Annotated in this window: 110 protein-coding genes and 5 tRNA genes (1 of these 115 cut by a window edge); 66 read left to right on the top strand and 49 right to left on the bottom strand. The window is 65.6% G+C overall.

From position 1 onward, the window contains the following. On the top strand, positions 1-1,303 hold the 3' portion of the coding sequence (locus AC5Y4H_RS17195) for a rolling circle replication-associated protein (RefSeq protein ID WP_224097131.1). It extends 71 nt beyond the left edge of the window; 1,303 of the gene's 1,374 nt are visible here — the last part of the coding sequence; its start codon lies off the left edge, out of view; the stop codon is at positions 1,301-1,303. A 59-nt stretch (positions 1,304-1,362) separates the two neighbouring features. Continuing rightward, positions 1,363-1,674 (top strand): hypothetical protein, encoded by a 312-nt coding sequence (locus AC5Y4H_RS17190; RefSeq protein WP_131806047.1) that lies wholly within the window; start codon positions 1,363-1,365, stop codon positions 1,672-1,674. Between the two features lie 57 nt (positions 1,675-1,731). Here AC5Y4H_RS17190 and AC5Y4H_RS17185 read toward each other — a convergent pair whose 3' ends face one another. Next, positions 1,732-2,313, bottom strand: coding sequence for a TetR/AcrR family transcriptional regulator (locus AC5Y4H_RS17185; protein ID WP_014710943.1), 582 nt, complete (start codon positions 2,311-2,313; stop codon positions 1,732-1,734). 83 nt (positions 2,314-2,396) lie between these two features. Here AC5Y4H_RS17185 and AC5Y4H_RS17180 point away from each other — a divergent pair, with 83 nt between their 5' ends. Continuing rightward, positions 2,397-3,590 carry a cytochrome P450 gene (locus AC5Y4H_RS17180; RefSeq protein ID WP_014710942.1) on the top strand — a complete coding sequence of 398 codons (1,194 nt, stop codon included), beginning with the start codon at positions 2,397-2,399 and terminating at the stop codon, positions 3,588-3,590. 58 nt (positions 3,591-3,648) lie between these two features. On the opposite strand, the gene AC5Y4H_RS17175 is transcribed toward AC5Y4H_RS17180, so the two are convergent. After that, the gene (locus AC5Y4H_RS17175; protein ID WP_014710941.1) at positions 3,649-4,284 is read right to left on the bottom strand and encodes a TetR/AcrR family transcriptional regulator; all 636 of its coding nucleotides are present in this window, start codon (positions 4,282-4,284) and stop codon (positions 3,649-3,651) included. A gap of 796 nt (positions 4,285-5,080) precedes the next feature. Here AC5Y4H_RS17175 and AC5Y4H_RS17170 point away from each other — a divergent pair. Next, positions 5,081-8,167 carry an MMPL/RND family transporter gene (locus tag AC5Y4H_RS17170; protein ID WP_024636820.1) on the top strand — a complete coding sequence of 1,029 codons (3,087 nt, stop codon included), beginning with the start codon at positions 5,081-5,083 and terminating at the stop codon, positions 8,165-8,167. Next, positions 8,164-9,060: an alpha/beta fold hydrolase gene (locus AC5Y4H_RS17165; RefSeq protein ID WP_014710939.1), complete on the top strand. Its 897-nt coding sequence runs from the start codon at positions 8,164-8,166 to the stop codon at positions 9,058-9,060. The genes AC5Y4H_RS17170 and AC5Y4H_RS17165 overlap by 4 nt, the downstream gene beginning before the upstream one ends. A 28-nt stretch (positions 9,061-9,088) precedes the next feature. On the opposite strand, the gene AC5Y4H_RS17160 is transcribed toward AC5Y4H_RS17165, so the two are convergent. Beyond that, the gene (locus tag AC5Y4H_RS17160) at positions 9,089-9,535 is read right to left on the bottom strand and encodes a DUF6188 family protein (protein ID WP_014710938.1); all 447 of its coding nucleotides are present in this window, start codon (positions 9,533-9,535) and stop codon (positions 9,089-9,091) included. 264 nt (positions 9,536-9,799) lie between these two features. Between AC5Y4H_RS17160 and AC5Y4H_RS17155 the strand changes: the two genes are divergently transcribed. Continuing rightward, positions 9,800-11,368, top strand: coding sequence for a hypothetical protein (locus AC5Y4H_RS17155; protein WP_224097130.1), 1,569 nt, complete (start codon positions 9,800-9,802; stop codon positions 11,366-11,368). Positions 11,369-11,375: 7 nt separating this feature from the next. On the opposite strand, the gene AC5Y4H_RS17150 is transcribed toward AC5Y4H_RS17155, so the two are convergent. Beyond that, on the bottom strand, positions 11,376-11,807 hold the full coding sequence (locus tag AC5Y4H_RS17150; RefSeq protein ID WP_008263949.1) for an NUDIX hydrolase: 432 nt from the start codon (positions 11,805-11,807) through the stop codon (positions 11,376-11,378). A gap of 79 nt (positions 11,808-11,886) precedes the next feature. On the opposite strand from AC5Y4H_RS17150, the gene AC5Y4H_RS17145 reads away from it, so the two are divergent. The 5 genes from AC5Y4H_RS17145 to AC5Y4H_RS17125 all read left to right on the top strand — a co-directional run bounded on the left by AC5Y4H_RS17145 (position 11,887) and on the right by AC5Y4H_RS17125 (position 15,948). Continuing rightward, positions 11,887-12,681 (top strand): GntR family transcriptional regulator, encoded by a 795-nt coding sequence (locus AC5Y4H_RS17145; RefSeq protein WP_020821582.1) that lies wholly within the window; start codon positions 11,887-11,889, stop codon positions 12,679-12,681. A gap of 99 nt (positions 12,682-12,780) precedes the next feature. Beyond that, on the top strand, positions 12,781-13,203 hold the full coding sequence (locus AC5Y4H_RS17140) for a hypothetical protein (RefSeq protein WP_008263947.1): 423 nt from the start codon (positions 12,781-12,783) through the stop codon (positions 13,201-13,203). Beyond that, a complete protein-coding gene (locus tag AC5Y4H_RS17135) occupies positions 13,200-14,546 on the top strand; it encodes a hypothetical protein (RefSeq protein ID WP_020821580.1) in 1,347 nt (448 codons plus the stop codon). Before AC5Y4H_RS17140 ends, AC5Y4H_RS17135 begins: the two co-directional genes overlap by 4 nt. 10 nt (positions 14,547-14,556) lie before the next feature. Next, the gene (locus AC5Y4H_RS17130) at positions 14,557-14,790 is read left to right on the top strand and encodes a helix-turn-helix transcriptional regulator (protein WP_008263943.1); all 234 of its coding nucleotides are present in this window, start codon (positions 14,557-14,559) and stop codon (positions 14,788-14,790) included. Beyond that, a complete protein-coding gene (locus tag AC5Y4H_RS17125; protein ID WP_008263933.1) occupies positions 14,791-15,948 on the top strand; it encodes a tyrosine-type recombinase/integrase in 1,158 nt (385 codons plus the stop codon). It abuts the gene before it with no gap. 32 nt (positions 15,949-15,980) lie between these two features. Here the strand turns inward: AC5Y4H_RS17125 and AC5Y4H_RS17120 are convergent. The 3 genes from AC5Y4H_RS17120 to AC5Y4H_RS17110 form a co-directional block, all read right to left on the bottom strand. Beyond that, positions 15,981-16,057, bottom strand: a tRNA-Phe gene (locus tag AC5Y4H_RS17120). A 27-nt stretch (positions 16,058-16,084) separates the two neighbouring features. After that, a tRNA-Asp gene (locus tag AC5Y4H_RS17115) sits at positions 16,085-16,161 on the bottom strand. Between the two features lie 29 nt (positions 16,162-16,190). Beyond that, a tRNA-Glu gene (locus AC5Y4H_RS17110) sits at positions 16,191-16,263 on the bottom strand. A gap of 124 nt (positions 16,264-16,387) precedes the next feature. Here AC5Y4H_RS17110 and AC5Y4H_RS17105 point away from each other — a divergent pair. Beyond that, a tRNA-Lys gene (locus AC5Y4H_RS17105) sits at positions 16,388-16,463 on the top strand. Between the two features lie 40 nt (positions 16,464-16,503). On the opposite strand, the gene AC5Y4H_RS17100 is transcribed toward AC5Y4H_RS17105, so the two are convergent. Continuing rightward, complete coding sequence (locus tag AC5Y4H_RS17100; protein WP_499983409.1) at positions 16,504-17,403, bottom strand: class I SAM-dependent methyltransferase; 900 nt, start codon at positions 17,401-17,403, stop codon at positions 16,504-16,506. Positions 17,404-17,524: 121 nt separating this feature from the next. On the opposite strand from AC5Y4H_RS17100, the gene AC5Y4H_RS17095 reads away from it, so the two are divergent. The 3 genes from AC5Y4H_RS17095 to AC5Y4H_RS17085 are packed head-to-tail and all read left to right on the top strand — an operon-like array spanning position 17,525 to position 18,716. Beyond that, positions 17,525-18,022, top strand: a complete 498-nt coding sequence (locus tag AC5Y4H_RS17095; RefSeq protein WP_499983408.1) for a nucleoside deaminase — start codon at positions 17,525-17,527, stop codon at positions 18,020-18,022. Positions 18,023-18,066: 44 nt separating this feature from the next. Then, entirely contained in the window at positions 18,067-18,480 is a 414-nt protein-coding gene (locus AC5Y4H_RS17090; protein ID WP_499983406.1) for an ArsR/SmtB family transcription factor, read from the top strand. Positions 18,481-18,512: 32 nt separating this feature from the next. Beyond that, positions 18,513-18,716 carry a zinc transporter Slc39a7 gene (locus tag AC5Y4H_RS17085; protein WP_499983404.1) on the top strand — a complete coding sequence of 68 codons (204 nt, stop codon included), beginning with the start codon at positions 18,513-18,515 and terminating at the stop codon, positions 18,714-18,716. 21 nt (positions 18,717-18,737) lie between these two features. On the opposite strand, the gene AC5Y4H_RS17080 is transcribed toward AC5Y4H_RS17085, so the two are convergent. After that, on the bottom strand, positions 18,738-19,811 hold the full coding sequence (locus AC5Y4H_RS17080; RefSeq protein ID WP_499983401.1) for an oxygenase MpaB family protein: 1,074 nt from the start codon (positions 19,809-19,811) through the stop codon (positions 18,738-18,740). 68 nt (positions 19,812-19,879) lie between these two features. On the opposite strand from AC5Y4H_RS17080, the gene AC5Y4H_RS17075 reads away from it, so the two are divergent. From AC5Y4H_RS17075 to phoU, 5 genes are all read left to right on the top strand, one after another. Further along, entirely contained in the window at positions 19,880-20,494 is a 615-nt protein-coding gene (locus AC5Y4H_RS17075) for a TetR/AcrR family transcriptional regulator (protein WP_499983399.1), read from the top strand. Positions 20,495-20,660: 166 nt separating this feature from the next. Further along, positions 20,661-21,683, top strand: coding sequence for an acyl-ACP desaturase (locus tag AC5Y4H_RS17070; RefSeq protein ID WP_499983397.1), 1,023 nt, complete (start codon positions 20,661-20,663; stop codon positions 21,681-21,683). Between the two features lie 7 nt (positions 21,684-21,690). Then, positions 21,691-22,824 (top strand): tRNA dihydrouridine synthase DusB, encoded by a 1,134-nt coding sequence (gene dusB / locus AC5Y4H_RS17065; protein WP_499983395.1) that lies wholly within the window; start codon positions 21,691-21,693, stop codon positions 22,822-22,824. Between the two features lie 211 nt (positions 22,825-23,035). After that, positions 23,036-25,096: an LCP family protein gene (locus AC5Y4H_RS17060; RefSeq protein WP_499983393.1), complete on the top strand. Its 2,061-nt coding sequence runs from the start codon at positions 23,036-23,038 to the stop codon at positions 25,094-25,096. Positions 25,097-25,154: 58 nt separating this feature from the next. Beyond that, complete coding sequence (phoU, locus tag AC5Y4H_RS17055; protein ID WP_499983390.1) at positions 25,155-25,823, top strand: phosphate signaling complex protein PhoU; 669 nt, start codon at positions 25,155-25,157, stop codon at positions 25,821-25,823. A 74-nt stretch (positions 25,824-25,897) separates the two neighbouring features. Here the strand turns inward: phoU and pstB are convergent, their stop codons facing one another. From pstB to AC5Y4H_RS17025, 6 genes are all read right to left on the bottom strand, one after another. Beyond that, positions 25,898-26,674 (bottom strand): phosphate ABC transporter ATP-binding protein PstB, encoded by a 777-nt coding sequence (gene pstB, locus AC5Y4H_RS17050; RefSeq protein ID WP_499983387.1) that lies wholly within the window; start codon positions 26,672-26,674, stop codon positions 25,898-25,900. Positions 26,675-26,687: 13 nt separating this feature from the next. Then, on the bottom strand, positions 26,688-27,602 hold the full coding sequence (gene pstA, locus AC5Y4H_RS17045) for a phosphate ABC transporter permease PstA (RefSeq protein WP_499983386.1): 915 nt from the start codon (positions 27,600-27,602) through the stop codon (positions 26,688-26,690). Beyond that, positions 27,599-28,633 (bottom strand): phosphate ABC transporter permease subunit PstC, encoded by a 1,035-nt coding sequence (gene pstC / locus AC5Y4H_RS17040; protein WP_499983384.1) that lies wholly within the window; start codon positions 28,631-28,633, stop codon positions 27,599-27,601. Before pstC ends, pstA begins: the two co-directional genes overlap by 4 nt. A 50-nt stretch (positions 28,634-28,683) precedes the next feature. After that, on the bottom strand, positions 28,684-29,805 hold the full coding sequence (gene pstS / locus AC5Y4H_RS17035) for a phosphate ABC transporter substrate-binding protein PstS (RefSeq protein WP_499983383.1): 1,122 nt from the start codon (positions 29,803-29,805) through the stop codon (positions 28,684-28,686). Positions 29,806-29,957: 152 nt separating this feature from the next. Continuing rightward, positions 29,958-30,893 (bottom strand): mycothiol synthase, encoded by a 936-nt coding sequence (gene mshD, locus AC5Y4H_RS17030; protein ID WP_499983382.1) that lies wholly within the window; start codon positions 30,891-30,893, stop codon positions 29,958-29,960. Next, a complete protein-coding gene (locus tag AC5Y4H_RS17025) occupies positions 30,890-31,657 on the bottom strand; it encodes a winged helix-turn-helix transcriptional regulator (protein WP_499983381.1) in 768 nt (255 codons plus the stop codon). Before AC5Y4H_RS17025 ends, mshD begins: the two co-directional genes overlap by 4 nt. A gap of 177 nt (positions 31,658-31,834) precedes the next feature. Between AC5Y4H_RS17025 and lmeA the strand changes: the two genes are divergently transcribed. From lmeA to AC5Y4H_RS16995, 6 genes are all read left to right on the top strand, one after another. Continuing rightward, a complete protein-coding gene (gene lmeA / locus AC5Y4H_RS17020) occupies positions 31,835-32,647 on the top strand; it encodes a mannan chain length control protein LmeA (RefSeq protein WP_499983466.1) in 813 nt (270 codons plus the stop codon). After that, positions 32,644-33,063, top strand: a complete 420-nt coding sequence (locus AC5Y4H_RS17015; protein WP_499983380.1) for a thioredoxin family protein — start codon at positions 32,644-32,646, stop codon at positions 33,061-33,063. Before lmeA ends, AC5Y4H_RS17015 begins: the two co-directional genes overlap by 4 nt. Before the next feature lie 222 nt (positions 33,064-33,285). Next, positions 33,286-33,756 (top strand): DUF4395 domain-containing protein, encoded by a 471-nt coding sequence (locus tag AC5Y4H_RS17010; RefSeq protein ID WP_499983378.1) that lies wholly within the window; start codon positions 33,286-33,288, stop codon positions 33,754-33,756. A gap of 36 nt (positions 33,757-33,792) precedes the next feature. Then, complete coding sequence (locus tag AC5Y4H_RS17005; protein ID WP_499983377.1) at positions 33,793-34,626, top strand: sulfurtransferase; 834 nt, start codon at positions 33,793-33,795, stop codon at positions 34,624-34,626. Position 34,627: 1 nt separating this feature from the next. Then, positions 34,628-34,930, top strand: coding sequence for a DUF1416 domain-containing protein (locus tag AC5Y4H_RS17000; RefSeq protein ID WP_007777644.1), 303 nt, complete (start codon positions 34,628-34,630; stop codon positions 34,928-34,930). A 146-nt stretch (positions 34,931-35,076) separates the two neighbouring features. Continuing rightward, positions 35,077-35,730: a heme-binding beta-barrel domain-containing protein gene (locus AC5Y4H_RS16995; protein WP_499983376.1), complete on the top strand. Its 654-nt coding sequence runs from the start codon at positions 35,077-35,079 to the stop codon at positions 35,728-35,730. A 251-nt stretch (positions 35,731-35,981) separates the two neighbouring features. Here the strand turns inward: AC5Y4H_RS16995 and AC5Y4H_RS16990 are convergent, their stop codons facing one another. Further along, the gene (locus AC5Y4H_RS16990; RefSeq protein ID WP_499983463.1) at positions 35,982-36,851 is read right to left on the bottom strand and encodes an aminodeoxychorismate lyase; all 870 of its coding nucleotides are present in this window, start codon (positions 36,849-36,851) and stop codon (positions 35,982-35,984) included. A 95-nt stretch (positions 36,852-36,946) separates the two neighbouring features. Here AC5Y4H_RS16990 and ygfZ point away from each other — a divergent pair, with 95 nt between their 5' ends. After that, positions 36,947-38,041: a CAF17-like 4Fe-4S cluster assembly/insertion protein YgfZ gene (gene ygfZ / locus AC5Y4H_RS16985; RefSeq protein ID WP_499983375.1), complete on the top strand. Its 1,095-nt coding sequence runs from the start codon at positions 36,947-36,949 to the stop codon at positions 38,039-38,041. A 147-nt stretch (positions 38,042-38,188) separates the two neighbouring features. Beyond that, a complete protein-coding gene (locus tag AC5Y4H_RS16980; RefSeq protein ID WP_499983372.1) occupies positions 38,189-38,374 on the top strand; it encodes a DUF3073 domain-containing protein in 186 nt (61 codons plus the stop codon). Positions 38,375-38,441: 67 nt separating this feature from the next. Here AC5Y4H_RS16980 and purM read toward each other — a convergent pair whose 3' ends face one another. The 6 genes from purM to AC5Y4H_RS16950 all read right to left on the bottom strand — a co-directional run bounded on the left by purM (position 38,442) and on the right by AC5Y4H_RS16950 (position 45,530). Continuing rightward, positions 38,442-39,536, bottom strand: a complete 1,095-nt coding sequence (gene purM / locus AC5Y4H_RS16975; protein WP_499983369.1) for a phosphoribosylformylglycinamidine cyclo-ligase — start codon at positions 39,534-39,536, stop codon at positions 38,442-38,444. 70 nt (positions 39,537-39,606) lie between these two features. Beyond that, the gene (purF, locus tag AC5Y4H_RS16970; RefSeq protein ID WP_499983367.1) at positions 39,607-41,133 is read right to left on the bottom strand and encodes an amidophosphoribosyltransferase; all 1,527 of its coding nucleotides are present in this window, start codon (positions 41,131-41,133) and stop codon (positions 39,607-39,609) included. Positions 41,134-41,270: 137 nt separating this feature from the next. Further along, positions 41,271-41,660, bottom strand: a complete 390-nt coding sequence (locus AC5Y4H_RS16965) for a sterol carrier family protein (protein WP_499983364.1) — start codon at positions 41,658-41,660, stop codon at positions 41,271-41,273. 79 nt (positions 41,661-41,739) lie between these two features. Next, positions 41,740-42,369, bottom strand: coding sequence for an Rv0804 family intramembrane glutamic endopeptidase (locus tag AC5Y4H_RS16960; protein ID WP_499983362.1), 630 nt, complete (start codon positions 42,367-42,369; stop codon positions 41,740-41,742). A 19-nt stretch (positions 42,370-42,388) separates the two neighbouring features. Continuing rightward, the gene (purL, locus tag AC5Y4H_RS16955; protein WP_499983361.1) at positions 42,389-44,686 is read right to left on the bottom strand and encodes a phosphoribosylformylglycinamidine synthase subunit PurL; all 2,298 of its coding nucleotides are present in this window, start codon (positions 44,684-44,686) and stop codon (positions 42,389-42,391) included. Between the two features lie 55 nt (positions 44,687-44,741). Beyond that, entirely contained in the window at positions 44,742-45,530 is a 789-nt protein-coding gene (locus tag AC5Y4H_RS16950) for a helix-turn-helix domain-containing protein (protein ID WP_499983359.1), read from the bottom strand. A 124-nt stretch (positions 45,531-45,654) separates the two neighbouring features. On the opposite strand from AC5Y4H_RS16950, the gene AC5Y4H_RS16945 reads away from it, so the two are divergent. Further along, a complete protein-coding gene (locus tag AC5Y4H_RS16945) occupies positions 45,655-46,050 on the top strand; it encodes a nuclear transport factor 2 family protein (RefSeq protein ID WP_499983357.1) in 396 nt (131 codons plus the stop codon). Positions 46,051-46,057: 7 nt separating this feature from the next. Here the strand turns inward: AC5Y4H_RS16945 and AC5Y4H_RS16940 are convergent, their stop codons facing one another. Together AC5Y4H_RS16940 and AC5Y4H_RS16935 are read right to left on the bottom strand one after the other, a co-directional pair. Further along, complete coding sequence (locus AC5Y4H_RS16940; protein ID WP_499983354.1) at positions 46,058-46,405, bottom strand: VOC family protein; 348 nt, start codon at positions 46,403-46,405, stop codon at positions 46,058-46,060. A 14-nt stretch (positions 46,406-46,419) separates the two neighbouring features. Further along, positions 46,420-47,727 carry a M18 family aminopeptidase gene (locus AC5Y4H_RS16935; protein ID WP_499983461.1) on the bottom strand — a complete coding sequence of 436 codons (1,308 nt, stop codon included), beginning with the start codon at positions 47,725-47,727 and terminating at the stop codon, positions 46,420-46,422. Between the two features lie 100 nt (positions 47,728-47,827). Between AC5Y4H_RS16935 and AC5Y4H_RS16930 the strand changes: the two genes are divergently transcribed. From AC5Y4H_RS16930 to AC5Y4H_RS16920, 3 genes are all read left to right on the top strand, one after another. Continuing rightward, complete coding sequence (locus AC5Y4H_RS16930) at positions 47,828-48,838, top strand: Dyp-type peroxidase (protein ID WP_499983352.1); 1,011 nt, start codon at positions 47,828-47,830, stop codon at positions 48,836-48,838. Further along, entirely contained in the window at positions 48,835-49,632 is a 798-nt protein-coding gene (locus tag AC5Y4H_RS16925; protein WP_499983350.1) for a family 1 encapsulin nanocompartment shell protein, read from the top strand. Before AC5Y4H_RS16930 ends, AC5Y4H_RS16925 begins: the two co-directional genes overlap by 4 nt. A 69-nt stretch (positions 49,633-49,701) precedes the next feature. Then, positions 49,702-50,442 (top strand): SDR family NAD(P)-dependent oxidoreductase, encoded by a 741-nt coding sequence (locus tag AC5Y4H_RS16920; RefSeq protein ID WP_499983348.1) that lies wholly within the window; start codon positions 49,702-49,704, stop codon positions 50,440-50,442. 3 nt (positions 50,443-50,445) lie between these two features. Here AC5Y4H_RS16920 and AC5Y4H_RS16915 read toward each other — a convergent pair whose 3' ends face one another. Beyond that, on the bottom strand, positions 50,446-52,149 hold the full coding sequence (locus AC5Y4H_RS16915) for an MOSC domain-containing protein (RefSeq protein ID WP_499983346.1): 1,704 nt from the start codon (positions 52,147-52,149) through the stop codon (positions 50,446-50,448). A 231-nt stretch (positions 52,150-52,380) separates the two neighbouring features. Here AC5Y4H_RS16915 and AC5Y4H_RS16910 point away from each other — a divergent pair, with 231 nt between their 5' ends. The 9 genes from AC5Y4H_RS16910 to AC5Y4H_RS16870 all read left to right on the top strand — a co-directional run bounded on the left by AC5Y4H_RS16910 (position 52,381) and on the right by AC5Y4H_RS16870 (position 60,031). Beyond that, positions 52,381-53,250 carry an alpha/beta fold hydrolase gene (locus tag AC5Y4H_RS16910; RefSeq protein ID WP_499983345.1) on the top strand — a complete coding sequence of 290 codons (870 nt, stop codon included), beginning with the start codon at positions 52,381-52,383 and terminating at the stop codon, positions 53,248-53,250. Between the two features lie 59 nt (positions 53,251-53,309). Continuing rightward, positions 53,310-54,005 carry a TetR/AcrR family transcriptional regulator gene (locus AC5Y4H_RS16905; RefSeq protein WP_499983342.1) on the top strand — a complete coding sequence of 232 codons (696 nt, stop codon included), beginning with the start codon at positions 53,310-53,312 and terminating at the stop codon, positions 54,003-54,005. A gap of 19 nt (positions 54,006-54,024) precedes the next feature. After that, on the top strand, positions 54,025-54,696 hold the full coding sequence (locus AC5Y4H_RS16900; RefSeq protein WP_499983339.1) for a TetR/AcrR family transcriptional regulator: 672 nt from the start codon (positions 54,025-54,027) through the stop codon (positions 54,694-54,696). A 119-nt stretch (positions 54,697-54,815) separates the two neighbouring features. Continuing rightward, complete coding sequence (locus AC5Y4H_RS16895; RefSeq protein WP_499983337.1) at positions 54,816-55,862, top strand: zinc-binding alcohol dehydrogenase family protein; 1,047 nt, start codon at positions 54,816-54,818, stop codon at positions 55,860-55,862. Between the two features lie 46 nt (positions 55,863-55,908). Continuing rightward, positions 55,909-56,769: a DUF427 domain-containing protein gene (locus AC5Y4H_RS16890; RefSeq protein WP_499983459.1), complete on the top strand. Its 861-nt coding sequence runs from the start codon at positions 55,909-55,911 to the stop codon at positions 56,767-56,769. Between the two features lie 2 nt (positions 56,770-56,771). Further along, positions 56,772-57,365, top strand: a complete 594-nt coding sequence (locus tag AC5Y4H_RS16885) for a TMEM175 family protein (protein ID WP_499983335.1) — start codon at positions 56,772-56,774, stop codon at positions 57,363-57,365. 2 nt (positions 57,366-57,367) lie between these two features. After that, the gene (locus AC5Y4H_RS16880; protein WP_499983332.1) at positions 57,368-58,051 is read left to right on the top strand and encodes a haloacid dehalogenase type II; all 684 of its coding nucleotides are present in this window, start codon (positions 57,368-57,370) and stop codon (positions 58,049-58,051) included. 54 nt (positions 58,052-58,105) lie between these two features. Then, the gene (locus AC5Y4H_RS16875) at positions 58,106-59,563 is read left to right on the top strand and encodes a dihydrolipoyl dehydrogenase family protein (protein ID WP_499983330.1); all 1,458 of its coding nucleotides are present in this window, start codon (positions 58,106-58,108) and stop codon (positions 59,561-59,563) included. Between the two features lie 3 nt (positions 59,564-59,566). Further along, the gene (locus AC5Y4H_RS16870; protein WP_499983328.1) at positions 59,567-60,031 is read left to right on the top strand and encodes a cupin domain-containing protein; all 465 of its coding nucleotides are present in this window, start codon (positions 59,567-59,569) and stop codon (positions 60,029-60,031) included. Here AC5Y4H_RS16870 and AC5Y4H_RS16865 read toward each other — a convergent pair. Next, positions 60,025-60,423, bottom strand: coding sequence for a VOC family protein (locus tag AC5Y4H_RS16865; RefSeq protein ID WP_499983324.1), 399 nt, complete (start codon positions 60,421-60,423; stop codon positions 60,025-60,027). The two genes, AC5Y4H_RS16870 and AC5Y4H_RS16865, sit on opposite strands and share 7 nt — an antisense overlap. Positions 60,424-60,580: 157 nt before the next feature. Between AC5Y4H_RS16865 and AC5Y4H_RS16860 the strand changes: the two genes are divergently transcribed. Next, positions 60,581-61,408 carry an Rv0792c family HTH-type transcriptional regulator gene (locus AC5Y4H_RS16860; RefSeq protein WP_499983321.1) on the top strand — a complete coding sequence of 276 codons (828 nt, stop codon included), beginning with the start codon at positions 60,581-60,583 and terminating at the stop codon, positions 61,406-61,408. A gap of 115 nt (positions 61,409-61,523) precedes the next feature. Continuing rightward, on the top strand, positions 61,524-61,991 hold the full coding sequence (locus tag AC5Y4H_RS16855; RefSeq protein ID WP_499983318.1) for a YbjN domain-containing protein: 468 nt from the start codon (positions 61,524-61,526) through the stop codon (positions 61,989-61,991). Positions 61,992-62,003: 12 nt separating this feature from the next. Here the strand turns inward: AC5Y4H_RS16855 and AC5Y4H_RS16850 are convergent, their stop codons facing one another. After that, positions 62,004-63,077, bottom strand: a complete 1,074-nt coding sequence (locus AC5Y4H_RS16850) for an NAD-dependent epimerase/dehydratase family protein (RefSeq protein WP_499983315.1) — start codon at positions 63,075-63,077, stop codon at positions 62,004-62,006. A gap of 148 nt (positions 63,078-63,225) precedes the next feature. Here AC5Y4H_RS16850 and AC5Y4H_RS16845 point away from each other — a divergent pair, with 148 nt between their 5' ends. Both AC5Y4H_RS16845 and AC5Y4H_RS16840 read left to right on the top strand, forming a co-directional pair. After that, positions 63,226-64,041, top strand: a complete 816-nt coding sequence (locus tag AC5Y4H_RS16845; protein ID WP_499983314.1) for a lysophospholipid acyltransferase family protein — start codon at positions 63,226-63,228, stop codon at positions 64,039-64,041. A 27-nt stretch (positions 64,042-64,068) separates the two neighbouring features. Next, positions 64,069-65,484 carry a WS/DGAT/MGAT family O-acyltransferase gene (locus tag AC5Y4H_RS16840; protein ID WP_499983313.1) on the top strand — a complete coding sequence of 472 codons (1,416 nt, stop codon included), beginning with the start codon at positions 64,069-64,071 and terminating at the stop codon, positions 65,482-65,484. Here AC5Y4H_RS16840 and purQ read toward each other — a convergent pair. Genes purQ through AC5Y4H_RS16825 form a run of 3 tightly spaced genes read right to left on the bottom strand, consistent with a single transcriptional unit; the run spans position 65,451 to position 67,156 of the window. After that, positions 65,451-66,125 (bottom strand): phosphoribosylformylglycinamidine synthase subunit PurQ, encoded by a 675-nt coding sequence (gene purQ, locus AC5Y4H_RS16835; RefSeq protein WP_499983312.1) that lies wholly within the window; start codon positions 66,123-66,125, stop codon positions 65,451-65,453. The genes AC5Y4H_RS16840 and purQ overlap by 34 nt on opposite strands. Next, positions 66,122-66,361 carry a phosphoribosylformylglycinamidine synthase subunit PurS gene (purS, locus tag AC5Y4H_RS16830; protein WP_499983311.1) on the bottom strand — a complete coding sequence of 80 codons (240 nt, stop codon included), beginning with the start codon at positions 66,359-66,361 and terminating at the stop codon, positions 66,122-66,124. Before purS ends, purQ begins: the two co-directional genes overlap by 4 nt. Positions 66,362-66,421: 60 nt before the next feature. After that, positions 66,422-67,156: an ATPase gene (locus tag AC5Y4H_RS16825; RefSeq protein WP_499983310.1), complete on the bottom strand. Its 735-nt coding sequence runs from the start codon at positions 67,154-67,156 to the stop codon at positions 66,422-66,424. Here AC5Y4H_RS16825 and AC5Y4H_RS16820 point away from each other — a divergent pair. Then, positions 67,133-67,771: an MBL fold metallo-hydrolase gene (locus AC5Y4H_RS16820; protein ID WP_499983309.1), complete on the top strand. Its 639-nt coding sequence runs from the start codon at positions 67,133-67,135 to the stop codon at positions 67,769-67,771. The two genes, AC5Y4H_RS16825 and AC5Y4H_RS16820, sit on opposite strands and share 24 nt — an antisense overlap. A gap of 32 nt (positions 67,772-67,803) precedes the next feature. On the opposite strand, the gene AC5Y4H_RS16815 is transcribed toward AC5Y4H_RS16820, so the two are convergent. Both AC5Y4H_RS16815 and AC5Y4H_RS16810 read right to left on the bottom strand, forming a co-directional pair. Further along, positions 67,804-69,471, bottom strand: coding sequence for an FAD-binding dehydrogenase (locus AC5Y4H_RS16815; RefSeq protein WP_499983308.1), 1,668 nt, complete (start codon positions 69,469-69,471; stop codon positions 67,804-67,806). Positions 69,472-69,518: 47 nt separating this feature from the next. After that, a complete protein-coding gene (locus tag AC5Y4H_RS16810) occupies positions 69,519-70,223 on the bottom strand; it encodes a DUF2334 domain-containing protein (RefSeq protein ID WP_499983307.1) in 705 nt (234 codons plus the stop codon). A gap of 134 nt (positions 70,224-70,357) precedes the next feature. On the opposite strand from AC5Y4H_RS16810, the gene AC5Y4H_RS16805 reads away from it, so the two are divergent. Next, positions 70,358-71,977: a DHA2 family efflux MFS transporter permease subunit gene (locus AC5Y4H_RS16805; protein WP_499983306.1), complete on the top strand. Its 1,620-nt coding sequence runs from the start codon at positions 70,358-70,360 to the stop codon at positions 71,975-71,977. 38 nt (positions 71,978-72,015) lie between these two features. Here AC5Y4H_RS16805 and AC5Y4H_RS16800 read toward each other — a convergent pair whose 3' ends face one another. Both AC5Y4H_RS16800 and AC5Y4H_RS16795 read right to left on the bottom strand, forming a co-directional pair. Further along, entirely contained in the window at positions 72,016-74,139 is a 2,124-nt protein-coding gene (locus AC5Y4H_RS16800; protein WP_499983305.1) for a S9 family peptidase, read from the bottom strand. After that, the gene (locus AC5Y4H_RS16795) at positions 74,136-75,026 is read right to left on the bottom strand and encodes a phosphoribosylaminoimidazolesuccinocarboxamide synthase (protein ID WP_499983304.1); all 891 of its coding nucleotides are present in this window, start codon (positions 75,024-75,026) and stop codon (positions 74,136-74,138) included. The genes AC5Y4H_RS16800 and AC5Y4H_RS16795 overlap by 4 nt, the downstream gene beginning before the upstream one ends. A 52-nt stretch (positions 75,027-75,078) precedes the next feature. Here AC5Y4H_RS16795 and AC5Y4H_RS16790 point away from each other — a divergent pair, with 52 nt between their 5' ends. Continuing rightward, positions 75,079-75,699 (top strand): hypothetical protein, encoded by a 621-nt coding sequence (locus AC5Y4H_RS16790; RefSeq protein ID WP_499983303.1) that lies wholly within the window; start codon positions 75,079-75,081, stop codon positions 75,697-75,699. Here AC5Y4H_RS16790 and AC5Y4H_RS16785 read toward each other — a convergent pair. From AC5Y4H_RS16785 to purB, 3 genes are read right to left on the bottom strand one after another with little or no spacing between them, the layout of a single operon-like run. Continuing rightward, on the bottom strand, positions 75,664-76,686 hold the full coding sequence (locus tag AC5Y4H_RS16785) for a tellurite resistance/C4-dicarboxylate transporter family protein (RefSeq protein WP_499983302.1): 1,023 nt from the start codon (positions 76,684-76,686) through the stop codon (positions 75,664-75,666). The genes AC5Y4H_RS16790 and AC5Y4H_RS16785 overlap by 36 nt on opposite strands. Then, positions 76,683-77,939, bottom strand: a complete 1,257-nt coding sequence (locus tag AC5Y4H_RS16780; RefSeq protein ID WP_499983301.1) for a cytochrome P450 — start codon at positions 77,937-77,939, stop codon at positions 76,683-76,685. The genes AC5Y4H_RS16785 and AC5Y4H_RS16780 overlap by 4 nt, the downstream gene beginning before the upstream one ends. Further along, positions 77,936-79,354, bottom strand: a complete 1,419-nt coding sequence (purB, locus tag AC5Y4H_RS16775; protein ID WP_499983300.1) for an adenylosuccinate lyase — start codon at positions 79,352-79,354, stop codon at positions 77,936-77,938. The genes AC5Y4H_RS16780 and purB overlap by 4 nt, the downstream gene beginning before the upstream one ends. Before the next feature lie 49 nt (positions 79,355-79,403). On the opposite strand from purB, the gene AC5Y4H_RS16770 reads away from it, so the two are divergent. Then, complete coding sequence (locus AC5Y4H_RS16770; RefSeq protein ID WP_499983299.1) at positions 79,404-80,150, top strand: DUF429 domain-containing protein; 747 nt, start codon at positions 79,404-79,406, stop codon at positions 80,148-80,150. A gap of 8 nt (positions 80,151-80,158) precedes the next feature. On the opposite strand, the gene AC5Y4H_RS16765 is transcribed toward AC5Y4H_RS16770, so the two are convergent. Next, positions 80,159-80,776 (bottom strand): TetR/AcrR family transcriptional regulator, encoded by a 618-nt coding sequence (locus AC5Y4H_RS16765; protein ID WP_499983298.1) that lies wholly within the window; start codon positions 80,774-80,776, stop codon positions 80,159-80,161. Positions 80,777-80,837: 61 nt separating this feature from the next. Between AC5Y4H_RS16765 and AC5Y4H_RS16760 the strand changes: the two genes are divergently transcribed. Both AC5Y4H_RS16760 and AC5Y4H_RS16755 read left to right on the top strand, forming a co-directional pair. Further along, positions 80,838-81,755 carry an alpha/beta hydrolase-fold protein gene (locus tag AC5Y4H_RS16760; RefSeq protein WP_499983457.1) on the top strand — a complete coding sequence of 306 codons (918 nt, stop codon included), beginning with the start codon at positions 80,838-80,840 and terminating at the stop codon, positions 81,753-81,755. A gap of 18 nt (positions 81,756-81,773) precedes the next feature. Continuing rightward, positions 81,774-83,357, top strand: a complete 1,584-nt coding sequence (locus AC5Y4H_RS16755) for a gamma-glutamyltransferase family protein (protein ID WP_499983297.1) — start codon at positions 81,774-81,776, stop codon at positions 83,355-83,357. On the opposite strand, the gene purD is transcribed toward AC5Y4H_RS16755, so the two are convergent. Both purD and AC5Y4H_RS16745 read right to left on the bottom strand, forming a co-directional pair. Beyond that, positions 83,354-84,622 carry a phosphoribosylamine--glycine ligase gene (purD, locus tag AC5Y4H_RS16750; RefSeq protein WP_499983296.1) on the bottom strand — a complete coding sequence of 423 codons (1,269 nt, stop codon included), beginning with the start codon at positions 84,620-84,622 and terminating at the stop codon, positions 83,354-83,356. The two genes, AC5Y4H_RS16755 and purD, sit on opposite strands and share 4 nt — an antisense overlap. Before the next feature lie 52 nt (positions 84,623-84,674). Beyond that, positions 84,675-85,082: a MarR family winged helix-turn-helix transcriptional regulator gene (locus AC5Y4H_RS16745; protein ID WP_499983295.1), complete on the bottom strand. Its 408-nt coding sequence runs from the start codon at positions 85,080-85,082 to the stop codon at positions 84,675-84,677. A gap of 73 nt (positions 85,083-85,155) precedes the next feature. Here AC5Y4H_RS16745 and AC5Y4H_RS16740 point away from each other — a divergent pair, with 73 nt between their 5' ends. Beyond that, a complete protein-coding gene (locus AC5Y4H_RS16740; protein ID WP_499983294.1) occupies positions 85,156-86,250 on the top strand; it encodes an aldo/keto reductase in 1,095 nt (364 codons plus the stop codon). Positions 86,251-86,260: 10 nt separating this feature from the next. On the opposite strand, the gene AC5Y4H_RS16735 is transcribed toward AC5Y4H_RS16740, so the two are convergent. Further along, a complete protein-coding gene (locus tag AC5Y4H_RS16735) occupies positions 86,261-87,469 on the bottom strand; it encodes a serine hydrolase domain-containing protein (protein WP_499983293.1) in 1,209 nt (402 codons plus the stop codon). Between the two features lie 138 nt (positions 87,470-87,607). Between AC5Y4H_RS16735 and AC5Y4H_RS16730 the strand changes: the two genes are divergently transcribed. Beyond that, positions 87,608-90,946, top strand: a complete 3,339-nt coding sequence (locus AC5Y4H_RS16730; RefSeq protein ID WP_499983292.1) for a LuxR family transcriptional regulator — start codon at positions 87,608-87,610, stop codon at positions 90,944-90,946. Between the two features lie 6 nt (positions 90,947-90,952). Here the strand turns inward: AC5Y4H_RS16730 and AC5Y4H_RS16725 are convergent, their stop codons facing one another. From AC5Y4H_RS16725 to AC5Y4H_RS16710, 4 genes are read right to left on the bottom strand one after another with little or no spacing between them, the layout of a single operon-like run. Further along, complete coding sequence (locus AC5Y4H_RS16725) at positions 90,953-91,381, bottom strand: carboxymuconolactone decarboxylase family protein (RefSeq protein WP_499983291.1); 429 nt, start codon at positions 91,379-91,381, stop codon at positions 90,953-90,955. Further along, on the bottom strand, positions 91,381-92,241 hold the full coding sequence (locus tag AC5Y4H_RS16720; protein WP_499983290.1) for an NAD(P)-dependent oxidoreductase: 861 nt from the start codon (positions 92,239-92,241) through the stop codon (positions 91,381-91,383). The genes AC5Y4H_RS16725 and AC5Y4H_RS16720 overlap by 1 nt, the downstream gene beginning before the upstream one ends. Beyond that, positions 92,238-92,987, bottom strand: a complete 750-nt coding sequence (locus AC5Y4H_RS16715) for an SDR family oxidoreductase (RefSeq protein ID WP_499983289.1) — start codon at positions 92,985-92,987, stop codon at positions 92,238-92,240. Before AC5Y4H_RS16715 ends, AC5Y4H_RS16720 begins: the two co-directional genes overlap by 4 nt. A gap of 30 nt (positions 92,988-93,017) precedes the next feature. Beyond that, the gene (locus AC5Y4H_RS16710) at positions 93,018-94,487 is read right to left on the bottom strand and encodes an aldehyde dehydrogenase (RefSeq protein WP_499983288.1); all 1,470 of its coding nucleotides are present in this window, start codon (positions 94,485-94,487) and stop codon (positions 93,018-93,020) included. Positions 94,488-94,697: 210 nt separating this feature from the next. On the opposite strand from AC5Y4H_RS16710, the gene AC5Y4H_RS16705 reads away from it, so the two are divergent. From AC5Y4H_RS16705 to AC5Y4H_RS16665, 9 genes are all read left to right on the top strand, one after another. Further along, positions 94,698-95,327, top strand: a complete 630-nt coding sequence (locus AC5Y4H_RS16705) for a TetR family transcriptional regulator (RefSeq protein WP_499983287.1) — start codon at positions 94,698-94,700, stop codon at positions 95,325-95,327. Continuing rightward, complete coding sequence (locus tag AC5Y4H_RS16700; RefSeq protein ID WP_499983286.1) at positions 95,328-96,545, top strand: cytochrome P450; 1,218 nt, start codon at positions 95,328-95,330, stop codon at positions 96,543-96,545. Further along, positions 96,546-97,370 (top strand): SDR family oxidoreductase, encoded by an 825-nt coding sequence (locus AC5Y4H_RS16695; RefSeq protein ID WP_499983285.1) that lies wholly within the window; start codon positions 96,546-96,548, stop codon positions 97,368-97,370. It abuts the gene before it with no gap. Next, positions 97,367-98,722, top strand: coding sequence for a lanosterol 14-alpha demethylase (gene cyp51, locus AC5Y4H_RS16690; RefSeq protein ID WP_499983284.1), 1,356 nt, complete (start codon positions 97,367-97,369; stop codon positions 98,720-98,722). Before AC5Y4H_RS16695 ends, cyp51 begins: the two co-directional genes overlap by 4 nt. A gap of 12 nt (positions 98,723-98,734) precedes the next feature. Beyond that, positions 98,735-98,941 (top strand): ferredoxin Fdx, encoded by a 207-nt coding sequence (fdx, locus tag AC5Y4H_RS16685; protein WP_499983283.1) that lies wholly within the window; start codon positions 98,735-98,737, stop codon positions 98,939-98,941. 2 nt (positions 98,942-98,943) lie between these two features. Further along, a complete protein-coding gene (locus tag AC5Y4H_RS16680; RefSeq protein WP_499983282.1) occupies positions 98,944-99,489 on the top strand; it encodes a nuclear transport factor 2-like protein in 546 nt (181 codons plus the stop codon). A 167-nt stretch (positions 99,490-99,656) separates the two neighbouring features. Beyond that, entirely contained in the window at positions 99,657-100,784 is a 1,128-nt protein-coding gene (locus AC5Y4H_RS16675; protein WP_067121698.1) for an NDMA-dependent alcohol dehydrogenase, read from the top strand. Positions 100,785-100,804: 20 nt separating this feature from the next. Further along, positions 100,805-101,233 (top strand): ketosteroid isomerase family protein, encoded by a 429-nt coding sequence (locus tag AC5Y4H_RS16670; protein WP_499983281.1) that lies wholly within the window; start codon positions 100,805-100,807, stop codon positions 101,231-101,233. Between the two features lie 79 nt (positions 101,234-101,312). Further along, positions 101,313-101,717: an HIT family protein gene (locus AC5Y4H_RS16665; RefSeq protein ID WP_067345738.1), complete on the top strand. Its 405-nt coding sequence runs from the start codon at positions 101,313-101,315 to the stop codon at positions 101,715-101,717. On the opposite strand, the gene AC5Y4H_RS16660 is transcribed toward AC5Y4H_RS16665, so the two are convergent. Together AC5Y4H_RS16660 and phoP are read right to left on the bottom strand one after the other, a co-directional pair. Beyond that, entirely contained in the window at positions 101,705-103,147 is a 1,443-nt protein-coding gene (locus AC5Y4H_RS16660) for a sensor histidine kinase (RefSeq protein ID WP_499983280.1), read from the bottom strand. The genes AC5Y4H_RS16665 and AC5Y4H_RS16660 overlap by 13 nt on opposite strands. A 25-nt stretch (positions 103,148-103,172) precedes the next feature. Then, entirely contained in the window at positions 103,173-103,892 is a 720-nt protein-coding gene (phoP, locus tag AC5Y4H_RS16655; RefSeq protein WP_499983279.1) for a two-component system response regulator PhoP, read from the bottom strand. A gap of 158 nt (positions 103,893-104,050) precedes the next feature. Here phoP and AC5Y4H_RS16650 point away from each other — a divergent pair, with 158 nt between their 5' ends. From AC5Y4H_RS16650 to AC5Y4H_RS16640, 3 genes are all read left to right on the top strand, one after another. Beyond that, a complete protein-coding gene (locus AC5Y4H_RS16650) occupies positions 104,051-104,767 on the top strand; it encodes a hypothetical protein (RefSeq protein ID WP_499983278.1) in 717 nt (238 codons plus the stop codon). 27 nt (positions 104,768-104,794) lie between these two features. Further along, a tRNA-Thr gene (locus AC5Y4H_RS16645) sits at positions 104,795-104,866 on the top strand. Positions 104,867-105,128: 262 nt separating this feature from the next. Further along, complete coding sequence (locus AC5Y4H_RS16640; RefSeq protein WP_499983277.1) at positions 105,129-105,467, top strand: hemophore-related protein; 339 nt, start codon at positions 105,129-105,131, stop codon at positions 105,465-105,467. Positions 105,468-105,507: 40 nt separating this feature from the next. On the opposite strand, the gene AC5Y4H_RS16635 is transcribed toward AC5Y4H_RS16640, so the two are convergent. Continuing rightward, positions 105,508-107,067, bottom strand: a complete 1,560-nt coding sequence (locus tag AC5Y4H_RS16635; RefSeq protein ID WP_499983276.1) for an MFS transporter — start codon at positions 107,065-107,067, stop codon at positions 105,508-105,510. A 268-nt stretch (positions 107,068-107,335) separates the two neighbouring features. After that, positions 107,336-108,586, bottom strand: a complete 1,251-nt coding sequence (locus AC5Y4H_RS16630; RefSeq protein ID WP_499983275.1) for a cytochrome P450 — start codon at positions 108,584-108,586, stop codon at positions 107,336-107,338. A gap of 576 nt (positions 108,587-109,162) precedes the next feature. On the opposite strand from AC5Y4H_RS16630, the gene AC5Y4H_RS16625 reads away from it, so the two are divergent. After that, a partial coding sequence (locus tag AC5Y4H_RS16625; RefSeq protein ID WP_499983274.1) for an amino acid adenylation domain-containing protein occupies positions 109,163-113,914 on the top strand: 4,752 nt, incomplete at its 3' end.

Below are 113,914 nucleotides of genomic sequence, written 5' to 3'. Positions count from 1 at the left end.
CCGTGTTCCGGCTGGGACCAACGGGCTTGTTATATGCGCCAAAAGTGTCCGCGACACCGTCGACGGCATTGTTGATGCGGAACTGTCGGCCTCGGATGCCTTGGGGCTGCGGTTCCCGAGGCCCAACATGGTGGCCTCGGCAGCGGCGCTGTTCGAACCGGCCGAACCATGGGCGCATGGACGGGACCGGCTGGATGTCGAACCTGAGTGCGGGCGATTCCGGATCACGATCGGCCCGGGCGTCGTCCGTCTCGGCTGGACCAATCCCGTTCGCGCGGAGAAGGCATCTGAGCGGACCGTGGGCCAGCACATGCAGGACGTAGCGGGCGAGGTAGACCGCATAAAGGCCGGTCGTGATGTGCCTGACCCGTCGGGCCGTGCGATCACCGAATGGTCCCGCAAGTCGCGTGCGGCGATGTGCCGCACCTTCGCCGAGCTGGACTACACGCCGATGGTGGAAAGCGGACGGGTACCCGCGATGGTCACGCTGACCTACCCCGGCGACTGGGAATCGGTCGCACCCGATGGAGCCAGCGTAAAGCGACATATGATGCTGTGGCGCAAACGATTTCAGCGCGAATGGGGTGAACCAGCGCGCTACATCTGGAAGATGGAATTTCAACGCCGCGGCGCACCACACATTCACCTATGGATGGCTCCCCCGTATACCGTCGGTCGATCAGGCCGTAGGTTCAGCGAATGGTTGTCGCAGGAATGGGCGGAAGTCGTCGCCCATCCCGACCCTGAACAACGCACACGCCACTTGCGCGCCGGTACGGCTATCGACAGCCTCAACGGATTGCGTGCTTGCGACCCCAAACGCTTGGCGATCTACTTCACGAAGCACTCATCACCGAATAGATTGGGCGACAAGGAATACCAGCACATCGTTCCGGAGGCCTGGCGGCGGCCGGGCCGCGGACCGGGTCGCTTTTGGGGGGTCCACGGGTTGGAACGAGCAACCGCAGTCGTTGAGATCGCCCAGGACGCATACCTGACGGCCCGAAGGATCATCCGTCGGTGGTCTCGCTCACAGGCCATTCATAGCGATTGCACCCACTGCTTCCCCACCGCACTCGTTCCGCGAATGACCCGCGTCGCAGTTCAACGAACAAACTCCAAGACTGGCAAAGTACGCCACCGCAACGTCTGTCGGAGGCGACTTCTCTGCCGCCAAGGCGGCTTCGCGGGTGGCTACGCCCTTGTGAACGACGGACCAGCGTTCGCATCCCAGCTCGCGGCAGCGTTATCGGCGGATCGGGCGAAGGCGGTGCGCGACGAACAACTCGCGGGCCGTAAGTGATCTAACGCAATTCACCTCTGACCGTCGCATTGCAGCAACCGGCTACATACGCTTAGCACGTGACCATCGAACTGTCGCCGCGCCTGCCGGATGGTGAGCGGCCGAGGAATCATCAGGAATTGGCCGCTGAGCAGATGGACCTGGACAACGTGATCAACGAGCTACTCCTGCGGCTGGAGGATCATAAATATCGTTGGGAGCTTTATGAATTCGGACTTTCCGACACTGAAGAGCGACGTCAGGTGCACACAGTCATTGAGCAGCTGCGGCTGGCGGTGCATACGGGTGGGCCAGCCGTACTTCATCCGCTGCGTCACGCGCTGTCTGTAGCTCACTCCGACGACCCCGCGTCGCCTGGATGCTCCGGATAGTCCGAGTCGCGGGCCATGCTCAGCTGCGCACTACCGTCCACGCGGTGCGGGGGACGGCTAGCGCGGTCGTAAACCGACAAAAACGAGGTCGTGAATTGTTCTGGCAATTCGATCTTCGTCGAGCGCATCGTCAAGCACTAGGTAGGTCAGTGCGCTGGTCGTGACGGCACCGAATAGCGCGATCGCGGCAACTGCTGGGTTGTCGAGGGTCACGAGTGAGCCGTCGCCGGCGCCAGCGCGAAGTAACGTCTCGACGGGTGCGAAGTATGCGGCGCTGATCATGTCGGCGATGACGGGCATGCGGGCGGCGCGGCCCAGTTCCCCGATGAGAGCGCGGCAGACGGCGGGTCTCTGTGCCATCACGCGCAGCTGGGCACTGATGACTGCGTGCAGGCGCTGAGCGGCGGAGCCTTCTGCCTCCACGACTGCGGCGACCTCGTGCGCGACTTGCTGTAGGACGTCTTCGAGGAGGAAGGCGAGTATTTCCTCTTTGCCGGCGAAGTAGTAGTAAAGGGTGGCCTTGGCGATGCCGGTGGTGGCGGCGACGTCTTCGATCTTGGTGTCGTTGAGCCCGCGGTCTGCGAAAAGTGCCGCCGCCGGCGGCAGGCGGTCGGCAATTTTTCGCGGAACCTCGCGCATTGACGCTCCTCTCGGTTGGACTTACAGTCTAAACTACTGGATTAGACAGCCGTATAATTAGATTCACAGCGGTAGGAGCTCAGATGACGACGGTGCAACTTCGCTACGACCCGTTCGATGCGACGATTCAGGACGATCTCTACCCCATCTACCGGCAGCTGCGCGACAAAGCCCCGCTGTATCGCGCAGCCGATTCCAACACGTGGGTTTTCAGTCGCCACGAAGATGTCGTCAGCGCGCTGCTTGACCATCACACCTACTCATCCGTGGACGGCATATTTCCAACTCCACCGGGCTCAGATTTCCACGCATCGTTCTTGCCCATGATGATTTTGATGGATCCCCCGCGACACGATCAGCTGCGCGCGTTGGTAAGCAAGGCGTTCACCCCGCGGCGCATCGCGGCGTTAAGTAGTGGGATTGAGGACCTGGCGGAGGATTTATCAGATTGCCTTGACCGGGGCGCAGGGTCGGTTGACTTTGCCGCCGACTTTGCCGCCGTCCTGCCGGCCATGGTGATCGCTGATTTGCTCGGCATTCCTCGCGAGGACCGCGCACAGTTTCGGCAGTGGTCAACCACGATGGTCCAGTCCAATCCGGCGCGCGGTGAGATGGGCGAGGGGCTGGCCGCGGCTGCGGCCGTCTATGCCTACTTCACCGACTTCCTCGCCGAGCGTCGACGCGAACCGCGCGGCGACTTGATGTCGGCCTTGGTGTCCGCCGAGATCGACGGAAAGCGTCTTACTGACGAGGACCTCCTTGGCTTTTGCCTGTTGCTGCTCATCGCAGGCCATGAGACCACCTCGAACCTGCTCAGCAACGCCGCAGTAGTGCTTGCGAGCGATCCCGACATTCGCCGACGACTAGTCGCCGATGACAACTTGCTTGGTCCCGCAGTTGAGGAGCTCCTCCGGTATGACTCACCGGTGCAAGGACTTTCACGAACTCTGACCCGCGACGTCACGCTGCATGGCGTCACGATGTCCGTCGGTGATTCAGTGCTGCTGTTGTTCGGCTCGGCTAACCGTGACGAACGAGTGTTTGCTGATCCCGACGTGTTCGATATCGGGCGCAAACCCGAACATCAAGTGGCGTTCGGCCGAGGTATCCACTTCTGTCTCGGTGCGTCATTAGCGCGGATGGAGGCCCGGATAGCGTTGCGCGCCCTGCTGGCCCGAGTGCCCAACTGGGAAGTCGACCTAGAGAACGCGCAGCGCCTGCGGTCGGGCCTCATCCGGGGCTATATGTCTTTGCCTATCTCGTGGTCGGCAAATTAGCCGAACTGCGCGTCAGGCAGAGCGGCTGGGGCGGCGCCATTCCCGCGGAGCGGGATCACTACGATGCGGGCTCGTCGACCTTGCGGCGGTGCGCGGCGAGGAAGTCATCGACGATGCGCTCACAGTCTTGACGATCGATGGCACGCAGCCCGGTGAGGCGCGCGAAGGCGACCGGCCCCACGAGTTGGCACAGGATCAGCTCGGGGTCGAATTCATCGAGGTCGGCGCAGGCTTCGGGGCTTTGCAAAAGTAGATCGAACGGCTGGCGATACTGCTCGATGATCCGGGTCCGCAGCGCGTGCCGATCGTAGGTCTCCTGAGTGCTGTTTGATGTTGGGCCAAGCGCGACCCAAGCCAGTGTGGTGACGTGCAGCGGCGCCTCCTGGAACAGCGTGGCCTGTCGGCTCAACAGTTCGATGAGTTGGTCGCGCAACGATCCCGTCGCCGGCGGAAGGTGAACCTGCGGCAGCAGCCGTTCAAATGTGGCGGCCAGTAGTTGAGTGGAGCTGCTGAAGTGGCGATAGAGGGTCGTGCGCGCAACTTTAGAGGCCTTGGTGACCGCGTCTATGGTGACGGCTTCAATCCCGCCGGCGCTGAGGAGTTTGGTGGCTGCATCTAATAGCCGGGTCCGGGAGCGCACCAGGCGCGGATCGACATCGTCGTCGACCGGCATGTCAAAACCGTCGCGCTCCATATGGTCACCGTAAACCCTACGCATACCTGGCCCGCACCGAATCGCATCTGCATTGGCGATTGATCCAGCCACTACCCAACTAACGCTACTGTTGGTAGCATAGCGCTACCAATAGTACAGTTATTCGTAGGGGTTTGTGCGTAGTAGGGGGATTCGTGATCAGGCAACGGCTCGAACAACCCGTGGTCCAAAAGGCCACCAATGCACGGCTGGCATGTCGGTTCATGAGGCCATCCCACGAACCCTCCCAACTTGTGCGGCAGGGACTCGCACACGCCGAGGATGGCGTTCTGCGATGAATGCGCTGCTTGCGCTAACCAGGACCCAAGTGTGGATGAGTGCGGCTCGCGGTTTCAGGCTCAGCGGCCGCACCATTACCAGTGACATCCACCGAACGCCGCCGGACCAAGACCGCGTTCGTCCTCGGCATTACCCGCCTCGCTACTGCTCATACCTGGACGACAATTTGATGAACCGGGAAATGTACAACCACGTGCACGACGATCCCACCAGGCTAACTTCCCGGCTGGCTTTTCGTCTGCGGCGTTCATGAACCTTTCAGAATTTCGGCGACGGTGCGTCGTCACGGTCAATCAACCTGCGCGCCGAGGGGCACGTCGCGCCAGGCGCGAAATGCTGGTCCGTCGCCTGCGGGGTGCTCTCGGGCCAATCCAGGTGAGTAGTGCGGTAGCGGTCGACGGGTGCACGCCTGTCGCGGTTTCGGCGACGAAGCGAAAGGGTACTAGCGGTACTGTTCCGACACCGTTAGTTTCTTTTGGGATAACGGAGGTGGGGGATGGCGGACAACGGGTGGGTTTCCTCGGGGGTGGCGACGCTGAGTCGCCCAGTTCGGGAGCAACTTCGCAAGGTCGCGGCGGGCGAGGGCGCATACAGTGATCGACTAGCTCGCCTGGCGGGGTTCAGCATCCGACATAAGGTGCTGGTCATCGGGGCGTGGGTGGTGACCGCCGGCGTCCTGGCGATGCTGTTCCCCCAGCTGGAAACCGTTGTGAAACAGCAGTCGGTGAATCTGGTCCCCCCTGATGCTCCATCGCTGCAGACGGTTGACCGGATGGGCACGGCATTCGGCGAGCAGGGGTCCAAGACCACCGTCTTTGTTGCATTCGAGGACCCGACGGGCCTGACTGCGCCGGTGCGTCAGCGCTACAAAACGATGGTTTCGCGGTTGCGTGCCGACTCCCAGCACGTGCGACTGGTTCAGGATCTGTTAGCCGACCCCGTTACTGCGGGTCAGGCGATGAGCCAGGATGGCAAGGCGTGGTATGTGCCGGTCGGGGTAGCTGGCACGCTCGGCGATCCTAGAGCGGCGGAATCCGTTCGGGCGGTGCGCGCTATTGTCGCCGAGTCGTTTAGCGGTACGTCCACGATCGTTCGTGTAACCGGACCTCCCGCGACATTCAGCGATCTAATCGATTCGGCTGAGCAGGATTTGATTGGCATCTCCATCGTGACAGCCGGTCTGATCGCGGTGATTTTGCTGGTCATCTATCGGTCACTAGTTACCGCGTTGCTGCCATTGCTCGTGATCGGTGTGAGCCTGGCGGTCGGGCGCGGGGTGCTCTCGGCGCTGGGCGAATCAGGAATGCCGGTGTCGCAATTCACGATTGCGTTCATGACTGCCATCTTGTTGGGTGCCGGCACCGATTATTCCGTGTTTCTGATCAGCCGGTATCACGAGCAGCGCCGCCAGATGATTTCGGCTGACCTGGCTGTGATTAACGCAACCGCCACCATCGGGCGGGTGATCATGGCTTCCGCCGCGACTGTGGCGTTTGCGTTTCTATCCTTGGTCTTTGCGAAGCTGAGCGTATTTAGCGCATTAGGCCCGGCGTGCGCGATCGCTGTCTTTGTCGGAGTCGCAGCTACAGTAACGTTGTTTCCTCCGGTATTGGCGCTTGCCGCGAAACATGGCATTGGCGAACCCAAAGCTGACCGCACGCGCCGATACTGGAACTGGATCGCCGTGGCCGTGGTCCGCCGACCCGCCCCACTGCTGGCCGCCAGCCTGGCACTTGTATTAGGCCTCGCGGCTGTCGCGCTGACTATGCACATCAGCTACGACGATCGGCAAGGACAGCCGGCGACGACCACCAGCAATGAGGGCTATCGCTTGCTGGATAGGCATTTCCGCAAAGATATCGTCATCACACAGTTCATGGTCGTCGAATCACCCACAGATATGCGCACCAGTAAAGGCCTAGCCGACCTAGATGAAATGGCGTCTCGAGTGTCGCAATTGCCGGGCGTCACCAAGGTTTCCGGTGTCACTCGGCCCACCGGTGCACGCCTCGATCAGGCACAGCTCTCGTGGCAAAACGGCCAGATCGGCAACAAGATGGCCGGCGCGGTCGCCAAGGGAGACGCCCATAAGGACGACCTGGCCAAACTCACCAGTGGCGCCGACCAACTCGCCGGCGGCCTGGCGCAACTTGACACCACCCTGCGCACGGCATTGACACCGCTGACCGCGGTCCTTACCCAAGCCCAGTCCAGCGGATCGCAATTTCAACACTTTCGCCCTCTGCTGCAGCAACTTTCGGCTACCACACCAACCATCGATCAAGCGATCCGAACCGGGCCGGGACTGCGTCAAGAAGCTCAACAAGCCCAAAACGCGATCGCCACGATCGATCCGCTGGTTGGTGCGCTCAACACCTCCCCGTGGTGTGCCACCACACCCGAGTGTGCCCAGATCCGCGATCAGGTGCAGATTCTGGTGACCTTGCGCGATGGCGGCTTTTTCAGCCAGCTCGCCAACCTGGGCGACATGTACCAGCCGGGCAGCGACAATGCGGCGGGCACCGTAGCAGATCTGCAGAGCACGGTCACCTCGCTGAACAAGGCTTTCGGAGCACTCGGCGATCCCGCCGACATGGCCGGCAATATCCGCCGCCTCCAAAACGGCATCAGCCAGCTCGCGTCGGGTGCACAAGCCCTGGCCACCGGCGTGCACACCCTTGCCGACAGCAACATCGAAATGTTGTCCGGCATGAGTCAGGTCGCCACCCAATTACAAAATTCCGCGCGGTCCAGCGCCGGTTCGGACAACGCCAGCGGCTTTTACCTGCCCGCCAACACCTTCGAGAATCGCCAGTTCGCCGATGTGGCAAAACATTTTATGTCGGCCGATGGCAAGACCGCCCGCTTCGCGATCGAATCGAGCTACAACCCCTACAGCAGCCAAGCGATGGATCTCGCTCAGAAAATCACCGAAGTTGCCGGGGCCGCACGCCCGAACACCTCCCTGGCCAACGCCACGATATCGATGGCCGGTTTCCCCGCCGTCAACTCCGATATTCAGCGCCTGCTGTCGGCCGACTTTCATCTGCTGGCGATCGCCACGCTCGTCATCGTCGGAGTGATCCTTGTCCTTCTCCTGCGTGCCTTGCTGGCCCCGCTCTACCTCCTCGGTACGGTCGTACTCAACTATGGCGCGGCACTGGGCATTGGGACGCTCGTCTTCCAATACGGCCTGGGTAAGGAAATCGCCTGGCCCGTACCGCTTGTGGCGTTCATCATCCTGGTCGCCGTCGGCGCCGACTACAACATGCTGCTGATCTCGCGGTTACGCGAAGAATCCGCTCACAACATTCGCGTCGGCGTGCTACGCACGGTCGCAAACACCGGTTCAGTCATCACCTCAGCCGGGCTCATCTTCGCCGCGAGTATGTTCGGCCTGATGGTCGGCTCTGTCGGAATCATGATCCAAGTCGGATTCATCGTCGGCTGCGGCCTACTACTCGACACCTTCGTCGTTCGCACCCTCACGGTGCCCGCGATCGCTACGCTCCTGCGCGAGGCCAGCTGGTGGCCGCAACGGAAATCCTCGACTCACAACGGCCGACCACACCGGACCACATGACAATTGGCCGAGAGCGCATCCGCACCAGCGACGGGATCACTCTCGTGGCCGATTGCTACCGGCACGCCGCGACTCACCCCGTCGTGTTGCTGCTCCATGGCGGCGGCCAGAACCGTCACGCGTGGGCCACCACCGCCCGTCGACTCTATTCCCACGGCTACACCGTCGTCGCCTACGACACACGAGGTCACGGCGACAGCGACTGGGACCCGAGCGGACAATATGACATCGAACGGTTTGTGTCCGATCTGATCTCGGTACGAGGACACGTCAGCGCCGACAGTCCCCCCGCCGTCGTCGGCGCGTCGCTGGGTGGGCTGATCATCCTCGCTACCCATCTGCTGGCCCCACCCGACCTCTGGGCAGCCGTTGTCCTGGTCGACATCACCCCGCGAATGGAATTTCATGGGGCCCGTCGCATCCTGTCATTCATGGCCGGACACCCCGACGGATTCGGCACGCTCAATGATGCCGCCGATGTCATCGCCGAATACAACCCACGCCGCGCGCGACCCGAAAATCTCGACGGCCTGCACAAGGTTCTGCGCCAACGTAGCGATGGCCGATGGATCTGGCGCTGGGACCCGGCCTTCATCAGCTCCAACTTCGATGTCCTCCAAGGCAATCTCATGACGGGCAGCGAGGAGTTCGACGCCATCAGCGGATTCCTCGCCGAAGGAGCACGTCGAATCACGGCCCCAACGCTGTTGGTACGCGGGGCACTTTCAGACGTAGTCTCCCAGGAAACCGTCAGCGAATTCCGCCAGCTCGTCAGGCACGCCGAAACGACGGACGTCACCGGCACCGGTCACATGGTTGCCGGCGACAACAACGACGCGTTCACCGCCGCGGTTACCGACTTCCTCGACCGCGCCATGAGGACCCTGACATAAGCATCCAGCGAGTCTTCAGCCACCCGGGCTACTGATGTGCCATGGCTTTGGGTTGTGTTGCGTCTGAGTCATTCTCGTCGACAGGAAGGTCGTGCCGAATCGCTCGGACGCGACCTCGCGGCAGACACGCCACGTATCCGTGACACTTGCCATAGAGTTCCCACGAGGTCGCCGCTACATCCGGGTCGACGTCGATGCGGTGGCCGGGGGAGAAACAGAGATGTAAGGCCCCGTCGTCGTCGCACCAGGCGCGCGTGCAGATCGCTCCGGCAAGGTCCAACAGTGGCCGCTCCTCGGGCGAAAGGTTGATGGGGTCGATCAACACTTCATCCGACGGCCAGGCTCCTGCCGGCGGGAGGGTCAGTCGCAGCGGTCGGGAAATCACCAATTCGTTGTAACCGTCGAGGTCGAGTATGAGCCCTTCGTGCAGCGAGACTCGCTGAACGGTGCATTGCTCAATCCATTGCGTGTGCATAACCGCCCCCTTCGACGCGTCGGTGAGTCCCATCTATGCTACCGATAGTAGCGCAACGATACTATTAGTATTCCTATGCGCTATCGCGGGCGTTCCATGCATCAAGAATGCGCTGCAAACCTCGATCAATGCGCTCGCGCGCCTCCCCTGCCGTGCGGCTCTGGTGTGGCTGCGGTCGGTTGACCTGCCGTATGCATGCAGTCGTCGGAATGCGAACACTACGGACCGATCTGAGTTGTCATCCCCAAGTGCGACCATCCCAATATGGCGATCACCATCCCATCCGGCCGGCCCAACTGGCGCTTCATGCGCTACGTTCGGCCGCCGACGAGAGACTCGAAGTTGGAGCCTCTGTACCCATTGAGGCCGGCAACGCGCCCGGTGCGGCTGGGCATTGATGTCGGGACCATCGCGGAGCCGCCGGAGGAGGGCTACATCACCGGGTTCCTGACGCGCGACGAGATCGAGGTGCACCTATTGATCCCGGCGGCAACGGAAGCTCCGAGCGGGTGGACCGAGTTGCTCGATGAACCGCCTTGCCACACCGTCAATTTCACGAACGTAGCTGACGCAGGCAAGTTCTGCGACGCGGCCGAGTTCTCCGTCAGCACCGCTCGTGGCGAGAGCTACCGTGCCTGGTCCAAGGCTCGGTTCTTCGCCGCGTACCAGCAGCTCGATGAGCACGATGCGCCGGACGGCCTCCCCCCGTTGACGCTCGATCAGCGACATCGTGCAGCTGCCTATGCTGCCGCCGCCGGGGCTGTTGGCATCGATGCCATCGTCACCACCGCCCCCACTGCGGGACGAACAGATGTCGCCGACAACGATGTGGTCGTCAGCGTGACACCCGACGCGGCTGTACCACTCATCGGTCACTACTTGCGGGTGACTAGCAATCCGGTTGTGACGGTCGAGCGCGGCATGTTGGTGGGTGGCGGAAGCTGGGAGACGACGGAGTCGACTGCGACCATCGTCAATCTTTACGACTGGGGCACGGTCAGCGGATTGCCATACTTCGATGCCGCTTCAATGTTTGCGGCTGCCGCTAAAGGTGGACCTGAGGCCGCAGAGGCATTCACGTCGGTTCGCATCCGCCTGAGACGTGCAGCGCGCGCGTTCGACGATCTGCTGGCCGCGCTGTCGAACCCGCTGGACGGGAAGCGGAACGAAGATGTTGCCGAGGCTACCGCTGAAGCTTTTGACCGTGAATTACTCTATCTTGCAGCAGTTTTCGATATTTTCGGGCGTGCTTACCAAGCGATGGTCGACCCGTCAGTTGATCGGAAAAAGGCTCGGGGATCACTCGACTCGCGGACCTTCATCGACAAGGAAGTGCGAACGCAGTACGACCAGTCACTTTTGGGTGACGTGACGCGCCTGCGGGTGTATGCGTGGCTCTGCAAGCAGTTGAGGAATCACATCCACGATGGCGTTCTTGCCGTCGACACCCACCCTGGCCGCAGCTACGGCAACACGATGAACGTGGCGCTGAATCTCAGTGTGATTCCCGAGTTAGCCCTCGGTGCCGACAATGAGATGACTCAGCACCACTACGACGCGCTGGGAGTGTGGCAGACCGAACCTGTTTCGCCCTTTACCGGTTCGTCAATGGTGGCCGACCTTGCGACAACCGGTTTCACCCTCATCCGAGCGGCGCTCGAGTACATCGAAGCGTTCACGAAACTTATCGTCCGGAACAAACCGGCGAATGCGCCGTCGTCTAGTGCGTTCCTGGGATGCGTGCAGGCTCGTCCGGGCGAGGTCGAGCCAGCGCCCCCAAAGCGAGCAGTGTTCTATCAAGCACTGTTCGGATTACATCCGGACAGCGTGTAGTGGACCCCTAGCAGCCCGACACGAGGTTGACGCCGTCATGGACCCGCGAATGAGTTTCTTCGTCGAACGCGTCCAGTACACGCACCGCGAATGCAGGATTCATCGCTGACTGAACTTCCTCCCTTGTCATCCAACGAACCTCGCGGGCTTCCGCAGTGGGGTGAGTGTCCCCATCGGCCGGATGGCAGCGGTAGACCAGAGCGACAATCCCATGGGTCAGGTTCTTGTAAACGCCGGTGAGACGTTCTACCTTCACCGTCAATCCGGTTTCCTCAAGGACTTCGCGCCGAACACCGTCCTCAAAAGATTCGCCTAGTTCGAGTACACCACCAGGGGCTTCCCAGTGGCCGTTGTCGTCCCGCCTGATCACGAGAACGCGATCATCGTCACGCACTACGATGCCGGCGACACTGACCGAGTGCTTAGGCGAGGTTGCCATTTCTGGGGTCCTCCTTGTTCGATGCCGGCAGAAGAGACACGGGTTGACTGGCTTCCTAGACTAGTCGTCTAGACATGTGATGGAAGGCCAGCGGGTGCTGCAACTTGGACAAATCGACAGAGCCGATGACAAGCCGCCATATCGGCAGATCGCGGGCATGTTGCGAGAAGCGATCCGTTCCAACCGGCTAGCTCCCGGGGAACGACTGCCGTCTGAGACGGAACTTATCGAGCATTTCGGTGTGGCACGCATGACGGTAAGACAAGCTGTGCAGGAGCTTCGTTCCGAGGGACTGGTCGTCTCGCAGCATGGCCGCGGGGTGTTTATTCGCCCGACGCCCCCCATCCGCCGGCTCGCGTCGGATCGATTCGCGCGACAGCATCGCGCGGCAGGCAAGGCGGCGTTTACCGTCGAGGCCGAGAAATCGGGTTACTCGCCGCAAGTCGACAATATTGCGGTGAGCCGCGAGAAGCCGAATTCGTTTGTAGCGGAACGACTTCGATTATCACCGGACGATGACATCGTCGTGCGATCGCGCCGCTACCTGGCGAATGGCCGACCGGTTGAAACGGCGGTCTCCTTCATCCCGGCTGCTTTCGCCGAAGGCACGAGGATCGAGCAGGTGGACACTGGGCCCGGGGGCATCTACGCCCGACTGGAAGAGAATGGCCACGTACTCGGTCACTTCACCGAGGAGGTCGCAGCCCGAATGCCCACTCCCGAAGAACGGCGGCAACTGGAACTCGAACCAGGCGTTCCCGTATTGACAGTGCTGCGAACCGCATATGACGCGAATGACGTGGCGGTTGAGGTCTGCGACACGGTGAAAGTTGCTTCCGCCTACCTGCTCGAATACGAGTTCCCGGCCCGCTGAGCCCAAAGTCTTCGATCAACTGGGCGTCGACCGTTGCACTCCTCTAGACGACTATGTAACCTCAACTTGTCTAGAGCAGTTCTCATGAAAGGTCGACAAATGTCTGTGCCGAAATGGCTCAAGGTGTCACACCAGCAGGTTTTCCCACGCAAAGCGTTTGTGGTGTCCGACGTGACGGCGGTGATCGATTACGAGCGGTCGACGAAGGACAACAAGGTCCAGGCGACTGATCGAGAATCAGGCGCTCCGTTGTGGCAGGTCGAAGTCCTCGACGGCGACCCGACAGCTAGTAAGCGAGCGCGCACTCTCACCGTCAAGTTCGCAACGCCCAAGCAGCCTGTGTGCCCACCGAACACTGCCGGAATGCCCTTCACACCAGTGATTTTCGAGGAACTATACATATTGCCGTACGTAGACCGTTCGAGCGAATCCGGCCGCATCGCGTGGTCGTTTCGGGCCTCGGGTATGACTGCGGACACCGGCAAGGCGGGGTCCTCAGCGGGAGACCGGGTGTCAGCATGAGTCCGTACGACCCCGTAGTACCTAGCGATCCGTATTCGATTCCAGATCCCGACGCCGGCATCGACTTCTTTGACCTCACGCACCTGCTGGCGGTCGGCGCCATGTGGCTCATTGCGGTGATCGGCGTGGTCGCCGTTTCGCTCGTCGTTTGGAGAGTGCGTTCCCCCGCCACATTTGGGCGTTATGTTGCAACACCAGCATGTCGGGCCCGATGGCTGATCTGGGCATCGATCTCCTGGCCACGGGTTGCCAAGGCCTGCGGGTTGTCGACTCCCGAGCACGTCACACGCACGGACGCACAGGGCAAGAGCAGGACGAGGACAGTTTGGACTCATCCTCGCCTTCTCGGGGTGAGCATGTTCGGCGACTGCCTACGGATGACAGTCCGAACACGGACCGGCCAGACGGTGGACGACCTCGAAAACGCGGTCCCCGCAATTCGTGACGCTGTCGGGGCGCATTCCGCCCGCTCGACACTGATCGGCCCCGGCACGGTTCGCGTGGAATTCGTTATGAAACAATGCCTTTCAGAGGCAGAGACCGCTGCATTCCCAACCAGCGTCGAGCCGACGGGCGTCGAGGTCGGCCGGCGTGAGAATGGGTCGGCATGGACTCTGCGCGTCGCCGGCCTGCACACCCTCACTGTTGGGTGCTCGGGTGCGGGCAAGGGCTCCGTTTTTTGGGGCATTGCAGGCGGATTAGGCCCAGCCATCAAGGCGGGAACCGTGCGGCTGTTCGCCGTGGATCTCAAGTACGGGATCGAAGTGTCAGTCGGGTCTGCACTATTCAGCGGCATTGCGACGACCGAGGCCAACGCCGCGAGACTGCTGACCAACTTGGAGGAGCTACTAGACAGCCGCGGTCGCAGGATGGCCGGCCGAGCGCGTTCGCACACACCGAGCACCGCCGAACCGCTCGTCGTGCTGCTCATCGATGAATTCGCGGGCTTGACCGCATACATGACGGACGCGGCACTGAGGAAGCAAGTTGCGGGCTCACTCTCACGCATCCTGACAAAGGGTAGGGCTGTAGGCATCGTGGTCGCCGCATTCATGCAGGACCCTCGCAAGGAGATTCTGCCCATGCGCGGGTTGTTCACCCAAACCGTCGCACTGCGGCTGCGCTCACGCGACGAAGTCGCCATGGTCTTGGGTGACGGCCTCGCCGACGCCGCCCCCGCGCATCGGATCAACCCAAATGAGCCTGGTACCGGATACGTCATCGCCGAAGACGGGTCAACGATGCGAGTACGCGCCGACTTCTGGCCCGATTCGCTAATCCGTTCTGTCGCACAAGAATACGGGCCTACAAGCTCAAGTCGCGCTGGTTCAGCAGAGAACTGAGGACATCGGCATGACAACCCTCGGCATCAAAACCAGCGCCACCGCGACAGCGACCTTTCCAGAGCTTCTAACAGCGGAGCAGGTGGCCGAGCTGCTTGGCGTGTCCGCTGCGACGGTGAGTCGATGGGGCGCATTGCGCGAACACGGCGCAGACGTGGGACCGCCCTGCTACACGCTATCTGATCGCGTAAGACGTTGGGACGCAGCTGAAGTCCGCGCATGGCTTCGTAAGGTGCGTCGCTAAGTGGCCGGATCGGTCCCGCGCGGTATCCGAAAGCGGATCAATTCGGCCGGTCTGCCGCGCTATCAAGTGCGCTACCTGGTGCGTGATTCAGACTCCCCGTCGGGATGGGCTGAGACGTCGTCGACGTTCGCCACCTTGCGAGAAGCGCGGGCATTCAAGGCCGACCGGGATGGCGAAGCGGCGATCGGCGCCAGACGCTTCGACCCCCGACTTGGCCGGGCCAAACTCGCCGCTGTCTGGACGCAATACAGCGCGTTGAAACGCCCCGCAGTGTCGCCCAAGACCTGGAGCGGCTACACCCAGCATTGGGAACTACGCATCAGTCCGCGTTTCGGCCACGTCCCGGTTGATGAAATCAGCCGAAAGGATATACAGCAATTCATCGATTCCATGACCGTCGGTCCCTGGGCCAAACTCGCCACGCTGCGGCTGCTGCGGTCGATTCTCGACATGGCGCGCGAGGACGGTCGAATCCACAGCAACCCGGCTGACGGGGTGTCATCCGGGCGGATACCCACCCGAGAACGCCACCGCTATCTGACCGCCACCGAAGTCGCCGCCCTGGCAGCCGCATGCGGCGACCACGGCGACGTGGTGATCATCCTCGCCTTCACCGGCCTGCGCTGGTCCGAACTCGTCGGCCTGCGGGTCGGCGACATCGACCTAACTGCGCGTCGGCTCTATGTCCGCCAGGCCGCGCCAGAAGTGGAAGGCCGGATCATCGTCGGGCCGCCAAAAACTCGCGCCGCCGCCCGAACCGTCCCACTCCCCCAAATCGTCATCGACGCGCTCAAACCAAGGATCGATAATCGCGCGCCCACAGAACATGCAATCACCTCGCCAAATGGCGGGTTCCTCAGATCAAACAACTGGCGCCGGCATACCGACTGGAACGAAGCCCTAAAGAAAACCGGACTGGTGCCGCTGACGATTCACGACCTGCGCCACACCTACGCCAGCCTGGCCCGGGCCTCCGGCGCCGACCTCCGCTACGTCCAGAAGACGATGGGGCACTCGACGCCGACCGTCACCGCGAACATCTACAGCGACCTCTATTCAGACGAACTCGACCACGTAGCCACGAATCTCGACCGGCTTCAGGACGTCGCCAAAAACCGGGCGAACGGACAGGAACCGGACACACCGAACCATCCATAGAGTGCCATCACCGCGTCCGTGCAGCTCAAGACTGGTGGCCAGGGGCGGGATCGAACCGCCGACCTTCCGCTTTTCAGGCGGACGCTCGTACCGACTGAGCTACCTGGCCGGAGGGCAGCGAGTGCCTCGCCGCGCTTGGCGACCCTGACGGGACTCGAACCCGCGACCTCCGCCGTGACAGGGCGGCGCGCTAACCAACTGCGCCACAGGGCCTTGCTGCTGCTCCGCGTCACCGCGTCGCGTACCCCCAACGGGATTCGAACCCGTGCTACCGCCGTGAAAGGGCGGCGTCCTAGGCCACTAGACGATGGGGGCCAGAACCGAATCACTCCGGGGTACTCGCAACGTGGTTTCGTTGGGAGCCACGTCAGCTTAGGTCACGGTGTGCCCAATCCTCAAACGAGCCTCGTTTTCGGTCCAAGTATCCTGAATCTCCGCGGCCCCTATAGCTCAGTTGGTAGAGCTACGGACTTTTAATCCGCAGGTCCCAGGTTCGAGCCCTGGTGGGGGCACCAAAGCGCGCACGGCCCGGGCGGTGCGCGCCCGGAGGACGGCTCATCGCCCGAGCACCGCGCTGCTGTAGGTCACATCGGCGAAGGCCGCGGCGACGTCGTCGTCGGCATAGGCGAATCCGTTGGCCGCATGCAGCTCCGCAATGGTCTTCGACGACGTCTGCCAGCCGCGCTGCCTCAGGTGATCGACGATGTGGCTGCGCTGTCCGTGGTAGACGAGGTCGTTGAAGTCGATCTCGAACCCGAGTTCGCTCATCCGGTCGTGGTGGGCGCGCCACCGCGGGTCGGCGAAAACGGCAGTGTCAGGCACGAATTCGAAGGCGAGACGGCTGCCGGGCGCGCTCAGCGTCGTGATGTTGTCGAACAGCGCGTCTTGAGCCTCGTCCGGCAGGTAGACCACCAGGCCTTCGGCACTCCACGCCGAACGCTGCTGCGGATCGAATCCGGCCGCCTGCAGAGCCGAGGCCCAATCGTCGCGCAGGTCGATGGCGACGGTGCGCCGCTCGGCGGTCGGTTCGGCTCCCAGGTCGCCCAGGGTGAGGGTCTTGAACTCGATCACCTCGGGCATGTCGACCTCGTAGACGACCGTCCCCGCCGGCCAGGGCAGCCGGTAGGCGCGGGAATCGAGGCCCGACGCGAGGATCACCACCTGGCCGATGCCGCTGCGGGTCGCGTCGAGAAAGAACTGATCGTAGAACCGGGTTCGGCATGCCATCCCCCGCGCCATTCGCTGCGGATCGAACTCCGTTTGCCCGCCGGCCGCGATTTCGCCGTTCACCAGCCGGACGTAGACGTCGATCCCGACCGCCCGCACCAGCGGAGCGGCATACGGGTCGTCGATCAGCTTCGCGTCGGAAGACAGTGCCCGCTGCGCGGCCACCATGGTCGCGGTCGCGCCGACGCTCGTCGCAAGATCCCAGCGATCACGTTCGGTGCGCGCCATGATGCCCCCTCAGACCGGGTCCGAAAAACATAGACAACCTAGTTACTATCACAGGATCGTGTCACGGCCCGCCGGACTACTCTCCGAGTTATCTGCTCCCCGTTCTACGCCGGAGGACCCGATGACCGATTTCGCGCAGCGGACGATCGACCTGGCTCGCCGCAACGTGACCGAGGGTGGCCGCCCGTTCGCGACGGTGATCGTCCAGGACGGTGCGGTGCTCGCCGAGAGCGCCAACAAGGTGGCCCAGACGAACGACCCCACCGCCCACGCCGAGATCCTGGCGATCCGCGAGGCCTGCATGAAGTTGGCCACCGAACATCTCGTCGACGCCACCATCTATGTGCTGGCCCATCCGTGCCCGATGTGTCTGGGATCGCTGTACTACTGCTCACCCAAGGAGGTCGTCTTCCTGACCACCCGGGACAGTTACGAGCGGTACTACACCGATGACCGCAAATACTTCGAGTTGTCGACCTTCTACGACGAATTCGCGAAGGAATGGGACCAGCGACGCCTGCCGATGCGATACGACCCCAGAGATGACGCCGTAGATGTCTACCGGCTATGGAACGAGCGCAACGGCGGCCGCCGCGCGACGGTCGTTCCGCCGGGCTGAGCCCCGTGCTTGGCAGCGGGACGCGCATTCGCTAGTATTTGCGTATGCATGCAGATAACAGCACAGGCCGGCTGCCTGACGACCAGGCCAACCTGGTCGTGGAGGTGTTCCGGATGCTGGCCGATGCCACTCGCGTGCAAGTGCTCTGGACGTTGACCGACCGCGAGATGGCGGTGAACGAACTCGCCGAGCACGTGGGCAAGCCGGCGCCGTCGGTTTCCCAGCATCTCGCGAAGTTGCGGATGGCCCGGCTGGTTCGCACCCGCCGGGAGGGCACGACGATCTTCTACAGCCTGGAGAACGATCACGTCCGTCAGCTCGTCATCGATGCGGTCTACAACGCCGAGCACGCCGGCCCCGGCGTGCCCGGTCACCACCGCGACGACAGTGGGCTCAAGGCCGTCGGTCAGTCGTCTCGCCCGTCGAACCGGACGCGCGGCGCGCTGAGCGAGCAATAGCCGCAAGGCATTTCACAAAGGAGAGAACACCAATGAGCGAACAGCACAACCACGAGGCGCCACACGCGCACGAACACCAGCACGGCGACGTGACGCACGCCCATGCGCACACGACCCACGAGCATGACCACGTCGAGCACGAACACTCACATGCTCACGAGGACGGGACCGAACACACCCATCAGCACGTGCACCAGGCGGGCCTGGAAGAAGTTCACGGTCACTCCCACGCATAACCCGATCGGCGCTTCGGCGGCTCAGGAGATCATCGGGCAGTAATGCTTGGGGTTGCCGCGCTCGTCTTCGGGCGGCAGGTTGCGTGCCGGGGTTTGCACCAGTGGCGTATCGAGCGGGATGCGCCCGCTGGCGCGGTCCAAGCCGGCCCGGGCGCGGGGATGTTTGCGAAATCTGCTGGGCACCAGGGCGAACACACCACGGACGACGTCGCCGAAGCGCCGGTGCAGCCACTCGTCGCGGCGCGACCACCGGTAGCCCATCAGCTCCCGCACCGGTTGGTCGTACAGGCCCACCGTCACCCAGACGAAGAACGGCGCCAACAGTTTGCGTTGCGCGGCCCACAGCGGATCCGGAATCCATTGCGCGAATGGAGGTTTCGGCAACTCGGTCAGATCGAGCACGGCCCGGGCCGCCCAGTTGTTCTCGAGCACGTTGCGGCACATGTGGTCCCAGTAGGCCTGGAATTCCTCCCAGGAGCCCGGCACCGGCCGCATGCTCATGCCGTACATGCGATACCACTCGACGTGTTCGTCGAACAGCTGCCGCTTCTGCTCCTCGGTGATCCCGCCGCAGAAGCGTTCGGCCACATGAATTGTGCCCATGAAGAACGTGGAGTGCGCCCAATAGAAGACATCAGGATTGAGCGCGTGGTAGCGACGGCCCTGTTCGTCGACCCCCTTGATGTCGGTGTGGTAATCGCGAACCTCGGCACCGGTGGCCGGGGCACGATCCCCGTCGAACACCACTCCCCCAATGGGATACAGCGAGCGCAGCAGACGCGGCCAGCGCTCACGGAAAAACGTTGAATGATCGGTGACCGCCGCGCCCAGCTGCGGGTGCATGTTCTGCATCGAACCCGCCCACGGACCCTGCAGCATGCCCCGCCAGTCCCCGAAGTATCGCCAGGTCAGTGAATCGGGCCCCAGAGGTGCGGGCGGCGCGTCATACCCTGCCGGCGAGACCGGGCAGCCGCCCGCGAGAGCGTCGGACGCGTCGACCGGCTCGGCGGAAACCGACTGCTCAGCGGTGCCGGCGCCACTGCCGCCTCCGACGTCGCTGGTCGGCGGGGGCGATGCGGACGTATCTTGAGTCACTATTAGATCCCTGTAGGTATCGTGAGATTTTGACTACAACCGTTGTCAATCTAGAGCTTAGGAGCGATGTGCAGACGGGTCAACGACGGGGACGCTGGACCGGCGTCCCCTTGGAGAGTCGACTCGCGCTCCGCCGTGACAACCTCATCGAGGCCGGCGTGCAGCTTCTCGGCGGTGCCGGCGGACCGGCGCTGACCGTGCGCGCGGTCTGCCGTGAGGCCGCGCTGACCGAACGCTATTTCTACGAAAGTTTCGCCGACCGTGACGAATTCGTGCGCGCGGTCTACGACGATGTCTGCGCGCGCGCCATGAACGCCCTGACGTCGGCGACCACCCCGCGCGAGGCCGTCGAGCGATTTGTCGAGCTGATGGTCGACGACCCGGTCCGCGGACGCGTGCTGTTGCTGGCGCCGACGGTGGAACCCGTTCTGACCCGCTCGGGCGCGGAGTGGATGCCCAATTTCATCGATCTGTTGCAGCGCAAGCTGTCCCGGATCGGCGACGCCGTACTGCAGAAGATGATCGCCACCAGCTTGATCGGCGGGTTGTCGGGCCTGTTCACCGCCTACCTGCACGGGCAGCTGGGCGCCACTCGCAAGCAATTCATCGACTACTGCATCAACATGCTGTACATCACTGCCGCGCCGTACGTCCCGGCCGGCGAGCTCGGCAAGTCGCAGTAACCCGCCTTTTCGATCGCGCGCCATCGGCAAGCCGTAAGAATAGGCACTCGGCCCAGCACGAGCCCGGTATAAAAACGTCATCCGGCACGCCGACGAGGAACTTGATGCTACTCGAGTACACAGATATATTGACTGCTACCCATCGACACAGATAACTGGAGGACCTATGTCAGCCGAGCTGACAAACCTACAGCTGCTGCACGAACTCGAGCCATTCGTCGAAAAGTACCTGAACCGGCACGAGAGCATGCACAAGAACTGGAACCCGCACGACTACATCCCCTGGTCGGACGGCAAGAACTACTACGCGCTCGGCGGGCAGGACTGGGAGCCCGGTCAGTCCCAGCTCTCCGACGTCGCCCAGGTGGCGATGGTGCAGAACCTGATGACCGAGGACAACCTGCCGTCGTATCACCGCGAAATCGCGATGAACTTCGGCCTGGATGACGCATGGGGCCAGTGGGTCAACCGCTGGACCGCCGAGGAGAACCGGCACGGCATCGCGCTGCGCGACTACCTGGTGGTGACCCGCGCGGTCGACCCCATCGAGTTGGAAAAGCTGCGCATGGAGGTGGTGAACCGCGGGTTCAGTCCTGGCCAGAACCATCAGGTTCGAGCCGACCTATTCGCCGAAAGCCTGTTCGACTCGGTCATCTACGTGACGTTCCAGGAGCTGGCCACCCGGATTTCGCACCGCAATACCGGCAAGGCCTGCAACGAGACGATCGCCGACCAGTTGCTGGCCAAGATCTCGGCCGACGAGAACCTGCACATGATCTTCTACCGGGATGTCAGCGAGGCCGGGTTCGAGGCCGCGCCCAACCAGGCGATGAAGTCGCTGCACAAGGTGCTGCGCAACTTCCAGATGCCCGGCTACCAGGTGCCCGAGTTCCGCCGTAAGGCCGTCGTCATCGCCGTGGGCGGCGTATACGACCCGCGCATCCACCTCGACGACGTGGTGATGCCGGTGCTGAAGAAGTGGCGCATTTTCGAGCGTGAGGACTTCACCGGTGAGGCGGCCGCCATGCGCGATGACCTTGCGCTGCTGATCAAGGAACTCGAGACAACCTGCGACAAGTTCGAGATCTCGAAACAGCGTCAGCTCGAGCGGGAAGCCCGCACCGGCAAGAGGACCACCGCATTCGAGCTGCACCAGACCGCGGGCACGCTGACCATGAGCCGGCGGTAACCAACCGGTGCGCATCGGTTCCATCGCGCTCGCCAGCCCGGTGGTTTTGGCACCGATGGCGGGAGTGACAAACGTCGCGTTCCGGACGCTGTGCCGTGAGCTGGAGCAAGCCAAGGTCGGCACCGTCAGCGGGCTCTACGTCTGCGAGATGGTGACCGCGCGTGCGCTTGTCGAGCGCCATCCGGCCACCCTGCACATGACCACGTTCGCTCCGGACGAGTCGCCGCGTTCGCTGCAGCTCTATACCGTCGACCCCGCGACCACCTACGCGGCCGCCAAGATGATCGCCGACGAAGGCCTGGCCGATCACATCGACATGAATTTCGGCTGTCCGGTGCCCAAGGTGACCAAGCGCGGCGGCGGATCGGCGCTGCCCTACAAACGGCGGCTCTTCGGTCAGATCGTCGCCGCGGCGGTGCGCGGCACCGAAGGCACCCAAATACCGGTGACCGTGAAGTTCCGCATCGGCATCGACGACGAGCATCACACACACCTCGACGCCGGCCGCATCGCCGAAGCCGAAGGCGCCGCCGCGGTCGCGCTGCATGCCCGTACGGCCGCGCAGCGCTACTCCGGCACCGCCGATTGGGAAGAGATCGCGCGGCTCAAACAGCAGGTGCGGACCATCCCGGTGCTGGGCAACGGCGACATCTATGACGCCAGCGACGCGCTGACCATGATGGCCACCACCGGATGCGACGGCGTCGTCATCGGCCGCGGCTGCCTGGGCCGGCCCTGGCTTTTCGCCGAGCTGTCGGCCGCCTTCACCGGCAGCCCGCCGCCCACGCCCCCGACCCTGGGCGAGGTCGCCGACATCGTCCGACGGCACGGGCAGCTGCTGGCCGCGCACTTCGGCGAGGACAAGGGCATGCGGGACATCCGCAAGCACGTCGGCTGGTACCTGCACGGCTTTCCGGCCGGCTCCGAGCTGCGCCGGGCCCTGGCAATGGTCAAGACGCTCGACGAGCTGGACTCCCTGCTGGACCGGCTGGACGGCTCCGTCCCCTTCCCCGACGAGGCGACCGGCCCGCGCGGCCGGCAGGGTTCACCGGCCCGGGTGGTGCTGCCGGAAGGTTGGCTGACCGACCCGGACGACTGCACGGTGCCGGCGGGCGCCGACGTCATGCACTCCGGGGGCTGACTCGACGGCTTGAAATCGCGTCTGGCGCGATAAGTCAGTACGATGTGGGCTTTGTTGCGTGCGCTTAGGTGGCGGATCGATTCCTACCGCTACACCAGCGGTGACAAAAACTGGTTGGCACCAGCCGCAGCGCCCGCAACGCGACACTGCGCTGACATTACGCACGAACACGGTGACACGTCTGCATCAGAGCTTCGGAGGCCGGTTAGATATGAGTGACGCCGAGAACGACGCCACTCGTAATGGTCGGCACGGCCCGGGTGGGGCGCGCACCTATCCGGTACCGGCGAAGCCTGCGCCGTTGGGTGCCGCTCCCTGGGAGCGATTCTTTGCACCCCCGGCCGACGACAACCTGCACCGCTGGCAGCCCGAGGCCGCGATCGAACCCGAAGAGCCGCGCGAGGATGACATCGATCAGGGCGGATCCCACACCGGCGGCGGCGTCAGCGTCGCCGATCTGATCGCCAAAATCGGTGCCCCCAGCCGGCCCGTCCATCATCGTGCCGCTCCGGAGGACCCCCGTGTCGAGGCCACCGGCGCCGAGCCGGGCCTTCCTCTCGCGCTGCAAAAAACGGAGGTCATTGACGACCTCGCCTACTCCATGGACGCCGTCGCCGAGCTTCGCGCCCTCGAGGCCGCCGATTACCCGAACGACGACGAGCCGGAAGACCTGGCTCCAGACACCAGCCCCGAGGCACCCAGACGCCGGCGCCGGCCAGTGCTGGTGGCCGCGCGGTCGACGGCCGCCCTGGCTGCCGTGCTGGCACTGGCGATGACCGGCGGGGCATGGCAATGGAGCACGTCGAAAAACGCCCGGCTGAATACGATCAGCGCGCTCGACCAGAATTCCAGCGACATCCGCGACCCTGGCGGACAGTACGGCGACGAGGACTTCCTGATCGTCGGTCTCGACTCGCGCCTGGGCGACAACGCCAACATGGGCGCCGGAACCACCGACGATGCCGACGGCGAACGCTCGGACACGGTCATGCTGGTCAACATCCCGGCTAACCGCAAACGCGTGGTGGCGGTGTCGTTCCCGCGCGACCTGGCGATCACCCCGATGCAATGCGAAGCGTGGAACCCCGAAACCGGCAAGTACGGGCCCCTCTACGACCCGAAGACCAAGACCTACGGCCCCAAAATGGTCTACACCGAGACCAAACTGAACTCGGCGTTCGCCTTCGGTGGCCCGAAATGTCTGGTGAAGGAAATCCAGAAGCTGTCCGGCTTGAGCATCAACCGCTTCATCGCCGTCGACTTCTCCGGCTTCGCGAAGATGGTCGACGCCCTCGGCGGCGTCGAGGTCTGCTCCAGCACCGCGCTGCACGACTACGAGTTGGGCACGGTCCTCGACCACGGTGGACGCCAAGTCCTCGACGGCTCCACCGCCCTGAATTACGTGCGGGCTCGCCAGGTCACCACCGAGGTCAACGGCGATTACGGCAGGATCAAGCGTCAGCAGCTGTTCCTGTCGTCGCTGCTGCGCTCGCTGATCTCCGAAGACACGCTGCTGGACCCGAATAAGCTCAACAACGTCGTCAACATGTTCATCAGCGACACCGTCGTCGACAACGTGCAGTCCAAGGACCTGATCCAGCTCGGTCAATCGTTGCAGGGCATGGCTGCCGGGCACGTCACGTTCGTCACCGTGCCGACCGGTGTCACCGACCAGAACGGCGACGAGCCGCCGCGGATGGCCGACATGCGGGCCCTGTTCGACGCCGTCATCAACGACGATCCGCTGCCCGAGGAAAACGACCAGAACGCGCAGAATTTGAGCTCGTCCCCAACGAAAGGCCCGTCGAGGGCGCCCACCACCAAGAAGTCGCCGGCACCGACGCCGGAGGCGCAAGCCGAGCAGATCAGCACGACCTCGCCCAGCGGGGTGACGGTGCGGGTTTCCAACGCAACTACGCAAAGCGGTCTGGCGGCCACCGCGACCACCCAGCTCAAGCAAGACGGCTTCAACGTGATGTCACCCGACGACTACCCGAGTTCGGTGAACGCGACCACTGTGCTGTTCTCACCCGGCAATGAAGAGGCCGCCGCCACGGTCGCGTCGTCGTTCGCCAACGCGAAAGTCCAGCGGGTTTCCGGCTACGGGCAGGTCGTGCAGGTGGTCTTGGGCCCCGACTTCAAGTCGGTCTCCACTCCCCCGCCCAGCGGCTCTTCGATGAGCCTGCAAATCGAACGCGGCTCGAGCAATGCACCGGCCAAGCTCCCCGAGGACCTGACCGTCACCAACGCGGCCGACACCACCTGCGAGTAACCGCTTTTGACGGCGCTCCACCGCCCGTTTCGGGCGGCGAGACCGTACGCTGGGTCACATGCGAACCGCCTACCACGAGCAACTCTCGGAGTTATCCGAGCGACTCGGCGAGATGTGCGGCTTGGCAGGAATCGCTATGGAGCGCGCCACCCAGGCTCTGCTCCAAGCCGACTTGGTGCTAGCCGAGCAAGTCATCTCCGATCACGAAGCCATCGCCGTATTGAGCGCGCGCGCCGAAGAAAGCGCCTTCGTGCTGCTCGCATTGCAGGCGCCGGTGGCCGGCGATCTGAGGGCCATCGTGAGCGCGATCCAGATGGTGGCGGACATCGACCGGATGGGTGCGCTGGCACTGCACGTCGCCAAGATCGCCCGTCGACGGCATCCCCAGCATGCCCTGCCCGAAGAGGTCAATGGCTATTTCGCCGAGATGGGCAGCATCGCAGTCGAATTGGGCAACAGCGCGCAAGAGGTGGTGTTGTCGCGCGACCCGGAGAAGGCCGCCCGGATCCGCGAAGAAGACGACGCCATGGACGACCTGCATCGGCATCTGTTCTCGGTGCTGATGGACCGGGAATGGAAGCACGGCGTCGCGGCGGCCGTCGACGTGACGTTGCTGGGCCGGTTCTACGAGCGTTTCGCCGACCACGCCGTCGAGGTGGCACGGCGAGTCATCTTCCAGGCGACCGGCAGGCTTCCCGAGGAAGAAACGAAACCCGCCTCGCAGTAAGCAAAAATGCGGCGGCGGCTAGTTCAATTGCCCGACTCCTCACACCTCGCTACGCGAGCTGCTTCGTCGTCGGGCTAGCCGAAGCGGCCGGAAATGTAGTCCTCGGTCGCCTTCTGGCTCGGGTTGGAGAAGATCTTCTCGGTGTCATCCACTTCGATCAGCCGCCCCGGTTTTCCGACGGCTTCGAGGTTGAAGAACGCCGTGTAGTCGCTGACCCGGGCCGCCTGCTGCATGTTGTGGGTCACGATGACGATGGTGTACTCCTGCTTCAGTTCGCTGATCAGCTCCTCGATCGCCATCGTCGAGATCGGGTCCAGCGCCGAACACGGCTCGTCCATCAGCAGCACATCGGGCTGCACGGCGATGGCCCGCGCGATGCACAGGCGCTGCTGCTGCCCGCCGGACAATCCGCCGCCGGGCCGGTCCAACCGATTCTTGACCTCATCCCACAGGTTCGCGCCGCGCAGCGAATGCTCGGTCGTCTCGTCGAGCACCTTGCGGTTGCGCACCCCCTGTAGCTTCAGGCCCGCCACGACGTTGTCGCGAATTGACATGGCGGGGAAGGGGTTCGGCCGCTGGAAGACCATTCCGATGGCCCGGCGCACGCCGACCGGGTCGACTCCAGCGCCATAGATGTCCTCGTCGTCGAGCAGTACGCTGCCCTCGACCCGTCCGCCGGGCACCACCTCGTGCATCCGGTTCAGCGTGCGCAGCACCGTGGTCTTGCCGCAACCCGACGGGCCGATGAACGCGGTCACGCTGCGGGGCAGAACCGACAGCGTCACATCCGCAACCGCGTGAAACGATCCGTAGTAGATGTTGACGGCCTTGAGGTCCAACCGTTTGGCCACTTAGTGCTCCTGCCTATGACTTCCTGGTGCCCAGAAATCGTGCTATCACCCGGGCCGCGATGTTGATGATGGCGATCACCAGGATGAGGGTTAGGGCGGCACCCCACAACCGATCCGTGGGGATGGGGTTGAGGCTCGCGCCCGCCGTCGTCTGGTTGAACATCATGCCAGGCAGCGTCCCCATGAACCCGCTGAAGATATCGAAGTTCATCGATTGCGCGTAACCGATAAGGATCAGCAGCGGGGCCGTCTCGCCCATCACTCTGGCCATCGCCAGCAGTATCCCGGTCACGATGCCGGACAGTCCGGTGGGAATGACTACCCGGGCAATGGTTTTCCACTTGGTGATGCCCAGGGCGTAGCTGGCCTCGCGAAGATCCACCGGGACGATTCGCAGCATCTCCTCGGTGGCGCGCACGATCACCGGGAGCATCAGCAAGACCAGCGCCAGCGATACCGCGAACTGCGACCGGGGAAGTCCCAGCAGCGCCACGCACAACGCGTAGATGAACAGCGCCGCAACGATTGACGGCACACCACTGAGGATGTCCACCATGAACGACGCCAGCCTCCCCAGCGCGGTGCCGCCGCCGTACTCGACCAGGTAGATCGCGACCATCAACCCCAGAGGGACGGAGATCACGGCGCATACCACCCCCTGCAGCACGGTGCCGACCAGCGCGTGGTAGGCGCCACCCCCGGTCACGAACGCCGTCATCCCCGCTTGCGAGTGCGTCCACCAGACGGTTGATGCGACCGCCTTGAAGCCCTTGACGGCCACCGACCACAACACCATCACCAACGGCGTCACCGCGACCAGCAGAGACAATGAAACCAGCAGGCCCGCAACATAATTCGTGGTACGCCGGCGCCAGCTGACCGGCGAGAACGTCCGCGGCTTGAGCGGCCGGTCCAACATCGAGGTCATCGGGGCCCCCTTCGCCCCGCCCCCGCGACGGCGCCCCTCGCCAGGGCGTCGACCAGGAAGGTGAGCACGAAGAGCGTCAGGCCCGCGGCGATGTACGCGCCGGCCTTGTATCGGTCATCGAATTCGGCCGCGGCACCAGCGATCTTGGTCGCGAAGGTCGAGCCGCCGTCGAACAGCGACCACCCGAACGCTGACTGGGTACCCCGCAGAATGATCAGCAGCGCCACCGTTTCACCCAGGGCGCGACCCAGCCCCAGCATTGATCCGCTGATATAGCCCGACCGCCCGAACGGCAGCGTGACCGTCTTGACCACTTCCCAGCGGGTGGCACCCAGGGCGAGCAGGGCCTCGATCTGGTCCTGTGGCGTCTGGACGAACACTTCGCGGGTGACCGCGGTGATGATCGGCAGGACCATCACCGCCAGGACGACGCCGCCGGTGAAGATGGTTCCCCCGCCGGCGGGCGACGCATTGCCGTTGGCGAACAGAAAACACCAGCCCAGCGAGCGATTGAGCCAGGTGGCGACGGGCCTCAGCTGGGGCGCCAGCACGTACAGTCCCCATGCTCCGTAGATGATCGAGGGCACCGCGGCCAGCAGATCAACCGAGTAGGCCAGGGGCGTAGCGACCCGCCGCGGCGCATATTGCGTGATGAAAATGGCCACGCCCAGCGCGACCGGCATGGCCAGGACCAGCGCGAACAACGACACGAACACGGTGACCGGCACCAGGCTGGCGATGCCGAAGTGCATCGCCGAGGTATCCGTGGTGACCCATACACCGCCGTAGCTGAAGAAGTTCTCGCGATTCCGGTGCAGCGCCGGTATCGCACGTCCGAGCAGGAACGCCGCTATCGCGGCGATGACCACGATGATGACCACGCCAGAGGATTGCGCGAGCCGGCCGAAAATCCGGTCCGCCACATGCGGACGGCCCTGTCCCCAGGGGCTGGTGGGTGTGGCCTGCCTCTCCGGAAACGGCGCGGCGACAACCGCACCCGAACCCGCGTCGATGGGATTCGGCGTTGTCACGGTGATCCCGTCACAGGTCTGCTGTCACTCCTTGAACCCGATGTACCGAATTACTGCATCGCATTGATGGCCGTAACCAGTCGTTCCCTGACCTTATCGGGCAGCGGCACGTACCCGGCCTTCGAGAGTTCGCCCTGCGCGCTACTGGCGGACACGGCAAGGAACGATCGGACGGCCGCTGAGGTCTGGTCGTCATAACCCTTTGAGCACACGATCTCGTAGGTGACCAGCATCAGCGGGTAAACGCCCGGATCCTCAGAGCCGTACATGGCATTGAGGTCGAGCACCAGATCATCGCCTTCGGCCAAAAATTTGGCCGCGTTGACGGCGTTTCCGGCCGTGTCGTTGGTCAGCGGAATGACGCCGCCGCGGGTGGCGATTTTGGCGTAGGGCATGTGGGCCTGGTCGGCGAAGCCCTTCTCGACGTATCCGATGGCGCCCGGGGTGGCCCGCACCGCTTGGATCACGCCGGCCGACTTCGCGGCGCCCTCGCCGACACCGCCCTGAAACTCCGTCCCGACTCCCTTGGACCAGCTTTGGGGCGCGGCCGCGGTCAAATATTTCTGAACGTTGTCGGTGGTTCCCGACGAGTCGGTCCGATAGATCGGGGTGATTTTGCCGGCAGGCAGCGGCATGCCCGGATTCAGTGCCGCCAGGATCGGGTCGTTCCAGGCGGTGATCCTGCCGGTGAAGATCTTGGCCAGCGCGTCACTGTTGACCACCAGGTCCGGATTTCCGGGCAGGTTGTAGACGATCCCGATGGGGCCGAAAACCAACGGCAGGTCCCACGCCGGGTTTCCGTCGCAGCGTTTGGCGGCGGGCCCGATCTGGTCGGCGACCAAGGGGGAGTCCGCGCCCGCGAAATCGACATGTCCGGCGATGAACTGCTCGCGCCCGGCGCCGGATCCAGTTGGGTTATAGGCCAAGCCCTTTCCCGGGCAGTACTGGCCCCACACCTGGTTGAACACCGTGATCGCGTTCTCTTGTGCGGTCGAGCCTTCCGCCGTCAGCTTGTTCTTGCCACCGCATCCGGCCGTCCCGGTCACGCCGGAGCCGGGCCCCGCGGTCCCGCGGCGGTTCTCATCGCTACCGCAGCCGGTCAGTGCTCCGGCGACGAGCGCCGCCACCAACGCCACGGCGGCCAGCGCCCGTCTCTGCCTGTCGAGCCTCACCTATCCCGCTTCCTGACATGTTCCTGACGCAGCGCCGCTGGCCATCTCTCATGTGAGGTTGCCAAGTGCCGGCGAAAATATGCACCGGCGCCGCCCGCAGCCGTGGCCAGGACCAGATTAACGATTCAGGTTGATGACGCTCGTACCCGCGGTCAGTTGGCCGCGGGAACGACCGCGTATGCGGTGTCGACGCTGTGGACGGTAAACCCCAAGCGCGCATAGGTGCGCACCGCGGCCACGTTGTCGGACTCGACGTAGAGCATCACGGTGGGGTCTGGGTCATCGGCCAGGCGACGCCCCAGCCAGTCGATGCCGACAGCGGTCAGCGCCTGCCCGAGGCCGCGGCCCTGCGCCGAGGGATCGACGCCCAACACATAGACCTCGCCCAGACCCGGCCGGTCGAGGTGCACCTTTGTCCAGTGGAAGCCCAACAACCGCCCGGACTGACCGCTGCCGGAGTGTTCGAACGCCAGGAACAGGCCCGCCGGGTCGAACCACGGTTCGTTGCGGCGCTCCGCCAGCTCGCAGTCCGTCCAGCCGCCCTGTTCGGGATGGTAGGCAAACGCGGCGTTGTTGATCCGCAGCAGCTCGGCGTCGTCGGCGGCGCCCGCGTAGGTGCGGAATTTCACCCCGCGCACCGCCGGCACGGTGTCGGGCAGATCGCGCAGCGAACGTCGCATCTGCATCAGTTCCCGCACTGGGGTCAGGCCCAGAGCGGACGCGGTCGCGCGGGCCGGCTCCAGCGTGCCATGGGCCCAAAACCGATTGCCCGCACCGGTTTTGGCTAACGCGGCTCGTGCCAGTGTGGACCCGATGCCACGCCGACGCTCGCGCGGATGTACGACGAGTTCGGCCATGCCGGTCTCGCCGTCGCGGGGCGGGCTCAGGTTGAGGTAACCGACGATCGCGTCGCCGGTCGACGCGGGATTCGTGATCAGCAGATGTTCGGTGCGGTCGTGCCCGAGCTCGCGGAGCACCTGCTCGCCGACGGGGGCTACTCCATCGAATTCGGTTGCCGCACTGATGAGTTCGCGTACGCCCCGCTGCTCTTCGTCGGTCAGCGTCCGGCGCCAGTCGGCCGACGTCACTGCGTGTGCAAGGGATCGACCAATGGGTCTTGGGCGTCCTGCGATTCGGATTCGGACCCGTCGGCGTCGTCGGTCTCGGCGACCGGTGTGCGGCCGCGCGCAGGGCGGACGGCCTTGTAACCCACGTTGCGTACGGTGCCGATCAGCGCCTCGTACTCGGGACCGAGTTTGGCCCGCAGCCTGCGCACGTGCACGTCGACGGTGCGGGTGCCGCCGAAGAAGTCGTATCCCCACACCTCGTGCAGCAGTTGCGCGCGCGTGAACACCCGCCCGGCATGCTGGGCCAGGTATTTGAGCAACTCGAATTCCTTGTAGGTGAGGTCCAGCGGGCGGCCCCGCAGCCGGGCGGTGTAGGTGCCTTCGTCGATCACCAACTCGCCCAGGCTGACCTTGCCGGCACTCTCTTGGTCCGCGAGTCCGCCGCGGCGGCCGATCACCAGCCGCAGCCGCGCGTCGATCTCGGCGGGCCCGGTCGTGGGCAGCAAGATTTCGTCCAAACCCCAGTCCGAGCTGACAGCCACCAGCCCGCCCTCGCTCACCACGGCCAGCACGGGTCCCGACCGGCCGGCGGTGCTCAACAGACGGCAAAGCCCGCGCGCCGCCGACAGGTCGGTGCGCGCGTCGACGATCACCGCATCAGCGGTCCCGGCCTCGAGCAACGAAGAGGGTTCGGGCGGCGCCGTCCGGACGGTATGCGGAAGCAGGGACAACGACGGCAAGACCGGGTCGGGATGAAGCTCCGAGGTCAGCAGTAGTAGCTCCAACTAGCCCCTCCAGCTCGGGGGAACGGCATCTCCCAAATTCACAACGCCATTAAGCGTTAGTTACCAGGTCATGTAACGATAACGTGTCACCTGGTTTTTTCGCGTGGCAGACGAGCCAGTGTGAGCCCCACCACCAGACATCCGGCGGCGACCCGCCCCGAGGTGTTACGCCACAATATGCGGGTGCGCAAGGTGCTGGTTGCTGTGACTGCGGCCGCGATTCTGGTTGCGGTGGTCGCCGTGGGGGCCATCGGCTTCGATTACGGGACCAGCATTTATGCCGAGTACCGGCTGTCGTCCAGCGTCCGCAAAGCGACGAAGCTGGGCACCGACCCGTTCGTGGCCATCGTGGCGTTTCCGTTCATTCCGCAGGCGATGCGCGGCAACTACAGCCAGGTGGAAATCAAGGCCAACGCTGTCGACCACGCGATGACCGGCAAGGCCACGCTGGAAGCCACGATGTACTCGGTCGACCTAGCTCACGCGTCATGGCTGATCAGCCCGGACGCGAAGCTCGCGGTGGGCAAGCTGGAGAGCCGGATCATCATCGACTCGACGCACCTGGGGCGGTTCATGGGCATCAGCGACCTGATGGTCGAGGCACCGGCCAAGGAAACCAACACCTCCACCGGCGGCGTCACCGCGTCGGGTATCTCGGACAGCCACGGGCTGGTGTTCACCGGGACACCGAAATCGGCAGGCTTCGATCGCAAAGTCAGCGTCTCGGTCGACCTCTCCATCGCCCCGGACGACCCGGCGACACTGGTGTTCACCCCGACCGGCGTCCTCACCGGATCGGACACCGCCAACCAGACGGTTCCCGCGGACAAACAAAACGCTGTGCTGCATGCCTTCAGCGGAAGGCTGCCCAACCAGCGACTGCCTTTCGGCGTCGCGCCGACCACCGAGGGAGCCCGGGGATCCGACGTCATCATCGAGGGCATCACCCATGGAGTAACCGTGACCCTCGAGGGGTTCAAACAGTCATGACCGTCATTCTCGTGACCGTCGCGGTGCTTGTCGTGGCAACCCTTGCCGGGTGGTTGGTGACCCGGCGCTCCGGACGAGTCCGGGAAATCGATTCGAGGCCGGATCAGGACACCGGCGCCGACATCACGGCCCTGGGGCTTTCCCGCAGCGGGCCGACAGTCGTGCATTTCAGCGCGCCGTGGTGCGGGCCGTGCGACCGGGTCCGCCGCGTCGTCGAGCAGGTCTGCGACGACCTCAGCGAGGTGGCTCACGTCGAGGTCGACCTGGACGCAAACCCCGAGACCGCGCGCCGATATTCGGTACTGTCCCTGCCCACCACGTTGATCTTCGACGTCGAAGGCAGGCAGCGATACCGAACGTCCGGAGTGCCCAACGCCACCGACCTGCGGTCCGCGCTGAAACCGCTGTTGGCTTGACCACGGTGTCATTAGGTAAGCTGACCGACGTGTCAGCCCGCCTCGAGCCCATGCTCACCCAGCGTCGCGCAGTTGAGCTGCGCCGCACCGCGGGCTGTTGTTGTTGCTGTTGCTGCTGAGTAGCCGCGCATTCGCGTAGCACTCGGAGCGGCCCGGAATCTAGACCGTGGCACGTCTCCATTCGTCGTTTCCGTCAGCAACAGAGCTATCGAGGAGTAGTCCTTGCCAAGCAACACCACCACCACGCAGCCCGACCTGGTCGACATGCGCGGACCGCGGTTCGCCGCCTGGGTCACCACCGCAGTCTTGGTGCTGGCGCTGATCGTGTCGGCGGTGAATCCGCTGGCCGCCGCCGCCATTCTGGCCGTCCAGGCCGTAGTTTTCGCCAGCGGCGCGGTCGGCGGGCCGCGCAAGCATCCGTACGGCCGAATCTTTGCGAGCGTCGTCGCGCCGCGGCTGGGCCCGGTGCTTGATCGGGAGCCGACTGCGCCGCTGAAGTTCGCCCAACTCGTCGGCCTGATCTTCGCGGTGCTGGGAACGGTCGGGTTCGCAACCGGCTCCGTTCTGTTCGGTGTCATCGCCGCCGCGGCCGCACTGGCGGCCGCGTTTCTCAACGCGGCCTTCGGCATCTGCCTGGGCTGCCAGCTCTACCCGCTGGTGGCCCGTTTCCGGCGCACCGCGCGTCCCACCTGACCTGCTGTAACAAAAGCGATTGAAAGGATCCACTCCATGGCACGCTCCGACGTCCTGGTCTCCACCGACTGGGCTGAGAGCAATCTCGACGCCCCAGGCGTCGTCTTCGTCGAAGTCGACGAAGACACCAGCGCTTACGACGCCGGTCACCTCCCCGGCGCCATCAAGCTGGACTGGCGCTCCGATTTGCAGGACCCAGTCAAACGCGACTTCGTCGACGCCCAGCAGTTCTCCAAATTGCTCAGCGAGCGGGGCATCTCCAACGACGACACCGTGATCCTCTACGGCGGGAACAACAACTGGTTCGCCGCGTACGCCTACTGGTACTTCAAGCTGTACGGCCACGACAAGGTCAAGCTGCTCGACGGCGGCCGCAAGAAATGGGAGCTCGACGGCCGAGCGCTGTCCAGCGGCACCGTCAGCAGGCCGGCGACGTCGTACACCGCCGCCGCGCCGGACAACAGCATCCGGGCGTTTCGTGACGACGTCATCGCGGCCATCAACGTCAAAAACCTGGTTGACGTGCGCTCCCCCGACGAGTTCTCCGGCAAGATCCTGGCGCCGGCGCACCTGCCGCAGGAGCAAAGCCAGCGGCCCGGTCACATCCCCGGCGCCATCAACGTGCCCTGGAGCAAGGCCGCGAATGAGGACGGCACCTTCAAATCCGATGAAGAGCTGGCCAGCCTCTACGCCGGCGCCGGCCTGGACGGCAGTAAGGAAACGATCGCCTACTGCCGCATCGGCGAGCGGTCGTCGCACACGTGGTTCGTTCTTTATGAATTGCTCGGGCATCGGAATGTGAAGAACTACGACGGCAGTTGGACGGAATACGGCTCCCTGGTGGGTGCCCCGATCGAGTTGGGAAGCTGATATGTGCTCTGCACCGAAACAAGGACTGACGTTGCCCGCCAGCGTCGACCTGGAGAAGGAAACCGTGATCACCGGGCGCGTAGTGGACGGCGAAGGTCAGGCGGTGGGTGGCGCGTTCGTCCGCTTGCTGGACTCCTCCGACGAGTTCACGGCCGAGGTGGTGGCGTCGGCTACCGGTGACTTCCGGTTCTTCGCCGCCCCGGGATCCTGGACCCTGCGTGCCCTGTCGAAGGCCGGCAACGGTGACGCCGTGGTGGCGCCGTCCGGTGCGGGCATCCACGAGGTCGACGTCAAGATCGCCTGACCCGCCGGCCGTCCCCGACGGGGATGCCGCGGGGCGAATAGACTTGTCCCCGTGGTGCTGTTCTTCGAGATCATGCTGGTTGTGGCGGTCGTGGTGATTTCATGGTTCGCCCTGTACACCCTCTATCGACTGATCACCGACGAGTCGTGACTGGCGACGAACCGTTGAGTTCCGGTTCCGGCGACCGGGCGGTGGCCGCCGCCGCTGAGCGCGCGAAGCTGACAGCCGGCCGCAATATCCCGTCCTACGATGATCTGCCCCTGCCCGCCGACACCGCGAACCTGCGCGAAGGCGCCAATCTGAGCGATGCCCTGCTTGCGTTGCTGCCGCTGGTCGGCGTGTGGCGGGGCGAAGGCGAAGGCCGTGGACACGACGGCGACTACCGGTTCGGCCAGCAGATCGTTGTCTCGCACGACGGCGGCGACTACCTGAACTGGGAAGCCCGCTCCTGGCGGCTCAACGAGACGGGCGACTACGAAGAACGCGGCCTGCGCGAGACCGGTTTCTGGCGATTCGTCACCGATCCCGACGACCCCGGCGAATCCAACGCGATCGAACTGCTGTTGGCCCATTCGGCGGGCTACGTCGAACTGTTCTACGGCCGCCCCCTGACCCAGTCGTCCTGGGAGCTGGTCACCGACGCGCTGGCCCGCAGCAGGTCGGGCGTACTGGTCGGCGGCGCCAAACGCCTCTACGGCATCGTCGAGGGCGGCGACCTGGCCTACGTCGAGGAGCGGGTGGACGCCGACGGCGGTCTGGTGCCACATCTCTCGGCGCGGCTGTCGCGCTTCGTCGGCTAGAAGCGCCCCGCCTCCAGATATGGAGCGGCCCCCGAGCCGTATTCCTGGTCGGACAAAAACCGGAAGCTCGAGGGCCGGGTGGCTGCGGGGAATTCGCTAGCGCGGTTGTGACGCCAGCTCTTCCGAGCCACTGCTGCTAGCGCGCAGCCACCTCACATGTCCATGAAGCTATCAATTTCGCGGACCACCTCCCTTCTTGTGTACGACCGACCGTACCGACGAATCGGCCAGCCGACAACAGAATTCAGCGCTCAGCGATCGCTGACGATGGCGGCGTCGATCAGCTCGGCGAAGTCGGCCGCCATCGGCGACGGCTGCAGCGGACGGCCATCAAGGGTATGGACGCGGGCGGCCAAGGTCATGCTGGAGATCAGCCAAACACCCTGGGCGGCATTAAGATCCGCGACGCGCAGGGCCCGGTAGTCGCAGTCATAGCCCTTATCCCTGGCCACCTCGAACAGGGCCTGCTGGGTGGTGCCGCGCAGGATCGGGTACCACGGCGGCGGTGTCAGCAGGCACGGAGCGCCGTCCGGCGTCTCAGAGCCGGCGGCGATCACCACCGTTGAGCGCGGGCCTTCCAGGATGTAGCCGTCCGTGCTGACGAAGATCACGTCACCGGCGTCCTCACGGGCGGCATGGCGCAGGGCCGCCATATTGATCGCGTAGGAGAGGGTCTTGGCGCCGGCCAGCAGCCATGGCATCGCGTCAACTCCGTTGGCGGGCAACCCGCGGTCGAGCGTGATCGCCGCGAGCCCGCCGCGCCGGACCGCCGTCACCCGGTCGGGCACGGGGTTGACCATGACATAGGCCGTCGGCACCGAACCGCCCTCGCGACCGCGGCTGTAGATCAACCGCATCGCGCCCTCGTCGGCATTTTTTGCGCACCAGTGCCCGGTCGCCACCTCGATCGCGCTTCGCCACCGCGGCAGATCGGGCTGGGGCAGGTCGGTCAAGGCGGCCGACTGGGCCAGCCGCTGCAGATGCGGCTCGATAAGACAGGCCCTGCCGTCGCGGACCAGCAGCGTCTCGAAGACACCGTCACCACGGACCGCTGCCAGGTCGTCGGCGTATAACAGGGGCGCATCCGGCGAGTGCATTTCGCCGTCCAGCGTGACAATCACACCCGACTGACCGGCCATGGACGGTAAGCCTAGCCGCGACTGTGCGGCCGCCCGCACGGTCGCGAGGCAGATCGCCGCGTCCGTAGAGTTGACCTGTGACCCGCCCCGTTCCCGCACCCGAGACCGGACCCGACGCCGGTGCCGTCTGGCATTACGGCGATCCGCTGGGCGAACAGCGCGCGGCCGACACCGACGCGATATTCGTCGACCGCTCGCACCGCGGAGTGCTCACCCTGACCGGAAACGACCGGCAGACCTGGTTGCACAGCATTTCGACGCAATTCGTCAGTGACCTCCCCGACGGCGCCAGCACGCAAAACCTCAGCCTCGACGGCCAGGGCCGCGTCGAGGATCACTGGGTCCAGACCGAGCTGGGCGGCACAACCTACCTCGACACCGAACCGTGGCGGGCGGAGCCGCTGCTGGGCTACCTGCGCAAGATGGTGTTCTGGTCCGAGGTCACCCCGGCCGAAGGCGATCTGGCCGTCCTGTCGTTGCTCGGCCCGAAACTGGCGGATCAGCCGGTTCTCGACGCGCTCGGGGTGGACGCGCTGCCCGCCGAGTTCACCGCGATTCCCGCGGGCGACGGATTCGTGCGGCGAATGCCAGGCACCCGGGACGGCCGGATCGAGCTGGACCTGCTAGTTCCGCGCGCCGCGGCGGCCGACTGGCGAAATCGCTTGGCGCAGGCCGGAGTTCGGCCCAGCGGTGTCTGGGCCTACGAGGCCCACCGGGTCGCGGCCGTGCGGCCCCGGCTCGGCGTCGACACCGACGAGCGCACTATTCCGCACGAGGTGGGATGGATCGGTGGTCCCGGTGCCGGAGCCGTCCATCTGGACAAAGGTTGCTATCGCGGGCAGGAGACCGTCGCACGGGTGCATAACCTGGGCAGGCCACCCCGGATGTTGGTGCTGCTGCACCTCGACGGGTCCGTGGACCGGCCATCGACCGGTGATCCGGTGCTGGCCGGCGGCCGCACAGTCGGGCGCCTCGGCACCGTCGCCGACCACGTGGATCTCGGGCCCATAGCGCTGGCGCTGCTCAAGCGCGGGCTGCCCGCCGATACGAAGTTGGCGACGGGACCAGGGGCCTCGGTAGCTGCGGTGATCGATGTCGATTCCCTGCCTGAAACCGAACAGATCGGGGCCGGGCGGTTAGCTGTTGAACGGTTGCGGGGCGGTGCGGGATAATGAACGGTAACGTCCGCCACAGCGAGTAGGGCGCGCCAACGTCCGGTGGCGGGGCACGGTAAAGTGGTCGGCAGGACAATATGACACCAGGAGATCGGAGCCGCCTACTCGTTAGGCCGCTCCGTTATTGCGCGAGGGGGTTCCCCCATGGGCCGCGGCCGGGCTAAGGCAAAGCAGACCAAGGTTGCTCGAGAACTCAAATACAGTTCTCCGCAGACCGACTTCCAGCGGCTTCAGCGCGAGCTGTCAGGTTCGGATTCGGACGAATCCAATGAACTGGACAGCGACGGATCCGACGAATCCTGGGACGACCAGGACAACTGGCGGCGATAGGATAAACGCCCCGGCGCCGATGCCCAGCGCACCGGCGCCGCGCTGGTTATGCCGGAGTCCGACCTTCTTAGAACCTCGGGTGTAGGCCGACCATCTTTGCCCGCGGGCCCTCTTTTCCGCCTTTGCCGACGGTCCCCAGCACCCAGCAGTCCAAGTGCCGTGCGGTCAGGATGGCCAGTGCGCGGTCGGTGTCTTCGGGAGCCACGATGGCGATCATGCCGACCCCCATGTTGAACGTCTTCTCCATCTCCTCGCGCGTCACCCGGCCGCGCTGGGCGATCATGGCGAACACCGGCGCGGGCGTCCAGGTGCCGCGGTCCATTTCGGCGACCAGTCCATGCGGGATGACGCGTTGCAGATTGCCGGCCAGCCCGCCGCCGGTGACGTGGCAGAAGGTGCGTACGTGGGTTTCGGCCGCGAGCGCCAGGCAGTCCTTGGCGTAGATGCGGGTGGGTTCGAGCAGTTCTTCGCCCAGGGTGCGGCCGAATTCCTCCACGTAGCCCTCGAGGTTCATCCGGTCGATCTCGAGCAGCACCGTGCGCGCCAGCGAATATCCGTTGGAATGCAGACCCGACGAACCCATCGCGATGATGACGTCACCGGGTTTGACCCGGTCGGGGCCCAGCACGTCGTCGGCCTCGACAACACCGATCCCGGTGGCCGAGATGTCGTAGTGGTCCGGTTCCATCAGCCCGGGGTGTTCTGCCGTTTCGCCGCCCAGCAGCGCGCAACCGGCGCGCACACACCCCTCGGCGATGCCACTGACGATGGCGCTCAAGCGTTCCGGCACCGTGCGGCCCACCGCGATGTAGTCCTGCAGGAACAGCGGCTCGGCGCCACACACCACCAGGTCGTCGACCACCATCGCGACCAGGTCCAGCCCAACGGTGTCGTGTTTGTCCATCGCCTGGGCGACCGCCAGTTTCGTGCCGACGCCATCGGTGGACGCCGCGAGCAGTGGCTCGCGGTAGTCGCCGCGCAGCGCGAACAAGCCGGCGAATCCGCCCAGGCCGCCCAGAACCTCGGGTCGCGTAGCTTTTGTCGCCAGCGGCTTGAACAGTTCGACGGCGCGATCGCCGGCCTCAATGTCCACCCCGGCCGAAGCGTAGGTGATGCCCTGACTGCCTTGGTGGCGTCCGGGGCTCTTTCCGGGATCCGTCATCGCGATAAAGGCTACCGGGCGGCGCCGACGGCCGGGATCAAACGTCGGCGATGGCCGGCAACCGAGGTCCTCAGTGCACGACCGGCACTTCATCGGCCGCGAGGTCGTCGAGGCCGGCGCCGCGGGCGGCATTGGCGAGCATGTGCTCGATGACGTTCTTGCCCAACGCGGTTTCGCCGGGCAGTTCGATCGGATACTGGCCGTCGAAGCAGGCGGTACACAGCCGCGACGCGGGCTGCTCGGACGCCGCGATCAGGCCGCGCAGCGAGATGTAGCCCAGCGAGTCCGCGCCGATGGCATGTCGCACGGCCTCGAGCATCTCTTTTTTGTCCTCGACCGCGTTGGCGATCAGTTCCGCCGGTGACGGGAAGTCGATGCCGTAGAAGCAGGGCCATTTGACCGGGGGCGAGGCGATCCGCACGTGCACTTCGACGGCGCCGGCCTCGCGCAGCATCCGCAGCAGTGCGCGCTGGGTGTTCCCGCGCACGATCGAGTCGTCGACAACGATCAGTCGCTTACCCCGGATCACCTCGCGAAGCGGGTTGAGCTTCAGCCGGATACCGAGCTGGCGGATGGTCTGCGACGGCTGGATGAAGGTGCGCCCGACGTAGGCGTTCTTCATCAGCCCCTGGCCATAGGGAATGCCCGACTCCTGCGCGTATCCGACGGCGGCCGGCGTTCCCGACTCGGGCACGCCGATGACCAGGTCGGCCTCGACGGGACGCTCGCGGGCCAGCCGTCGACCGATCTCGACCCGGGTTGCGTGGACCGACCGGCCGGCGATCGTGCTGTCCGGTCGCGCCAGGTAGACGTACTCGAAAACGCAGCCCTTGGGGGTGGGATTGGCGAAACGCGTGGAGCGGACGCCGTCGGCGTCGATCGCCAGCAATTCACCGGGTTCGATGTCGCGCACGAACGACGCGCCGACGATGTCGAGGGCCGCCGTTTCGGAGGCCACCACCCAGCCACGGTCCAGCCGGCCGAGCGAAAGTGGCCGTACCCCATGCGGATCGCGGCACGCGTACAGAGTGTTCTCGTCCATGAAGGTCAGGCAGAATGCGCCGCGCACGGTCGGCAGCAGCTCCAGCGCCGCCTGCTCTAGCGTGGCGTCCGCCGCGCCGTGGGCCAGCAGCGCGCCCAAGATGTCCGAGTCGGTCGTGGCCGGCGCCGGGGCGCGCTTGGCGATCAGACCCTCGTCGCGGGCGCGGGCGGCGAGCTCGGCGGTGTTGACCAGGTTGCCGTTGTGCCCCAACGCAACCCCGGTGCCCGCCGCGGTGTTGCGGAAGACCGGCTGCGCGTTTTCCCACGTCGTGTCGCCCGTGGTCGAGTACCGGCAGTGGCCGATGGCGACGTGGCCCTGCATGGCACCCAGCGTCTGCTCGTCGAACACCTGGCTGACCAGGCCGAGGTCCTTGAAGACCAGCACCTGGGAGCCGTCGGCGACGGCGATGCCGGCGGCTTCCTGGCCGCGGTGCTGCAGCGCGTACAGGCCGTAATAGGTGAGTTTGGCGACGTCCTCGCCCGGGGCCCATACCCCGAATACACCGCATTCTTCACGGGGTGCGCTGAAGTCCTCTTCGGGTTCTTGGACGGTCACGATTAGGCAGCTCCCCGGGGAACGGTTGGTGACGTAACGGAGTCTACGGGCAGCGTGGCCGAGCCGACGAATCCGCCTGGCGTGTTGAGTGACGAATTCCCACGTCAAATACCTAAACCTGCAGTTCAGGGTTATGTTCAGCCCACATCGAACAGGGGTAGGCAGTGTCCAATCTCACCGGCTCGTGAGCCGGAAAGACGTAGCGCACCGGTGGGCTGCGCCCCGGCGAACGACAACTTCCCGGTGGCTAGCAGCAGCCAGGTCCGCGGGTCCGTCTCCACCACATTGGGCGGCGTGCCCCGCGTGTGCGTGGGCCCGGCGATGCATTGCACCGCGACAAACGGGGGGATGCGCAACTCCACGCTTCGCCCGGGTGCCACCGCGGCCAGCGTGCGGGCGGTCAGCCGCACGGCCGTCGCCAGTTCCTTCCGGTCGGGCGCCGGACGGGATTCGTCGCGAAGCCAGTCCGCGATGGCCAGCAAGGCCTGCCGGGTCGTCGCCGGATCGGCTTTGTCGCGGGAGGCCATACCCTAGGTTCTCAAATCCCGCGGGCCGTCGCTCATGGGCGCGGCGGCCGGCCGGGCGACTACACCTCCTGACGACCGGTCATTGGTTCGACGACCGCAAGGTGAGCACGGCGATGGCCCCGGCTTCGTTGACGGCCAGATGGGCCAGCATGGGCGCGGCCAGGCTTCCGGAATGGTCGGCCAGCCAACCGAAGAGCCAGCCCGCGATTCCGGTGACCAACACGGTGGTGGCGACCGGCTCACCCGTCGCGCGCGCATCGGCGATGTGCGACAGGCCAAAAGCGCAGGCCTGCAACAGCCGTCCGCCGCGTGCACCGAAGGCCGCGGAGCCCGCGGTGCTCAGCGCTCCCCGAAAGGCGGCCTCTTCCGACCACACGGTGCCTACCGGTATCCGCAGCAGCAGCCAATCCGGCGCCGTCGCCGGTGGCCGGCGGTCGGCCATCGATCGGCGCACCGGAGCCAGCACGGTCGTCGCGGCGACCGCACCCGCCACGGGGAACGCGACTAGCGAGCCCGATCGCAGGCCGGCCCGTAGCCGGGGCGGGCTCAGCCCCAAAGGCGCCCGCGTGACCCACACCAGCAGGCCGCCCACACCGGCCTGCAACACCGTTCGCCACGCGGCCGGCAGCCGCGGGCCCACGAAGCTCCAGCCCACCAGCACGGCGGCCAAACCCAGAGCGCCGGTTCGACGGAAACGCCCGGCGGACATCAGGATTCGCTGCGGACGCTCATCCGAAGAGCCGGGGCAGCACCGCCTCGGACGTCTCGCGCAGTTCGGTCAACGGAACCGTGAACAGCCCCTGGAACTCGACCGCGTCGGAGGCCTGGTCGACGACGCCGATGCGCACCGCCGGCAGTCCCCGCGCCTCACACATCGACCGGAAGCGGCTTTCCTCGGTGCGCGGGACCGCTACCAATACGCGGCCCGCCGACTCGGAGAACAACGTCACGAACGGGTCGGCATCCTCGGGAAGCACTATGCGACAACCGGTTTCACCGGCCAGGGCTGCTTCGACGACGGCCTGCGCGAGGCCGCCTTCGGACAGGTCGTGGGCCGCAGACACCAGCCCGTCGCGCGACGCCGAATGCAGCACCTCACCCAGCAGCTTCTCGCGGGCCAGGTCGACCTTGGGTGGCAGCCCGCCCAGATGATCGGCGGTCACCTGCGCCCAGGTCGAACCGTCGAACTCGTCGCGTGTATCGCCGAGCAGCACAAGGGTTTCCCCTGGCTCGGTGCCCAGGCCGGTGGGGATGCGCCGGCCGACGTCATCGATGACACCCAGTACCCCGACCACCGGTGTGGGCAGGATCGCCGCTGAGCCCGTCTGGTTGTAGAAGCTGACGTTGCCGCCCGTCACCGGAATCCCCAGGGCCACACAGCCGTCGGCCAGGCCCCGCACCGCCTCCGAGAACTGCCACATCACTCCGGGGTCTTCCGGCGACCCGAAATTCAGGCAATTGGTCACCGCGACCGGGGTCGCTCCGGTGACGGCGACGTTGCGGTAGGCCTCGGCCAGGGCGAGCTGGGCCCCGGCGTACGGATCCAGCTTCGTATAGCGGCCGGACGCGTCGGTGGACAAGGCGATGCCGCGGCCGGTGGATTCGTCCACGCGCAGCACACCGCCGTCGGCGTGCTCGGCCAGCACGGTGTTGCCGCGCACGTACCGGTCGTACTGCTCGGTGATGTATGCGCGGCTGCACAGGTGCGGACTGCCCAGCAGCGCAAGCAAAGTGGCGCGCAGTTCGTCACCGGTGGCCGGTCGGGGCAACCGCGTCGAGCTGTCGGCGTTCAGGGCGTCCTGCGAATCGGGCCGGGCGACCGGGCGCTGATAGATCGGGCCTTCGTGGGCGACCGTGCGCGGCGGCACGTCGACGACCGTCTGGCCGTGCCAGGTGATCTGCAACCGGTCGCCGTCGGTGACCTCGCCGATCACCGTGGCCAGCACGTCCCACTTGCGGCACACCGCCAGGAAGGCGTCGACGTTTTCCGGCGTCACCACGGCGCACATCCGCTCCTGGGACTCGCTGCAGAGGATCTCGGCGGGCGTCATCTGCGTGGTGCGCAGCGGAACGGTGTCGAGCCGGATCGCCATCCCGCCGTCGCCGGCTGAAGCTAATTCCGAAGTGGCACAGGATAATCCGGCGCCGCCCAGGTCCTGGATGCCGACCACCAGGTGGCCGGCGTACAGCTCGAGGCAGCACTCGATGAGCACCTTCTCCATGAACGGGTCGCCGACCTGAACCGACGGAAGCTTCTTGCGGGATCCCTCGCTGTCGAAGGTGTCCGAAGCCAGCACCGAGACTCCACCGATGCCGTCCAGCCCGGTGCGGGCACCGAACAGGATGATCTTGTTCCCGGCGCCCGAGGCGAAGGCCAGATGCAGGTCCTCCTGGCGTAAGACGCCGACGCACATGGCGTTGACGAGCGGGTTGCCCGCGTAACAGGCATCGAAGACGGTTTCGCCGCCGATGTTGGGCAAGCCCAGAGAATTGCCGTAACCGCCGATGCCGCGCACCACCCCGTCGACCACGCGACGGGTGTCCGGCGCGTCGGCCGCCCCGAACCTCAGCTGATCCATCACCGCGACCGGTCGCGCGCCCATCGCCATGATGTCGCGGACGATTCCGCCGACTCCGGTGGCCGCGCCCTGGTAGGGCTCGACGTAGGACGGGTGGTTGTGCGACTCGACTTTGAACGTGACCGCCCAGCCGTCGCCGATGTCGACGACACCGGCGTTCTCGCCGATTCCGGCGAGCATGCCGGCCCGCATCTCTTCGGTGGTGGTCTCGCCGAAATAGCGCAGGTGCACCTTGGACGACTTGTAGGAGCAGTGCTCGCTCCACATCACCGAGTACATCGCCAGCTCGGCGTCGGTCGGGCGGCGGCCGAGGATGTCGCGGATCCGCTGGTATTCGTCGTCTTTGAGGCCCAGCTCGGCGAACGGTTGCGGCTCGTCGGGAGTGGTTGCGGCGTGCTCGACGGTGTCGATGGCCTGGGTGCGCGCGCTCGTCCCGGAGACAGTCACGCCAGACAGTCTAGGGCTGGGCGGCGTGCAGGCGCTTTCGCCGCCCAGGCGCGACCTATCCGCCGCGAAGCAGGTCTGCGCTTTCGTTGTCGGCGGGGTAGAACAATTCGACGGTCAGTTCGGCGAGCGTGACGTCAAGCGGCGTCCCGAACGTCGTCAACGTCGTGAACATCGACAACCGTCGACCCTCACCGGCGTCGAGGACGAACGGAATCAGCAGCGACGAGCTATCTAAGGGCGCGCGCCGCGCTTCGGCCGCGGCCGCGACCCCTGGGTAATCGCGTACCTCCTGGTCGAGTGCCGCCAATCCCGTGTCCCCGGTGAGCGCGATGGTGCGCCGCAACTGGTGCAGTAGATAGCCGGCCCAGTCCGGGAAATTCAGGGTTCGCCCCGCCAGGCCGTCGGGGTGCAAGCACAACCGGTAGACGTTGGCCGGCGGGCCCAGCAGCTCGTCGGGTAGGCCGGCGGTCAGCGCGGAGGCTGCCGCGTTGGTCCCCATGATGTTCCAGCACCGGTCGATGACGATGCCCGGGTAGGGATGGTGCGCATCGAGCAGGCGCTGCACCGCGTCCCGAGCCGGGGAGAGTGCGGCATCCTCCAAAGGGCGCGATTGGTAGCGCGAGGCGAAACCGGCGGCGAGTAGCAGCGCGTTACGTTCCCGCAGCGGTATATCGAGACCGTCGGCCAGAGTGAGCACCATTTCCGGACTGGGGCGCGAGCGTCCCGTCTCGATGAAGCTCAGATGTCGCGCCGACACACCGACACTCAGCGACAGATCGAGTTGACTCACCCGTCGGCGCGTCCGCCATTCGCGCAACAACTCACCAACCGCCGCGTGGCTCACCAGGCAACGGTAACCACGTCTGCGCACTCACGACGATGACCTCGCAGGTAATTGCGGGGCCGCACAGCACGGCGACACGCTTGCTGTGCGCGCTCGACCGGAGCGCCCGATCCGAGGAGGAACCATGACGGATGTCCAATCCGCCCCCAAGTTCAGCGCCGAGGTTTTCGCGGCATACTGGGCCGCACCCACCATGTCGCGCGGCTTCGACATCCTCGCCGAGGACATCGTCGGTTACTGGCCCGGCGATCCGGAGCCGGTCCAGGGGATCAAGGCATACACGGCGAAAATCGCCGAATTGCTCAGGGCCGCACCGGATCTGCGCCTCGCGGTGGTCGACAGCGCTACCGTCCCCGCCGCTGCCGAAGGTGAGGAACTGGTGTTCTTGCACTACGTCGGTCGCGGCACCGGCCCGGACGGACCGTTCGAGATCCGGGGCATCGACCGGGTCCGCACCCGCGACGGGATCGTCGTGGAGAACGTGATCCGCTACGACCCGATTTTCCTCGCCCAGGGCTGAGGGCGAGTTACTGCCCGACAACGCAGAAAACGTTGCCCTCGGGGTCGGCCAGCACCACCCAACGGAAGTTGTCGCCGAAGCTGTGCCGGCCGACCTCGCTGGCCCCGGCGGCCGTCAGCCGCGTCACCTCGCCGTCGACGTCGGCGGCGCTGAAGTCGAGGTGCACGCGGTTCTTCCCGGGGGTGGGGTCGGGCACCTTCTGAAATCCGAGTTTGGGTCCCTCCCCCAACGTCACCGCGGTGAACTCGTCGGCGAGCAGCTCCTGCGTCGTACCACCGAACTGCTCGGCCCACCAACCGGCCAGACCCGCGGGATCGTTGCAGTCGAACGTGACCATTTCTACGTTGAGCGTCATGGCCGGATCGTAGGTCAGCCGGGTGACAGAAAAGCCCGCATCGCGGCCGAATAGGAGGCCACGTCGTGCGCGCCCATCAACTCGCGCGCCGAGTGCATCGCCAGCTGCGGGGCGCCGACGTCGACCGTGGGGATGCCCGTTCGCGCCGAGGTCAACGGTCCGATCGTCGATCCGCACGGTAGGTCGGCCCGATGTTCGTAGCGCTGCAAGGCCACGCCGGCCTGTTGGCAGGCCAGCGCGAACGCCGCGGCGGTGCGGCCATCGGTGGCGTAGCGCAGGTTCGGGTGCACCTTGAGCACCGGCCCGGCGTTGACCGCGATCGGGTGGCCGGGCTCGTGTCGCTCCGGGTAGTTGGGGTGGGTGGCGTGTGCCATGTCGGCCGAGGCCAGCAACGAGGCGGGCAGCCGGCGCAGGTAGTCCTCGCGGGTACCGCCCGCCGCCAGCACTATTCGCTCGAGCACGGTGCCCAGCAGATCGGATTGTGCGCCGTGATCCGACGACGATCCGACCTCCTCGTGATCGAAGATCACCAACACGGGCAGATACGCCGCGGCCCGTTCCACGGCCAGCAGTGCCTCCAGCCCCGCATAGCAACTGGCCTGGTTGTCCAGCCGAGGCGCGCTCAGCAGGGTGGCGTCGGCCCCGACCACAGTGGCGGGAGTCAGGTCGTGGGTCATTAGGTCGGCGCCCAGCACGTCGGTCGCCGCCACTCCGGCGCGCTCCGCGACGTAATCGACGAAAGACCGCGTCGTGTCCCCGACACCCCACACCGCGTTGACGTGTCGCTGTGGATCCAGCGTCAGCGACTTGCGGTCCTCGGCCAGATGGATGGCCAGCTGCGGCACCCGAAGGATCGGCTCATCGATCCGCACCAGCCGGTGTGCGATGCCGCCGTCTTCGCCTTCCGCCCGCACCGACAGGCGCCCGCTGATGCCCAGATCGCGGTCCAGCCACGAGTTGAGCCACGCGCCGCCATAGGGTTGCAGTGCCACCATCCGCCAGCCGGCGACCACGCGGTCGGGATGCTGCTTGACCCTGAGATTGGGACTGTCGCTGTGCGCCCCCACGATTCGAAACGGCCGGTCGGGCGCTTGCGAATCCCAGGCGACCAGCGAGCCCGCCCGCACCGTGAAGTAGCGCCCGGGCTCGGACGGCCAGGGTTTAACCTCGCTCAGTTCGGTGTATCCGGCAGCGACCAGCCGAGCGGCCACCGTGGCGCACACGTGAAATGGCGACGGAGAGGCGTCGATGAAATCGCAGAGTCCTTGCGCACTCGCTGAGGACTTCGCCTGGTTTCGAGGCCCGCCGGACATGTTGAACATCATGGCTGTCGGCCGTCATGCAGTTCACGCTGGGTTGGATTGCGCGCTCCTTGCTCCCGCCGCTTCCGGCGCTCGCCGTCGCCACGCTAGGGTCACCAACGTGCCCCCCGTCCAGCCGCAACCCATCCTCGCGCCGCTGACTCCCGCGGCGATATTCCTGGTGGTGACCATCGACGACGGCGGGGAGGCGGCGGTTCACGACGCGCTGCCCGACATTCCCGGACTGGTCCGCGCGATCGGTTTCCGTGAACCGCAGAAACGGTTGTCGGCGATCGCCTCGATCGGCTCCGACGCCTGGGATCGCCTGTTCTCCGGACCCCGGCCCGCCGAACTCCATCGGTTCCCCGAGCTCAACGGGCCACGGCACAGCGCTCCCGCCACGCCCGGGGATCTGTTGTTCCACATCCGGGCCGAGAGCTTGGATGTCTGCTTCGAACTGGCCGACCGGATCCTCAAATCGATGGCCAATGCGGTCACCGTGGTCGACGAGGTGCATGGCTTCCGCTACTTCGACAACCGCGACTTGCTCGGATTCGTCGACGGCACCGAGAACCCCGACGGCGCCCTGGCCACCAGTGCCACCGCAATCGGCGACGAGGACCCCGATTTCGCCGGCTCTTGTTATGTGCACGTGCAGAAGTACGTGCACGACATGTCGTCATGGAATGCGATCTCGGTCACCGAGCAGGAGCGCGTGATCGGCCGCACCAAGCTCGATGACATCGAGCTCGACGACGACGTCAAGCCGGGCAACGCCCACATCGCCCTCAACGTGATCACTGACGACGACGGCACCGAACTGAAAATCGTGCGGCACAACATGCCGTTCGGTGAGCTCGGCAAGGGCGAATACGGCACGTACTTCATCGGCTATTCGCGCACGCCCCAGGTCACCGAACAGATGCTGCGCAACATGTTCCTCGGCGATCCGCCGGGCAACACCGACCGCATCCTCGACTTCTCCACGGCCATCACCGGCGGATTGTTCTTCTCCCCCACCCTCGACTTTCTCGATGACCCACCACCCCTGCCCGCAGCGCCGCCGGCGGAAACGCCTGCTGCACAGAACGGCTCACTTTCGATCGGCAGCCTGAAAGGAACGACTTCATGAACAACCTCTACCGCGACCTGGCACCGGTCACCGAAGCCGCTTGGGAAGAAATCGAATTGGAGGCGACCCGCACCTTCAAACGCCACATCGCCGGGCGCCGGGTCGTCGACGTCAGCGAGCCCGGCGGACCGGCCACCGCCGCGGTGAGCACCGGTCGCCTCGCCAACGTTGCGTCACCCACCGACGGCGTGGAGGCCCACCTGCGGGAAAGCAAACCGCTTGTCCGCCTGCGGGTTCCGTTCACCCTGTCGCGTTACGAGATCGACAACGTCGAGCGCGGCGCCAACGACTCCGACTGGGACCCGGTCAAGGAAGCCGCCAAGAAACTGGCGTTCGTGGAGGACCGGGCCATTTTCGAGGGCTACGCCGCGGCATCGATCGAGGGCATCCGCTCGGCCAGCTCGAACAAGTCACTGACCCTGCCGGCGGATCCGCGTGAGATTCCCGACGTCATCACGCAGGCGATCTCCGAGCTCCGGCTGGCCGGTGTCGACGGCCCCTACTCGGTGCTGCTGTCCGCCGATGTCTACACGCGGGTCAGCGAGACGACCGAACACGGCTACCCGATCCTCGAGCACATCGACCGGTTGGTTCCCGGCGACATCATCTGGGCGCCGGCCATCGACGGGGCGTTCGTGCTGACCACCCGGGGCGGCGACTTCGATCTGCAGCTCGGGCACGACGTGTCGATCGGGTACACCAGCCATGACGCGGACACCGTGCAGCTGTATCTGCAGGAGACGCTGACCTTCTTATGCTACACCGCCGAGGCGTCCGTCCCCCTGAACCCGTAGGAATATTTGCCCGCAAGCCATTGCTTATCGGGAGAGCAATTGAACTTCTCTCCTGGAGGCAGGGTTTCGATGGGAACTACATTGGCCGGTTCGACCGCATTGGTGACCGGCGCTACATCGGGTATCGGCCGGGAAATCGCACTGCAGCTTGCGAGCCGCGGCGCCGAGGTCGTCGTGCAGGGCCGCAACGCCGAACGCGGCGCCAAAACTGTCCGTGATATTGAAAACGCAGGCGGCAAAGCACGTTTCGTCGCAGCAGATCTCAGCCATGTCGAGGACGTGCGACGACTGGCCGCCGAGGCGGGACAGGTGGACATCCTGGTCAACAATGCCGGCATCTACGAATTCGGTCCCACCGCGGACACCGACGACGCGACCTTCGACGAACACGTGAACGTCAACCTGCGCGCGCCGTACATCCTGGTGCAGCAGTTGGTTCCGGCCATGGCCGCTCGGGGTAGCGGCGCTGTGGTGAACGTGAGCACCCTGGCCGCGTCGGTCGCCACACGCGGCGCGGGGATCTACGGTGCCACAAAGGCCGGCCTGGAGCAGCTGACCCGAGTGTGGGCCGATGAGTTCGGCGAGTCGGGTGTGCGGGTGAATGCGGTGGCCGCGGGACCGACCGAAACGCCCGGGGCCGCCGCCCTACCGGGTGTTCTCGACACGATTGCGGCGATCACCGCGCTGCAGCGAGTGGCCGATGCGAGCGAAATCGCCAGCGCCGTGGTGTTTCTCGCCTCGCCGGACGCCTCCTACGTCAACGGCGCAATTCTGCACGCGACCGGAGGTCAACGAGCGATCGCCGCGTAGCGACTAGAGGTCAAGCACCACATCGGTTTCCGGGGCCGCCGAGCAGATCAGGACCGAACCATCGGCGGGCAGCTCCAGCGGCCGTTGAACGTAGTTGGTCGTCCCGGCTACGATTCCGGTGGCGCAGACGTGGCACACCCCGCTTCGGCAGGAGTAACGGGTCGGCACGTCACAGGCTTCGGCCAGGTCGAGGATGCTCGGGTAGCGGGGGGACCAGCTTACCGTTAATCCGCTGCGCGCGAACGTGATCGCCGGCCCGGGGCCGGGAGGACCGGCCGGTCGATGAGGTGGCTTGGGCTCCCCGGCGTCGATAATGCCCGGGTTTATCGCCGGCAGCGCGCCGAACAGCTCACTGTGAATGCGAGTGGCGTCGATGCCCGTACTGACCAGGCCGTCGCGCATGTCCGCCATGAATTGCGTTGGACCGCAGAGGTAAACGGTGGCATCGCTGGGCAGCCCCAACGCCGCGATGGACTCTCGGCGCAGGCGCCCCTGCGTCTCGGTGTAGAAGACCCTTTGCGTGGCGTGCGGCAGCGACGCGATGAGTGTAGTGACTTCGTCTGCGAATGGCTGGGATTCGCGATTGCGGGCAGTGTGCAACCACCAGACGTCGCGCTGGCTGTGGGCCACGGCCAGCGCATGTAGCATCGCCAGCACCGGCGTCGCACCTATTCCGGCGGAGAACAGGACGACTGGACCGCTGTTCTCGGTGAGGTAGAAATCGCCGCGTGGGGCTGCCGCCGCTATCACCGAACCCGGTTGAATGTGGGCGTGCAGCCACCGGCTCACCACACCGTGATCCTCGCGCTTGACGCTGATCCGGTAGGAACCGGACGAAGGATCGCCGGAGAGGGAGTAGCTGCGCAGCGGGGCGGGATCTCCGGCGCCGGTGATCTTGACCGTCAGGTACTGGCCGGGAAGCGCCGGCGGTAGCGGGTTGTGGCCCTCGGCCTCGAGCCTGATCGAGAGCACTTGTGCACTCTCCCTGCGGGTCTCGGTGACCCGTAGGTTGCGAAATCCGTTCCATCCCGGTGGGGCTGGCGCCACCGCGGATGCCGTGCCCTCGTGCGCGTTCAGCAGCTCGTGGAAGGACTGCTGCCAGCCCGGACTGAGCGCAGGAACGTCGATGGCCTTGTGCAACGTTTCAACGTCGCGGTCGGGTAGGTAGAGCAGGGCGTCCACGTCGGCGACGCTGAGCTCGTGACGGCCACGTCGGGTACGTACGATATCGTCCCCGGCCCGGACGTGGCCCTCGGCGATCACGCGGAGGTAAAAGCCCGGACGATGTTGGGCCACCAAGAGATTGGGCATGTCGGGCTCGTCTAGGCGGACGCCGACACGGAAACACGTGACGCGCGGCTGGGTGACCTCGAACTCGGCGTCGCCGATGCGGTAGCGGTCGCCGATGCAGACGTCGTCGTCGGGAAGACCGGTGACCGTGAAGTTCTCGCCGAAATGACCGGGTCGTAGGTCGTCGCGACCCAGGTAGGTCTTCCAGAAGTCGTACGATTCGCTCTGATACACCATGACGGCGCGTTGTTCCCCACCGTGGCCAGCGAGGTCGCCTTGGCCGTCGCCGTCGATGTTCAGCCGGCGCACCATGACCGGCCCGTCAACCGGGACCTTCCATATCCCGGTGTAGACCGTTTTGTCCCGCCACTGGACGTTCTTAGGCATGCCCACGTTCACCGAAACAAGCCTGCCCACTGTGTCACCTCGAACTAGCTCGCCGTTGCGAGTCGCCCAACTGGGATGGTTCGCCCAGAATATGGCAGGCCGATCCGCACGGCAACATATAAAGCTACGGGGTGTTGCGCGCCGCCGGCTTGGTGCATAATGGGTTATATAACCCAGAACCCTCGATCGAGTTGCGCGATTTCTTCGCCGGACGCCGCCTCGGCGCTCGCTGGCAAATCACGTTGTTTCAGGAGACATGTCATGCCCGCTGTTCATCATCGGTACGCCAGCGTCGACGGCCATCGGCTCTTCTACCGTCAGGCCGGTGATCCGGCGGCTCCCGCGCTGGTCCTCCTGCACGGGTTTCCCACGAGCTCGTACATGTTCCGCCACCTGATCCCCGCCCTGGCCGACCGCTACCACGTGATCGCGCCAGATCATCTGGGCTTCGGCCTGTCCGACGCCCCACCGGTCGACGAGTTCGATTACACGTTCGATGCGCTGACCGACCTCACGGCGGGTCTGCTGCAAACCCTGGGCGTCGATCGGTACGCCATCTACGTCCAGGACTACGGTGCGCCGATCGGCTGGAGGCTCGCCCTGCGCGACCCGGCCGCGATCACCGCGATCATCAGCCAGAACGGCAATGGCTATGACGCTGGATTCGTCGAGAGCTTCTGGAAGGTCGTGCAGGCGTATCAACAGGAGCAGACGCCCGACACCGAGGCGCCGGTGCGACAGTTCCTCACGCTGGATGCGACCCGTTGGCAGTACGTCACCGGCGTCGCCGATGAGACATTGGTCAATCCCGAGTCGTGGTATCACGACTACGCGTTGCTTTGCAGGCCCGGGAACGATCTGGTGCAGCTGAAGCTGTTTCGCGATTACGCCACCAACGCGCCCATGTATCCACGCTTGCACGAATACTTCCGCGCCAGCCGGGTGCCGCTGCTCGCGGTATGGGGCCGCGGCGACGAGATCTTCGGCCCGGCCGGCGCCGAGGCATTCGCTGACGACCTCCCCGACGCCGAAATCCACCTGCTCGACGGTGGCCACTTCCTGTTGGAGTCCGCATGCGACGACGTGGTCCGACTGATCCGCGACTTTCTCGCCAATCGAGTCAAGGCCTGACCCCGATGTATGGGCTAAAGATCCCATAAATGGGAGCGCCGCCGGGTTAGCCTGACGCGATGGCCCATCCCGATGTTCGTGACGAACAACGGTTGACCGCCAAGGGGCGTGCCACCCGCGACCGGATCGTGCGGGCCGCCGCACAGCTGATCGTCACCGAGGGTCTGTCCGCGTCGAACATGGACAACGTGCGCCGGGCGGCCTCGGTCAGCGGCTCACAGCTCGCCCACTATTTCACCGACAAAGCGGCGCTGATACGCGCGGTGATCCGGCACCAGATCGGCGTGGTCTTGGAGTTTCACCGCCAGCCCGCGCTTGGGGGCCTGCGTTCGTTCGACGACTTCGAGCGATGGATCGACCTCAACATGCGCTACCTGCGGCGCATCGGCTATTTCGGCACCCCCACGTATCACGCCCTCACCGCGCAGCTCGCCAAGTCGGACGACGCCACGCGCGACGCGCTGGCCTCGGGTTACCGGCAGTGGATCGACTTGGTGGAGCACGCGATTGCGCGAATGCAAAACGACGGGCTGCTGGTCCGCGATGCCGATCCGCACCGGCTCGCCTTGGTGATCATCGCCGCCCACCAGGGAGGTGGCGTGCTGTCATTCACCTATCAAGAGGAGTGGCCGCATGCCGATGCGGTTCGTTTCGCGGTGAACTACCTACGGATGTTCGCCACCGACGCCGCCGAACGAGCACCCCGCCCGCCGCGCCGGTCGCGGACGCGCCGGCCGGCGCGACGAGCAGGTTGAGGCTGCCGAAGGTGGCGACGTGACCGAACCACCCCCATCGCGGTTCACCCCCAAGGGACTGGCGACGCGCGCGCGGATCATCGAGGTCGCGGCCCGGCTGATGTTCGAGCGTGGCGTTGCCAACACGAGCATCGAGCAGGTACGGCGCAGCGCCGGGGTGGGCGGATCCCAGATCTCGCATTACTTCACCGATAAGCGCGACCTGACCCGGCACGTCGTCTACGCGCGCCGTGATAACGTGCGGGACTTTCACACTCGGCCGCAATTCGCCGGACTCGACAGCCTCGATGCCCTGCAGGCATGGGCCGACGCCTGCGTGTCCGACATCGACGCCGTATACCGGGTCGGGGGTTGCGTTTATGGGTCTCTGGCCGGCGAACTGATCGAGGCCGACCGCGAGATACACGACGACCTCGCCATGGGATATGACCAATGGATCGAATTGTTTCGGGCCGGCCTCGAGTCGATGCGTGCTCGCGGCGCCCTGCGCCCGGACGCCGACCCGCGGCATCTGGCCGTAGCGCTGGTCGCCGCACACCAGGGCGGCGCGATGCTCACTCACGTCACCGGCGATCCGCAACCGTTGCGGGCCGCCGTCAACGCCGCCGTCGACTACGTCCGCTCCTTCGCGCCGCAACCCCCTCCGCGCACGGGTCGATCCGCACCGTCTCGCGGTCAGCGCAAATCTTGAGCAGTGGCATCCGCTGGACATAGTGGGCACGTTCGAACATAATAATGGGTCAGCTGGCCCATTATCTGCGGCGCCCACCTCGGCGTCGTCGCCCGCCAACATCTCGAAAGAGGCGGTCAATGTCCATACTCCAGTCACCTCGGCTACCGACCGCGCCGGCAGTCGTACGAGAGCAACCCGGCGGACAAACCATGCGGGCGATCATCTTGGAAAAATTCGGCGGTCTGGACAGCTTTGTTTACACCGATATCCCCAAGCCGCTGCCCAAGGACGGCGAAGTCGTCATTGCAATAAAGGGTTTCGGTGTCAATCACGCCGAGATGCACATGCGTCGGGGTGAATGGGCCGAAGCCGCCGAAGTGAGCGGCATCGAATGCGTCGGCATCGTCGACTCGTGCCCGGGTGGCGAGTTCACGGTCGGGGCCAAGGTGGCGGCGCTCATGGGAGGCCTGGGCCGCACCATCAATGGCAGCTATGCCGAATACACGCGTGTGCGCGCGGCCAATGTCGCACTCATCGAGTCAGATCTTCCCTGGTCGGATTTGGCCGCCCTGCCCGAAACTTACGCGGTCGCCTGGACGTGCCTGTTCCGCAACCTCGACCTGCAATCCGGACAGACAGTGCTACTACGCGGGGCGACCTCCGCATTCGGCCAAGCCGCGCTCAAGATGGCGGTCGCCGCCGGGGCGCGAGTCATCGCCACCGCGCGAAGCAGCAATCGCTTCCCGATGCTGGAGGAACTGGGCGCTTCGCGCGTCGAGCTGGAAAGGCGCGACCTTGCAGCCCACATCGCCGAAGCCAAGCACATTGATGCCGTCCTGGACCTCGTGGGCAACAGCACCATCTTGGACTCCCTCGACATGCTGCGCCGTGGCGGCACGGCCTGCCTGGCCGGGTGGCTCGGCGGACTCGATCCGATTGATGATTTCAACCCGCTGCTGCGCATGGCTAGCGGTGTGAACTGGAACTTCTTCGGCAGCTTCGTCTTTGGGTCACAGGGCTTCCCGCTGTCCGACGTGCCCCTGCAAGACATCGCCCGGCAGGTTGCCGACGGCCGGCTGGACGCAAAGCCGTCACGGATCTTCTCTTTCGACCAGATTCGCGAAGCGCACCGGGTGATGGAGGCAGGAGAAGCCAGCGGGAAGATGGTCGTCGTCATGCAGTGACGTGACCGCCGGACTCCAGCAGATTTCGCGAAGAAGGGACACGACGATGGGGCTGGCATGGCAGCAGGGTCCTCTGGCTGCGGGATCAATCGGACACTTCCTGACCGAGCAGGCGATGCCGGCTCGGCTGCTGTTTGCCGAGCCGTTGCGTCGCCGGATGCGAGTGCGCTTCGCGGACGGGTGGATCGCCGACAGTGACGATGTGGTCCTCTTACACGAACCGGGCCGCTACCCGGTCGCCTACTTTCCCCGCGGTGACATCGAAGAGGGAACGCTACTCGCCGAAGACCGGGTGACGCAGCACCGCGACCTCGGGGCCACACAATGGTTCACCGTCAACGCGTCAGGACGCGAGACCATTCACAGCGCCTGGGAGCACACCGGGCTGCCGGCCCATGCAGCGGTGCTTGACGGCCGGGTAGCGTTCGCCTGGCGCGCCATGGACGCGTTCTACGAAGAGGAGGAAAGGATCGTCGGGCACGCCGCTGACGCCTATCATCGCATCGACATCCGCTCCACTGCAAGGCATCTCGTCGTCCACGATGGCGACCGGGTGATTGCCGATACGCATCGTCCGTCGGCGCTGTATGAGTCCGGCTTTGCGCCCAGATGGTACGTGCCGCGCGAGGATGTCGATGAGTCCGCCCTCAAACCCATTGATATCCAGACATTTTGCCCGTACAAGGGAATCTGCTCCTACTATGACGTCGGCAGCCACCAGCGCGCGGCGTGGTCTTACGTCGACGCTTGGACGGAGGTCGCAAAGGTCCGCAATCTGGTCTCCTTCGAACCCGACAAGATCGACGTGCACCTCGACGGCAAACGACTTGAGCTGGAACCCGGCCAGACCGTCATCCCGCACGGCGTCGATCGCGGTCTCGACACGGCCGAGGTGTTAGGACGGTAGTGGTGGCGGCACCAGACACCAGCCCCGAGCGAATTCGTGGGTTCTCCGACGGCGTGTTCGCCGTGCTCATCACCATTCTGGTGTTGGAGCTCAGGCCGCCGAGCGCCCACGGATTCCGCGCCCTGCTTCCGCTGTGGCCCACCGGGCTGAGCTACGTGGTCAGCTATCTGTTCATCGCAATCGTCTGGGTCAACCATCATCACCTGTTCAACTACGCCCAGGTCGCGACGCCACGGCTGGTGTGGTCGAACTTCGCGCACCTGTTCTCGGTGTCGCTGATCCCGTTCACCACCGAGTGGATCGCCGACAGCAGGCTGGCGCCCTCGCCGGTATCTCTGTACGCGGCGGTCTTCGTTCTGGTCAACGTCACCTATTTGGCACTGTGTTGGGAGGCGGTCGATCGGCCCAGCCGGGAAGACGTTTCGGGACGGATGCGCAAGCTGTTGCGGATGAGATCCTTCATCACGCTCGGGGTGTTCGTGGCGGCGGCGCTGGTCGCGCTGAAGTGGCCGGTGGCCGCGATGTCGCTGATTGTGCTGTGCCTCGTGGGGTATTTACGACCGGACATCCCCCAACGCAAGAATGCCGAGCCCTAGAGATGCCGAAACCGTCCGTCCTCGTCTTCGACGTCAACGAGACGTTGCTCGACATCGATTCCCTCGCACCACTTTTCGAAGAGCTGTTCGGCGACGAACGGATGCTTCGGGAATGGTTCGCGCAGCTGGTCATGTACTCGATGTCCATCACATTGGCCGACAACTACGTTGCGTTTCCGGTTCTCGGCCAGGGGGTACTGCGCATGCTGGGCGACATCTACCGGGTGGACGTCACCGACGGCGACCTGGATCGCCTGAAGACGGCACTGCTCACCATGCCGGCGCACCCCGATGCCGCCGACGGGCTTGCCGCGCTGCGGGACAACGGCTTTCGGCTGGTCACCTTGAGCAACTCCCCGCCCAATGCGGACGGTCCGACGGCACTGCAGAGTTCCGGGCTGGGTGGCTTTTTCGAACACCAATTGAGCGTCGATGCACGCAGCGTCTTCAAGCCCGCGGCCGCCGTGTATCGATATGCGTGCGACACGCTCGGGGTGGCTCCCGCGGATTGCATGATGGTGGCCGCCCACGTGTGGGACACCATGGGTGCGCAGAATGTCGGCTTCAGCGGGGCTCTGATCACCCGGCACGGCAACGCGCCGTTGCCGGTGGACGGCCTGCCGCAGCCGAATATCGTCGCCAGTGATCTGCGTCAGCTCGCCGAGCAACTCATCAAACTCCGATGACTACCCAGAGCGGGGCCTCGGCGCCGTGGCCACCAAGCGAGAGGATCGTCGACCATGGCAGCAGCTGACGAAGATTTTGACGTCGTGGTGCTCGGTGCTGGCCCGATCGGCCAAAACGCCGCCGAACGGGCCCGGGCCGCAGGACTGCGCGTCGCTCTGGTCGAGCGTGAACTCGTCGGCGGCGAGTGCTCGTATTGGGCATGCGTGCCCAGTAAAGCGTTGCTGCGCCCCGTCATTGCGCTTTCGGACACCCGCAGGGTCGACGGTGCTCGGGAAGCGGTCACGGGCTCCATCAGCACCGACGGCGTGTTCGGCCGCCGCAACCGCTACGTCACCGATTGGGACGACAGCGAGCAGGCCGACTGGGTACGGGGTATTGGGGCGACCCTGATACGGGGGCATGGTCGGTTGGACGGCCCGCGCCGCGTCGTCGTCACCGACGGCGCCGGCGACCAGGTGACGGTAACCGGACGGCATGCGGTGGTCATCTGCACCGGAAGTCGCACAGCATTGCCCGACTTGCCCGGCCTGACTGAGGCGAAGCCATGGACCAACCGGCGGGCCACCGATGCCAGCGCGGTCCCGGAGCGGCTGGCCATCGTGGGCGCCGGCGGCGTGGGTGTCGAAATGGCCACCGCGTGGCAGGGTTTGGGCTCTCGAGTGACGTTGCTGGTGCGAGGCTCGGGACTGCTGCCGCGGATGGAGCCCTTCGTCGGTGAGTTGATAGGGCGCGGCCTCACCGAGGGGGGAGTCGACGTGCGGATGGGGGTATCGATTCGCGCGTTGCGCCGGCGGGACGACGATTCCCACGTGGCCCTCGACTTGGACGACGGCACCGAGTTACAGGTGGACGAGGTGCTCTTCGCCACCGGCCGCGCCCCGCTGACCGACGACATCGGTTTGGAGACAGTGGGTTTGAGGCCGGGAAGCTGGCTCGAGGTGGACGACACCTGTCTGGTGCGCGGTGCCGTCGAAGACGGCTGGCTCTACGCGGCGGGTGACGTCAATCACCGGGCCCTGCTCACCCACCAGGGCAAGTACCAGGGCCGTATCGCCGGTGCGGCCATCGGCGCCCGTGCAGCGGGAAAGCCGTTGGACACCAAACCGTGGGGGGCGCATGCGACGACGGCCGACCATCGTGCGGTGCCGCAGGCCTTCTTCACCGACCCCGAAGCCGCGGCCGTGGGACTGACGGCTCAGCAGGCCGAACAGGCCGGACACCGGATCCGCACAGTCGATATCGAGATCGGCGAGGTGGTGAAGGGGGCCGTGCTCTATGCGGACGGCTACACGGGCCGCGCGCGGATGGTGGTCGACACCGATCGCGGCCACCTGCTCGGGGTCACCATGGTTGGCCCGGGCGTGACCGAACTGCTGCACTCGGCCACCATCGCGGTCGCCGGCCAGGTGCCCGTCGACCGGTTGTGGCACGCCGTGCCGTGCTTCCCGACGATCAGCGAGCTGTGGCTCAGACTGCTCGAGGCGTATCGGGACGCCTCCGACGATAATTGACCCATGGCTACGTCAGACGGATTTCATCCGGACTTTGATTCGGCAGCGCCAGTCGCGCGCAACCGGGTACGGCACGTCAAGGCGTCGGAGATCAGCTCCGACACAGCACAATCGGAGGGGCTGCGACGCTTCGCCGCCCTGTCCGGCAGCTCGGTCGGCGCGGAGAAGCTCTGGATGGGCGAGACGCACGCGTTGCCGCAATCGGCTTCGGACAACCACCATCACGGAGACTCCGAGACGGCCATCTACGTGCGAAGCGGTAACCCGGAGTTCGTGTTTCATGACGGCACCGGCGAGGTCCGCATCGCCGCCGCCCCCGGCGACTACGTTTTCATTCCGCCACATCTGCCGCACCGGGAGGAAAACCCCGACCCCGACACCACCGCCGAGGTGGTGATCGCACGCAGCAGCCAGGAAGCCATCGTGGTCAATCTCCCGCACCTGTATCCGCTGGTTGACCCTCAGTAAACGGCGATCTCGACCAGGTTGCCGTCGACGTCACGGCAGTAGTGCGAGGTCATCGGGCCCAGCGCCCCCACCTTCGTCACCGGACCGGAGATCACCTCCACTCCGCACGCGCACAGATGGGCACGGACGTCATCGGGGCCGGCACGGGTGACGAAGCACAGGTCTTCGGAACCGGCGGCCTCGACGGACCCGGTGAACCAGTCGGGATCGTCGGCCAACGCGCCGACGGGTCGTAGATTGATCTTCTGATCCCCGAAGCACAGCGCCGTCCTCCGCGACGGCCCGAAGGTCTCGCGCCGCATGCCCAGCACCCGCTCGTACCACGCGGCGGTGGCCTCAACGTCGCGGCAATTCAGGACAATGTGGTCGAAGCGTTCCACGGCGATCGACACCTCCGACCCTCCTGACCCGCGCAAAACCGCACCCACCCGTCCACCGGGTGCCTCACGCGCGAAAACCTTTCGCTGCCAGAGTAATCCGTCCAAGGAGGCCTTCCGCGCCAGGGAGCGTTGCTTTACGCCCAGCGGACAGGACGTTTTAATACATCTCATGGGCCCCGACCAGCTGGACCTCGATGTTGCCGACCTCCGGATCTCGCGCGGCAGCGTGCCGGCCAGCACGCAACTCGCCGAAGCCCTCAAGGCGGCCATCGTCAGACAGCGCCTGCCGCGCGGGGCGCGATTGCCGACCGAGCGAGAACTCATCGATCGCACCCGCGTGAGCCGGGTGACCGTGCGCGCGGCGGTCGGACTCCTCGAACGACAGGGATGGCTGGTGCGAAAGCAGGGTCTGGGCACGTTCGTGGCCAACCCGGTGAAGCAAGGGCTCGGACCCGGCGTGCGCACCATCACCGAGGTGCTGGCCGAATCCGGAATCACGCCGAACGTCGACGTCCTGTCGCATCGCGTCGAAGACGCGCCGCAACGCATTGCCGAGGCGCTGGGGCTGTCCAAAGTCCTGTGTGTGCATAGGCGTTTTCGCGACGGTGACCAGCCGCTGGCCCTGATGATCGCCTACCTGCCACCTGGTTTGGGCAAGGCGGTGGAGCCACTGCTGAAGAGCGCGACCGATGAGCAGACCGCGCAGGCGATGGAAAGCACCTACACCATGTGGGAGCGGCGACTGGACGTTCCGATCGCCCGAGCCAACTATGAGATCCACGCGGCCGGCGCGTCGTTGGAGGTGGCCGGCGCTCTGAATCTGCCGCTGGGCTCTCCGGTGCTGGTGTTGGAACGCACCAGCTACAGCCGAGACGAAAAGCCGGTCGAGGTCGTGGAATTCCACTACCGTCCCGAGCGGTACAGGTTTTCGGTCACGCTACCGCGCACCGTGCCCGGCCCCAGCGCCGGCATCGTGGAACGGCGCGAGCCCACCTGAGCGGGGGTCAAACCACCGCCAGGCGACCTCACTCAGCGAATTCTCAACCGATTCTTCGGTGCCGCTTGGCTTTGCTCAAAGCATTCCCAAAGTCACAGGCCGCACCATCGACATCATGACGAGTGAGCAACTGTGCGCGAACCTGGTCGAACGTTACCTGCGCACCCGCGGGCGCCGCTATTTTCGGGGCCACCACGACGGCGAGTACTTCTTCGTCAGCAACGCTCCGCGGCGCTTGCATGTTCACTTCGAGATCTCTCCCGCGCACGACGACGTGCTGATCATCCGTGTCAGTCCCGCGTGCTACTTCCCCGCGGCCGATCGCTCCTGGGTGACCTATTTCTGCGATCGGTGGAACCGCCTTGATCGCCAGGTCACCGCGATCGTGCACGGTTCGTCGGACCCGCAGCGCATCGGCGTGATGGCCCGCAAGTCGCAATGGATCCGAAACGACGTCTCCTTCAACGATTTCGCTGCCTTCGTCGACCAGACCATCGCGGACGCCACCGAACTGTTCGAGGAGCTGAACCCCACGGTCGAATTGCCGCCCATGGAACGGCCGTTGCTGCGCGACGCCGGCTGAAGTACGGGCAGGCTACCTACCCGACGGAGCATCCGGGCGCGGGTCTCCCAGCCTGGCCCGGATCGCACCCCACGGGTCGGCATAGCATCCGGGCGCATCCCGATAGGCCGCGCGGCTTTTGAGGAACCGTCGAACAACGGGCGAAATCAGCCGCATCGGGTATCTCCGCCACCCGGCGGCGGCGCGCATCTCGGTGAGCATGTCCGGCCAGGAGTGGCGCTGGAATTGCAGAACCTCCTGGGCGCGAACCGTATCCATCCAGTCCGTGACAAACCAGTCGGTGTCGCTGTCCGGGTCGCCCGGCCGGCCGACGGGCAGGACATTGACCAGACCGCGGGCGGCGGCCAACGACTGACCGACCTGGCCTTGCCGAATCATGTGCGACTCGTCGCCGGCGATCAGCAGCGTCTCACCGGCGACGTCGGCGGTGACCGCAGCGGCGAACGCCCGCGCGACGTCGCGGACGTCGACGGTGTGAATGCGGCCATCGGCCGGCAGGGCACTTTCGAAGAACAATGCATCGACACTGAACGGCATGGGGTCCGGTTCGACACTGATCACCCCGGCCAGGCGCAAGATGACCCATTCGAGGTCCGACGCTCGGAGGTGCCGTTCCACTTCGGCCTTATGAGCGCCGTAGAGGTCGGCCGGGTTCATCGGGGAGTCCGGACGTAACAGCTCGTGATGCCGGTGCGGGTTGCGCGCGCCGTACACGGCATTGCTGGACGCCAGAACGAACCGCACCGGCTGACGTCTCGATTGCGCCGCGCGCAGCAACGTGACGGTGGCGTCGACGTTCACGCGGCGCCCCAGCGCGGGATGCCGATAGATCACCGGTGGGATCACCGCGGCCAGGTGAACGATGGCGGTGGGCGATGTCTCGGCGAGCAGTCGGTCCACCTGACCCGGAACGGTCAGATCCGCCCAGTGCGGCTCGGCGCCGGCCGGCAGTGCTCCCGCGGCTTTGCGCTGGGCGGCAGTGCCGAGGTCGGTCGCGACGACGCGATGGCCCTCGGCCACCAGGCGGCGCACCGTTTGCGAGCCGACGAGCCCGAAACCTCCGGTCACCACGACCTTTTCGGACATGCTCCCCCATTGACCGTTCGCCTCCACAGCAAACGGATATGACATTCTCTTAAATGGAGAGTAGCATATGTCACCTGGACGCTCAGGTTTGAGACTGGCGTCACACCGGCAACAAACAGCGAAGAGCAGGAGCAGACAGCGGGGAGCCATGGCGGGCAACGGTGTTGACGCGGCGGACAACCACGAGACCGCCAAATGGGATCCGGCTTTCACCGAACAGGTGGCGAAGGTGCTCGGACCGGCCATCAAGCGGTATTACCGGGCCGAGGTGCGAAACATCGACAACGTCCCGGCCTCGGGTGGGGTTCTGGTGGTCTCCAATCACTCCGGCGGAATGCTCACCCCGGATGTGCTGATCTTCTCCCCGGCCTTCTACAACAGGTTCGGCTACGACCGCCCGGTTTACACGCTGGGCCATTACGGGCTGTTCATGGGACCTTTAGACGGCTGGCTGCGCCGCCTCGGGGTCATCGAGGCCAGCCGCGAAAACGCCGCCACCGCCCTGCACTCCGGCGCGGTCGTGCTGGTATTCCCCGGCGGCGACTACGACTCCTACCGGCCGACCTTCGGTGCGAACACCATCGACTTCAATGGCCGCACCGGCTACGTGCGGACCGCCATCGAAGCCGGGGTGCCCATCGTGCCGACCGTATCCATCGGCGCCCAGGAGACCCAGCTGTTCCTGACCCGTGGGAACTGGCTGGCCCGCAAGCTGGGGCTAACCAAAGCGCGAATGGACATTCTGCCGATCAGCGTCGGGTTCCCGTTCGGTTTGAGCGTCATCTTCCCGCCCAATGTGCCCCTGCCGGCAAAGATTGTCACCGAGGTTCTCGAACCGGTCGACATCACCGCCCAGTTCGGCAACGACCCCGACGTTGACGAGGTCGACGCCCATGTACGCGCCGTCATGGAGGCCGCACTCGAGCGGCTCGCGGGCGAGCGCCGGTTCCCGATCCTGGGCTGACGGCGTCCGAGCCGCTGGAGGTGGCGTGTGAAGAGACTCAACGGCATGGACGCGATGCTGCTCTACAGCGAGACGCCCAACCTACACACGCACACGCTGAAGGTGGCCGTCATCGACCCCGCCGACTTCGACGGGGAATTCGGTTTCGAGGCCTTCCGCCGGCACGTGCGTCGTCGGCTTCACCTGCTAGAACCGTTGCGCTACAAGCTCGTTGACATCCCCTGGCATCTGCACCACCCCATGTGGCAGGAGAACTGCGACGTTGACCTGGACTATCACCTGCGGCGAGTGCAGGTACCCGCACCGGGCGGCCGGCGCGAGCTCGACCAGGTGATCGGCGAGGTGGCGTCGGTTCCCCTGGACCGCCGCCGGCCACTGTGGGAGTTTCATTTCGCCGAGGGTCTGGCCGGTGGCCGATTCGCCTTGATCGGCAAGGTTCACCATGCGCTGGCCGACGGCGTCGCGTCGGTCAACCTGCTGGCCCGTGCGATGGATCTGCGCGACGGCCTGACCGACGAGCGTGACAACGACGAGGCAGGCATCACTACGTCCAGCGCCGACCTGCTGCGTGCGGCGGCACGCGACCACGTCCGACAGATCGGCGCGCTGCCCGGCCTGCTCAGGGACGCAGCCGTCGGAATGATGCGAGTGCGCCGCCGGTCCCGGGAGCGCGGGGGCCACCCCGACCTGGCCGACGCGTTCGACGCACCACCGACCTTCCTCAACCATCTCGTCTCGCCGCAACGCCGCTTCGCCAGCACGTCGTTGTCGCTGCCGGAGGTGAAGGCGACGGCAAAGGCGTTGGGCATCACGGTGAACGACGTGGTGCTGGCCATGGCCACCGGCGGATTGCGAACGCTGTTGCTGGCTTATGACGGTGCGGCCGACCGCCCGATCATCGCCTCGGTGCCGACGGCCACCGACAAGTCCGACCGCATCACCGGCAATGAGATCAGCGGACTGATGGTCTCGCTGCCGGTACATGTGGGCGACCCCGTGGAGCGGGCCCGGCTGGTCGCCCTGGCCACCAAGATCGCGAAGGAGGACCACGAAGTCCTCGGCCCGGAGCTCTACGGGAAGATGATGTCCTACCTTCCGACCGCATTCGCCCCTGCCGCATTCCGGTGGTTGGGTCAGCGCGACGCGCCGAACAAACTGATGAACGTCGCGGTGTCCAGCGTGGTGGGGCCGCGTGAGCGGGGCCACTTCGGCGGCGCGGCGGTCACCGAAATCTATTCCACCGGTGTGCTGTCGCCCGGCGCCCCGGTCAACATCACCGTATGGAGTTACGTGGACCGGCTCGGCGTCGCGGTGCTCACCGACGACCAGACCTTCAACGATCCGCATGAGGCGACGGACGCCATCGGTGCGTCCTTTGCCGAATTACGCGACGTTGCAGGCGTTTTCGCTCAGCCGGCCAGCACGCCGTCCAGCACCGAATAGAACAGGCCAAGGCCGTCGTCGGACGGCCCGGTCAGCGCCTCGATGGCATGCTCGGGATGCGGCATCAAACCCACCACTCGGCCGTTGGCGGAACTGACCCCGGCGATGTCGTGCAGCGAACCGTTGGCGTTGTCGTGGTATCGGAACACCACCCGACCCTCGCCCTCGAGCTCCTCGATCACCTCGCCGGGCGCCACGTAGCGTCCCTCTCCCGATTTCAGCGGGACCAGCAAGTCGGCGTCGGGCTCGAAGCGCGATGTCCAGGCGGTCGAAGTCGAGGCCACCCGCAGCCACACGTCGCGGCAGATGAAATGCAGTCCCACATTGCGGGTCAGCGCGCCGGGCAACAGTCCGGCCTCGCAGAGCACCTGAAAACCGTTGCAAATGCCCAACACCGGCATGCCGCGCCGCGCGGCCTGGACCACCTCGGTCATCACCGGCGCGAACCGGGCGATCGCACCGGCCCGCAGGTAGTCGCCGTAGGAGAACCCGCCGGGCACCACCACGGCGTCGACGCTTTTGAGATCGGCGTCGGCGTGCCACAGGTTGACCGCCTCGGCACCGACCCGTCGCGCCGCACGGGCGGCGTCCACGTCGTCGAGCGTGCCGGGAAAGGTGATGATCCCGATGCGTGCCGTCACTGCTTCTCCCGGCTGATCGTCCAGTCTTCGATCACGGTGTTCGCCAACAGCGATTCCGCGATTTCGGCGAGCGCGGAATCGTCGACGCTGTCGTCCACCTCAAGCTCAAACCGCTTGCCTTGCCGCACTTCTGAGATTCCCGGATGTCCGAGGCGAGCCAGCGCGCCCACAATCGCTTGACCTTGCGGGTCGAGAATCTCCGCTTTGGGCATCACGCTCACGATCACCCGGGCCACCGGCGCTCCTCCTCAGTTGGCGTTTCCGGCGCCACTCTACCGGCGAAAGCGCAGCTCGGATCACGGGCACGACGCAATGTAGGCCTCGCAGAGGGGCGCGCTCATGGCATTGAGCACCGGATCGTCCGCCATCGCCGGCCAGGCTGTCTGCGGCGGCGCCGTGGACCAGAGCGTGAGCTCGCTGATCGTGCTGCTGGCCGGTTGGGCGAACACATAGGTGTGCATCACCACCGGACCGCTGATCACGGCGGCCATCCGATTCGCTTCGTCGGTGGTCAACGACGGTGACTCCTGCGGTGCGCGCTGCTGGCAGGCCCGTAGAGCCGCGACGGCATTGCTGAAGGCCGTGGTCGCGATGGTCCCCCCGCGGGCGGTGTCACCCCGCCAGTGCAGCACCTGGGCCTGCAGTTGCCACTGTCCGTCGGGATGCTGAACCGTCGAGCGAGCCGCGACGGCCGAATCGCGGGGATCCTGGGTTGTCGCCGGCGCGGCGCACAATTCCTCGAACCGGAACCGCGGGCCGGGGGCCGAACCGGTTGTCTGCACGGCCTGGCCGGCGAGGGCGGGCCAGTGGTAGACGGCGTCCAGCGGCACGGCATGCTGATCGATCCACGCGGTGTTCGGGATCCGATCGCACAGGCCCGGGCAAGTCTCCGGATCTGCGTGGGCGGGGATGACGACGATCAGAGCAACCGCAAAATTGCCGGCGACCAGGATCATGGCCAGAATCACGCGCGTCGGCAGCTTGTCCATCAAGGCACAATCGTAGATATGCAACTGACGCATTTCGGCCATTCGTGCCTACTTGCCGAGTTTGACCACACCCGCGTGCTCTTCGATCCCGGTACCTTCGCGCACGGTTTCGAGGGAATCACCGGCTTGACCGCCATCTTGATCACCCATCAGCACCCCGACCATGTCGACGCCAAACGGCTGCCGGCGTTGCTCGAGGGTAACCCGGATGCGGCGCTGTACGCGGACCCGCAGACCACCGCACAACTGGGCGCGCCATGCCGCGAGGTCCATGTCGGCGACGAGCTGCACATCGGCGAACTGACCGTTCGCGCCCTCGGCGGCAAACACGCGGTGATTCACCCGGAAATCCCTGTGATAGAGAACATTTCGTTTCTGGTGGGCGATGCCGACCATCGTGCCCGGTTGATGCATCCCGGTGACGCGCTTTTTGTGCCCGACGAGCCGGTGGACGTCCTGGCCACGCCGGCGGCCGCGCCCTGGATGAAGGTGTCCGAGGCGGTCGATTACCTGCGTGCCGTGGCTCCGCAGCGCGCCGCTCCCATTCACCAGGGAATCATCGCCCCGGATGCACGGGGGATCTACTACGGCCGGCTCACCGAGATGACCACCACCGACTTCCAGGTGCTGCCGGAAGAAAACGCCGTCACGTTCTAGCGGCGGGTGGCTCGGCGCCGGTTGCCCAGTGGCTACGCGATGTCGTCTGCGGCGCCGCGTCCGGCGGCGCGGCCGGAGAAGATGCAGCCGCCCAAGAACGTGCCTTCCAGGGCGCGGTAGCCGTGCACGCCGCCGCCACCGAACCCGGCAACCTCGCCGGCGGCATACAAACCGGTCAGCGGCGTGCCGTCGGCCTTCAGCACCCGTGCGGCGAGGTCGGTTTCGATGCCGCCCAACGTTTTTCTGGTCAGGATGTGCAGCTTGACCGCGATCATCGGTCCGGCCTTCGGATCAGTCAGCCGGTGCGGCGCCACCACCCGGCCCAGCCGATCGCCCAGATAGTTTCGCGCGGCATGGATCGCCGTGATCTGCCCGTCCTTGCTGAACTTGTTGGCCACCTCGCGATCGCGGGCGGTGACCTCGGCCTCCACCGTGGCGTAGTCCAGCGGCTGCACGTCGGGCAGCTTGTTCATCGCGGTCACCAACTCGCGCAGCGAGTTCGCGCTGACGAAGTCCACTCCCCGGTCGACGAACGCCTGCACCGGGCCCGGCGGCCCGGATCGGGCCCGGTTTCGCACCAGCTCGCGGATACTCTGTCCGGTCAGGTCCGGATTCTGCTCCTGGCCGGAGAGCGCGAACTCTTTCTCAATGATCTTGGCGTTCAACACAAACCAGGTGTAGTCGAACCCTGACTTGGTGATGTACTCCAATGTGCCCAGCGTATCGAAGCCGGGGTAGAGCGGGACCGGCAGCCGCTTGCCATTCGCATCGAGCCACAGCGACGAAGGGCCCGGGATGATCCGGATCCCGTGCAGCGGCCAAATCGGCTCGTAGTTGGTGATGCCCTCGGTGTAGTGCCACATCCGGTCGGGGTTGATCACCCGCGCGCCGGCCTGCTGCGAGATGGCGATCATCCGCCCGTCGACGTGCGCCGGCACCCCGCTCAGGAGTTGCTCGGGGACGCGGCCCATGCGCTTGGGCCAGTTCTTTCGCACCAGTTCGTGATTGGCGCCGATGCCACCACTCGTCACGATAACCGCGTCGGCACGAAATTCGAACTGTCCTACGCCTTTCCGCGATGAGGCGACCCCCCTGGGTGCGGCCGTGGGCTCCAGCACCGTGCCCCGGACGCCGGTCACCGCCTCGCCCTCGACGATCAACTCGTCGACCTGATGGCGGTGCGCGAAGCGCACCGATGAGCGGTCCCGCAGCTGCCGAGCGAAGATCTCGACGAGCGCGGGCCCGGTGCCCCAGGTGATGTGGAAGCGGGGAACCGAATTGCCGTGCCCCTGTGCGCCATACCCGCCGCGCTCGGCCCAGCCCACCAGCGGGAAAAGCTTGAGGCCCCGCGACCGCAGCCAACTGCGCTTCTCCCCGGCGGCGAAATCGACATAGGCGTGTGCCCATTGGCGTGGCCAGTAGTCCTCGGGACGATCGAAGGCAGCCGTGCCCAGCCAGTCCTGCAACGCGAGTTCATGGCTGTCGTGGATACCCAACCGGCGCTGCTCGGGGCTGTCGACGAAGAACAGGCCGCCGAAGGACCAAAAGGCCTGCCCACCCAGGTTGGCGCTGTTCTCCTGATCGACGATGAGCACCCGCCAGCCGCGATCCAGGAGTTCACAGGCGGCGACCAGGCCCGCCAGGCCAGCCCCGACGACGATCGCATCAGCGTCGAACCCCGCAACCGAAGAATCGCTCATGTCGGACCAGGGTAGTGCCCCGACGCCCAGGTCAGGCAGTCGCCGGCTCAGGCGGCGTCGAGTACCGCCCTGGCCGGCTCCCACCGATACACGGTGGGTGTGCAGCCGTGCATCAATGCCAAGTCGACCGCGTCCACCATGGCCTGCAGCGGCCCGGGTTTGCGCAGGTGGCGCGCCGCAACCGCAACCCGCACCACGCCGCCGCGCCGAGCGATCCGCTCGGCGGACAGCACCACCATCCGGCACCACCACGGCTCGGTGAGGAAGCCCTCGCCGATGCCCAGGACGCGCGCGCGGACCGTGCTGTGACGAACCAGGTCGGTGATCCCATGCAGATCGGCCAGTAACCGGAATCCGTTGTCCGGCAATGCTTTGACGACGCCGGGTGACACCACCCAGCCGGGCGCCGCGAACAGTCGGGTACGCAGCCCGAGGTGCTCGAGCACCCGGTCCGCGGCCATCAACCGCAGGTTGGCCTCATGCGCCCGCAGGATAGCGAATTCGCCGCGACGCTTCTTGGTGGCCGCGTCGTCATAGCCGTGCAGAACGATGGCGTCACCGCCGGTGCGACGGTTGGTCAGCCACTCGACGGTTCCCGGGTCGTGGTCGAGCCGGTAGTCGCCGGACAGGCGGGGAGCCACGAGTAACGACACCGGTACCTTGCGGGCATCCATTTGCGTGCAGAACGCCTCGACGTCGGGCAGGGTGCGTTCCCCGATCCCCGAGACCGAGACGATCAATTTTCCAGACACACCAGCAGTTTGCCGATCCCAAGTGTCGGAATGGTGAAGGACACGCAGACGGCAGGCGTATACGCCCTCGCGAGCAAAAGATTTCGGCGGCCGCCGACCTGCCCAGACCGCAACCGCCGCGAGATCAGTTCGATATGCTAAGCAACGCCATGGACGAGGCCTCCTACGCAGCGGCCAAAACGCCGCTGCCACACGCTCCCGCCGGACAGCCGGGCGCCGAGGCGCGGGTATATCCCGACAAGCTCGATGCGCCACTGTTGCGGATCTCCGGTGTGTGCGTCTTGGCCACTGTGATGGCGATCCTGGATGTCACTGTCGTCAGCGTCGCGCAGCGCACGTTCATCGACCAATTCGCGTCCACGCAGGCCGTCGTCGCCTGGACGATGACCGGCTACACGCTCGCCTTGGCGACCGTGATCCCGATAACCGGCTGGGCGGCCGACCGGTTCGGCACCAAACGGCTCTTCATGGGTTCGGTGCTGGCCTTCATGATGGGCTCGCTGCTGTGTGCGATCGCCGCAAACATATTGCAGCTCATCGTCTTTCGCGTGGTACAGGGGGCCGGCGGCGGCATGCTGCTGCCGTTGGGTTTCATGATCATGACGCGCGAAGCGGGCCCGGGGCGGCTCGGGCGCCTGATGTCGATACTGAGCATCCCGATGCTGTTGGCCCCGATCGGGGGGCCGATCCTGGGCGGCTGGCTGATCGACGCCTCGAGTTGGCGGTGGATCTTCCTGATCAATGTGCCGATCGGGGTTCTCACCATCGCGCTGGCCGCCGTCGTCTTCCCGCGGGATCACCCGGCGCGGTCGGAGACCTTCGACACCGTCGGGGTGCTGCTGCTCTCGCCGGGCCTGGCGACGTTTTTGTTCGCGGTGTCGTCCGTCCCGGGCCGCGGCACCGTGGCCGACCGCCACGTGCTGATACCGGCGATCATCGGGCTGGCACTGATCGCGGGATTCGTCGCGCACGCGTGGCAGCACGCCGACCATCCCCTGATAGACCTGCGGCTATTCCGCAATCCCGTGCTCACGCACGCCAACGTGACGATGCTGGTCTTCGCCGGCGCATTCTTCGGCGCGGGCCTGCTGGTTCCCAGCTACTTCCAGCAGGTGGTGCACCAAACGCCGATGCAGGCGGGCGTGCACATGATTCCTCAGGGGCTCGGCGCCATGTTGACCATGCGGCTGACCGGACCGCTGGTGGACAGGCAGGGCCCGGGCAAGATCGTGCTGGTCGGGATCGCGCTGATCACCGCCGGCCTGAGCACCTTCGCGTTCGGGGCCGCCACCCAGGCGCATTATCAACCCACGCTGCTGGTCGGGCTGGCGATCATGGGCCTGGGCATGGGCTGCACGATGATGCCGCTGTCGGTGGCCTCGGTCCAGGCGCTGGCGCCCCATCAGATCGCCCGGGGAACGACGCTGATGAGCGTCAGTCACCAGGTGGGCGGCTCGATCGGAACCGCGCTCATGTCGATGATCCTGACGAACCAGTTCAATCGGAGCCCCAACATCGTCGCGGCGAACAAGCTCGCCGCCCTGCATCAGAGGGCGGTCGCCGACGGCGTGCCGGTTGACCAGTCCGCAATACCCCCGCAGTCGCTGGACCCCGGATTTTCCAGCGATCTGGTGCACGACCTGTCACACGCGTATACCGCGGTGTTCGTGATTGCCGTCGTGCTGGTGGTGTGCACCCTGGTTCCGGCGTGGTTCCTGCCGAAGGAGCCGGCAAGCGAAACGGTTGGCGAATAGCGCGATCGTCCCCGCGGCCGCTGACCGGATTGGGTTGCTTACACCGACGACTGGGCCTCGGCGGCGGCTAATAGCCACGCGTATTGAAAGGCGGTCTCCTCCCAGCCCTTGTATCGGCCGCTGACGCCGCCGTGTCCGGCGTTCATCTGGGTCTTCAGCAGGACCGGATTACCGTCAGCGTTGGCGTGTCGCAGCGCCGCAACCCACTTGGCCGGCTCCACGTAGTAGACCCTCGTGTCATTCAGCGACGTCATCGCAAGAATCGCCGGATACCGCCTGGCCTCGACATTCTCATACGGCGAATAGGACTTCATGTATGCGTAAACATCCTTGTCCGCCAACGGGTTTCCCCACTCGTCCCACTCGGTGACGGTCAACGGCAACGCGGGATCCAGGATGGTGGTCAGCGGGTCGACGAATGGGACCATCGCGAGTATGCCGGCGAAGAGCTCCGGCGCCAGATTGGCCACCGCCCCCATCAACAAGCCGCCGGCGCTGCCCCCCAACGCCACCAGGCGGCGCGCCCCGGTGACGCCTGAATCCACCAAATACCTTGCGACCGCGACGAAATCGGTAAAGGTGTTCTTCTTCTCCAAAAGCTTTCCGTGCTCGTACCACAGCCGGCCCATCTCACCGCCGCCACGCACGTGGGCGATGGCGAACACCATGCCGCGGTCCAGCAGCGACAGCCGGGCGATCGAAAAGCTCGGGTCGGTGCACAGCTCGTAAGCTCCGTAACCGTAAAGCAATGCGGGTGCCGGGAATTCGAGGTCAGCGCGGTGCACGATGGACACCGGGATGCGGGTGCCGTCGTCGGCCACCGCCCAGTCGCGCCGTTCCACGTACTCGTCGGTCCGGTAGTCGCCGAGTACGGGCTGCTCGCGCAGCAAGGTGCGTTCACCGGTGGCGAGGTCGATGTCGAAGACGCGCGCCGGGATGACCAGCGAACCCGCCCTGATCCGCAGCTTGGGCGCCGCCCAATTCGGGTTGCCGGCCGGACCGGCCGTCATCAGCTCGGAATCGAACGAAATCTCCTCGGGCTGTGCGTATGTGCCGTCCGCGTTGATGGGCCACAGCTGCATCCGGGGCAGTGCCTCGCGCCGATAGCTGACGACCAGGAGGCCGGCGAAAGCGTCCACCCCATCGAGCCGGACGTCGTCGCGGTGCGGGATCAGGGTGCGCTGCTGCGCCGGATCGCTGACCGGCGCCTCGGTGAGGGTGAAGTTGACCGCGCCGTCGTTGTGCAGGATCAAGAACCGGTCCTGCCCGCCGATGACCGCGTGCTCGACCGAGTACTCGACGCCTTCGCGGCGGGGCAGCACGACGGTGAAGTGGGCCTGCGGATCGGCGGCGTCGGCGTAGCGATACTCGGAGGTGATCGAGGACCCCGAGGCGATGAAGACGTAGGCCTCGCTGCGGGTGAGCCCCACGCCGAGCCAATACTTCTCGTCCGCTTCGTGATACACCAGCTCCGACTCGTCGCCGGAGCCCACCCGATAACGCCACACTTTGTCGGGGCGGTGGGCGTCGTCCAGGGTCAGGTAATACACGGTGCGGTTGTCGGCTGCCCACGTCGCACCAGCCCCGATGTCGGCGATCTCGTCGGGATACAGCTCGCCGGTGCGTAAGTCCTTGAACCGCAACGTGTATCGTTCATCGCCGAGGGTGTCGACCGAGTAGGCCAGCAGATTCCCATCCAGACTCACCGTCGCGGCGCCCAGGGAGAAGAACTCGTGGCCCTCGGCTTCGGCATTGGAATCGAGCAGAACCTGCTCGCCCGGGATCTCGGTGTTCTCGTCCAGGATCGGCGGATCCCAGTCATCGGAATCACGTATCGGACAACGGCATTGGACGCGGTACTGCTTGCCCTCATAGGTGCGCGCGTAGTACCACCACTCGCCCTGCCGCGTCGGAACCGAGAGGTCCGTCTCCTTGGTGCGCGCCTTGATCTCGTCGAAAATCTGTCGCCGCAGCGGTTCGAGGTGCGCGGTCATCTGGTCGACGTAGGCGTTTTCCGCCTCGAGGTGGGCGATGACTTCGGGGTTGGTCTTTTCGCGCAGCCACTCGTACGGGTCGATGAAGACGTCGCCGTGATGCTCCCGCCGACTCTCCACCCGCTTGGCGACCGGGGGCACCGACCCGTCCAGGTTCACATCTGTCATGCGCTGGGACCGATCCACTCGTCGAAGCTCAGACCGGAAATGCGTTCGTAGGCTTCGATGTACCGATCACGGGTGGCGCCGATGATGTATTCGGGCAGCGGCGGCGGCGGCTGTGAGCCGTGGCGGTCCCAGCCTGACTCGGGGCCGGTCAGCCAGTTGCGGACGAACTGCTTGTCAAAACTGTTCTGGACGACGCCGACCTGGTACTCGTCGGCCGGCCAGTACCGCGACGAATCCGGTGTGAATATCTCGTCGGCCAGCAGCAGGTTGCCGTCGCGGTCAGTGCCGAACTCGAACTTGGTGTCCGCGATGATGATTCCCTTCCGCAGCGCGTGATCGGCGGCCTGAACGTAGATCTGTAACGTACGGTCGCGCAGCTGGTTGGCGGTTACGCCGCCGACCATTTCGATCACCCGCGCGAAGGGGATGTTTTCGTCGTGGTCGCCCAACGCGGCTTTCGTCGCGGGGGTGAACAGTGGTTCGGCGAACTTGCTGGCTTCGACCAGTCCCGGCGGCAGCGCGATGCCGCAGACCTTTCCGGTCGCCTGGTAGTCCAGCAATCCCGAGCCGGTCAGGTAACCCCGCGCCACGCATTCCACGGGAAGCATGTCCAGCTCGCGCACCACCAGCGCGCGGCCCAGGACCCCGTCGGGGACGCGTGGGTCGTCCGGCGGCCCGGCCAGATGGTTAAGGGCGTCCACGAGTCCGAAGAAGAAGACGCTCATCGCGGTGAGGATGCGGCCCTTGTCCGGGATGGTGCTGTCCAGGACGAAGTCGTACGCCGAGATCCGGTCGGTCGCGACGAGCAGCAGGTGATCGTCGTCGACGCGATACAGCTCACGGACCTTGCCGCTGGCCAGATGCTGGTAGTCGGACAGTGCAGGCATCCGGCCAGCCTATCGGGCACCCGCAAACGGGCTTTGTGCTGGGATCGGGGCTATGACATCGCGGTTTCTGCCCTACTCCACCAGGCCCGGCCGGCTGGCGGTCCAGCTGTTCAGCGACCTTACCGTCGTCTTGTGGACGGTGCTCTGGCTGCTCGTCGGGCTGGCGGTCTACGACGCCATCGCGACGATCGCCGACGCCGGCCGGCAGGTCGAGAGCGGCGCGCACGGCATCGCCGGCAATCTCGCCTCCGCCGGCCACGGCGCCCAGCACATTCCCGTGGTGGGCGACACGGTGAGCAAGCCGCTCAACTCGGCCAGCCAGGCCGCGCTGGACATCGCGGGCGCGGGCCACGACCTGGACACCGCGGCGAGTTGGCTCGCGGTGCTGCTGGCCATGGCGGTTGTTGCGGTGCCGATCCTCGTGGCGGTGCTCCCGTGGTTGTTTCTGCGGCTGCGATTCTTTCGGCGCAAGTTGACGGTGACCGCTCTGGCCGCGACCCCGGCCGGTGCGCAACTGCTTGCGCTGCGCGCGCTGACCAATCGTGCGCCCCGGAAGTTGGTCGCCGTCAGCGCGGATCCGGTCGGCGGATGGCGCCGGGAGGATCCGGCCACCATCGGGGCCCTGGCCGCGCTCGAGCTACGGTCGGCCGGTATCGCGATTCGCGGGAGTTAGCAGCAACCGCCGCGACAAGAGCAGCAGCCCGGCGAAGACCACAGTGAGCCACGCGGCCAGCGCATCCCAGAAGAAGACCAGCGAAACGGTGAGCAGCGGGTGCCGGCCCAGCTCGACCGCCATGGCGAAACTGGCCGCGGAGTACATGCCCAGCGGAAACACGAACGCCCACCACACACCGGTGAATTGCAGCATGTTGGGATGACGCCGGATGCGGTGCAGCGCAAAGTAGATCAGCGGCGGTATCCACAGGGTGGCCGTCACCCAGGTCACGATGCTGACCGCGCGCACCGGCCCGGCCAGCCAGGCGGGAGCCACGGCGTGGATGGTGTCGCCGGCCAGCGTCGCGATCGCCATGCCGCCCATCAAAATCCAGGTGTCCGGTTCGAAGCCGTCGCGGTCCTGGCGTTCGTTGACGACACGCGACATGGTCAGCGACGTCATCAGGCCGTAGATGCACAGCGCCGCCACCCACCCGGCCACGGCCACCGCCAGCCACCAGTGATGGCCAGTCTGCCGGGCCGCCCGGGCGATCACGATCGCCAAGCCGGAAGTGCCGACGCTGGCCAGCTGCCAGGGGCCGTGGGCGCGGTCGCGCAGCTCCGTCCACCGATGCGCCAACATGTTTCGCGCGCTGAGCAGGATCAGCACCAGCCAGGCTGCCAGCGCGACCACGCCGAGCACGCGCGCCACCCACACCTTGGACGACAGGCGCGCGTCGATCACCGCGCAGGCGGCGACGAAGGTGATCAGTCGCAGGGTGACGTCGGGATCGGTCAGATCCCATCGCAACGTCTGGCCGGGGATGGCGGCCTTCGCGACGACCAGGGCAACCAGAAACAACAGCCCGACCGTGGCAATGACACCCATCGTGTCGCTGATCAACGGGTACCCGTGATCGTGCGCCCCGATCGACAAGATTCCGGTTGCCATCACCGCGGCGAACACATCGGGTGAGGGCTCGACCTCAGCAAACCGGATCGTCACGGTTCTTCGCGGAGCTCCACGACGAGGTGCCGGATGCCGGTGTGCCGATTGCTGCGAGTCCATTCGACGGGCCGGACAACCTGGACCCCGCCGAACCGAGACAGCAGCTCCTCGAACAACACCCGCAGTTCCAGCCGCGCCAGATTGGCACCCAGGCAATAGTGCACTCCCTGACCGAATCCCAGGTGCGGATTCGGCTTTCGGGAGATATCGAATTCGTCCGCGTTCTCGAAGGCGCCGGCGTCGCGATTCGCCGATCCTTCCCAGATCTGTATCTTCTGCCCCGCCTCGATCGGCTGCCCGGCCAGCGTGACGTCGCGGGTGGCGGTGCGGCGCTTGGAGGGCGACGGCGATGTCCACCGCACCATCTCCTCGACGGCCGTGGGCAGCGCATCGAGATCGTCGCGCAGCGATTGCAATTGGTGCGGATGGTGGGCCAACGCCAGCAGGCCGCCCGCGACCGCGTTGCGCGTGGTCTCCGCGCCGGCGCTGAACAACAGACTGAAGAACAGGTACAGCTCGAGGTCGGACAGGGCCGATCCGCCATGGCCGTCAGACTCATCCAGCATCGCGTTCGCCACGACCGACAACATGTCATCGGTCGGGTTCTCGCGCTTGGCCGCGATCAACTGCTGACCGTACAGATACATCCGCGATCCGGCCTCTTCGACAGAGAGTTGCGACAGCGCGGCCTTGCGTGAGCCGCCGAAGTCGAATTGCGGCTCGATCGCCTCGAACAGCCAATGCCGTTCGGATTCAGGAACTCCCAGCAGGATGCAGATCATCTGCATCGGCAATTCCGCGGCGATGTCGACCAGGAAATCGAACGGCTCGCCCGGCACCACCGCGTCCAGCAATCGGCGCGCCCTGCTCCGCAGGTCATCCTCGACCAGCCTGATCATCCGCGGTGTCAGCCCCGAGCTGACCAACCGCCGAATCTGTGAATGCCGTGGATCGTCCATCATGTTGAGCACCTGACCCGCGATCGCCAGATCCTGCAACAGCGTGCCGCCGTACGGCCGCGGGCCACCGGTGACCGATGAATACGTCACCGGGTCCTTCAGCACCTCAAGCGTTTCCGCGTAGGTGGCCACCGACCAGAAGCCTTCACCGTCGGGGGTGTTGTCGGTCGGTGCGTGCCAGTACACCGGCGCCTCGCGACGATGGATCGCGAACAGATCGTGCGGAAATCCTTCTGCGAAGTTGTCCAGATCGGTGAAGTCGATCTCGGCGAGCGCCCCGGCCAGCGTCACAGGATCGCGCCCGGGGCGTACTTGGCCGCGTCCGGATAGGTGTTCACCAGCGCATCCACCTGCGCCGCCACCTCGTCCACCTGATCACCGGCGGCACCGGTGAATGCCTTCTTGTCGGCCAGCGCGGCGTCCAGCGTGGCCCGGTCCAGTGGCAGCCGATCGTCGGCCGCCAGGCGCTCCAGCAGATCGGGCTCCGCCCCGTGTTCGCGCATGGCCAGCGCCGCGGCCACCGCGTGCTCGCGGATCACGTGATGCGCGGTCTCGCGCCCCACGCCGGCGCGCACCGCGGCGATCAACACCTTGGTGGTGGCCAGGAACGGCAGGTAGCGATCCAGCTCGCGGCCGATCACCGCCGGATAGGCGCCGAACTCGTCGAGCACCGTCAGGAAGGTCTCGATCTGCCCATCGATGGCAAAGAAGCTGTCCGGCAACGCCACTCGGCGCACCACCGAACAGAACACGTCGCCCTCGTTCCACTGCGCCCCCGCCAGTTCGGCCGCCATCGAGGCGTAACCGCGCAGCACGACCTGAAGACCGTTGACCCGCTCGCAGCTGCGGGTGTTCATCTTGTGCGGCATGGCCGAGGAGCCGACCTGTCCGGGCGCGAATCCCTCGGTCACCAGTTCATGCCCGGCCATCAGCCGGATGGTGTGAGCCATCGACGACGGCCCCGCGCCCAGCTGCACCAGCGCCGAAAGCACGTCGTGGTCCAGCGAACGCGGATATACCTGCCCGACGCTGGTCAATACCGTTGCGAAACCCAGGAATTCGGCTACCCGCCGCTCGAGCTCGGCGAGCTTGGCCGCGTCACCGTCCAACAGGTCGAGCATGTCCTGCGAGGTGCCCATCGGGCCTTTGATGCCGCGCAGCGGGTAGCGGTCGATCAATTCGCGCAGCCTGGTCAACGCGATCAGCGTTTCCTGAGCCGCCGACGCGAACCTCTTGCCCAACGTGGTGGCCTGCGCGGCGACGTTGTGGCTGCGCCCGGCCATCACCAGGTCGCGGTAGGCCACGGCCCGCTCGGCGAGCCGAGCGGCGACCGCCACGCCGTGACCGAACACCAGCTCCAGCGAGCGCCGAATCTGCAGCTGCTCCACGTTCTCGGTCAGGTCGCGACTGGTCATGCCCTTGTGCACGTGCTCATGACCGGCCAGCGCATTGAACTCTTCGATCCGCGCCTTGACGTCATGGCGCAGCGCCCGTTCGCGGTCCGCGATCGACGCCAGGTCGACGTCCTCGACCACCCGCTCATAGTCGGCGACGGCTTCGGCAGGGACCGCAACGCCCAGTTCCGCCTGCGCGCGCAGCACCGCCAGCCACAATCGCCGCTCGGCGACCACCTTGGCCTCCGGCGACCAGATCGCGACCATCTCGGCACTGGCATACCGAGTGGCCAGCACATTCGGAATGCTCACTTGGTCCTCACGAACACACAGCTTACGGTCGCGCTCGTAGCCTATGCGGATGTACTTCGCCGGCGTGGACCTTGCCTGGGCGGGTCGGAACCCGACCGGCGTCGCGGTCGTGGACTCCGGCGGCTCCCTGGTGACCGTGTGCACGGTCCGCGACGACGACGAGATCCTGACCGCGTTGTGCCCCTATGTGCAGGGCGAGTGCGTGGTCGCCTTCGATGCGCCGCTGGTGGTGAACAACCCGACCGGTCAGCGCCCGGCCGAGACCGCGCTCAACCGCGATTTCCGCAGGTACGAGGCCGGTGCCCACCCCTGCAACACCGGAAAGCCCGAATTCGTCGGCGGCCCCCGCGCGGGCCGTCTGGCCGCGACGCTGGGACTTGACCTCGATCCGCGGTCGTCGGCCGCCCGGCGCGCCATCGAGGTCTACCCCCATGCGGCCACCGTCGCCTTGTTCCGCCTGGAGCGCACGCTGAAGTACAAGGCGAAGCCCGGGCGCACCGTCGACCGGCTCAAATCCGAGCTGTTGCTGCTGATGGACGGCGTCGAGCGGCTGGCGAAGGCTCCGGTGCCGCTCCGCGTCGGCGGGCACGACGGGTGGCTCTCGCTGCGCCGGGCCGTCGCGGCCGCACAGCGCAAAAGCGAACTGCGCCGTGCCGAGGATCCGGTCGACGCCGTGGTCTGCGCCTACGTCGCGTTGTACGCGCAGCGCACGCCCGAGAATGTGACGATCTATGGCGACCTCGACACCGGGTGCATCGTGACGCCATCGCTGCCGGTGGATCCGGTCCGCCCGTAACGGGTCGGTCAGATCTGCACGGGCCGCTGATCGATAGGCGCGAGCACCTCGATGAGGTCGACCACCGCACCCTGTGCCGCCGCGCGCGGGTCCCGACCTTCCACCAGGGCCGACACCACCGAACCGTCGACCGCGCAGATCAGCGTGCACACCAGCTCGATGTGCACCGAGCGACCCGAGCGCTCGATGGCCTCGGCCACCGCCTCGGCACGCTGGCGCAGGCTGCGACGCATCGTCTCGCGCAGCGCGGGCAGACGGATGCACGCGACGTGGCGCTCGTAGCGCGAGATCAGCTGTTCGGTGCGGCCCGGACCCGACACGTCGCCCACGAGCAGATCGGCCAACACGTCGGCGATGGTCTCCGGCCCCCGGCGCCGCCGCGACAAGGCGCTGACCCGCGACCGCAACTGCGCCACCTCGATCATGGCGATGTGCTCGACGGCGCGGGCAATCAGATCGTCGAGGGACGAGAAGTAATAGGTGGTGGATGCCAACGGCAATCCGGCACGCCGCGCGACCGCGCGGTGCCGCACCGCTTCGAACCCACCCTCGGCCAGCAGCTCGGCGGCGGCGCTGACGAGCGCATACCGCCGGCGTTCTCCTTTTGGAGTAACCGCTGCAGTCACGAGTAGCCATCGTGCCAGCCAAAGTGGTACTGCGATGCCATTTCGGCCAAACGGCCAGGGCATAATGGCCCGCATGCCCGACTTGAGCCGACGCGCCCTGCTCGGCCTCGGCGCCGGCGCGGCCGTGGGGGCGGTAGGGGCCTACGGGCTCGACATCCTGTTAAAACCACGCACATCTCATGCGATGCCGGTGTCGACGGCCGGCACCCAGGTGCCGTTGGCACCGCCGCCGAGCCCACCTCGCGATCCGGCTCCCCCGGCGGCGGCCGCGGCCACCATGGTGACCGGTTCCTTCGTCTCCGCCGCGCGCGGCGGGGTCAACACGAATTGGGCCATCGCGCGTCCGCCGGGGCAGACGAAGCCGCTGCGGCCCGTGATTGCGCTGCATGGCAAGGGCAGTGACGCGTCCACCGTGATGGCGGGCGGCGTCGAACACGGCCTGGCACAGGCCGTCGACGCCGGACTGCCGCCGTTCGCGGTGGTCGCAGTCGACGGCGGCGGCAGCTATTGGCACAAACGATCTTCCGGCGAGGACAGCGGCGCCATGGTGCTCGACGAGCTCATCCCGATGCTGGGCAACCAGAATCTGGACACCTCACGGGTGGCGTTCCTGGGCTGGTCGATGGGTGGCTACGGCGCATTGCTGCTGGGCGGTCGGTTGGGGCCGGCCCGGACCGCGGCGATCTGCGCGGTGAGCCCGGCGCTGTGGATGTCCTCGGGTGCGGCCGCGCCGGGAGCCTTCGACGGTCCGGACGACTTCGCGGCGAACTCGGTGTTCGGAATGCCCGCGCTGGCCTCGATCCCGATCCGGATCGACTGCGGTGACAGCGATCCGTTTTACAGCGCGACAAAGCAGTTCATTGCGCAACTGCCCAATCCACCGGCCGGCGGCTTCTCGCCCGGTGGCCACGACGGCGCGTTCTGGAGCTCGCAGTTGCCTGCCGAGCTGACCTGGATGGCTCCGCTGCTGACGGCCTGACGGGCTACCCTCGCGAAGGTGACCGCACCGTTCGACTGGACCTTCCCGTACGCCTGGCCACGCAAGCCCATCCTGGCGGAAAACGTTGTGTGCACGTCGCAACCGCTTGCCGCCCAGGCGGGTCTGCGGATGCTCGAGCAGGGCGGCAGCGCGGTAGACGCGGCCATCGCCACCGCCATCGCCCTGACGATCGTGGAGCCGGTATCCAATGGCATCGGTTCGGACGCCTTCGCCATCGTGTGGGATGGCGAGCACCTGCACGGGCTGAACGCCTCTGGCCGCTCGCCCGCGGCGTGGACGCCGGAATACTTTGGCGGCAAGGATGTTCCGATCCTCGGCTGGAACGCGGTGACCGTGCCGGGCGCGGTGTCGGCGTGGACCGAGCTGCATGCGAAGTTCGGCAAACTGGCGTTCGAGCGGCTGTTCGAGCCCGCGATATCCTACGGCCGGAACGGCTTTCTGGTCTCACCGACTGTCGCCGAGCAATGGGCGGCGCAGGTACCGCTCTTTGAGAAACAGCCCGGTTTCGCCCAGGCGTTTCTGCCCGGCGGACGGGCGCCGAAACCCGGCGAGCGATTCAGCTTGCCCGATCACGCCGCCGCGCTCGAAACGATCGCCGCGACCAACGGCGAGGCGTTCTATCGCGGGGAACTGGCGACAAAACTCGAGGCGCATGCGTTGGACAACGACGGCGCCATGCGGGCCACTGACCTTGCGGCCCACCGCGCCGACTGGGTCGGCACGGTCGACGGCGACTACCGCGGGTACACAGTGCACGAGATCCCGCCCAACGGGCAGGGGATCGTCGCGCTGATCGCCCTGGGCATCCTGGAGCATTTCGACATTGCCTCGCTGCCGGTGGATTCCGCCGACAGTGTGCACCTGCAGATCGAAGCGGTGAAGCTGGCGTTCGCCGACGCCCAGGCCTATGTCGCCGACATAGGGCACATGCCGTGGGCGCCGGAACGGCTGCTGGACAAGGAGTATTTGAGCCGGCGCGCGGCGCTGATCGACCGCGGGCGAGCCAAGCCCGCAGCCGCCGGTGCCCCGGTGGGCGGCACGGTCTACCTGACCGCGGCCGACGCCGCGGGGATGATGGTGTCGATGATCCAGTCGAACTACATGGGGTTCGGCTCGGGCGTGGTGGTGCCGGGCACCGGGATCTCGCTGCAGAATCGTGGTGCGAATTTCGTTGCGGCCCCGGGACATCCGAATGCCGTGGGTCCGAACAAACGCCCTTACCACACCATCATCCCGGGGTTTGTCACCCGAGACGGCGCCCCGGTGATGAGCTTCGGGGTGATGGGCGGGACGATGCAACCCCAGGGTCACGTGCAAGTGATGGTGCGCATCGCCGACCACGGGCAAAACCCACAGGCGGCGTGCGACGGCCCGCGGTTCCGGTGGGTCGAGGGTATGCAGGTCAGCTGCGAAAAGGGTTTCCCGGATACGACGCTGGACGAATTGCGCCGGCGTGGACACCATTTGGTTGCCGTCGACGACTACAACCAATTCGGCAGCTGTCAGGCGATCTGGCGGCTCGAGAGCGGCTACTTCGCGGCCAGCGACCCGCGTCGGGACGGTCTGGCCGTCGCGTTCTAGATGCGGATCTTGCCGTCGGCCGCCAACTGGGCGATGTCGCTGCGGAAATGACTGCCCGGCAGTCGAATTGAACGTGCGACCTCGTAGGCTTTGGTCCGCGCGGCCGTCAGGTCGGCGCCCGTGCCCACTATCGACAGCACCCGCCCGCCCGACGAGACGATCTCGCCGTCGGCGCGCCGCGCCGTCCCCGCGTGCAGCACCCCGTCGGCTTCCGAGCCGACGATGACGTCACCCACCCGGGGGCGCCCGGGGTAGCTCTCCGCCGCCACCACCACCGTCACGGCGGCACCGTCATGCCAGCGCAACTGGCCGAAGTCCGCCAGCGTGCCGCTGCCGGCCGCGTACAGCAGCTGTCCGAGCGGCGATTCCAGTAGCGCCAGCACCGCCTGAGTCTCGGGATCGCCGAACCGACAATTGAATTCGACCACCGCGGGTCCATTCGCCGTGATGGCGAGACCGGCATACAACAATCCGCTGAACGGGCTTCCCCGCGCAACCATCTCGGCCGCAACGGGTTCGACGATGTTGCTGACCACGTCGCGATACACCTCGTCGGGAAGCCACGGGACCGGCGCGTAGGCACCCATGCCGCCGGTGTTGGGCCCGCTGTCGCCGTCACCGACACGCTTGAAATCCTGCGCCGGGAGCAACGGCACCACGGTTTCGCCGTCGACCACGCAGAACAGCGACACCTCCGGGCCGTCCAGGTAGGACTCCAGCAGCACCGGGTGCCCCGCCTCGAGGAGCCCGGCGGCGTGCGCTCGTGCGACACCGCGATCCGCGGTCACCACCACGCCCTTGCCTGCGGCCAGGCGGTCGTCCTTCACCACCCAGGCCGCATCCCCCGCCGGGGGGCCGAACCGCTGCAGGGCGGCGTCCAAATGTGCGGGGGTATCGACGATTTCACTGGTCGCGGTGCGCACCCCCGCCGCGGCCATGACCTCCTTGGCGAAAGCTTTGGAGCCTTCGATGCGAGCGGCGTCCTTGCTGGGACCGAAGCAGACGATACCGGCGGCTCGCACCGCGTCGGCAACCCCGAGGACTAGCGGCACCTCGGGACCGATGACCACCAGGTCGGCGCCGACCTCGCGCGACAAAGCGACGACGTCTTCCGCCGAGGTGATGTCGACCTCGTGCTGGTCGGCCAGCCGGGCGGTGCCGGCATTGCCGGGAGCGATTGCCAGCCCCGTGACCTGGGGATCTTTGCGAAGCGCCAATAACAACGCATGCTCACGGGCACCGGAGCCAATCACCAGGACGCGCACGACACGTCAGACTAGCCCGGTCGAAAGGCTGACGCCCACACTCCCGGAGGAATCAGAGGATTTTCTCCAGCAACCCTTTGAGGTCGTTGCGCTGCGCGACGGTGAGACGCCCGAGGCGCTTGTCGAACTCGCCGGATAGCAGGGTCAGGCCTTTCCTGGCGGCCTGGCGCCCGGCCGGCGTGAGCAGCAGCCGGTGGCGACGCAAATCGGACGGGTCGATCTCGCGGCGCACGAACCCCGCAGACTCGAGCCTCTTCAGGTACAGCGTCACCGTCGCCTTGGGCATGCTCAGCGTCGCCGCCAGTTCGGCCGGATAGGGATGCTCGTCGATCTCGGCGAGCAGAAACAGTTCCTTGGACTCGAGGCCCAGCGCGCAGATGCCCGCCTCGGCGCAGGAGATGACCGAGAGCAGCACCCGGTAGTTCAGTGACCAGATCTTGGCCGCATCGACTGCAGACATCGACTTGCCAGATCGTTCAGGTATAAACTAGTTTTGTTATGAACAACCCCATAGCCGAACAATCTACCAGGAAGTGGGCATCATGCCGCTGGATCAATACGTGACACTCGGACGATCCGGTCTGCGCGTCAGCCCCCTGTGCCTGGGCGCGATGACCTTCGGCGAAGACCTCGGCTGGGGCACCAGCGTGGAGGAGTCGCAACAGATCCTCGATCGCTACCTCGAACTCGGCGGCAACTTCATCGACACCGCCAACTTCTACACCCGAAGCCATTCGGAGAAGATCATCGGCGACCACATCGGGCGCCACCCCGCCCGGCGCGATCGACTGGCGATCGCAACCAAGTTCAGCGGCAATCTGTATCCGGGGGATCCCAACGGCGGGGGCTCGGGCCGCAAGTCGCTGATCAACGCCTGCGAAAACTCGTTGCGGCGCTTGCAAACCGACTACATCGACCTGTACTGGCTGCACATCTGGGACTCCAACACCCCCATCGAGGAGACCATGGCGGCGCTCGAGGACCTGGTTCGGGCCGGCAAGGTGCGCTACATCGGCGTTTCGGACACCCCGGCGTGGAAGATCGCCCAGGCCAACCTCATCGCCGGTTTCCGCGGCTGGTCGGCCTTTGTCGGGCTGCAGGTCGAATACTCGTTGCTGGAGCGCACCATCGAAGCCGAACTCGTGCCGATGGCGACCGAATTCGGCCTCGGCATCACGCCGTGGTCGCCGTTGAAAGGCGGCGTCCTCAGCGGCAAATACACCCGGGCCAACGGCGGCCGGCACAACGCCGACCGCGGCGCCATGGTCGACGCCTTTCTCAACGAGAAGACCTACGCCGTCATCGACGAACTCGAGGCCATCGCGAAGGCGCACGAGACGAACGTCGCCAGCGTGGCGCTGGCCTGGGTGCGCGCGCAGGCTGCCGTCTCGTCGGTCATCATCGGGGCGCGGCGGCTCTCCCAGCTCGAGGACAACGTCCGGGCCGTCGACGTGAACCTCGGCGCCGACGAGCTGGCGCGGCTCGACGCGCTGACCAAACCGAAGTTGGGGTTCCCGCACAACATGCTGGAACTCGCCCCCGGCATCATCAACGGCGGAACGACGATCAACGGCGTTTCCGCTCCGATCTCCGAGTACGTGATGCCCGAAGGCGTTCAGCCGTACTGAGATTGAGGGGTCATCCCAGGCCCTGATAGATCAGCCGAGCGTATTTGCGGGTGCGATCGGTCCCGGATGAGGTGACCTGTCCCATTTTATTCATCACGTAGCCGAAGGTGCTGCGGCAGAAGGGGTTCATGACCACCATAGAACCGCCCCATCCGCCCCAGAAGCAGACCTTCTCGTCCGGCATGTCCGGCACCGCCTCGGGATGGGGCAAGCCGAAGCCGATTCCCCAGCGAGCGGGCATGGCCAGCACCAGGTCCGTGCCGGTGGCTTGCTCCTGGAAGATCAGGTCGATGGTGTCCGGGCTCAGCAGCTTTACCCGATTGGCCCTGCCGCCCAACGAGATCGGCGACAGGGCGCGCACCAGCGAGCGGGCGTTGCCGTGCCCGTTGCCCGAACCGATGTCTGCGCGCCGCCACGCGGTTGTCTCCGCCGCCAACGCCATTTCCGGAGTGGGCGGCGTGGCCGCGAACGTCTTGTACATCGGATGGTCGTGAGGCACCGCGTCCAGCGGCACATCCAGCGGCGGGGGCGGCACCAGCTCGGCGATGCGGGCCTCGTCCTTGCGCGCGGCGCCGATCTGAAAGTCGGCGCCCAACGGCTCGGCGATCTCCTGGCGCACGAACTGTTTCAAAGATTTACCGGTGATCCGCCGCACGACCTCTCCGATGAGGTGGCCGCTGGTCAAGGCGTGATAACCCGACGCTGTGCCGGGTTCCCACCATGGCGCCTGGGCGGCGAGTTGTGACGTCGACTTGTCCCAGTCGTAGATGTCCTCGAGCGTGAACGGCATCTCCCAGCCGGACACCCCGGACGTGTGACTGAGCACGTGGCGTACCTCCACATGGTCTTTACCGTTGGCGGCGAACTCGGGCCAGTACTTGGCGACGGGGGCGAATGGGTCGAGCAGTCCGCGATCGATCAACATCAGTGCCGCCAGCGCGGTTACGTTCTTGGTGCTGGAGAAGACGTTGACGATGGTGTCTTGCGACCATTCCCGGGTTTTCGCTCGGTCGGCATATCCGCCCCAGATATCGACGACGAGCTCGCCGTCGATATCCACCGCGATGGCGGCACCGAGTTCACCGCCGGTGGTGACCTCGTCGGCCAGCGCGGCGACCAGGTCTTCGAAGCGGCTGTCATAGTGCCCGTGCAGGACGCCCGTCGTGAAGTGGGCGTCGATCGAGGCGCGGTTACCGGCAAGACCGGTTTTGGTGTTCATGTGTGACCTCCTAAACGTCCCGACCAGCATGGGTCGGATGAAGGCGAAGAACATTCGCCGAAAGGCCTAGATCGGGGCGAATGCGGCAGAAGCCGCATCTAGGCATTTCTGCCGATGTTTGCTGTGTGCGATTACCGGATGCTGGCTAACATGACTGAGACCACCGGCCGACGCGCGGAAACGCCGCCGCTTGAGACTCTGCATTGGAGCGACTTGGGCGTAAGCGAGCTCCCGACTGGAACGGTGACGTTGCTGCTCGCAGACGTCGAGGGCTCGACGCGGCTGTGGCAACACCAGCCCGACGAGATGAGCGCCGCGGTTGCGCGCCTGGACCGAGCGGTGTCGGACCTGGTGGCCCAGCACAGCGGGGTGCGCCCGGTAGAGCAGGGCGAGGGCGACAGCTTCGTGGTCGCCTTCGCCCGCGCCAGCGACGCCGCCGCGTTTGCGCTGCAGTTGCAGCGCACGCCGCTGTCGCCGATCAGCTTGCGGATCGGGCTGCACACCGGCGAAGTGCAACTGCGCGACGAAGCGAACTACGTCGGTCCGACCATCAACCGAGCCGCGCGGCTGCGCGATCTGGCTCACGGGGGGCAGACTGTGCTGTCGGCCACGACGAGTGATCTGCTTGCCGACGGGCTCCCCGCCGACGTGTGGCTGGTTGACCTCGGCACGCACCCGCTGCGGGACCTGCCCCGGCCCGAACGGGTGACACAGCTGTGTCACGCGGACCTGCGCAACGACTTCCCACCGCTTCGCGCGCCGAAAACAAGTGGCAAGCAACATCTTCCACCGCAGTTTACGAGTTTCGTCGGCCGCGGCAGCGAAATCGCCACCCTGCGTCGGTTGCTCGCCGAGCACCGGCTCGTGACCCTGACCGGGGCGGGTGGCGTCGGCAAGACGCGGTTGGCGCTGCAGCTGGCGAACGACGTTGATGAAGGTTTCGGGGACGGGGTGTGGTACGTCGACCTGGCGCCCGTCACCGACCCCGACGTCGTGCCGGTCGCGGTGACGCGCGCGTTGGGATTGCCCGACCAAGCCGGTCGTTCGACGATGGACACGCTGACCCGCGTCATCGGTGATCGGCACCTGCTCGTCCTGTTGGACAACTGTGAGCACCTGATCGACGCGTGCGCGTCGGTGACGGTTGCGCTGTTGGCGGCCTGCCCGCGGGTGACCATTCTGGCGACGAGCCGCGAGCCGATCCGGGTTGCGGGCGAAGTCGCCTGGGCGGTGCCGTCCCTGTCACTGGCGGACGAGGCGATGGTGTTGTTCGCCGACCGTGCCCGGCATGTCCGCCCCGATTTCAGTGTGGCCGAGGGCGATTCGGCTACGGTGATGGAGATCTGCCGGCGCCTCGACGGCATACCCCTGGCGATCGAGCTCGCGGCCGCACGGGTTCGCGCGCTGTCATTGGCGCAGATCCGCGACAGCCTGCACAACCGCTTCCGGCTGTTGACCGGCGGCGCGCGAACCGCCGTGCGTCGTCAGCAGACTTTGCGGGCTTCGGTGGAGTGGTCGCACGAGCTGTTGACCGAGCCGGAGCGAATCCTGTTCCGCCGGGCGGCGGTGTTCATGGGCGGATTCGACCTCGAGGCCGCGCAGGCGGTCTGCGCCGAAAGCGACGCCCAGCGTTATCAGACCCTCGATCAGCTCACCCTGCTGATCGAGAAATCCCTTGTCGTGGCCGAAGATACGAAGCTGGGCCCTGCGCGATACCGGATGCTGGAGACCGTCCGCCAGTACGCGTTGGAAAAGCTTGGTGAGTCCGGTGAGGCCGACGCGGTGCGCTCCCGTCACCGCGACCACTACACCGCGATGGCGACGCTACTCGAGTCGGCCGGGCCCACCGGTCATCAGCACCGGGTCGAGCAGGCCGAAATCGAGATGGACAACCTGCGCGCGGCGTTTGCGTGGTCACGCGAAAACGAGGATTTCGCGACCGCTTTGCAACTGGCGTCGGCCTTGCAGCAGTTCTGGACGACCCGGGGCCGTGTGCAGGAGGGAACGGCATGGTTCGACGCGGCATTCGCCGGGGCCGCTGCCCACAACGTGGAAATACCGCTGCCGGTTCGTGCCCGGGCGCTTGCGGACAGGGCCACACTCGAGGGCGCGCAGACCATTCACCACAATATGGACAAGGCGTTGGAGGCCCTGGCGCTCGCCCGCGAGATCGACGACCCGGCATTGCTGGTCCGTGCGCTCGCCGGTTGCGCGATCATCGCCGCCTACGACGCGACTGCTGCCGACTCGTACTTCGCCGAAGCGCTCGCCCTGGCCCGCACGGTGGGCGACGCCTGGAGTTTGTGCCAAATCCTGGCGTTTCAATCCTTTGCGGCGGTGACGGGCAAAGGCGACCCGATCGCCGCGCGCGCGGCCGGTGAAGAAGGCCGTGTCATCGCTGACGCGATCGGCGACGGCTATGCCTCTCGCGGGTGCCGGTGGTGTGTGGCGCTGTCGCAGTGGTGGGAGGGCGATCTCTCCGGAGCCGTCGCGCAATTCCGGGAACTGGTTTCCGAAGCGGAGGCGGCGCACGACGAAACGTGGAAGATGTCCAGCCTTGTCAGCCTCGGCCACATGCTCGCCTATATCGGTGACACGAGCGCCGCCCGGGGCGCTGCGACCGCAGCCGTGGAAGCCGCCTCCGACCTCGGCGAGTTCAACCAGGGTTATGCCTACGCGGCGTTGGCCGTTGCGACCCTGGCCGCGGGCGATGTGGAAGCATCGGCCGGCGCCGCCGAGGCCGCATGGCAGCGCATGAAGGCCCAGCCCGAACTGGCCGTCGTCAACGTCATCCCGCTCGCGGAGATTGCGCTCGCACAGGGTGATCTGTTGGAGGCGCGACGCTGGGCCGACGATGCCGTCGCGGTAGCCCCTGGTGCGCATCGCGTGCTCGCGCTGGCGAAACGCGCGCGAGTCGCGATCGCGCAAAGCGAATCCGACCAGGCGCGGCGTGACGCTCACGACGCGCTTATCGGCGCGGCAGACTTCAGGGCTCACTTCGTCATTCCTGAGGCCATCGAATGCTTGGCCGCCTTGGCGGCAGACTCGGGCTTGGACCAAGACGCTGCGCGGCTCCTGGGAGCCGCGGAGGCGGAACGCGACCGAACCGGCTATAAGCGCTTCAAAATCTACGACGCCGCCCACGACGCGTCAGTAGCCGCCCTACGGGAGGCGATGGGCGACAGCGAGTTCGAGACGGCCTGGTCCGAGGGGCAGGCGCTGTCCATGACGGAAACGATCGCCTATGCACAACGCGGCCGTGGCGAACGCAAGCGACCATCAACCGGTTGGGAATCCCTGACTCCAGCCGAGATCAACGTGGTCAAACTCGTCAGCGAAGGGCTTGCGAACAAAGACATCGCCGCGCGTCTTTTCGTCTCCGCGCGAACCGTGCAGGCCCACCTCAGTCATGTCTACTCCAAGCTGGGACTCAGCTCGAGAGTGCAACTCGCCCAAGAGGCTTCGCGGCACTCCTAGTCACCGTCACTCGCCCGAGTGCATCTTCAGCGCGGCATCCACGTTGGCCTTCTTGTCCTCTCCGGAACCCTTCGCGGCGGCCCTTTTGCGTTTCGCCACCACGGCGTCGACCGCACCATTGAGCGCCGAACCCAGCGGGAAGCCGAGGTAGTGGGTGAGGAAGACGGCCATCTCCTTGAGTTCGGTCTCGGTGAGCTCGCCGTTGAGAAGCGCGGCGTTGATCTGGATTTCGGCCAGGTCGCGGTTTCCGATCGCGGTCACCGCCGTCAGCGTCATGATGCGCTTGTCACGCATCGACAATCCCGGTCGCGTCCAGATGCTGCCGAACAAGTGGTCGACGGTCAGGTCGAAGTACGCGTCGCCTTCGACGTTAGGCATCTCCCAGCCGTAGACCTCGTTCATCTTCGCGAGGCCCTTGCTGCGCAGCTCGTCCATCACGCCTCTTTCTCTGTGTGCGGAACCCCGAGGTCCGCGGCCAACCGTTGAACGGCCAACTGGGCAAACGGTAGCTCGACCGAGACCGCCTCGCCGAGAGCCAGTGCCAGGCTCAGGTCCTTCTCCCCCAGGCCGCGGGCGTGCACGAAGGACTGGTACAGGAAGTTATCCGGTTCAATGTCTTTCAGGTTGTCGCGGACCATGATCGCGCCCGGGCCGCTGGTGAGGGCGTCGGTGTGACGAACCACCCGGCCCAGGGCCTGCAGATCGAGCCCGGCCGCCTCGGCGAGTTTCATGGCCTCACACGCCACGGCATACGAGGTGAACGTCAACATGTTGCGGGCCAGCTTCATTCGCGTCCCGGCACCCGGCTCGCCGGCGTGGACAACCATCGCGGCCCAGTGTTTAAATACCGGCTTGATCCGCTCGTACACCTCGCGCTCGGCGCCCACCATCGTGGCGAGCTCGCCCTTCGCCGCCGCGGCGGCACCACCGCTCACCGGTGCGTCGACGACGTGGATGTCTCGCGGCTTGTGCTCGGCCGCGAGTTCGACCGCCGTGGTATCGCTGATGGTCGAGTGGATCGCGATGACGGTGCCGGGTTTAGCGTGGGCCGACAGCTCGCCGACCACCTCACGCACCTGGGCGTCGTTGAGCACGGTGATGTGGATGATGTCGGCGGCGGCGGCGACGTCGGCGACGCTGTCGGCCAGGCTGGCGCCCCTTTCGGCCAGCGGGGTCATCGCATCGGTCCGGACGTCGTAAACCGTTATCCCGCCGGGCCACTCGGTCATCTTCGTGGCCATCGGCGCGCCCATGCTGCCCAGGCCGATGTACCCGAGCCTCACCTCGTCACTCATGATCGGATTATCTGCCCGCCGTCAACGTTGAAGATCTGTCCCGTGATCCAGGACGCCTCGTCGGAGAGCAGGAACAGACACATGCCGACCAAATCCGCAGGCGTGCCCATCCGCGACAGCGGCAGGCCCCTGATGATGTCATCGACCATCTCTTTGGGTGTGGTGGTCCGGTTGGCCTCGGTGTCGATGGGGCCGGGAGCGATCGCGTTGATCCGGATCTGCTGACCACCCAGTTCGCGGGAGAGCTGCTGGGTCAGACCGTTGAGCCCGACCTTGGCCAGGCCGTAGTAGTTCGCGTAAAGCCAGGCGGCGGTGGATGACTGGTTGACGATCGCTCCGCCGCCGCGCTTCGCCATCTTCTTGTACACCGCGCGGGTGCACCACAGCGCCCCGTCGAGGTTCACGCTCATGAACTTCCGGTAGTACTCGGGGTCGATGGTGAGCAAGAAGTCCAGTTTCATGCCGCCGAAGATCGCGGCGTTGTTGACCAGGTAGTCGATGCCGCCGAATTCGGCCAGCGTGCGGTCGGCCATCTCCTTGGCCGACGCGGGGTCGGACACGTCGACGGGAATGCTGATGGCGGTTCCGCCGTCGGCGACGATTTCCTTGGCGACCGCCTCGGCGGCCTCGACGTTGATGTCGGCGACCACCACCGCCGCGCCCTCGCGGGCCAGTGCCTCGGCGTACGCCTGCCCGATGCCGCCACCGGATCCGGTGACGATGCCGACTTTATTCTCGAATCGCATGCTTTCCTCTCGGTCGCCGAGTTGGCGCGGTCACTGCACAGCTGTGGCAACGGTTTTGACTTCCAGGTACTCCTCGAAGCCGGCCAGGCCCATTTCTCGTCCGTTTCCGGACTGTTTGTATCCGCCGAACGGCGCGTCGGCGGAGTACCAAACACCGCCGTTGACGTTGACGGTGCCCACCCGCATCCGCGAGGCGAAGTTGGCCGCGCGTTGGGGGTCGGCACTGAACACGGTGCCCGACAAGCCATATGGCGAGTCGTTGGCGATGCGTAGTGCGTCACCCTCGCCGTCGTAGGCGATCACGGTAAGCACCGGCCCGAAGATCTCCTCGCGGGCGGGCCGCGCGTCGTTGGTCAGCCCGGCGATCACAGTGGGCTCGATGAAGAAGCCGCGGCCCTTATCCGCCGGTCGGCCACCGCCGCAGGCGAACGTCCCGCCCTCGGCGATCGCCAGATCGAGGTAGCTCTGCACGCGCTCCCGCTGCCGGGCGGAAATGACCGGCCCGCAAACGGTTCCGGAGTCGTCGGGGTCACCGGGCTTGATCGAGCCCATGGTGCCCGCCGCGATGGCAACGGCCTCGTCGTAGCGGGCCCGCGGCACCACCAGCCGGGTGGTGATGGCGCAGCCCTGCCCGGCGTGCATGGCCGCGGTGAACGCCGACATCGAGCACGCCCCGCCCAGGTCGGCGTCATCGAGCACGACGAACGCCGACTTGCCGCCCAGCTCCAGGAACACCCGCTTGATGGTCGCGGCGGCATCACCCATGACGCTGCGGCCGGTCGCGGTCGATCCGGTGAACGAAACCATATCCACCCGAGGGTCTTTCGAGAGGAGCGCCCCCATTCGGTGGTCGTTCGACGTGACGATGTTGATGACACCGGGCGGGAAGTCGGTGTGCTCGGCGATGATTTCGCCGAGCACGGCCGCACACCAGGGGGTGTCCGGTGCGGGCTTCAACACCACGGTGTTGCCGGCGGCCAGCGCGGGCCCCAGCTTGGCGAGGTTGATCTGGTGTGGGAAGTTCCACGGGGTGATGGCGCCGACGACACCGACGGCCTCCCGCGCGATCGTGCGCCGGGTCGGGATGCCCATCGGCGATGCCTGCCCGAGGTCGAAGTTCCACTCGTAGGCCTCGGCGGTGTCGGCCGCGAAACTCAGGTCGCCGACCGGTCCCTCCAATTGGGCGGCCGCGGTGAGCATCCGCGGCGCGCCGACCTCGGCGATGGTGATGTCGCGCAGTTCCTCGATGTGGTCGCGCATCGCGTCGCGCAGCTGTCGTATGCAACGCACCCGCAGTTCGGTGTCGCGGCACCAGTCCGTCTCGTCGAAGGCGCGCCGCGCGGCGTCGATGGCGCGGTCCATGTCGGTGGCGTCGGCGTTGGCAGCGACGCCGAGCACCTCCTCGGTCGCCGGGTTAACCGTGGGGAAGTTGCCGGCGCTACCGGCCGACAGCTTGCCGTCGATGAAGAGTTCACTCACGCCGTCGGCCAACAAGGCCATGTCCCGCTCCCGTCTGCGCGCGGCCAACGCGGCACGCCAATCTGGTGGACAGTTGTCCGGTATTGTCCGATCGAACCATAGTCGCCATGCCGTCGAACCTGCAAGAGCCGATCTCGGATATCGCCCCTCAGGCCGCGGCCAATGCTGGCTGAACAGTATTTTTGAGCAGCGGGCTTGCTTCTCGCCGTTTCGACCCACTAGCTTGGACATGTGTCCAGCGACGCACTGGTAACGATCACATCCGACGGCGACCGCCAGACCGGTCAGCCGGCGCGCAACCGTCGTCAGGAGGAGACCTTCCGCAAGGTGCTGGCGGCGGGCATCAAAACCTTGCGGGAGAAGTCGTACGCCGACCTGACCGTGCGCGCGGTCGCCGCCCGCGCCAAAGTCGCCCCGGCCACCGCGTACACCTACTTCTCGTCGAAGAACCACCTGATCGCCGAGGTCTACCTGGACCTGGTGCGGCAGGTTCCGTTCTTCACCGACGTCAACGATCCGATGCCGGTCCGGGTGGACAAGGTGTTGCGCCACCTGGCGCTGGTGGTCGCCGATGAGCCCGAGGTGGGCGCCGCGTGCACCACGGCGCTGCTCGGCGGTGGGGCCGATCCCGCGGTGGGTGCCGTGCGGGACCGCATCGGGGCGGAGATCCACCGGCGCATCGCGACGGCGATCGGGCCCGGCGCCGACCCGAAGACGGTGGCCGCGCTCGAGATGATGTTCTTCGGCGCATTGGTGCAGGCCGCGAGTGGCCAGTTCACCTATCACCAGATCGCCGACCAATTGGCCTATGTAGTGAGCCTGATCCTGCCCGGGAACACAAGCCAGGAGACAAGAACCTAGATGACCGTCCATGTGGGCGACCACGAGCTGGTCCTCGATCCCTACGACTACGACTTCCACGAAGACCCGTATCCCTACTACAAGCGGCTGCGCGACGAGGCCCCGCTGTATCGCAACGACGAGCTGAAGTTCTGGGCGCTGTCACGGCACCAGGACGTGCTGCAGGGATTCCGCAACAGCACAACGCTTTCCAACAAGTACGGCGTCTCGCTGGACCCCGCGTCGCGCGGCCCGCACGCCAGCAAGACGATGTCGTTCCTGGCGATGGACGATCCCGCCCACCTGCGGCTGCGCACGCTCGTCTCAAAAGGCTTCACCCCGCGCCGGATTCGTGAACTCGAGCCCCGCGTCACCGAGATCGCCACCCGGCATCTCGACACCATGCTGGACAAGGCCAAAGACGGTGCGGTCGACTACGTCGACGAGTTCGCCGGCAAACTGCCCATGGACGTCATCTCCGAGCTGATGGGGGTTCCCGAACCGGATCGCGATCAGGTTCGGGCCTGGGCCGACGGGGTGATGCACCGCGAGGAAGGCGTCACCGACGTGCCGCCGGAGGCGGTTGAGGCCTCACTGAACCTGATCGTCTACTACCAGGGAATGGTGGCCGAGCGGCGCGAGAAGCCGACCGACGACTTGACCTCGGCGCTGCTGGAAGCCGAGATCGACGGCGACCGGCTCACCGATGACGAAGTGCTCGGATTCATGTTCCTGATGGTGATCGCCGGCAACGAGACCACCACCAAACTGCTTGCCAATGCCGCGTTTTGGGGACACACGAACCCGGATCAACTGACGTCGGTCTACGAGGACGTGTCCCGGGTTTCGCTGTGGGTCGAGGAGACGCTGCGCTACGACACCTCCAGCCAGATCCTGGCGCGTACCGTGTCCGGCGAGCTGACCCTCTACGACACCACCATCCCCGAGGGCGACGTCCTACTGCTGTTGCCGGGGTCCGGGCATCGGGACGAGCGGGTCTTTGACAACCCTGACGACTACCTGATCGGGCGCGACATCGGGCCCAAATTATTGAGCTTCGGTAGCGGCGCACACTTCTGCCTGGGCGCGCATCTGGCGCGGATGGAAGCCCGCGTTGCGCTCACCGAGTTGTTCAAGCGAATCCGCGGATACGAGGTGGACGAGGCCAACGCCGTCCGCGTCCACTCGAGCAATGTCCGCGGATTCGCTCACCTACCCATGAGCGTGGAGGTCCGCTGAATGCCCCGGTTCGAACCCTTGCCCGAACGGCGCCCCGCCATCGTGGCCGGCGCTTCCTCCGGCATCGGAGAGGCAACCGCCATCGAGCTCGCGGCGCACGGGTTCCCCGTCGCCCTGGGCGCGCGCCGAGTCGAGAAGCTCGACGACATCGTCGGCAAGATCAACGCCAACGGCGGCGAGGCGGTCGGATTCCATCTGGACGTCACCGACCCCAACTCGGTGAAATCCTTTGTCGCACAGTCGACCGAAGCGCTCGGCGACATCGAGGTGCTGGTGGCAGGCGCCGGCGACACCTACTTCGGCAAGCTCGCCGAGATCGCAGGCGACGAGTTCGAGTCGCAGCTGCAGATCCACCTGGTCGGCGCCTTTCGGTTGGCCTCAGCAGTCCTGCCCGGCATGATCGAGCGGCAGCGCGGCGACCTGATCTTCGTGGGTTCCGACGTCGCCCTGCGCCAGCGCCCGCACATGGGCGCCTACGGCGCCGCCAAGGCCGCGCTCGTCGCGATGGTCACCAACTTCCAGATGGAACTCGAGGGCACCGGCGTACGCGCCTCTGTCGTGCATCCCGGCCCGACGAAGACCTCGATGGGCTGGAGCCTGCCGGCCGAAAAGATCGGCCCCGCGCTGGAGGACTGGGCCAAGTGGGGTCAGGCCCGTCACGACTACTTCCTGCGCGCAGCGGATTTAGGGCGGGCGATCACCTTCGTCGCCGAGACACCGCGCGGTGGCTTCATCGCCAACATGGAGCTTCAGCCCGAAGCCCCGTTGGCCGACAACAAAGATCGCCAGAAACTCGCACTCGGCGAAGAGGGGATGCCGTCATGACGACAACTGCCACCGTGCCGCGGGTCTCCGGCGGCGAAGAAGAACACGGCCACCTCGAGGAATTCCGCACCGACCCAATCGGTTTGATGCAGCGCGTCCGCGACGAATGCGGGGACGTCGGCTGGTTCCAGCTGGTCGACAAGCACGTCATCCTGCTGTCCGGCGCGGGTGCCAACGAGTTCTTCTTCCGGTCCGCCGACGAAGACCTCGACCAGGCCGCGGCGTACCCGTTCATGGCGCCGATCTTCGGCAAGGGCGTGGTGTTCGACGCCAGCCCGGAGCGGCGCAAGGAGATGCTGCACAACTCGGCGCTGCGTGGCGAGCAGATGAAGGGCCATGCCGCGACCATCGAGGCCCAAGTGAAGGGCATGATCGCCGACTGGGGTGACGAGGGCGAGATCGAGCTGCTCGACTTCTTCTCCGAGTTGACCATCTACACCTCGACGGCCTGCTTGATCGGCGTGAAATTCCGCAACCAACTCGACCATCGGTTCGCGGAGTACTACCACGAGCTGGAACGCGGCACCGACCCGTTGTGTTACGTCGACCCCTACCTGCCGATCGAGAGCTTTCGGCGCCGCGACGAGGCCCGCGTCAAACTCGTTGCGCTGGTGCAGGAAATCATGAACGAGCGCCTATCCAACCCGCCGGAGGACAAGAGCGAGCGCGACATGCTCGACGTGCTTGTGTCGATCAAGGACGAAGAGGGGAACCCGCGGTTCTCCGCCGACGAGGTCACCGGCATGTTCATCTCGCTCATGTTCGCCGGGCACCACACCAGTTCAGGCACCTCGGCATGGACGCTGATCGAGCTGATTCGGCACGCGGGCGTCTACGCCGAGGTGCTGACCGAACTCGAGGAGCTCTACGCCGATGGTCAGGAGGTGAGTTTCCATGCGCTGCGGTCGATTCCAAAGCTGGACAACGTGGTCAAGGAAACCCTGCGCCTGCATCCGCCGCTGATCATCCTGATGCGGGTCGCCAAGGGCGAGTTCGAGGTCGAGGGCTTCGAAATTCACGACGGTGACTTCGTCGCGGCGTCCCCGGCAATCTCGAACCGGATCCCGGAGGACTTTCCCGACCCGGACGCGTTCAAGCCCGACCGCTACAACAAGCCGGAGCAGGCCGACATCGTCAACCGGTGGACCTGGATCCCATTCGGCGCGGGGCGACACCGCTGCGTCGGCGCCGCGTTCGCCCAGATGCAGATCAAGGCCATCTTCTCGGTGCTGCTGCGCGAGTACGAATTCGAGATGGCGCAGCCGGCAGACAGCTATCACAACGACCACTCCAAGATGGTCGTGCAGCTCGCCCGGCCGGCCAAGGTGCGCTACCGCAAGCGCAGCGCGTAAGGAGTGAGTCCGATGGGCGGGTTCAGGATTGAAGCGGATCTGGATTTATGTCAGGGCCACGCCATGTGCGAGCTGGAGGCGCCGGACTACTTCCGGGTGCCCAAGCGGGGCAAGGTCGAGATCGTCGACCCCGAACCGCCCGAAGACGCCCGCGAAGAGGTCGAACGCGCGGTCGAAATGTGCCCAACGCAAGCACTATTCATCAAGAAGGAAGGCTGACGATGGCGTCGCATTCACGCGCGGATCTCGAGGCATGGGTCGACCGTTGGCTGCAGGCCAACAAGGACTGCGAAAAGGCCGGTGATTGGCGGCCGTTGGCCGACTTCTACACCCGAGATGCCACGTACGGCTGGAACATCGGCCCCAAGGAAGACGTGATGTGCGTGGGCGTCGACGAGATCCGCGACGTCGCCCTGGGACTGGAAATGGAGGGCCTGGAGAACTGGGTCTACGAGTACCAGAAGGTACTCATCGACGAGAAGCAGGGCGAGATCGTCGGCTTCTGGAAACAGATCGTCAATAAGACCGACGGCACCCAGGACGAGATCTACGGCATCGGCGGCAGCTGGTTCCGCCTCAACGGCGACCAGCTCATCGAATGGCAGCGCGACTTCTTCGACTTCGGACACGTCGCCTACATGTTCGGCAAGCTCATCGAGTCAGGCGACCTCAGCGAGGGCATGCAGAAGCGCATCGAGCGCAGCATCGCCGGCGAAAAGCTGCCCGGCTACTACCCGCTTGGCCAGGCTCCGGTCCCGATCTGGTGAGAGCCGAGCTCATGGTGGCGACCGCGGGAGCCAACCAAGCATTTGATTTGTTGCACGCGCTATGCTGACGCGACAAGGGTGCCTGTGGCACTCGTCACCTAGCTGGCCGGCATGAAGGGGCCGGTCAGCACTGATCAATTCAAAGGCGAAATGGGGTCAGGACCATCGTGAAGACAAAAGGCGCACTGATCTGGGAGTTCAACCAGCCCTGGTCTATCGAGGAAATCGAGATCGGCGACCCGCAAGCGCATGAGGTCAAGATCCAGATGGAAGCGGCGGGCATGTGCCACTCCGACCATCACCTGGTCACCGGGGGCATTCCGATGGCCGGCTTCCCGGTGCTGGGCGGCCACGAGGGCGCGGGCATCGTCACCGAGGTCGGTCCGGGCGTGGAAGACATCGAGCCGGGTGACCACGTGGTGCTGTCGTTCATCCCGTCGTGCGGTCAGTGTCCGACCTGTCAGGCGGGCATGCGCAACCTGTGCGACCTGGGCGCCGGCCTGCTGGGCGGCGCCGCGGTGTCCGACGGCACCTTCCGCATCCAGGCCCGCGGCCAGAACGTCTTCCCCATGACTCTGCTGGGCACGTTCTCCCCCTACATGGTCGTGCACCGCAGCTCGGTCGTGAAGATCGACCCGTCCGTCCCGTTCGAGGTCGCCGCGCTGGTCGGCTGCGGCGTCACCACCGGCTACGGTTCGTCGGTCCGCACCGCGGACATCCGCCCGGGCCAGGACGTCGCCATCGTCGGCGTCGGCGGGGTGGGCATGGCGGCGCTGCAGGGAGCCGTCAACGCCGGCGCCCGCTACATCTTCGCGATCGACCCGGTCGAGTGGAAGCGCGACCAGGCGCTCAAGTTCGGGGCCACCCACGTCTACCCCGACATCATGGCCGCGATGGCGGGCATGGCGGAGGTCACCTACGGCCTGATGGCCCACAAGGTCGTGGTCACCGTGGGCGAGCTGCAGGGCGCCGACATCGACAACTACCTGAACATCACCCAGAAGGGTGGCACCTGCGTGCTGACCGCCATCGGCAGCCTGCTGGACACCAACGTCACCCTGAACCTGGCGATGCTGACCCTGATGCAAAAGAACTTGCAAGGCACCATCTTCGGCGGTGGCAACCCGCAGTACGACATCCCGCAGCTGCTGTCGATGTACAAGGCAGGCAAGCTGAACCTGGACGACATGATCACCCGCCAGTACAAACTGGAGCAGATCAACGACGGTTACCAGGACATGCTGGACGGCAAGAACATTCGCGGCGTCATCCGGTTCACCGACGCCGACCGCTAATCCGGCGGCTAACCACAGACATGACCCAAACCGAGGAGTCAAAGGTATCGCCGGCCCTGGCCGCGTCGCAGTCGTCGTGGCGGTGCGTTCAGGCGCACGACCGGGAGGGCTGGCTGGCGCTGATGTCCGACGACGTCGTCATCGAAGATCCGATCGGCAAGTCCGTCACCAACCCGGACGGCACAGGGGTCCGCGGCAAGGAGGCCGTCGGCGCGTTCTTCGACACCAACATCGCCGCCAACCAGCTCTCGATCACCTGCGAGGAGACCTTCCCGTCGAGTTCGCCCGACGAGATCGCCCACATCCTGGTGCTCAACAGCAAGTTCGACGGCGGCTTGACCAGCTCGGTGCGCGGCGTGTTCACCTACAAGGTCAACGGCGCGGGCCTCATCACCAACATGCGCGGCTACTGGAACCTCGACATGATGCAGTTCGGCAAGGACGACTGAGCCGGACACCGCGCAGCCCCCGCGCTGACAATGGGCGGCGGCCCCCGGCCACAAATCCGGCGCACATATGCTGGGGCCCATGGCGTCGATCTTCACCAAGATCATCAACCGTGAACTCCCCGGCCGCTTCGTCTACGAGGACGACGACGTCGTCGCGTTCCTGACGATTGAGCCGATGACGCAGGGGCACACGCTCGTCGTGCCGCGCGCCGAGATCGACAACTGGCAGGACGTCGACGGATCGGCCTTCGCCCGCGTCATGTCCGTGAGCCAGTTGATCGGCAAAGCGGTGTGCAAGGCCTTCAGAACGGAGCGGTCCGGCCTGATCATCGCCGGACTAGAAGTTCCGCATCTGCACGTGCACGTCTTTCCCACCCGGAGCCTGAGCGACTTCGGCTTCGCCAACGTCGACCGCAACCCGTCGGCGGAATCGCTGGACGAGGCCCAGGCCAGGATCAAGGCGGCGCTCGCTCAGTTGGCGTGAACCGGCTCGTGCGCGGGCACGTCACTGATGCGAGGCAGCATCACCCGGAAACGGCAGCCCTCGCCCGGCGCGGTGGTCACGCTGACAACCCCGCCGTGTGCGCGCACCAACGACTCGACGATGGATAGCCCCAGGCCGGTGCCGCCGCTGGCGCGAGCCCGCGACGAGTCGGTCCGATAGAACCGCTCGAAGACGCGCGACGCGTCCTCCTGGTTCATGCCGGGACCCTGGTCCGCAACTTCGAGCACCGCGTTGTCGCCGTCGGTACCCACCCGGACGGTGACGTCGGCGGTTTCCGGGGTGTGCTGCAAAGCGTTGGCGACGAGGTTGCTCAGCACCTGGCGGATCCGTGCTTCATCACCGAACACCTCCGGGGTGCCAGGACCGTCGAGGACCTCCATCGTGATGGTGCGCCCGGGGGCGATCGCCTGCCCGTCGTGCACGGCATCGCTGGCCAGCGACAGCAGATCGACCCGGTGATGCTCGAGGGGGCGTTGCACATCGAGGCGGGCAAGCAGCAGCAGGTCGTCGACCAGCAGGCCCATCCGGGACGCCTCGCTTTCGATCCTCGACATCAGCATCGCGATGTCACGGGCGGCGCCCTGGCGATACAGCTCGGCGAAACCGCGGATGGTGGTCAGCGGGGTGCGCAGTTCGTGGCTGGCGTCGGTGATGAATCGCCGCATCCGGTCCTCGGATCCTCGGGCCTTTTCCGCCGAGGACTCCGAAGACGCCAGCGCCTGCTGAATCTGCGCGAGCATCCCGTTCAGCGCCTGTGACAGCCGGCCCACCTCGGTGCGCGGATCTCGTTCTGGCACACGGCGATCCAGCTGTCCGGACGCGATGGCCGCGGCCGTCTGCTCGACCTCGACCAGTGGCCGCAGGCTGCGCTGCACCACCGCGAAGCTGGCGATTCCGACCACGGCCAGCACCGCCGCCCCGATGCCCATCTGCAACCAGACCAGCGAGGTGAGCGTGTGCTGGACGTCGGACAGGTCGATCGCGACGGTGGTCAGACCGTGCGGACCGTGCACCGAGACTGCCCGCCACTGAATGTCTGAGCCGTTCACCGACGGCAGCGTCGTCGGGTTGGGACCCACATCGTTGTCGGCCGGTAGCGCCGGTTCGGCGTTGCGGTCGTTGATGGCGGTGAACGGGGTGCCGTCGGTGCTGACGCCACGCACGTAAAACTTCGACGGCGGCCGGCCCGGGTCGGGACCGTTGATGGGCGGCGCCGATTGCCGCCGCGGGGCCTGCGCCCAGCCGCGGGACGCGTCGAGCAGTGTGGAGTCGATGCGGCTGACCAGACTGTGCCGCAGGATGGACGTGACCGCGACGCCGGAAACGGCGAGGCCGCAGCCGACCAGGGCCAGGGTGGCGGCGACGAGCCCTATCCGGAGGGGCAAACCACGTCGAGGCTTGATGACCATCTACCTACTTCTTCACTACCGCCGCTCAGCGCGGTTCCCGCAATACATAACCCACTCCGCGCAGCGTGTGCAGCAGCCGCTTCTCCCCGGTATCGATCTTGCGACGCAAATACGACACGTAGGACTCGACGACATTGACGTCACCTCCGAAGTCGTAGCGCCACACGTGGTCGAGGATCTTCGGCTTGCTCAACACCGTGCCGGCATTGATCACAAAGTAACGCAGCAGCGTGAATTCGGTCGGCGACAGCGATACCGGCTGACCGGCCTTCCACACCTCGTGCGTTTCCTCGTCCAGTTCGATGTCCGCGAAAGTGAGGCGCGCGCTGCGGGGTTCGGCCCCGGCTTTGCCCGCGCGGCGAAGGATGACCCGCAGCCGGGCAACGACCTCTTCGAGACTGAACGGCTTCGTCACATAGTCGTCGCCGCCCAGCGTCAGACCTGCGATCTTGTCCTGCAGGGAATCCCGAGCGGTCAAAAACAGCGCGGGGGCGTCGATGCCGTCGGCGCGCAGCCGCCGCAGCACCCCGAACCCGTCCATGCCCGGCATCATCACGTCAAGGATCACCGCGTCTGGACGCGCCTCGCGCGCCCGATCCAAAGCCTGGGCACCGTTGGTTGCCGTATAGACCTCGAACCCTTGAAATTTCAGACTCACGGACAGGAGCTCGACGATGTTGGCTTCGTCGTCGACCACGAGGACGCGAGCCTCGGATTTCGTGTCGTTGGAGGTTGCCGATGTCATCAGATGCTCATGTCCCTTACTTGAACGTTTGCTATGTGACGGTTGTGCACTTCCTGAAAGCTCAGTGCCAACGGACTGATAATAGTCTGCCAGGAATCATCGCATTGCCTTGGGAAGTAACGCCCCAGCGCAGTCTGCGTCATGAATAGACTCTTGGAATGAACCTGACCAAAAGCATCGTGTCGGCTGCGACCGCGCCCGCCCGGGTGGGTCTGGCCGCCGCGGATGCGGGTTTGAGCGTGGCGAGCGCGGCCGTCGGCGTGGCGAAACGGGCCGTGGGTGAAAGCGGGGCCGCCGGCACCACCGCCATGACGTCCATGCTGGGGATCGACGATGCGATCGTCCGGGCCAATCGACTGGCCAGGCTGCTCGACGACGACGCCCCGCTGGGCAGGGCCGTGGCCCCGGACGGCCCGATCGACCGCTTGCTGCGCCCGGGCGGGGTGGTCGACATGCTGACCTCGGAGGGTGGCCTGCTGGACCGCCTGACCGCCGAGGGCGGTGCCTTGCAGCGCACACTGCAACCCGGCGGTCTGGCCGACCAGCTGGTCGCCGAAGACGGTCTGATCGAGCGGCTACTGGCCGAGGACGGCCTGGCTGACCGGCTGCTCAGCGAGGGCGGGCTCGTCGACAAGCTGACGGCAAAGAACGGGCCGCTGGATCAGCTCGCCGACGTCGCCGACACCCTGGCTCGACTGACGCCCGGCATGGAGGCGCTCGAGCCCGCCATCGCCACCCTGCAAGACGCCGTCATCGCGCTCACCATGGTGGTCAACCCGCTGAGCAACATTGCCGACCGCATCCCGCTGCCAGGGCGGCGGCGCCCCTCATCACGGGCGGTGCGCTCAGCAGGCGTGATCGACAGCGACGGGTGAGCGATTAGGCTGAGTCCGGTTTTACCCGCCTCCTTAGCTCAGTGGTAGAGCACTCGCCTTGTAAGCGAGCGGTCGTCAGTTCAATCCTGACAGGGGGCTCCGACTTCGACCTGTGAGTGAGACCGGTCTTAGGAGTCGCGGGTCGATGCGAATCAGTGCGGTCCTGCGAGCCAGCGAGCAAGGGCCCCTTGCGTTTTCGCCGATGAATGTTCATCTCGCATAGGGGAGCCATGGTTTTGCCGGCGATACCGGGTCTAAGCCCGCGGTCAGTCCCTATGGTCTTCCTCTGAGATTTGCTCACCCCGCTACGTGAACGGCCTGTTTGCGTTAGAGTCGGCGCGGTCAGGGAAGGAATACGCGCATGATCAAACCGTGGTTGACCAGAGTTGCTGTGACGGTTGGCGGTCTGACTTTGTCGTTGACCGCTGGGGCCGGGGTCGCGTCCGCAACTCCCGATCTAGGCCCGGCCGTCAACACGACGTGCACCTACGACCAGCTCGTGGCGGCACTGAACGCCGAAGACCCGACGATTGCCGCCTTTTTTAACGGCGATCCGGAGATGCAAGCCGGACTGCGTCAGTTCCTCGCCGGATCGCCCAGTCAGCGGAGGCAAACGGCCCAGGAGATAGCGAATAATCCGGATAGCCAGCCCTACCTCGACAGTCTCCAACGGACCTTCGCTACTTGTAACAACTACTGAGCGCCGGCCCTGCCAGTGCTCTTGTGCCCGTTGGGCTTAGCTACAGCTCTCCCATGTCGTAGGCCTTCTTGACTTCCGCCGCATGCGCCACCTGCCGCGCGCTGTAGCCGATGAGCAGCGCCACCCCGCAGACCAGCAAGGCGACCCCGCCCAGCCACTGCATGCCGTAGGTGTAGCCGTGGTCCAGCGCATGCAACTGGGCGGCGTTCATGGACTTCACTGGCCCGGTGCTGCCGCCGAGTTGCAGCGTCCGCCAGGTGATGACGCCCTGGATCACGGCCAGCACCATCGGCCCGCCGAGACGGGACAGCATGAGCGAAATCGCCGAAATAGGCCCAATCTGGTCCAGGCCAACGCTGGCGATCAGCGACAGCGCGAGCGGCACGTTGATCACGCCGATACCGATACCGGATACGACGAGGGGCAGCACCAGATTCGGGAAGTACGGCACGCCCTGGTGGAGAATCGAGGCGTACAGCACCGCGCCCAGCACGAGTAGGCCGCCGATTATCACCACCACCCGCGGGGGCAACGACATCACCAACCGCGACGACACGCCCGCACCGACGCCCACCGCGACGGCGAACGGGATGAACGCCACGCCCGCGCGCAGGGTGCTGTAGCCCATGATGTCCTGCACATACACGCCGATCAGCAGCGTCAGCGTGAACATAACCCCGCCGGCCAGAAACATCGCTGCGAACATGGCCAACCGGTTGCGGTCAACGAACAAACCAAACGGAACGACCGGGTTCTCTGCCCTGCGCTCCACCACCACGAACGCCACGAAAGCGCCGAGGGCCACCACACCCGAACCGATCGTGATGGGCGACAGCCAGCCCTTCTCCGGCCCCATCGAGAAGCCGAGCACCATCGCGGTAAATACCAATGTGGCCAACCCTGCCCCCGCCGCGTCGAGCTTTGTCCGCTCCTTCTGCGTTTCGCGCAGCGCGGCGTAGGCGAGACAAAGCACAACCAGCCCGATCGGCACGTTCACCAAAAACACCAACCGCCACGACACCTCGGTGAGCAAGCCGCCCACCACCAGACCCAGCACCGAGCTGAGACCGCCGATCGCGCCCAACACCGCCATCGCAGCATTGCGCAACGGCCCCTTCGCGAATGTGGTTGCCACCAGCGCCATGCCGGTCGGTGCGATGATCGCGGCGGAGACGCCCTGCAGCAGCCGCGCTAAAACGAGGACGCCCCCGTTCCAGGCGATGCCGCATATCAACGAGACGATAGTGAACAGCGCCACGCCGAGGATGAAGGCGCGTTTGCGCCCGATGGTGTCACCGAGACGGCCGCCCAGCAGGACCAGCCCGCCAAAAGTCAGCACGTACCCGGTGATCACCCAACTGCGCCCGGCATCAGAAAGGCCCAGCTCATTCTGGATCCTGGGAAGGGCGACGACCGCGATCATGCCGTCCATCGTGGCCATCAGCTGCATGCCGCCGATCGCGATAACCGCGGCGACAAACCAGCGAGGCGGCAAGCTGGTCCGGTCTTTCTTGGTACGGCCTAGCGTGGTCGGTTTGACGGGCATCGGGCTCGTTTCGCGCGTTGTGTGTCGTCTAGTTGTGTGATGCCGGCTCTGCATCGTTGAGGGTCGGCATAGCGCGTACCCTACGAAATCTCGAAAAGAGATAACCGCAAAACCGACCAGATACACATTTCAGTCACGGGTAAGCCCGGCGGAACGCCCCCTATCGAACCTTGCATCAGTAACGCACGTTGTGCAGCGAGGCTGACCTCCGCGGAGGCGCCGCCTCCCACCTTTTTCCGCCGGGTCGGCGTTGACAGCTCCACCCGCGCAACTCCTGGCCGACCGCGGTCGCGGGTGCCCCAGGATTTTGCGTCGGGCGCGCTTAATCAACCGGAGTGAACTCGAGGTGCAATTCCTTGAGGCGCCTGAAAAGGAAGGTGCGGTCCCATTCGAGCCGACGATCGCCTGCTGGACCGTGCTTGGCTTCTGAAAGCCGGATGTCAGCCATCCGGTCGAGGATTCGCTCTAAACTCACCCGCACTTCGGCGCGTGCAATCGGGGCACCCGGACAAGTGTGGATGCCTCGGCCAAATGCGATGTGTTGCAATATGTTTGGGCGTCCAAGGCGAAATTCGGCGGGCTCGTCGAACCGTCCGGGATCGCGGTTTGCCGCACCATTCATCACAAGGACGCTGGTACCGGCTTGCACATCGACGTTGCCGATCCTCGTGGTGCGTCGCGCCATGCGGAAGTTCGATTTGATCGGACTCTCGATGCGCAGCATCTCCTCGATAAAGGCGGGGATCTTTGAGTTGTCCTCACGCAACTGCTCTTGCAAGTCAGGTCGCTCGGCGAGCATTAGCATCGAGAGGCTCAGCAGGTCGATCGTCGTGCCGTGGCCGGCGGCGAACATGAACGTGGCGACACGGGCAACGTCAATCACTTCGGGTGTCGTGCCGTCGGGAAACTTTGCCAGCGCAAGCTCGGTGAGCACATCGTCGCGTGGATTGCGCCGCCGATCCTCGATGTACTCGACGAACCACTCCTCCTTCACGCCAACGAAGCCACTGCGATCGCCTTCTAGCCTGCTGGCTGTCGCAGCGCGGCGGAATCGCTCATGGTCGGCTTCGGGCACGCCCAGCAGATTGGTAATCGCGACGAGCGTGAACGGAAAGTTGTAGTCAATGACGATCTCGCACTTGCCCTGTGCGACGAAGCAGTCGAGTTGCTCATTGGCTAGACGCCAAAGGAAATCCTCGTTGTTCTTCAGCTGCTTCGGCGTAAACAACCTGTTTAACAGCGAGCGGTGCGCGGTGTGTTTCGGGGGATCAAACGATATGAAGTAGTCGCCGAACGTAACCCTGTGGCGGTGCTGTTCGATCAGATCCGAAACGTCGTCACTGTTGGTTGCTCGCGGAATCCCGGACCACGGTCCACTGACGATGTTGCACACCGAGAAGTTCTGTTCGGTGTCCCGTTGCACCGCGACAGCCTCGTCGTACCCCGAAACCATCACCACGCCGTGCGCCGGCTCACGCCATACTGGGCAACGACGAATCGCGTCGTAGTAGCCGTAGGGGTCATCGACGAGCGACTTGTCGGTGAAGAAATCCAGGTTTTCGGGCCCGCTCAATCCGCCTCCATCGCCTAGCAACGTAAGAAATGGTAAGCGCCACGGCACAGGTACCGAAATAGCCGCCCAAACCGCATGGCGCGCGGTGGCGGACCCGACTCCAGCTATCTCATCAACCAGCGCCTGGCGGTAGTCAAATCCTTGACGGCAACAACACGGCCGTTGGTCGGACTGCCGAGACCGATAGCAGGAGCTCAAAGCAGTTGGCGGATGCGACGCCCTGACGCGTAGGACCCTACCGAAGGATGCCTTCTTTGCTGGGTCTCCCGTGCGCTTAATGCTTCAGCCCGGCTTTGCTGACTATTCATCATGCGTCAGTTATGCCCGCGCGCAGCATTAGCTAGAACGGAAAGTTCGTCAACCGGGGGAAGGGCCTCCTGCCCGCCAGATACGGGGCAGCCAAAAGTCTTTCAGTCCCAATCAAAAACTTCGCCGAAACGCCGCACCGAGCTTGTCGGGCGGCAGTAGGGTTGGGTCGCCTGGTGACTTACGTCTGCGCGGGGCGGACAGCGGACAGCCGAGGCAATGGTTGGTTCAACTTCGGGGTGGTAAGACAAGCATCTTCGGGGTGGGTAATTGAATGCACTCGATAGCCGAGCCCTTCCGCTGACACGCGGGCAGCTAGACATTTGGCTTGCACAAGAAACAGGTCGCTTTGCTGCGCGGTGGCAGATGGGCGAGCTATTGCGAATCGAGGGCAGGATAGACCCCGGTTTGCTTCAGCGCGCGATCGTTCAAGTGGTACGCGAGGCCGAACCGCTTAGAGCTTCCTTCTTCGAAGTGGACGGCCAGGTTTTCCAGAAGACGGTCGATTACCCGGATATTGAGCTTGCTCGCTACGACCTAACGGGTTCGCAGGATCCTGTCCAGCACGCCTATCGGTTGACGTCCTCGATTCAGCGCACGCTGATGCCGCTTACCGGGCCGCTTTTCAAATTTGCGTTGTTGAAGACGCGGGAAGATGAATTCCTTTGGTTCGTATGCTGGCATCATATAGTGGCGGACGGGGTCGGCCTCGCTCTTGTTTGTCATCGGATTGCAGACGTCTATTCAGCAATGGCTTCAGGCGTGTCGATTCCGCCTGCTTTTTTTGGGCCGCTGAGTGATCTGATTGCTTGCGAATTAGAATACAATACGTCCACCGATTACCTCGACGATCAAGCTTATTGGACGAGGAACCTGCCGCCCGCAAGCGAACCACGTTCTCGGTTGGCGCCCGCTGCGGACGGTCGTGATCCCTATGAGTCTTCTGTACCAGTTGAATTGGACCCTGTCGTCGTCGCAGGCATGCAGGAGCTGTCGCGGGCGTTGGGGCTGCGTCGCTCGTCGGTGATTACTGCGGCGTGCGCGCTGCTGGTGCATGGGTTCGACGCCGAGAGTTCAGACGTGGTGCTCGAATTTGCGGTAAGCAGGCGTGTGCGTCCGGAAATACAGACGGTTCCGGGCATGGTTTCCGGGGACGTCCCACTGGTGTTGAAAGCATCGCCAGGGACTGCAGTTGCCGGCTTTTGTGAACATGTCGACGCGCGACTGCGGGAAGCGCTGCAGCATCAGCGGTTCCCGGTCCGCCTCATTGAGAATGAGGTACGCCTCCGCGGCTCTGGGCAAGCGCCGAATCGGGTAATCGTCAATTACATTCCGACTACACACCTTTTGGATTTTGCGGGCGCCCCGGCATCGGGGACCTTGACCCACACTAATCTCGTCGACCAAGTTGGATTGTTCTTTTATAGGGACGACGATCGGGTTTTTCTCAGCACGGCCGGCGCTGGGCAATTATTTTCGGATTTTGATATCCGGGACCTAGTGAAGCGGCTGGATCGGGTGCTGGCGGCGATGACCACCGACCCGACCCAGTCGCTGTCGTCGATCGATGTGCTTGATGAGTCTGAGCGTGCCCGTCTGGATGCGTTCGGTAATCGGGCGGTGTTGAGCAAGCCGGTGACCCCACCGGTCTCGATTCCGGCGTTGTTCTCCGCGCGGGTGGCCGAGACACCGGATGCGGTGGCGGTGACCCACGCGGACTGCTCAATGAGCTACCGCGAGCTGGATCTGGCGTCTAATCGGTTGGCGCACTTGCTGACCGGCCAGGGTGTGGGCCCGGACCGGTGCGTGGCGCTGCTGATGGAGCGTTCGGCCGAAGCGGTCATCGCGATGTTGGCAGTGCTTAAGAGCGGGGCGGCGTATCTACCGATCGACCCGGCGGTGCCGGCGGCCCGGATCGAATTCGTGCTCAAGGATGCCACGCCGATCGCGGCGATCACCACCGCCGAGTTGCGCTGCCGGCTAGAAGGTTTCGCCGAGGTCGTCATCGAGGTCGACGATGCCGCTGTGGACACTCAGCCCAGCACGGCGCTGCCGACGCCCGCTGCTGAAGACATCGCGTACCTGATTTACACCTCCGGCACCACCGGTGTCCCCAAAGGTGTCGCCATCACTCACCACAGTGTGACCCAGCTGCTGGGGTCGTTGGATGCTGGCTTGCCGACGGCGGGGGTGTGGCCGTTGTGTCATTCGTTGGCCTTCGACGTGTCGGTGTGGGAGGTCTTTGGTGCGTTGCTGCGGGGTGGACGGCTGGTGGTGGTGCCCGAATCGGTCGCGGGCTCACCGGATGATTTCCGGGAAGTACTGATCGCCGAGAAGGTCTCCGTGTTGACTCAGACGCCGTCGGCGGTGGCGATGCTCTCGGGTGAGGGTTTGGAGTCGACAGCGTTGGTGATCGTCGGTGAGGCCTGCCCGGCTGAGGTGGTGGATCGCTGGGCGCCGGGGCGGCTGATGGTCAACGCTTATGGCCCGACCGAGACCACGATGTGCGTGGCGATCAGCGCGCCGCTGACACCTGGGCCACCGGTGGTGCCGATCGGGTCGCCGGTGGCGGGGGCGGCGTTGTTTGTGCTCGATGGCTGGTTGCGTGCGGTGCCGGTCGGCGTGGTCGGTGAGTTGTATGTGGCCGGGGCCGGGGTGGGCGTGGGTTATGTGGGCCGAACCGGGTTGACCGGGTCACGGTTTGTGGCGTGCCCCTTCGGGGGCGCCGGCACGCGCATGTATCGGACCGGGGATTTGGTGTGCTGGCGCTCCGATGGGCAGCTGACCTATCTGGGCCGCGCCGATGAGCAGGTCAAGATCCGCGGGTATCGCATCGAACTCGGCGAAGTCCAGGGCGCCCTGGCCGGGGTGGACGGGGTGGCGCAGGCGGTGGTGATCGCCCGCGAAGACCGCCCGGGCGACAAACGCTTGGTGGGCTATATCACCGGCGCCGCGGACCCCGGGGAGGCGCGCGCGGTGCTGGGCGAGCGGTTGCCGGCCTACATGATCCCCGCCGCGGTCATCGCCTTGGACGCGTTGCCGTTGACGCCCAATGGCAAACTCGACAAGCGCGCCCTGCCCGCACCGGAGTCCCGGGATGTGGATGGTTACCGGGCGCCGGGCAACGCGGTCGAGGAGATCCTGGCCGGCATCTACGCCGAGGTGTTGGGGCTGGCGCGGGTCGGGGTCGACGAGTCCTTCTTCGATTTGGGTGGGGATTCGCTGTTGGCGATGCGGGTGGTCGCGGCGGCCAACGCCAGCATGGACGCCGATCTTGCGGTACCCAACGTGTTCGATGCGCCTACGGTGGCCCAGTTGGCGGGTTGTATTGGTGTGGGTTCGCGGCGGCGTGAGCCGTTGGTGGCGGTGGAGCGGCCGGCGGTGGTGCCGTTGTCGTTTGCCCAGCAGCGGTTGTGGTTTATCGATCAATTGCAGGGGCCGTCCGCGGTTTACAACATGTCGACCGCGTTGCGGCTCGAGGGGTGTCTGGACGCCGCGGCGCTTGAGGCGGCGCTGGCCGATGTGGTGGGCCGTCATGAGAGTCTGCGCACGGTGTTCGTCGCACCCGAGGGGATCCCCCAGCAGGTAGTTGTCCCGGTGGAGCGAGCCGATTTCGGGTGGGAGGTGGTGGAGGCCCGCGGCTGGGCGTCGGCTCGATTGGAGCAGGCCATCGGCGCGGCGGCGCGGCACAGTTTTGATCTGGCCACCGAGATCCCGTTGCGGGCCATACTGTTCCGGCTTGGGGACGAAGACCACGTGTTGGTGGCCGTGGTGCACCATATCGCTGCTGATGGCTGGTCGATCGCCCCATTGTTGGCTGATCTCGGCATGGCTTATGGCAGCCGGTGTGCGGGGCACGGCCCGGACTGGGCGCCCTTGCCGGTGCAGTATGTGGATTACACGTTGTGGCAACGCGACAGCTTTGGTGAGCTGCAGGACAGGGACAGCCCTATTGCCGCCCAGTTGGCCTATTGGGAGCAGGCGTTGGCCGGGTTGCCTGAGCGGTTGGCGTTGCCGACTGATCGGGCGTATCCGGTGGTGGCCGATCAGCGTGGGGCCAGTGTGGTCGTGGATTGGCCGGCGGAGTTGCAGCGGCAAGTGCGCGACGCGGGGCGGGCGCACAACGCGACCAGTTTCATGGTGATTCAGGCCGCCCTGGCCGTCCTGCTGGGCAAGCTGAGCGGCAGCGCCGAGGTGGCGGTGGGGTTCCCCATCGCCGGACGTACTGATTCGGCGCTCGATAAGTTGGTCGGGTTTTTCGTCAACACCTTGGTGTTACGGGTCGATCTGGCCGGCGACCCCAGCATGGCGGAGTTGCTGGCCCAGGTCCGCGCGCGCAGCCTGGCCGCCTACGAACACCAAGACGTGCCTTTTGAGGTGCTGGTGGAGCGGCTCAACCCGACCCGCAACCTGTCGCATCACCCGCTGGTGCAGGTGATGGTGAGCTGGCAGTACGCGGGGAACCGCGATCCCGCTGCGGAGCTGGTGTTGCAGGATCTTCGTCTGGCTTCGCTGCCGGTGGACACCCAGACCGCCCGGATGGATTTGGCGTTTTCGTTGGCCGAGCGTTTCACCGAGGCCGGTGAGCCCGCCGGGATCGGCGGAACGGTGGAATACCGCACCGATGTGTTCGATGCAGCCAGTATCGAGGCGCTGATTGCCCGGTTGGGGCGGGTGTTGGCGGCGTTGAGCGCCGATCCCGGCCAGCGGTTGTCGGGGATTGACGTGCTCGACGAAGCCGAGCAAGCCGAATTGGATGCGCTGGGTAACCGCGCCACGTTGACCGTGCCGGCATGCGCACCGATGTCGGTCCCGGTGCTGTTCGCCGCGCAGGTGGCCCGCACACCGGAGGCGGTGGCGCTGACTGGCGGGGACCTGTCCCTGACCTACCGCGAACTGGACGATGCGGCTAATCGGTTGGCGCATGTGTTGGCCGGCCATGGCGCGGGCCCGGGTGGGTGTGTGGCGCTGCTTTTTCCGCGATCCGTCGAGGCGATTGTGGCGATATTAGCGGTGCTCAAA

The organism is Mycobacterium sp. NGS58, assembly GCF_059812385.1.
Note: the sequence above shows the minus strand (reverse complement) of the source record. Positions and strands in the feature narration are given on the sequence as shown.

Bases quoted from the DNA above. Each gene is read 5' to 3' on its own strand.
- AC5Y4H_RS16855 (WP_499983318.1), top strand. From the start codon at position 61,524: ATGACGAGTGAGCAACTGTGCGCGAACCTGGTCGAACGTTACCTGCGC.
- AC5Y4H_RS16910 (WP_499983345.1), top strand. From the start codon at position 52,381: ATGCCCGCTGTTCATCATCGGTACGCCAGCGTCGACGGCCATCGGCTC.
- AC5Y4H_RS16805 (WP_499983306.1), top strand. From the start codon at position 70,358: ATGCTAAGCAACGCCATGGACGAGGCCTCCTACGCAGCGGCCAAAACG.
- AC5Y4H_RS16875 (WP_499983330.1), top strand. From the start codon at position 58,106: ATGGCAGCAGCTGACGAAGATTTTGACGTCGTGGTGCTCGGTGCTGGC.
- AC5Y4H_RS16650 (WP_499983278.1), top strand. From the start codon at position 104,051: ATGAACCTGACCAAAAGCATCGTGTCGGCTGCGACCGCGCCCGCCCGG.
- phoP (WP_499983279.1), bottom strand. From the start codon at position 103,892: ATGACATCGGCAACCTCCAACGACACGAAATCCGAGGCTCGCGTCCTC.
- fdx (WP_499983283.1), top strand. From the start codon at position 98,735: ATGGGCGGGTTCAGGATTGAAGCGGATCTGGATTTATGTCAGGGCCAC.
- AC5Y4H_RS17005 (WP_499983377.1), top strand. From the start codon at position 33,793: ATGGCACGCTCCGACGTCCTGGTCTCCACCGACTGGGCTGAGAGCAAT.
- AC5Y4H_RS16815 (WP_499983308.1), bottom strand. From the start codon at position 69,471: ATGAGCGATTCTTCGGTTGCGGGGTTCGACGCTGATGCGATCGTCGTC.
- AC5Y4H_RS16825 (WP_499983310.1), bottom strand. From the start codon at position 67,156: ATGGCCGAAATGCGTCAGTTGCATATCTACGATTGTGCCTTGATGGAC.
- AC5Y4H_RS16890 (WP_499983459.1), top strand. From the start codon at position 55,909: ATGGGGCTGGCATGGCAGCAGGGTCCTCTGGCTGCGGGATCAATCGGA.
- cyp51 (WP_499983284.1), top strand. From the start codon at position 97,367: ATGACGACAACTGCCACCGTGCCGCGGGTCTCCGGCGGCGAAGAAGAA.
- AC5Y4H_RS17160 (WP_014710938.1), bottom strand. From the start codon at position 9,535: ATGCACACGCAATGGATTGAGCAATGCACCGTTCAGCGAGTCTCGCTG.
- AC5Y4H_RS16660 (WP_499983280.1), bottom strand. From the start codon at position 103,147: ATGGTCATCAAGCCTCGACGTGGTTTGCCCCTCCGGATAGGGCTCGTC.
- AC5Y4H_RS17130 (WP_008263943.1), top strand. From the start codon at position 14,557: ATGACAACCCTCGGCATCAAAACCAGCGCCACCGCGACAGCGACCTTT.
- AC5Y4H_RS17175 (WP_014710941.1), bottom strand. From the start codon at position 4,284: ATGGAGCGCGACGGTTTTGACATGCCGGTCGACGACGATGTCGATCCG.
- purM (WP_499983369.1), bottom strand. From the start codon at position 39,536: ATGACGGATCCCGGAAAGAGCCCCGGACGCCACCAAGGCAGTCAGGGC.
- AC5Y4H_RS16800 (WP_499983305.1), bottom strand. From the start codon at position 74,139: ATGACAGATGTGAACCTGGACGGGTCGGTGCCCCCGGTCGCCAAGCGG.
- AC5Y4H_RS17135 (WP_020821580.1), top strand. From the start codon at position 13,200: ATGAGTCCGTACGACCCCGTAGTACCTAGCGATCCGTATTCGATTCCA.
- AC5Y4H_RS16635 (WP_499983276.1), bottom strand. From the start codon at position 107,067: ATGCAGAGCCGGCATCACACAACTAGACGACACACAACGCGCGAAACG.
- AC5Y4H_RS16770 (WP_499983299.1), top strand. From the start codon at position 79,404: ATGTACTTCGCCGGCGTGGACCTTGCCTGGGCGGGTCGGAACCCGACC.
- AC5Y4H_RS16880 (WP_499983332.1), top strand. From the start codon at position 57,368: ATGCCGAAACCGTCCGTCCTCGTCTTCGACGTCAACGAGACGTTGCTC.
- AC5Y4H_RS16725 (WP_499983291.1), bottom strand. From the start codon at position 91,381: ATGGACGAGCTGCGCAGCAAGGGCCTCGCGAAGATGAACGAGGTCTAC.
- AC5Y4H_RS16895 (WP_499983337.1), top strand. From the start codon at position 54,816: ATGTCCATACTCCAGTCACCTCGGCTACCGACCGCGCCGGCAGTCGTA.
- AC5Y4H_RS16695 (WP_499983285.1), top strand. From the start codon at position 96,546: ATGCCCCGGTTCGAACCCTTGCCCGAACGGCGCCCCGCCATCGTGGCC.
- AC5Y4H_RS16735 (WP_499983293.1), bottom strand. From the start codon at position 87,469: ATGAACACCAAAACCGGTCTTGCCGGTAACCGCGCCTCGATCGACGCC.
- AC5Y4H_RS16920 (WP_499983348.1), top strand. From the start codon at position 49,702: ATGGGAACTACATTGGCCGGTTCGACCGCATTGGTGACCGGCGCTACA.
- AC5Y4H_RS16790 (WP_499983303.1), top strand. From the start codon at position 75,079: ATGACATCGCGGTTTCTGCCCTACTCCACCAGGCCCGGCCGGCTGGCG.
- AC5Y4H_RS17090 (WP_499983406.1), top strand. From the start codon at position 18,067: ATGCATGCAGATAACAGCACAGGCCGGCTGCCTGACGACCAGGCCAAC.
- AC5Y4H_RS16730 (WP_499983292.1), top strand. From the start codon at position 87,608: ATGCTGGCTAACATGACTGAGACCACCGGCCGACGCGCGGAAACGCCG.
- AC5Y4H_RS16960 (WP_499983362.1), bottom strand. From the start codon at position 42,369: ATGTCCGCCGGGCGTTTCCGTCGAACCGGCGCTCTGGGTTTGGCCGCC.
- phoU (WP_499983390.1), top strand. From the start codon at position 25,155: ATGCGAACCGCCTACCACGAGCAACTCTCGGAGTTATCCGAGCGACTC.
- AC5Y4H_RS17170 (WP_024636820.1), top strand. From the start codon at position 5,081: ATGGCGGACAACGGGTGGGTTTCCTCGGGGGTGGCGACGCTGAGTCGC.
- AC5Y4H_RS17150 (WP_008263949.1), bottom strand. From the start codon at position 11,807: ATGGCAACCTCGCCTAAGCACTCGGTCAGTGTCGCCGGCATCGTAGTG.
- AC5Y4H_RS16945 (WP_499983357.1), top strand. From the start codon at position 45,655: ATGACGGATGTCCAATCCGCCCCCAAGTTCAGCGCCGAGGTTTTCGCG.
- AC5Y4H_RS16845 (WP_499983314.1), top strand. From the start codon at position 63,226: ATGGCGGGCAACGGTGTTGACGCGGCGGACAACCACGAGACCGCCAAA.
- AC5Y4H_RS16870 (WP_499983328.1), top strand. From the start codon at position 59,567: ATGGCTACGTCAGACGGATTTCATCCGGACTTTGATTCGGCAGCGCCA.
- AC5Y4H_RS17100 (WP_499983409.1), bottom strand. From the start codon at position 17,403: ATGGCGCGCACCGAACGTGATCGCTGGGATCTTGCGACGAGCGTCGGC.
- AC5Y4H_RS16665 (WP_067345738.1), top strand. From the start codon at position 101,313: ATGGCGTCGATCTTCACCAAGATCATCAACCGTGAACTCCCCGGCCGC.
- AC5Y4H_RS16710 (WP_499983288.1), bottom strand. From the start codon at position 94,487: ATGGCCTTGTTGGCCGACGGCGTGAGTGAACTCTTCATCGACGGCAAG.
- AC5Y4H_RS17145 (WP_020821582.1), top strand. From the start codon at position 11,887: ATGGAAGGCCAGCGGGTGCTGCAACTTGGACAAATCGACAGAGCCGAT.
- AC5Y4H_RS17060 (WP_499983393.1), top strand. From the start codon at position 23,036: ATGAGTGACGCCGAGAACGACGCCACTCGTAATGGTCGGCACGGCCCG.
- AC5Y4H_RS16795 (WP_499983304.1), bottom strand. From the start codon at position 75,026: ATGCCTGCACTGTCCGACTACCAGCATCTGGCCAGCGGCAAGGTCCGT.
- AC5Y4H_RS16640 (WP_499983277.1), top strand. From the start codon at position 105,129: ATGATCAAACCGTGGTTGACCAGAGTTGCTGTGACGGTTGGCGGTCTG.
- AC5Y4H_RS17180 (WP_014710942.1), top strand. From the start codon at position 2,397: ATGACGACGGTGCAACTTCGCTACGACCCGTTCGATGCGACGATTCAG.
- AC5Y4H_RS17085 (WP_499983404.1), top strand. From the start codon at position 18,513: ATGAGCGAACAGCACAACCACGAGGCGCCACACGCGCACGAACACCAG.
- AC5Y4H_RS17095 (WP_499983408.1), top strand. From the start codon at position 17,525: ATGACCGATTTCGCGCAGCGGACGATCGACCTGGCTCGCCGCAACGTG.
- AC5Y4H_RS16940 (WP_499983354.1), bottom strand. From the start codon at position 46,405: ATGACGCTCAACGTAGAAATGGTCACGTTCGACTGCAACGATCCCGCG.
- AC5Y4H_RS16720 (WP_499983290.1), bottom strand. From the start codon at position 92,241: ATGAGTGACGAGGTGAGGCTCGGGTACATCGGCCTGGGCAGCATGGGC.
- AC5Y4H_RS16745 (WP_499983295.1), bottom strand. From the start codon at position 85,082: ATGTCTGCAGTCGATGCGGCCAAGATCTGGTCACTGAACTACCGGGTG.
- AC5Y4H_RS17140 (WP_008263947.1), top strand. From the start codon at position 12,781: ATGTCTGTGCCGAAATGGCTCAAGGTGTCACACCAGCAGGTTTTCCCA.
- AC5Y4H_RS16860 (WP_499983321.1), top strand. From the start codon at position 60,581: ATGGGCCCCGACCAGCTGGACCTCGATGTTGCCGACCTCCGGATCTCG.
- AC5Y4H_RS17155 (WP_224097130.1), top strand. From the start codon at position 9,800: ATGGCGATCACCATCCCATCCGGCCGGCCCAACTGGCGCTTCATGCGC.
- AC5Y4H_RS17165 (WP_014710939.1), top strand. From the start codon at position 8,164: ATGACAATTGGCCGAGAGCGCATCCGCACCAGCGACGGGATCACTCTC.
- AC5Y4H_RS16925 (WP_499983350.1), top strand. From the start codon at position 48,835: ATGAACAACCTCTACCGCGACCTGGCACCGGTCACCGAAGCCGCTTGG.
- AC5Y4H_RS17185 (WP_014710943.1), bottom strand. From the start codon at position 2,313: ATGCGCGAGGTTCCGCGAAAAATTGCCGACCGCCTGCCGCCGGCGGCG.
- AC5Y4H_RS16850 (WP_499983315.1), bottom strand. From the start codon at position 63,077: ATGTCCGAAAAGGTCGTGGTGACCGGAGGTTTCGGGCTCGTCGGCTCG.
- pstA (WP_499983386.1), bottom strand. From the start codon at position 27,602: ATGACCTCGATGTTGGACCGGCCGCTCAAGCCGCGGACGTTCTCGCCG.
- AC5Y4H_RS16905 (WP_499983342.1), top strand. From the start codon at position 53,310: ATGGCCCATCCCGATGTTCGTGACGAACAACGGTTGACCGCCAAGGGG.
- AC5Y4H_RS17015 (WP_499983380.1), top strand. From the start codon at position 32,644: ATGACCGTCATTCTCGTGACCGTCGCGGTGCTTGTCGTGGCAACCCTT.
- AC5Y4H_RS16670 (WP_499983281.1), top strand. From the start codon at position 100,805: ATGACCCAAACCGAGGAGTCAAAGGTATCGCCGGCCCTGGCCGCGTCG.
- AC5Y4H_RS16715 (WP_499983289.1), bottom strand. From the start codon at position 92,987: ATGCGATTCGAGAATAAAGTCGGCATCGTCACCGGATCCGGTGGCGGC.
- AC5Y4H_RS17000 (WP_007777644.1), top strand. From the start codon at position 34,628: ATGTGCTCTGCACCGAAACAAGGACTGACGTTGCCCGCCAGCGTCGAC.
- AC5Y4H_RS16700 (WP_499983286.1), top strand. From the start codon at position 95,328: ATGACCGTCCATGTGGGCGACCACGAGCTGGTCCTCGATCCCTACGAC.
- lmeA (WP_499983466.1), top strand. From the start codon at position 31,835: ATGCGGGTGCGCAAGGTGCTGGTTGCTGTGACTGCGGCCGCGATTCTG.
- AC5Y4H_RS16820 (WP_499983309.1), top strand. From the start codon at position 67,133: ATGCAACTGACGCATTTCGGCCATTCGTGCCTACTTGCCGAGTTTGAC.
- AC5Y4H_RS17070 (WP_499983397.1), top strand. From the start codon at position 20,661: ATGTCAGCCGAGCTGACAAACCTACAGCTGCTGCACGAACTCGAGCCA.
- AC5Y4H_RS16935 (WP_499983461.1), bottom strand. From the start codon at position 47,727: ATGTTCAACATGTCCGGCGGGCCTCGAAACCAGGCGAAGTCCTCAGCG.
- AC5Y4H_RS16680 (WP_499983282.1), top strand. From the start codon at position 98,944: ATGGCGTCGCATTCACGCGCGGATCTCGAGGCATGGGTCGACCGTTGG.
- AC5Y4H_RS16965 (WP_499983364.1), bottom strand. From the start codon at position 41,660: ATGGCCTCCCGCGACAAAGCCGATCCGGCGACGACCCGGCAGGCCTTG.
- AC5Y4H_RS16980 (WP_499983372.1), top strand. From the start codon at position 38,189: ATGGGCCGCGGCCGGGCTAAGGCAAAGCAGACCAAGGTTGCTCGAGAA.